This is a genomic window from Bradyrhizobium sp. WU425 (assembly GCF_021052305.1).
In the GTDB taxonomy this organism is placed as follows: Bacteria; Pseudomonadota; Alphaproteobacteria; order Rhizobiales; family Xanthobacteraceae; genus Bradyrhizobium; species Bradyrhizobium canariense_D.
The window spans coordinates 7546826-7658517 of record NZ_CP088089.1 but is presented as its reverse complement, the minus strand read 5'-3'; the positions used below and the strand labels follow the sequence as shown (position 1 = coordinate 7658517).

108 protein-coding genes, 1 tRNA gene and 1 riboswitch (2 of these 110 running past the window's edge) are annotated in these 111692 nt (G+C 64.8%); of the genes, 70 read left to right on the top strand and 39 right to left on the bottom strand.

Going from position 1 to position 111692, the window contains the following annotated elements; all coding sequences use genetic code 11:
- The 9 genes from BcanWU425_RS36450 to BcanWU425_RS36410 all read left to right on the top strand — a co-directional run.
- Positions 1–641 carry the 3' portion of an aminoglycoside phosphotransferase family protein gene (locus BcanWU425_RS36450; RefSeq protein WP_204513139.1) on the top strand. It extends 307 nt beyond the left edge of the window, so only the last 641 of its 948 coding nucleotides appear in the window; its start codon lies beyond the left edge, outside the window; the stop codon is at positions 639–641.
- Between the two features lie 248 nt (positions 642–889).
- Entirely contained in the window at positions 890–2512 is a 1623-nt protein-coding gene (locus BcanWU425_RS36445) for an ABC transporter substrate-binding protein (RefSeq protein ID WP_204513140.1), read from the top strand.
- A 297-nt stretch (positions 2513–2809) separates the two neighbouring features.
- The gene (locus BcanWU425_RS36440; RefSeq protein ID WP_018456013.1) at positions 2810–3823 is read left to right on the top strand and encodes an ABC transporter permease; all 1014 of its coding nucleotides are present in this window, start codon (positions 2810–2812) and stop codon (positions 3821–3823) included.
- Between the two features lie 2 nt (positions 3824–3825).
- Positions 3826–4725, top strand: coding sequence for an ABC transporter permease (locus BcanWU425_RS36435; protein WP_018456014.1), 900 nt, complete (start codon positions 3826–3828; stop codon positions 4723–4725).
- 103 nt (positions 4726–4828) lie between these two features.
- Entirely contained in the window at positions 4829–6574 is a 1746-nt protein-coding gene (locus tag BcanWU425_RS36430; protein ID WP_204513141.1) for a dipeptide ABC transporter ATP-binding protein, read from the top strand.
- 19 nt (positions 6575–6593) lie between these two features.
- Entirely contained in the window at positions 6594–6773 is a 180-nt protein-coding gene (locus BcanWU425_RS36425; RefSeq protein ID WP_018456016.1) for a DUF4089 domain-containing protein, read from the top strand.
- A 7-nt stretch (positions 6774–6780) separates the two neighbouring features.
- Positions 6781–8178 carry an AtzE family amidohydrolase gene (locus BcanWU425_RS36420; RefSeq protein WP_204513142.1) on the top strand — a complete coding sequence of 466 codons (1398 nt, stop codon included), beginning with the start codon at positions 6781–6783 and terminating at the stop codon, positions 8176–8178.
- A gap of 1 nt (position 8179) precedes the next feature.
- Entirely contained in the window at positions 8180–8572 is a 393-nt protein-coding gene (gene hpxZ / locus BcanWU425_RS36415) for an oxalurate catabolism protein HpxZ (RefSeq protein ID WP_018456018.1), read from the top strand.
- Between the two features lie 4 nt (positions 8573–8576).
- Positions 8577–9299 carry a GntR family transcriptional regulator gene (locus tag BcanWU425_RS36410; protein WP_085384934.1) on the top strand — a complete coding sequence of 241 codons (723 nt, stop codon included), beginning with the start codon at positions 8577–8579 and terminating at the stop codon, positions 9297–9299.
- 110 nt (positions 9300–9409) lie between these two features.
- Here the strand turns inward: BcanWU425_RS36410 and atzF are convergent, their stop codons facing one another.
- On the bottom strand, positions 9410–11215 hold the full coding sequence (atzF, locus tag BcanWU425_RS36405) for an allophanate hydrolase (RefSeq protein WP_018456020.1): 1806 nt from the start codon (positions 11213–11215) through the stop codon (positions 9410–9412).
- Positions 11216–11595: 380 nt separating this feature from the next.
- Here atzF and BcanWU425_RS36400 point away from each other — a divergent pair, with 380 nt between their 5' ends.
- Entirely contained in the window at positions 11596–13446 is a 1851-nt protein-coding gene (locus BcanWU425_RS36400) for a feruloyl-CoA synthase (protein WP_204513143.1), read from the top strand.
- A gap of 359 nt (positions 13447–13805) precedes the next feature.
- Here BcanWU425_RS36400 and BcanWU425_RS36395 read toward each other — a convergent pair whose 3' ends face one another.
- Positions 13806–14312: a MarR family winged helix-turn-helix transcriptional regulator gene (locus tag BcanWU425_RS36395; RefSeq protein WP_204513144.1), complete on the bottom strand. Its 507-nt coding sequence runs from the start codon at positions 14310–14312 to the stop codon at positions 13806–13808.
- An 83-nt stretch (positions 14313–14395) separates the two neighbouring features.
- On the opposite strand from BcanWU425_RS36395, the gene BcanWU425_RS36390 reads away from it, so the two are divergent.
- Both BcanWU425_RS36390 and BcanWU425_RS36385 read left to right on the top strand, forming a co-directional pair.
- Positions 14396–15616, top strand: a complete 1221-nt coding sequence (locus BcanWU425_RS36390; protein WP_204513145.1) for a cytochrome P450 — start codon at positions 14396–14398, stop codon at positions 15614–15616.
- A 44-nt stretch (positions 15617–15660) separates the two neighbouring features.
- A complete protein-coding gene (locus BcanWU425_RS36385) occupies positions 15661–16872 on the top strand; it encodes an ABC transporter substrate-binding protein (protein ID WP_204513146.1) in 1212 nt (403 codons plus the stop codon).
- A 164-nt stretch (positions 16873–17036) separates the two neighbouring features.
- Here BcanWU425_RS36385 and BcanWU425_RS36380 read toward each other — a convergent pair whose 3' ends face one another.
- Positions 17037–18299, bottom strand: coding sequence for an NAD(P)/FAD-dependent oxidoreductase (locus BcanWU425_RS36380; RefSeq protein ID WP_018456025.1), 1263 nt, complete (start codon positions 18297–18299; stop codon positions 17037–17039).
- 296 nt (positions 18300–18595) lie between these two features.
- Here BcanWU425_RS36380 and BcanWU425_RS36375 point away from each other — a divergent pair, with 296 nt between their 5' ends.
- Positions 18596–19768 (top strand): ABC transporter substrate-binding protein, encoded by a 1173-nt coding sequence (locus BcanWU425_RS36375; protein WP_018456026.1) that lies wholly within the window; start codon positions 18596–18598, stop codon positions 19766–19768.
- Between the two features lie 169 nt (positions 19769–19937).
- Here the strand turns inward: BcanWU425_RS36375 and BcanWU425_RS36370 are convergent, their stop codons facing one another.
- The 9 genes from BcanWU425_RS36370 to BcanWU425_RS36330 all read right to left on the bottom strand — a co-directional run bounded on the left by BcanWU425_RS36370 (position 19938) and on the right by BcanWU425_RS36330 (position 28917).
- Positions 19938–21809, bottom strand: coding sequence for a bifunctional sugar phosphate isomerase/epimerase/4-hydroxyphenylpyruvate dioxygenase family protein (locus BcanWU425_RS36370; protein WP_204513147.1), 1872 nt, complete (start codon positions 21807–21809; stop codon positions 19938–19940).
- Positions 21806–22543: an ABC transporter ATP-binding protein gene (locus BcanWU425_RS36365; protein WP_204513148.1), complete on the bottom strand. Its 738-nt coding sequence runs from the start codon at positions 22541–22543 to the stop codon at positions 21806–21808. Before BcanWU425_RS36365 ends, BcanWU425_RS36370 begins: the two co-directional genes overlap by 4 nt.
- Before the next feature lie 10 nt (positions 22544–22553).
- A complete protein-coding gene (locus BcanWU425_RS36360; protein WP_018456030.1) occupies positions 22554–23297 on the bottom strand; it encodes an ABC transporter ATP-binding protein in 744 nt (247 codons plus the stop codon).
- A complete protein-coding gene (locus BcanWU425_RS36355) occupies positions 23294–24292 on the bottom strand; it encodes a branched-chain amino acid ABC transporter permease (RefSeq protein ID WP_018456031.1) in 999 nt (332 codons plus the stop codon). The genes BcanWU425_RS36360 and BcanWU425_RS36355 overlap by 4 nt, the downstream gene beginning before the upstream one ends.
- On the bottom strand, positions 24289–25164 hold the full coding sequence (locus tag BcanWU425_RS36350) for a branched-chain amino acid ABC transporter permease (RefSeq protein WP_018456032.1): 876 nt from the start codon (positions 25162–25164) through the stop codon (positions 24289–24291). The genes BcanWU425_RS36355 and BcanWU425_RS36350 overlap by 4 nt, the downstream gene beginning before the upstream one ends.
- Positions 25165–25261: 97 nt before the next feature.
- Positions 25262–26392 carry an ABC transporter substrate-binding protein gene (locus BcanWU425_RS36345; protein ID WP_018456033.1) on the bottom strand — a complete coding sequence of 377 codons (1131 nt, stop codon included), beginning with the start codon at positions 26390–26392 and terminating at the stop codon, positions 25262–25264.
- 55 nt (positions 26393–26447) lie between these two features.
- The gene (locus BcanWU425_RS36340; protein WP_018456034.1) at positions 26448–27326 is read right to left on the bottom strand and encodes a shikimate dehydrogenase; all 879 of its coding nucleotides are present in this window, start codon (positions 27324–27326) and stop codon (positions 26448–26450) included.
- 143 nt (positions 27327–27469) lie between these two features.
- The gene (locus BcanWU425_RS36335) at positions 27470–28408 is read right to left on the bottom strand and encodes a LysR family transcriptional regulator (RefSeq protein WP_018456035.1); all 939 of its coding nucleotides are present in this window, start codon (positions 28406–28408) and stop codon (positions 27470–27472) included.
- A 332-nt stretch (positions 28409–28740) separates the two neighbouring features.
- On the bottom strand, positions 28741–28917 hold the full coding sequence (locus BcanWU425_RS36330) for a hypothetical protein (protein WP_018456036.1): 177 nt from the start codon (positions 28915–28917) through the stop codon (positions 28741–28743).
- Positions 28918–29084: 167 nt separating this feature from the next.
- On the opposite strand from BcanWU425_RS36330, the gene BcanWU425_RS36325 reads away from it, so the two are divergent.
- The 7 genes from BcanWU425_RS36325 (at position 29085) to BcanWU425_RS36295 (ending at position 34410) form a co-directional block, all read left to right on the top strand.
- On the top strand, positions 29085–29813 hold the full coding sequence (locus BcanWU425_RS36325; protein WP_018456037.1) for a helix-turn-helix transcriptional regulator: 729 nt from the start codon (positions 29085–29087) through the stop codon (positions 29811–29813).
- Positions 29814–29896: 83 nt separating this feature from the next.
- The gene (locus tag BcanWU425_RS36320) at positions 29897–30556 is read left to right on the top strand and encodes an acyl-homoserine-lactone synthase (RefSeq protein ID WP_018456038.1); all 660 of its coding nucleotides are present in this window, start codon (positions 29897–29899) and stop codon (positions 30554–30556) included.
- A gap of 1 nt (position 30557) precedes the next feature.
- Positions 30558–30776, top strand: a complete 219-nt coding sequence (locus BcanWU425_RS36315) for a hypothetical protein (protein WP_026233073.1) — start codon at positions 30558–30560, stop codon at positions 30774–30776.
- Positions 30777–31085: 309 nt separating this feature from the next.
- The gene (locus BcanWU425_RS36310; RefSeq protein WP_007615745.1) at positions 31086–32003 is read left to right on the top strand and encodes a branched-chain amino acid ABC transporter permease; all 918 of its coding nucleotides are present in this window, start codon (positions 31086–31088) and stop codon (positions 32001–32003) included.
- On the top strand, positions 32000–32944 hold the full coding sequence (locus BcanWU425_RS36305; RefSeq protein ID WP_018456041.1) for a branched-chain amino acid ABC transporter permease: 945 nt from the start codon (positions 32000–32002) through the stop codon (positions 32942–32944). Before BcanWU425_RS36310 ends, BcanWU425_RS36305 begins: the two co-directional genes overlap by 4 nt.
- Entirely contained in the window at positions 32937–33704 is a 768-nt protein-coding gene (locus BcanWU425_RS36300) for an ABC transporter ATP-binding protein (protein WP_018456042.1), read from the top strand. The genes BcanWU425_RS36305 and BcanWU425_RS36300 overlap by 8 nt, the downstream gene beginning before the upstream one ends.
- Positions 33697–34410 carry an ABC transporter ATP-binding protein gene (locus BcanWU425_RS36295; protein WP_204513149.1) on the top strand — a complete coding sequence of 238 codons (714 nt, stop codon included), beginning with the start codon at positions 33697–33699 and terminating at the stop codon, positions 34408–34410. The genes BcanWU425_RS36300 and BcanWU425_RS36295 overlap by 8 nt, the downstream gene beginning before the upstream one ends.
- A 166-nt stretch (positions 34411–34576) precedes the next feature.
- On the opposite strand, the gene BcanWU425_RS36290 is transcribed toward BcanWU425_RS36295, so the two are convergent.
- The 3 genes from BcanWU425_RS36290 to BcanWU425_RS36280 form a co-directional block, all read right to left on the bottom strand.
- Positions 34577–34915, bottom strand: coding sequence for a hypothetical protein (locus BcanWU425_RS36290; RefSeq protein WP_231189532.1), 339 nt, complete (start codon positions 34913–34915; stop codon positions 34577–34579).
- Between the two features lie 304 nt (positions 34916–35219).
- Complete coding sequence (locus BcanWU425_RS36285) at positions 35220–36656, bottom strand: glutamine synthetase family protein (RefSeq protein ID WP_204513151.1); 1437 nt, start codon at positions 36654–36656, stop codon at positions 35220–35222.
- A gap of 193 nt (positions 36657–36849) precedes the next feature.
- Positions 36850–38208: an aromatic ring-hydroxylating dioxygenase subunit alpha gene (locus BcanWU425_RS36280; RefSeq protein ID WP_204513152.1), complete on the bottom strand. Its 1359-nt coding sequence runs from the start codon at positions 38206–38208 to the stop codon at positions 36850–36852.
- A 110-nt stretch (positions 38209–38318) separates the two neighbouring features.
- On the opposite strand from BcanWU425_RS36280, the gene BcanWU425_RS36275 reads away from it, so the two are divergent.
- Positions 38319–39104, top strand: coding sequence for an IclR family transcriptional regulator domain-containing protein (locus tag BcanWU425_RS36275; RefSeq protein WP_085349669.1), 786 nt, complete (start codon positions 38319–38321; stop codon positions 39102–39104).
- A 90-nt stretch (positions 39105–39194) separates the two neighbouring features.
- Here BcanWU425_RS36275 and BcanWU425_RS36270 read toward each other — a convergent pair whose 3' ends face one another.
- Positions 39195–39587, bottom strand: coding sequence for a group II truncated hemoglobin (locus tag BcanWU425_RS36270; protein ID WP_204513153.1), 393 nt, complete (start codon positions 39585–39587; stop codon positions 39195–39197).
- Positions 39588–39599: 12 nt separating this feature from the next.
- On the bottom strand, positions 39600–40508 hold the full coding sequence (locus BcanWU425_RS36265) for a helix-turn-helix transcriptional regulator (RefSeq protein WP_085349670.1): 909 nt from the start codon (positions 40506–40508) through the stop codon (positions 39600–39602).
- 152 nt (positions 40509–40660) lie between these two features.
- Between BcanWU425_RS36265 and BcanWU425_RS36260 the strand changes: the two genes are divergently transcribed.
- The 4 genes from BcanWU425_RS36260 (at position 40661) to boxB (ending at position 46438) form a co-directional block, all read left to right on the top strand.
- Complete coding sequence (locus BcanWU425_RS36260) at positions 40661–42202, top strand: benzoate-CoA ligase family protein (protein WP_231189529.1); 1542 nt, start codon at positions 40661–40663, stop codon at positions 42200–42202.
- A gap of 52 nt (positions 42203–42254) precedes the next feature.
- Positions 42255–43076, top strand: coding sequence for an alpha/beta fold hydrolase (locus BcanWU425_RS36255; protein ID WP_204513155.1), 822 nt, complete (start codon positions 42255–42257; stop codon positions 43074–43076).
- Positions 43077–43148: 72 nt separating this feature from the next.
- Complete coding sequence (gene boxC / locus BcanWU425_RS36250) at positions 43149–44837, top strand: 2,3-epoxybenzoyl-CoA dihydrolase (RefSeq protein WP_204513156.1); 1689 nt, start codon at positions 43149–43151, stop codon at positions 44835–44837.
- Positions 44838–44986: 149 nt separating this feature from the next.
- Positions 44987–46438, top strand: coding sequence for a benzoyl-CoA 2,3-epoxidase subunit BoxB (gene boxB, locus BcanWU425_RS36245; protein ID WP_085349674.1), 1452 nt, complete (start codon positions 44987–44989; stop codon positions 46436–46438).
- 110 nt (positions 46439–46548) lie between these two features.
- Here the strand turns inward: boxB and BcanWU425_RS36240 are convergent, their stop codons facing one another.
- Positions 46549–47349, bottom strand: coding sequence for an SDR family oxidoreductase (locus tag BcanWU425_RS36240; protein ID WP_204513157.1), 801 nt, complete (start codon positions 47347–47349; stop codon positions 46549–46551).
- 126 nt (positions 47350–47475) lie between these two features.
- A complete protein-coding gene (locus tag BcanWU425_RS36235) occupies positions 47476–48534 on the bottom strand; it encodes a polysaccharide deacetylase family protein (protein WP_085349676.1) in 1059 nt (352 codons plus the stop codon).
- A gap of 164 nt (positions 48535–48698) precedes the next feature.
- Here BcanWU425_RS36235 and BcanWU425_RS36230 point away from each other — a divergent pair, with 164 nt between their 5' ends.
- The 4 genes from BcanWU425_RS36230 (at position 48699) to BcanWU425_RS36215 (ending at position 52029) form a co-directional block, all read left to right on the top strand.
- Positions 48699–50093 carry an OmpA family protein gene (locus BcanWU425_RS36230; RefSeq protein WP_204513159.1) on the top strand — a complete coding sequence of 465 codons (1395 nt, stop codon included), beginning with the start codon at positions 48699–48701 and terminating at the stop codon, positions 50091–50093.
- Positions 50094–50095: 2 nt separating this feature from the next.
- The gene (locus BcanWU425_RS36225) at positions 50096–50392 is read left to right on the top strand and encodes a hypothetical protein (protein ID WP_085384937.1); all 297 of its coding nucleotides are present in this window, start codon (positions 50096–50098) and stop codon (positions 50390–50392) included.
- Between the two features lie 117 nt (positions 50393–50509).
- Positions 50510–51100 (top strand): TetR/AcrR family transcriptional regulator, encoded by a 591-nt coding sequence (locus tag BcanWU425_RS36220; RefSeq protein WP_018456057.1) that lies wholly within the window; start codon positions 50510–50512, stop codon positions 51098–51100.
- Positions 51097–52029 (top strand): haloalkane dehalogenase, encoded by a 933-nt coding sequence (locus BcanWU425_RS36215; protein WP_018456058.1) that lies wholly within the window; start codon positions 51097–51099, stop codon positions 52027–52029. Before BcanWU425_RS36220 ends, BcanWU425_RS36215 begins: the two co-directional genes overlap by 4 nt.
- Positions 52030–52056: 27 nt before the next feature.
- Here the strand turns inward: BcanWU425_RS36215 and BcanWU425_RS36210 are convergent, their stop codons facing one another.
- Positions 52057–52206, bottom strand: a complete 150-nt coding sequence (locus BcanWU425_RS36210; protein WP_018456059.1) for a hypothetical protein — start codon at positions 52204–52206, stop codon at positions 52057–52059.
- Positions 52207–52538: 332 nt separating this feature from the next.
- Here BcanWU425_RS36210 and BcanWU425_RS36205 point away from each other — a divergent pair, with 332 nt between their 5' ends.
- The 8 genes from BcanWU425_RS36205 (at position 52539) to phoB (ending at position 60296) form a co-directional block, all read left to right on the top strand.
- Positions 52539–53594, top strand: coding sequence for a lysylphosphatidylglycerol synthase domain-containing protein (locus tag BcanWU425_RS36205; protein ID WP_018456061.1), 1056 nt, complete (start codon positions 52539–52541; stop codon positions 53592–53594).
- Positions 53595–53627: 33 nt separating this feature from the next.
- Entirely contained in the window at positions 53628–54926 is a 1299-nt protein-coding gene (locus BcanWU425_RS36200) for an ATP-binding protein (RefSeq protein WP_018456062.1), read from the top strand.
- 143 nt (positions 54927–55069) lie between these two features.
- Positions 55070–56083, top strand: coding sequence for a phosphate ABC transporter substrate-binding protein PstS (gene pstS / locus BcanWU425_RS36195; RefSeq protein WP_085358361.1), 1014 nt, complete (start codon positions 55070–55072; stop codon positions 56081–56083).
- A 98-nt stretch (positions 56084–56181) separates the two neighbouring features.
- The gene (pstC, locus tag BcanWU425_RS36190) at positions 56182–57171 is read left to right on the top strand and encodes a phosphate ABC transporter permease subunit PstC (protein WP_204514046.1); all 990 of its coding nucleotides are present in this window, start codon (positions 56182–56184) and stop codon (positions 57169–57171) included.
- Positions 57172–57175: 4 nt separating this feature from the next.
- Complete coding sequence (gene pstA, locus BcanWU425_RS36185; protein ID WP_018456065.1) at positions 57176–58021, top strand: phosphate ABC transporter permease PstA; 846 nt, start codon at positions 57176–57178, stop codon at positions 58019–58021.
- Positions 58018–58839 carry a phosphate ABC transporter ATP-binding protein PstB gene (gene pstB, locus BcanWU425_RS36180; protein WP_085349683.1) on the top strand — a complete coding sequence of 274 codons (822 nt, stop codon included), beginning with the start codon at positions 58018–58020 and terminating at the stop codon, positions 58837–58839. Before pstA ends, pstB begins: the two co-directional genes overlap by 4 nt.
- A gap of 10 nt (positions 58840–58849) precedes the next feature.
- The gene (gene phoU / locus BcanWU425_RS36175; protein WP_018456067.1) at positions 58850–59566 is read left to right on the top strand and encodes a phosphate signaling complex protein PhoU; all 717 of its coding nucleotides are present in this window, start codon (positions 58850–58852) and stop codon (positions 59564–59566) included.
- 22 nt (positions 59567–59588) lie between these two features.
- Positions 59589–60296 carry a phosphate regulon transcriptional regulator PhoB gene (phoB, locus tag BcanWU425_RS36170; protein WP_007597871.1) on the top strand — a complete coding sequence of 236 codons (708 nt, stop codon included), beginning with the start codon at positions 59589–59591 and terminating at the stop codon, positions 60294–60296.
- A gap of 247 nt (positions 60297–60543) precedes the next feature.
- Here the strand turns inward: phoB and BcanWU425_RS36165 are convergent, their stop codons facing one another.
- Positions 60544–61056, bottom strand: a complete 513-nt coding sequence (locus BcanWU425_RS36165; protein ID WP_007597869.1) for a GcrA family cell cycle regulator — start codon at positions 61054–61056, stop codon at positions 60544–60546.
- A gap of 455 nt (positions 61057–61511) precedes the next feature.
- Between BcanWU425_RS36165 and BcanWU425_RS36160 the strand changes: the two genes are divergently transcribed.
- The 3 genes from BcanWU425_RS36160 to BcanWU425_RS36150 all read left to right on the top strand — a co-directional run bounded on the left by BcanWU425_RS36160 (position 61512) and on the right by BcanWU425_RS36150 (position 64833).
- Positions 61512–62714, top strand: coding sequence for an aspartate aminotransferase family protein (locus BcanWU425_RS36160; protein WP_026233078.1), 1203 nt, complete (start codon positions 61512–61514; stop codon positions 62712–62714).
- A complete protein-coding gene (gene argF, locus BcanWU425_RS36155; protein ID WP_085349685.1) occupies positions 62714–63649 on the top strand; it encodes an ornithine carbamoyltransferase in 936 nt (311 codons plus the stop codon). Before BcanWU425_RS36160 ends, argF begins: the two co-directional genes overlap by 1 nt.
- A gap of 164 nt (positions 63650–63813) precedes the next feature.
- Positions 63814–64833, top strand: a complete 1020-nt coding sequence (locus BcanWU425_RS36150) for an Hsp33 family molecular chaperone (protein ID WP_026233079.1) — start codon at positions 63814–63816, stop codon at positions 64831–64833.
- A gap of 61 nt (positions 64834–64894) precedes the next feature.
- On the opposite strand, the gene apaG is transcribed toward BcanWU425_RS36150, so the two are convergent.
- Positions 64895–65287, bottom strand: a complete 393-nt coding sequence (gene apaG, locus BcanWU425_RS36145) for a Co2+/Mg2+ efflux protein ApaG (protein ID WP_026233080.1) — start codon at positions 65285–65287, stop codon at positions 64895–64897.
- Between the two features lie 204 nt (positions 65288–65491).
- On the opposite strand from apaG, the gene BcanWU425_RS36140 reads away from it, so the two are divergent.
- Genes BcanWU425_RS36140 through BcanWU425_RS36130 form a run of 3 tightly spaced genes read left to right on the top strand, consistent with a single transcriptional unit; the run spans position 65492 to position 68541 of the window.
- Positions 65492–66757: an OpgC domain-containing protein gene (locus BcanWU425_RS36140; protein WP_085349686.1), complete on the top strand. Its 1266-nt coding sequence runs from the start codon at positions 65492–65494 to the stop codon at positions 66755–66757.
- A complete protein-coding gene (locus BcanWU425_RS36135) occupies positions 66757–67536 on the top strand; it encodes an SGNH/GDSL hydrolase family protein (RefSeq protein WP_018456073.1) in 780 nt (259 codons plus the stop codon). The genes BcanWU425_RS36140 and BcanWU425_RS36135 overlap by 1 nt, the downstream gene beginning before the upstream one ends.
- A 12-nt stretch (positions 67537–67548) precedes the next feature.
- The gene (locus BcanWU425_RS36130; protein WP_026233081.1) at positions 67549–68541 is read left to right on the top strand and encodes an SGNH/GDSL hydrolase family protein; all 993 of its coding nucleotides are present in this window, start codon (positions 67549–67551) and stop codon (positions 68539–68541) included.
- A gap of 54 nt (positions 68542–68595) precedes the next feature.
- Here the strand turns inward: BcanWU425_RS36130 and BcanWU425_RS36125 are convergent, their stop codons facing one another.
- Positions 68596–69792: an O-succinylhomoserine sulfhydrylase gene (locus BcanWU425_RS36125; RefSeq protein ID WP_007615678.1), complete on the bottom strand. Its 1197-nt coding sequence runs from the start codon at positions 69790–69792 to the stop codon at positions 68596–68598.
- Positions 69793–69862: 70 nt separating this feature from the next.
- Positions 69863–69942: riboswitch (SAM riboswitch) on the bottom strand.
- Positions 69943–70022: 80 nt separating this feature from the next.
- On the opposite strand from BcanWU425_RS36125, the gene BcanWU425_RS36120 reads away from it, so the two are divergent.
- From BcanWU425_RS36120 to BcanWU425_RS36105, 4 genes are all read left to right on the top strand, one after another.
- Positions 70023–71159: a 2'-deoxycytidine 5'-triphosphate deaminase gene (locus BcanWU425_RS36120; protein WP_085349689.1), complete on the top strand. Its 1137-nt coding sequence runs from the start codon at positions 70023–70025 to the stop codon at positions 71157–71159.
- A 177-nt stretch (positions 71160–71336) separates the two neighbouring features.
- A complete protein-coding gene (locus tag BcanWU425_RS36115; RefSeq protein ID WP_018456077.1) occupies positions 71337–71765 on the top strand; it encodes a PAS domain-containing protein in 429 nt (142 codons plus the stop codon).
- 104 nt (positions 71766–71869) lie between these two features.
- Positions 71870–72919 (top strand): hypothetical protein, encoded by a 1050-nt coding sequence (locus BcanWU425_RS36110; protein ID WP_204513160.1) that lies wholly within the window; start codon positions 71870–71872, stop codon positions 72917–72919.
- 161 nt (positions 72920–73080) lie between these two features.
- Positions 73081–74526, top strand: a complete 1446-nt coding sequence (locus BcanWU425_RS36105) for an MATE family efflux transporter (protein WP_085349691.1) — start codon at positions 73081–73083, stop codon at positions 74524–74526.
- Here the strand turns inward: BcanWU425_RS36105 and BcanWU425_RS36100 are convergent.
- The 5 genes from BcanWU425_RS36100 to BcanWU425_RS36080 form a co-directional block, all read right to left on the bottom strand.
- Entirely contained in the window at positions 74523–75029 is a 507-nt protein-coding gene (locus tag BcanWU425_RS36100) for a hypothetical protein (protein WP_026233082.1), read from the bottom strand. The two genes, BcanWU425_RS36105 and BcanWU425_RS36100, sit on opposite strands and share 4 nt — an antisense overlap.
- A 100-nt stretch (positions 75030–75129) precedes the next feature.
- Positions 75130–75531 (bottom strand): SRPBCC family protein, encoded by a 402-nt coding sequence (locus BcanWU425_RS36095; RefSeq protein ID WP_018456081.1) that lies wholly within the window; start codon positions 75529–75531, stop codon positions 75130–75132.
- A 195-nt stretch (positions 75532–75726) separates the two neighbouring features.
- Entirely contained in the window at positions 75727–76086 is a 360-nt protein-coding gene (locus BcanWU425_RS36090; protein ID WP_026233083.1) for a VOC family protein, read from the bottom strand.
- A 56-nt stretch (positions 76087–76142) separates the two neighbouring features.
- Positions 76143–76982, bottom strand: a complete 840-nt coding sequence (locus BcanWU425_RS36085; RefSeq protein ID WP_018456083.1) for a helix-turn-helix transcriptional regulator — start codon at positions 76980–76982, stop codon at positions 76143–76145.
- A 9-nt stretch (positions 76983–76991) separates the two neighbouring features.
- Positions 76992–77570 carry a methylated-DNA--[protein]-cysteine S-methyltransferase gene (locus tag BcanWU425_RS36080; RefSeq protein WP_018456084.1) on the bottom strand — a complete coding sequence of 193 codons (579 nt, stop codon included), beginning with the start codon at positions 77568–77570 and terminating at the stop codon, positions 76992–76994.
- 172 nt (positions 77571–77742) lie between these two features.
- On the opposite strand from BcanWU425_RS36080, the gene BcanWU425_RS36075 reads away from it, so the two are divergent.
- A tRNA-Gly gene (locus BcanWU425_RS36075) sits at positions 77743–77816 on the top strand.
- 4 nt (positions 77817–77820) lie between these two features.
- On the opposite strand, the gene BcanWU425_RS36070 is transcribed toward BcanWU425_RS36075, so the two are convergent.
- A complete protein-coding gene (locus BcanWU425_RS36070; protein ID WP_018460107.1) occupies positions 77821–78813 on the bottom strand; it encodes an alpha/beta fold hydrolase in 993 nt (330 codons plus the stop codon).
- A 188-nt stretch (positions 78814–79001) separates the two neighbouring features.
- Here BcanWU425_RS36070 and BcanWU425_RS36065 point away from each other — a divergent pair, with 188 nt between their 5' ends.
- Together BcanWU425_RS36065 and BcanWU425_RS36060 are read left to right on the top strand one after the other, a co-directional pair.
- Entirely contained in the window at positions 79002–79583 is a 582-nt protein-coding gene (locus BcanWU425_RS36065; RefSeq protein WP_018460106.1) for a helix-turn-helix domain-containing protein, read from the top strand.
- Positions 79584–79593: 10 nt separating this feature from the next.
- Complete coding sequence (locus tag BcanWU425_RS36060) at positions 79594–80061, top strand: GNAT family N-acetyltransferase (RefSeq protein WP_085384941.1); 468 nt, start codon at positions 79594–79596, stop codon at positions 80059–80061.
- 1 nt (position 80062) lies between these two features.
- Here BcanWU425_RS36060 and BcanWU425_RS36055 read toward each other — a convergent pair whose 3' ends face one another.
- The gene (locus BcanWU425_RS36055; protein ID WP_018460104.1) at positions 80063–80590 is read right to left on the bottom strand and encodes a DUF1003 domain-containing protein; all 528 of its coding nucleotides are present in this window, start codon (positions 80588–80590) and stop codon (positions 80063–80065) included.
- Between the two features lie 111 nt (positions 80591–80701).
- Between BcanWU425_RS36055 and BcanWU425_RS36050 the strand changes: the two genes are divergently transcribed.
- The 8 genes from BcanWU425_RS36050 to BcanWU425_RS36015 all read left to right on the top strand — a co-directional run bounded on the left by BcanWU425_RS36050 (position 80702) and on the right by BcanWU425_RS36015 (position 89433).
- A complete protein-coding gene (locus BcanWU425_RS36050) occupies positions 80702–81760 on the top strand; it encodes a LacI family DNA-binding transcriptional regulator (RefSeq protein WP_204513161.1) in 1059 nt (352 codons plus the stop codon).
- Positions 81761–81842: 82 nt separating this feature from the next.
- A complete protein-coding gene (gene xylB, locus BcanWU425_RS36045; protein WP_018460102.1) occupies positions 81843–83297 on the top strand; it encodes a xylulokinase in 1455 nt (484 codons plus the stop codon).
- Entirely contained in the window at positions 83298–84620 is a 1323-nt protein-coding gene (gene xylA, locus BcanWU425_RS36040) for a xylose isomerase (protein ID WP_026233946.1), read from the top strand.
- 12 nt (positions 84621–84632) lie between these two features.
- Positions 84633–85391 (top strand): ATP-binding cassette domain-containing protein, encoded by a 759-nt coding sequence (locus tag BcanWU425_RS36035; protein ID WP_204513162.1) that lies wholly within the window; start codon positions 84633–84635, stop codon positions 85389–85391.
- On the top strand, positions 85391–86473 hold the full coding sequence (locus BcanWU425_RS36030; protein WP_204513163.1) for an ABC transporter permease: 1083 nt from the start codon (positions 85391–85393) through the stop codon (positions 86471–86473). The genes BcanWU425_RS36035 and BcanWU425_RS36030 overlap by 1 nt, the downstream gene beginning before the upstream one ends.
- A gap of 94 nt (positions 86474–86567) precedes the next feature.
- Entirely contained in the window at positions 86568–87500 is a 933-nt protein-coding gene (locus BcanWU425_RS36025) for a sugar-binding protein (RefSeq protein ID WP_204513164.1), read from the top strand.
- Between the two features lie 103 nt (positions 87501–87603).
- The gene (locus BcanWU425_RS36020) at positions 87604–88581 is read left to right on the top strand and encodes an aldo/keto reductase (RefSeq protein WP_204513165.1); all 978 of its coding nucleotides are present in this window, start codon (positions 87604–87606) and stop codon (positions 88579–88581) included.
- A gap of 3 nt (positions 88582–88584) precedes the next feature.
- Positions 88585–89433 (top strand): amidohydrolase family protein, encoded by an 849-nt coding sequence (locus tag BcanWU425_RS36015; protein WP_204513166.1) that lies wholly within the window; start codon positions 88585–88587, stop codon positions 89431–89433.
- A 21-nt stretch (positions 89434–89454) separates the two neighbouring features.
- On the opposite strand, the gene BcanWU425_RS36010 is transcribed toward BcanWU425_RS36015, so the two are convergent.
- Positions 89455–90258, bottom strand: a complete 804-nt coding sequence (locus BcanWU425_RS36010; RefSeq protein ID WP_085349707.1) for an ATP-grasp domain-containing protein — start codon at positions 90256–90258, stop codon at positions 89455–89457.
- A gap of 400 nt (positions 90259–90658) precedes the next feature.
- On the opposite strand from BcanWU425_RS36010, the gene BcanWU425_RS36005 reads away from it, so the two are divergent.
- The 3 genes from BcanWU425_RS36005 (at position 90659) to BcanWU425_RS35995 (ending at position 93699) form a co-directional block, all read left to right on the top strand.
- Positions 90659–91432 carry a ferredoxin--NADP reductase gene (locus BcanWU425_RS36005; protein WP_018460095.1) on the top strand — a complete coding sequence of 258 codons (774 nt, stop codon included), beginning with the start codon at positions 90659–90661 and terminating at the stop codon, positions 91430–91432.
- 218 nt (positions 91433–91650) lie between these two features.
- A complete protein-coding gene (locus BcanWU425_RS36000; RefSeq protein ID WP_231189527.1) occupies positions 91651–93360 on the top strand; it encodes an FMN-binding glutamate synthase family protein in 1710 nt (569 codons plus the stop codon).
- Between the two features lie 96 nt (positions 93361–93456).
- The gene (locus BcanWU425_RS35995; protein ID WP_085357437.1) at positions 93457–93699 is read left to right on the top strand and encodes a PilZ domain-containing protein; all 243 of its coding nucleotides are present in this window, start codon (positions 93457–93459) and stop codon (positions 93697–93699) included.
- 212 nt (positions 93700–93911) lie between these two features.
- Here BcanWU425_RS35995 and BcanWU425_RS35990 read toward each other — a convergent pair whose 3' ends face one another.
- Positions 93912–95207: a hemolysin family protein gene (locus BcanWU425_RS35990; RefSeq protein ID WP_204513168.1), complete on the bottom strand. Its 1296-nt coding sequence runs from the start codon at positions 95205–95207 to the stop codon at positions 93912–93914.
- 238 nt (positions 95208–95445) lie between these two features.
- On the opposite strand from BcanWU425_RS35990, the gene BcanWU425_RS35985 reads away from it, so the two are divergent.
- Positions 95446–97521 carry a methyl-accepting chemotaxis protein gene (locus tag BcanWU425_RS35985; protein ID WP_204513169.1) on the top strand — a complete coding sequence of 692 codons (2076 nt, stop codon included), beginning with the start codon at positions 95446–95448 and terminating at the stop codon, positions 97519–97521.
- 19 nt (positions 97522–97540) lie between these two features.
- Here BcanWU425_RS35985 and BcanWU425_RS35980 read toward each other — a convergent pair whose 3' ends face one another.
- The 3 genes from BcanWU425_RS35980 to BcanWU425_RS35970 all read right to left on the bottom strand — a co-directional run bounded on the left by BcanWU425_RS35980 (position 97541) and on the right by BcanWU425_RS35970 (position 101130).
- Entirely contained in the window at positions 97541–99523 is a 1983-nt protein-coding gene (locus tag BcanWU425_RS35980) for a carbohydrate porin (protein WP_231189524.1), read from the bottom strand.
- A gap of 397 nt (positions 99524–99920) precedes the next feature.
- The gene (locus tag BcanWU425_RS35975; RefSeq protein WP_204513171.1) at positions 99921–100184 is read right to left on the bottom strand and encodes a hypothetical protein; all 264 of its coding nucleotides are present in this window, start codon (positions 100182–100184) and stop codon (positions 99921–99923) included.
- 139 nt (positions 100185–100323) lie between these two features.
- Positions 100324–101130, bottom strand: a complete 807-nt coding sequence (locus tag BcanWU425_RS35970; protein WP_204513172.1) for a creatininase family protein — start codon at positions 101128–101130, stop codon at positions 100324–100326.
- A gap of 138 nt (positions 101131–101268) precedes the next feature.
- On the opposite strand from BcanWU425_RS35970, the gene BcanWU425_RS35965 reads away from it, so the two are divergent.
- From BcanWU425_RS35965 to BcanWU425_RS35945, 5 genes are read left to right on the top strand one after another with little or no spacing between them, the layout of a single operon-like run.
- Positions 101269–102291 carry an ABC transporter substrate-binding protein gene (locus tag BcanWU425_RS35965; RefSeq protein WP_026233942.1) on the top strand — a complete coding sequence of 341 codons (1023 nt, stop codon included), beginning with the start codon at positions 101269–101271 and terminating at the stop codon, positions 102289–102291.
- A gap of 10 nt (positions 102292–102301) precedes the next feature.
- Complete coding sequence (locus BcanWU425_RS35960) at positions 102302–103132, top strand: ABC transporter ATP-binding protein (RefSeq protein WP_085358545.1); 831 nt, start codon at positions 102302–102304, stop codon at positions 103130–103132.
- On the top strand, positions 103129–103947 hold the full coding sequence (locus tag BcanWU425_RS35955) for an ABC transporter permease (RefSeq protein ID WP_018460086.1): 819 nt from the start codon (positions 103129–103131) through the stop codon (positions 103945–103947). Before BcanWU425_RS35960 ends, BcanWU425_RS35955 begins: the two co-directional genes overlap by 4 nt.
- Complete coding sequence (locus BcanWU425_RS35950; RefSeq protein WP_018460085.1) at positions 103947–104936, top strand: 2-hydroxyacid dehydrogenase; 990 nt, start codon at positions 103947–103949, stop codon at positions 104934–104936. Before BcanWU425_RS35955 ends, BcanWU425_RS35950 begins: the two co-directional genes overlap by 1 nt.
- A complete protein-coding gene (locus tag BcanWU425_RS35945) occupies positions 104936–105628 on the top strand; it encodes an AprI/Inh family metalloprotease inhibitor (RefSeq protein ID WP_204513174.1) in 693 nt (230 codons plus the stop codon). The genes BcanWU425_RS35950 and BcanWU425_RS35945 overlap by 1 nt, the downstream gene beginning before the upstream one ends.
- Before the next feature lie 65 nt (positions 105629–105693).
- Here the strand turns inward: BcanWU425_RS35945 and BcanWU425_RS35940 are convergent, their stop codons facing one another.
- Entirely contained in the window at positions 105694–107088 is a 1395-nt protein-coding gene (locus BcanWU425_RS35940; protein WP_204513175.1) for a peptidoglycan-binding protein, read from the bottom strand.
- A gap of 253 nt (positions 107089–107341) precedes the next feature.
- On the opposite strand from BcanWU425_RS35940, the gene BcanWU425_RS35935 reads away from it, so the two are divergent.
- Both BcanWU425_RS35935 and BcanWU425_RS35930 read left to right on the top strand, forming a co-directional pair.
- Positions 107342–107716: a hypothetical protein gene (locus tag BcanWU425_RS35935; protein ID WP_204513176.1), complete on the top strand. Its 375-nt coding sequence runs from the start codon at positions 107342–107344 to the stop codon at positions 107714–107716.
- Between the two features lie 163 nt (positions 107717–107879).
- Complete coding sequence (locus tag BcanWU425_RS35930; RefSeq protein WP_026233940.1) at positions 107880–108200, top strand: glycine zipper domain-containing protein; 321 nt, start codon at positions 107880–107882, stop codon at positions 108198–108200.
- On the opposite strand, the gene radC is transcribed toward BcanWU425_RS35930, so the two are convergent.
- The 3 genes from radC to BcanWU425_RS35915 all read right to left on the bottom strand — a co-directional run bounded on the left by radC (position 108197) and on the right by BcanWU425_RS35915 (position 111268).
- A complete protein-coding gene (gene radC / locus BcanWU425_RS35925; RefSeq protein ID WP_085352015.1) occupies positions 108197–108910 on the bottom strand; it encodes a RadC family protein in 714 nt (237 codons plus the stop codon). The genes BcanWU425_RS35930 and radC overlap by 4 nt on opposite strands.
- Before the next feature lie 101 nt (positions 108911–109011).
- Positions 109012–109830: a type I methionyl aminopeptidase gene (gene map / locus BcanWU425_RS35920; RefSeq protein WP_018460078.1), complete on the bottom strand. Its 819-nt coding sequence runs from the start codon at positions 109828–109830 to the stop codon at positions 109012–109014.
- A gap of 121 nt (positions 109831–109951) precedes the next feature.
- On the bottom strand, positions 109952–111268 hold the full coding sequence (locus BcanWU425_RS35915; protein ID WP_026233939.1) for a mechanosensitive ion channel family protein: 1317 nt from the start codon (positions 111266–111268) through the stop codon (positions 109952–109954).
- A 211-nt stretch (positions 111269–111479) separates the two neighbouring features.
- On the opposite strand from BcanWU425_RS35915, the gene BcanWU425_RS35910 reads away from it, so the two are divergent.
- A protein-coding gene (locus tag BcanWU425_RS35910) for a potassium/proton antiporter (protein ID WP_018460076.1) crosses the window boundary here: on the top strand, positions 111480–111692 show its beginning. It continues 1581 nt past the right edge of the window; the window shows 213 of its 1794 coding nt (coding positions 1–213); its start codon is at positions 111480–111482; its stop codon lies off the right edge, out of view.

The window sequence follows — 111692 nt, the reverse complement described above, 5'->3', positions numbered from 1 at the left end:
CTTATCTGATCATCACACGCCTTGCCGGCACGCTCGGCTCGGAGGTCTGGCCGTCGTTGCCGGAAGCGCAGAAGGAGCGCGTGCTGCGACAGATCGGCGAGACCATCGCCGCCGTGCAGCGCGCGCCGCTCGGCTCACTCGCGCAGATCCAGCCGCGCTGGGACGACTTCATGCGGGCCCAGATGCAGGGCTGCAAGGCGCGGCACACGCGTCTCGGCCTGGCGCCGAAATTCCTCGCCGGCCTCGACGATCTCCTGCGTGATGCGGCCGCGCTCATTCCGATGGATGCGTCGCCGGTGATCCTGATCGGCGAATACATTCCGGAGAACTTCCTGCTCGCCCGCCACGACGATCAATGGTCGCTCGCCGGCCTGTTCGACTTCGGCGACGTGCTGGCGGGATGGCGGGACTACGATCTGCTCGGCCCTAGCGCCTTCATGGCAGCGGGCCGGCCGGGCAGGGTGCGCAACCTGCTCGAAGGCTTTGGCTATGCGAAGCTCGACTTCGCGCTCAAGCGACGGCTGATGGCCCTGATGCTGCTGCATCGCGCCAGCGACCTCAACAGCCACATCTGCATCGAGGGCTGGCAGGAGCAGGCGGATGATCTGGTCGAGCTCCAGGACTTGATCTGGCCGGGGTGACCGGCCGCGATCGATAGCCGCGCCACCTACGGGCGAGACGCGCTCACGCAACAGGCTAGCCTATTTTTTATGCAAACATACCTCTTTGTATGCAATGGCCCGCAGCTTGGCTTCTGATCGACGGCCCGGACAACAGCGTTTCCTGTAAACATTTCATAGGCTTATACTGGCTTAATCCTTCCTTAAGCCTTGGCACGAACCTTGCGAATCCAGTTCCAACCAGAAAACTTTTGTGTTGGAGCCATTTCATGAAGCGCCGCGATTTCCTCAAGTCCGTTTCCGGATTGGCCGCTGGCGCGGCGCTTCCGGCCATGCCGTCCGTGATATCGTCGGCCAGGGCCGATGCGCGCTCGGAGACGCTGCTGATCGTCTCGGAAGGCGGCCCCAACAATCTCGATATCCACGGCGTCGGCACCAACGTGCCCGGCTATGAGGTGTCCTGGAATTGCTACGACCGCCTGCTCAGCCACGAGATGAAGACCGGCCCCGGCGGCGTGCCCTATTACGACCGCGACAAGTTCAAGGGCGAACTCGCCGAGGACTTCAAGATCGACGACATGTCGGTCACCTTCAAGCTGAAGAAGAACGCCAAATTCCACGACGGCGCGCCTGTGACCGCCAAGGACGTGAAGTGGTCGCTCGACCGCGCCGTCAGCGTCGGCGGCTTCCCCACCTTCCAGATGAGCGCGGGCTCGCTCACGAAACCCGAGCAGTTCGTCGTGATCGACGACTACACGGTACGTGTCGACTTCCTGAAGAAGGACAAGCTGACGATCCCCGATCTCGCGGTGATCGTGCCCTGCATCATCAATTCCGAACTGGTGAAGAAGAACGCCAGCGAGAAGGATCCCTGGGGACTCGAATTCACCAAGCAGCAGACCGCGGGCTCCGGCGCCTACAAGGTGACGAAGTGGACCGCCGGCACCGAAGTGGTGATGGAGCGCAACGACGATTGGGTCGGCGGCCCGCTGCCGAAGATCAAGCGCGTGATCTGGCGCATGGTGCCGCAGGCCGGCAATCGCCGCGCGCTGCTGGAGCGCGGCGACGCCGACATCTCCTATGAGCTGCCGTTCAAGGATTTCCAGGAGATGAAGGCGAGCGGCAAGCTCAACGTGGTGTCGCTGCCGTTCTCCAACGGCATCCAGTATATCGGCATGAACGTGACCAAGCCGCCGTTCGACAATCCCAAGGTACGTCAGGCGGTCGCCTGCGCGATTCCCTATCAGAAGATCATGGACGCGGTGATGTTCGGGCTGGCTAACCCGATGTTCGGCGCGCCCAAGGACAAGCCAACCGAAGTCGCCTGGCCGCAGCCGCACAAATACAACACCGACATGGACAAGGCGAAGGCGCTGCTGGCCGAGGCCGGCTACCCGAACGGCTTCGAGACCACGATCTCGTTCGACCTCAACTTCGCCGGCGTCAACGAGCCGCTCTGCGTGCTGGTGCAGGAGAGCCTGGCCCAGATCGGCATCAAGACCACCATCAACAAGGTGCCCGGCGCCAACTGGCGCACCGAATTGAACAAGAAGGAAATGCCGCTCTTCACCAACGTATTCTCGGGCTGGCTCGATTACCCCGAATACTTCTTCTACTGGTGCTATCACGGCAATAATTCCGTCTTCAACACCATGAGCTACAAGTCGGCGGAGATGGACAAGCTGATCGACGGCGCACGCGCGGCCGCCGCGACCGGCGACACTGCGACCTACGACACCGACGTGAAGGGCTTCGTCGACCTCGCCTACAGCGACATCCCGCGCATCCCGCTGTACCAGCCGTTCGTCAACGTCGCGATGCAGAAGAACATCAGCGGCTACCAATACTGGTTCCACCGGAGGCTGGATTATCGCGCGATGGCGAAGGGGTAAGGGGATGGCGGGCGAGATGGTCGCGTCATCGACTCTCTTTCTGAGTGAGGCGGCCACCGCTCTCTCATTCCATCTCCCCTTGTGGGAGAGGGGCAGGGTGAGGGGTAGCCACGAACTCCGATCTCGCTTGGGGCTCCCCCTCACCCTGCCCCTCTCCCATCGCAAGTCGGGCCTGCCCGACTTGCGCCAATCACCAATGCGCAACCGGGGTAGACCCCGGTTGCGTGGGAGAGGGGGCGCAGCGGAGCAGGTGGCGCGAACCCGCCCACAAACGCAGAGCAGCAGGAGCGCAACCCCATGCTGACCATGATCGGCAAGCGCCTGATGTTCGCGATTCCTTCGCTGATCGGGGTCGTCATCGTCACCTTCCTGCTGACCCGCGCATTGCCCGGTGATCCCGCGGCGTATTTCGCCGGCCCCGCCGCAACGAAAGAAGCCGTCGAGCAGATCCGGAAAAAACTCGGCCTCGACAAGCCGCTGATCGAGCAGTTCTTTCGCTACACCAACGATCTCGCCCATGGCGATTTCGGCAACTCGCTCACGACCGGCCAGCCGGTCGCAGCCGAGATCCGCAACCGCCTGCCGGCCTCCGCCGAGCTGACGCTGCTCGGCCTCATCGTCTCGGTCGTGATCGCGATTCCGCTCGGCGTGCTGGCGGCGACGCGGCCGGGCTCATGGGTCGACCATCTCTGCCGTGTGACGACGACGGCCGGCGTCTCGCTGCCGGTGTTCTTCACAGGTCTGGTGCTGGTCTATGTGTTCTATTTCCGGCTCGGCTGGTCGCCCGCGCCGCTCGGCCGGCTCGATGTGTTCTACAGCGCGCCGCCGACAGTGACCGGCTTCTATCTGATCGACACCCTGATCGCGCGCGACTTCGAGGCGTTCCGTTCGGCATGCAGCCAGCTCATCCTGCCGGCGACGACGCTTGCGATCTTCTCGCTGGCGCCGATCGCGCGCATGACGCGCGCCTCGATGCTGGCGGTGCTGTCCTCCGAATTCGTGCGCACCGCGCGTGCCAGCGGCCTGTCGCCGGCGACCGTCATCGTCACCTACGCCTTCCGCAACGCGATGCTCCCCGTCATCACCACGCTGAGCATGGTGTTCTCGTTCCTGCTCGGCGCCAACGTGCTGGTGGAGAAAGTGTTCGCCTGGCCAGGCATCGGCTCTTACGCCGTCGAAGCGCTGATCTCGTCGGACTTCGCGCCGGTGCAGGGGTTCGTGCTGACCATGGCGGTGATGTACGTGCTGCTCAATCTCGTGATCGACATTCTCTATGGCGTGATCGACCCGCGCGTGCGGTTGGAGGGCTAATCATGAGCACCGTTGCGCCTGCTGTTGAACCCGTCGGCCCCGCGCGCACGTCGGGTCTCGTCGCGCTCCTCGACCAGACCCGCTACGTGCTCGGCGAGAACAAGGTCACCGGCTTTGCATTCGCGCTGCTGATCGTGATCCTCCTTGCCGCGATCTTCGGCCCCTATGTGGTGCCGTATGACCCGCTGGCGTCCGACACCGTGGCGTCGCTGAAGCCACCGTCGGCCGCGCACTGGTTCGGCACCGATCAATTGGGCCGTGACATCTTCAGCCGGGTCGTGGTGGCGACGCGGCTCGATACGTTCATCGCGGTCGCCTCCGTCGCCCTGGTGTTCCTGATGGGCGGGCTCGCCGGCATCGCGGCCGGCTATTTCGGCGGCTGGACCGATCGCATCGTCGGCCGCGTCGCCGACACCATCATGGCGTTCCCGCTGTTCGTGCTGGCCATGGGCATCGTCGCCGCGCTGGGGAACACCGTGCAGAACATCATCCTGGCCACCGCCATCGTGAACTTCCCGCTCTACGCCCGCGTTGCGCGCGCCGAAGCCAATGTCCGCCGTAACGCCGGCTTCGTGCAGGCCGCGCGTCTGTCCGGTAACGGCGAATTCCGCATTCTGCTCGTGCATATCCTGCCGAACATCATGCCGATCATGATCGTGCAGATGTCGCTGACCATGGGCTACGCCATCCTCAATGCCGCCGGTCTCTCGTTCATCGGCCTCGGCGTCCGTCCGCCGACGGCCGAATGGGGCATCATGGTCGCCGAAGGCGCCGGCTTCATGGTGTCAGGCGAATGGTGGATCGCGCTATTCCCGGGCCTCGCTTTGATGATCGCCGTGTTCTGCTTCAACCTCCTCGGCGACGGCCTGCGCGACATCGTCGACCCCCAGCGGAGGACGTGATGGCTGGGTTAGGCGTACTTTTTCGCTCGAAATTCCCCAATGAAATCAACCTCATTCTACTGTGCATGGGGTTGTTTTCGCCATTTTTAGTTGGGAGGTGCCCATGACCGCCCCGCCGCTGCTCGACGTCCAGGACCTTACCGTCGAATTCACCACCCGCCGCGGCATCGTCAAGGCGGTGCAGCACGTCAACATTTCCGTCGCCAAGGGCGAGACGCTTGCGATCGTCGGCGAGTCCGGCTCCGGCAAATCGGTGACGTCGTATGCGGTGATGCGCATTCTCGACCGTGCGGGGCGGATCGCCGAAGGCTCGGTGATGTTCTCGGGCATCGACGTCAAGGCCGCGACCGAAGACCAGATGCGCGATCTGCGCGGTCGCGAAGTCTCGATGATCTTCCAGAATCCGCGCGCCGCGCTCAACCCGATCCGGAAGGTCGGCGACCAGATCGAGGACGTGCTGCGCACCCATGTCCAGCAGGCCATGGTTTCGGACCGCGGCGAGAAGGCGATCGAGGCGCTGGAGCAGGTCAAGATCGCCCGCCCGCGCGAGCGCTATCACGCCTATCCGTTCGAATTGTCCGGCGGCATGTGCCAGCGCGTTGTCATCGCGCTCGCGCTCGCCTGCAATCCGCAGCTACTGATCGCGGACGAGCCGACGACCGGATTGGACGTCACCACGCAGAAGGCGGTGATGGATCTGATCGTGGAATTGACCAAGCGCAAGGCAATGTCCACCATCCTGATCACGCACGATCTCGGCCTCGCCGCTGCTTATTGCGACCGCGTCGTCGTGATGGAAAAGGGCAGGGTGGTCGAGACCGCCAAGGCCGCCGACATCTTCGCCAACCCGCAGCACCCCTACACCAAGAAGCTGATGCGCGCGACGCCGCGGCTCGGCGTGAGCCTGCGGGATCTGTTGCCGGAGGAGGAAGGCTCAGCCGTCGTGGCCGGGCCTGACCGGGCCATCCATCAGGCTTCGCAAGACGAGGCCAGGAAGAGCGGGCAGCCCCTTCTCCTCATCGACAAGCTGGTCAAGGAATATCCCCGCCAGGGCGCCACCGCCACGCTCGGCAAATTGTTCGGCCGCAAGCCGCCGGTCGAGCCGGACGTGTTCCGCGCCGTCGACGGCATCAGCTTCTCGATCGGTCACGGCGAGAGCGTCGGCCTGGTCGGCGAGTCCGGCTGCGGCAAATCGACCACGTCGATGATGGTGATGCGGCTGCTGGACCAGACCTCGGGCCTGATCCAGTTCGACGGCGAGGACATCGGCGCCATCGCGCCGGCCGGCTTTGCCCGGCTGCCGCAGCGCAGCCGCATCCAGATGGTGTTCCAGGACCCGACCGACAGCCTCAACCCGCGCTTCACCGCCGTGCGCGCCATCGCCGATCCCATCATGCAGCTCGGCGACATCAGGGGGCGCGGCGCGCTCCGCGCCCGCTGCGAGGAGCTCGCCACCATGGCGGGCCTGCCGCACAATCTGCTGGATCGCTTCCCGCACCAATTGTCGGGCGGCCAGAAAGCCCGCGTCGGCATCGCCCGCGCCATCGCCCTGCACCCGAAACTCGTCATCCTGGACGAGCCGACCGCCGCGCTCGACGTCTCGGTCCAGGCCGTGGTCCTCAATCTGCTCCAGGACCTGAAGGCGCGGTTAGGTATGAGTTATCTGTTCGTCTCGCATGATTTGAACGTAGTGCGCTTGTTGTGCGATCGTGTCATTGTCATGCGGTCGGGTCGAATCGTCGAGGAAGGATCTTCCGAGCGGGTCTTGAGCGATCCGCAGGACGACTACACCAAGGAGCTGCTGACGGCGATCCCGCATCCGCCGCTGCAGACACTGGGCGCACACTGAGAGCTTGTTTGGGAGCGTGATGGCCGAACCGTTGGACGATTATATCGACGCTGTCACCAAAGCGTTGGCGTTGCCCGTCGAGGAAGCATGGAGGGCGTCCATCCGCGCCAATCTCGAGGTCTCGCTGCGGCTCGGCCGCCTCGTCGACGAATTCGCGCTGCCGGACGAGACCGAGCCGGCGCCCGTGTTCACGGTCTGACGCCGCCATGACGACCAAGCCAGAGATGACGGCCTCCGAGATCGCGAGCGCGGTTGCGGGCCGCAAGATGTCCGCGCTCGATGCGACCGAAGCCGCGCTTGCGCGCATCAAGCAGCACGACACCATCCTCAATGCGTTTACCGACATCACCGCCGATCGCGCCCGCGCCAAAGCGCGCGCAATCGATGCCGATATCGCCGCCGGCAAGACCGTCGGCCCGCTCGCCGGCGTGCCCTTTGCGGTGAAGAATCTGTTCGACATCGCAGGCCTCGCCACCCGCGCAGGCTCGAAGATCAACCGAGACCGCGTGCCCGCCAGCCGCGACGCCACGCTGATCGAGCGCATGGAAGCGGCCGGCGCCGTGCTGGTCGGCGCGCTCAACATGGGTGAATACGCCTATGACTTCACCGGCGAGAACGTCCATGACGGTCCCTCGCGCAATCCGCACGATACGACGCGGATGAGCGGCGGCTCCTCCGGCGGCTCGGGCAGCGCCGTTGGTGGCGCGCTGGTGCCGATCGCGCTCGGTTCCGACACCAACGGTTCGATCCGCGTGCCGTCCTCGTTCTGCGGCATCTTCGGCCTGAAGCCGACCTATGGCCGGCTCTCGCGTGCGCGCTCTTTCCCGTTCGTCGCGAGCCTCGATCATCTCGGCCCGTTCGCGCGCTCCGCCACCGATCTCGCGCTGGCCTATGACGCCATGCAGGGACCGGATGCCGACGATGCCGCCTGCACCACCACACGTGGTCTGGAGCCGACGACACCGCTGCTTGCCAATCCGGTGTCCGACCTGCGCATCGCGATCGCCGGCGGGTACTTCCAGACCAATTTGTTTCCGGAAGCTGTCGAAGCCGTCAGCCGCGTCGCCAAGGCGCTGGGCGCAACGCGCGTGGTGGACGTGCCCGAAGCTGCGCGCGCCCGCGCGGCGGCCTATGTCATCACCACCACCGAGGGCGCCTCGCTGCATCTCGATCGGCTGCGCAAGCGGCCGAACGATTTCGATCCCGCCGTGCGCGACCGGCTGATTGCGGGCGCCATGGTGCCGGCGCCGCTGGTCGACCGCGCGCAAAAATTCCGCCGCTGGTATCGCGCGCAACTCGCCGAGATTTTCAAATCCGTCGACGTGCTGATCGCACCGGCGACGCCATGCACCGCGCCGAAGCTCGGCCAGGTCAATTTCAATCTTGGCGGCGTCGAGCTGCCGGTGCGCGCCAATATCGGCATCCACACCCAGCCGATCTCGTTCATCGGCCTGCCTGTGGTCGCCGTGCCGGTGCCGCTCGATCCGCTGCCGATCGGCGTGCAGATCATCGCCGCGCCATGGCGCGAGGACATCGCGCTGCGCGTCGCGTTCGCGTTGGAGAAGATGGGTGTTGCCGCCGCGCCCAGCCCAAGAGGATTTTGAGATGGAGATCGATCTCCCCGAGGTGATCGCAGACGTCAAAGCTGCGTTCGAGCGCTATGAGCAGGCCCTGATCACCAACGACGTCGCCGTGCTCGGCGAGCTCTTCCGCAACGATCCCCGCACGCTGCGCTATGGCATCGGCGAGAACCTCTACGGCTATGAAGCAATCTCCGGCTTTCGCGCCGGCCGCTCGGCGGTCGGCCTCAATCGCCGCACCGCGAAAACCGTGATCACCAGCTATGGCCGCGACACCGCGGTTGCCTCCACCCTGTTCTATCGCGACACGATGCCGGGCAAGGTCGGCCGGCAGATGCAGACCTGGGTAAAATTCCCGGAGGGCTGGCGCGTCGTCGCCGCCCATGTCAGCATCATCGACGAGTCGAAAGAGACCTGACCGTATGACGCTTGACGATCTTCCGCCCGGAGCGCTGCCGGCCGAACCGGCGGTGCCGCGTGTCGATCGGGCGTCGCCATCCGCGCAGAAGGTCACGCGCGCCGAGGAGCTGCGCCTGCAGCTCGCCGACGAGATCGTGCGCGGAGCTCTGCCGCCCGGCGCGCCGCTTGACGAGACCGACATTGCGCGCCGCTTCAGCGTTTCGCGCACGCCGGTGCGGGAAGCACTGCGCCAGCTCGTGGCAAGCGGCCTCGTCGAAGCGCGCGCTCATCGCGGCGCGGTGGTGGCGCAGCCCTCGTTCGAACGGCTGACGGGCATGTTCGAGGCCATGGCGGAGCTTGAGGCGCTGTGTGCGGGTCTTGCCGCCGAGCGCATGTCCGCCACTGAGCGTCACGGCCTGGAAGCCATCCACGAAGAACTGCGGGTGTTGAGCTACGCCGGCAATCCCGAGCGCTTCCACGAGGTCAACGAGCGCTTCCACAACGCGATCTATGCGGGATCGCAGAACGGCTACATCGCCGAGATCACGCTGGCGACGCGCGTGCGCGTACAGCCGTTTCGCCGCGCCCAGTTCCGCAATCTCGGCCGTCTCGCCAAGTCGCAAGCCGAGCACGACCGCGTTGTCGTCGCCATCATGCGCGGCGACAAGCAGGGCGCCGCCGCCGCGATGCGCGCGCATATCGAGCTGGTGCGCGGGGAGTACGAGATCTACGCGGTGTCGGTTTAGGGGCGCGCGCACGGTTGCGTAGGGTGGGCAAAGGCGCAAAGCGCCGTGCCCACCATCTCCCCAAGCTGACGGTGATGGTGGGCACGTTTCGCTTTGCCCACCTACGAGACCTACGCTGTCGTAGCTTCCGCCATATACTTCCGCCAGCCGCCATACGCGGTGATGTCGCGAGCCTCGCCCAGCACCTCGGGCTCGACGAGAAATCCCTTCACGCTGCGGCCATCGGCCAGCCGCACCGTGCCGATCGCCATCGGCGCGGGAATCGCGTTGACGAACTTGCCGAAGGCGGACGACGACAGCGACCAGATTTCCAGCTCGATCGACGCGCCCTTGCCGGCCTCGACGCGCAGCATGCCCGGCTTTGGCGGCGTGGTCTTCAATGCGTAGAGCTTGTAGTCCGCCGCGGTCCTGGTTGCCTCGATCAGCTGGCCGTTCAGCGCTTTCAGTTCGCCGTTCAGCGCCATGCCGGACAGATGCGCGCCGACCACGGCGATGGGAATCTCGTCGACGCCGCTTGCGGCAAGCGGCGCCAGCGCGGCTTGCACGACGCCCTTTGCGCCAAGCGTCAGTTTGGTATCGGCATGGAACACGCGGCCGATGCTGGCGAGCAGCGCATCGTGCCCGGTGGGTGCAAGAATTGTGATGCCGAACGGGATGCCGTCGGCGCGCATCGCCGCCGGCAGCGCGAGACCACAGAGATCGAGCAGATTGACAAAATTGGTATAGGTGCCGAGCCGGCTGTTGAGCTCGACCGGATTGGCCCGCACCTGCGCGGTCGTATAGGCCGTCGGCGCCGTCGGCAGCACCAGCGCGTCGATATTGGTGAAGGTGCGTTCGGCGATCTTGCGCAGGCCCTGCAGACGATAGAGCGCGGAGAAGGTGTCCGTCGCCGTCAACCGCGCACCGGCCGCGGTGATCTCGCGCGTCACGGGATGGATCGCCTCCGGTGCCGAGGCGAGCAGGTCGCGGATCACGAGATAGCGCTCGGCCACCCACGGTCCCTCGTAGAGCAGTCGGGCCGTCTCATAGAACGGCTCGAGGTCGAATTCGACGAGCGTTGCCCCAAGCGCGGTCCAGCGCTTCAGCGCCTCGGCGTAAGCCGCTTCCGCCTTCTTGTCGCCGAAGAAGATCAGCTGTCCGCTGCGTGGCACGCCCAGGCGCAGGTTTGCCGGGAGCGGGGTGATCGCGCCAAGCGGCCGGTCGCGCGAGAACGGATCTGCCTGATCGGGACCTGCCATCACGGAGAGCGCCAGCGCGGCGTCGTCGACCGTCAAAGCGAATACCGAGATGCAGTCGAGCGTCCGGCAGGCCGGCACCAGGCCAGCGGTCGAAATCATGCCGAGGCTCGGCTTGAGACCGACGATGTTGTTGAGCATCGCCGGCACGCGGCCTGAGCCGGCGGTGTCGGTGCCGAGCGACAGTGGCACCAGCCCGGCGCCGACGGCGGTGGCCGATCCCGAGCTCGAGCCGCCGGGAATGAGGTCCTCGCGGATCGCGTTTCTGGGGATGCCGTGGGGCGAGCGCACGCCGACAAGGCCGGTCGCGAACTGGTCGAGATTGGTCTTGCCGATGATGATCGCGCCGGCGGCGCGCAGCCGCTGCACCGCGGTCGAATCATGTGTCGGGGTATACGAGAAGGCCGGGCACGCCGCGGTGGTCGGAAATCCCAGCGCGTCGATATTGTCCTTCACCACGACCGGCACGCCATAGAGCGGCAGGCTGGCGGCGTCCTTGGTGGCGAGCTTCTCGGCCTCCGTGATCGCGTCCTTTTCGTCGCGCAGGCTGATGAAGACGGCGGGGTCGTTGTGGTCGCGGATGCGCTGATAGGTGCGCGCGACCGTCTGCGCCGGTGTGAGCGTGCCCGCGCGATGCGCGGCCACGATCGCGGCGACCGTTTCAGGCTGCTCAGCCCCCATTTCAGCCTTCATGGCGACAAATCTCCGGCTACGTCTCTTCACCCCGATCGAAGCAAGCGATGTGCCATTGTGTACAGAATCCGGGCAGGACAAGTGCTGCGGATATTACCGAGAGATCAGTGGCTTGTGGGATATTTCGAGCTCCGGCGGACCTTCGTGTCAGCGCCCTGTTACGAGCATTTGCGCAAATAATAGGCAGCTAGATCAGGTGCAGCCGGCAATCCATGCCGCGGATGCGCGGCGACCAGCCCTTTGAACGGCGGCGGGCCGTCCCACCTGGCCCCAGCTTGCGCCCCAACAATTGTCGTGGCCAACATGCTGGCCAACGCGGTCCGCGACGAGGCTGCGACCGGTCCCGGCTTCCGGGCGAGGAGGAAACCATGACAGCCGCCCCACGCGGTGATGCTTCGAGCCTGTTTGCGACACCCAGAACCGTTGCCGAGCATCGCGCCGACGGCAGCATCGTGCTGCGCTCGCCCGAGCCTCTGCGCGATGGCGCGCGCTGCGTCGGCGACTGGCTGGAGCAATGGGCGCGGCAGAGGCCCGACGCGATTTTCCTCGCCGAGCGCAGCAGTGCCGAAGCGCCATGGAGCACCGTTACCTATGCGCAGGCGCTGCGCCAGGTGCGCGCGGCGGCGTCCTGGATTCTGGCGCACGGTCTCGGCGCGGAGCGCCCGCTCGCGATCCTCTCCGACAACAGCATCGATCATGCGCTGCTGGCACTGGCGGCGCAGCATGTCGGCGTGCCCTCGGCGGCGATCTCGCCGGCCTATTCCCTGATGTCAAAGGACTTCGACAAGCTCAAGAGCATGATCGCGTTGCTTGAGCCCGCCGCGATCTATGTCTCAGCGACGAGGCCGTTTGCGGCGGCGCTGGCCGCGATCAAGCCGCTGCATAGCGCGCAGATTATCAGCGGCAATGCCGACGATGCCGATGCGCTGACCTTTCGCACTATCGCGGCAACGCCCGAGAGCCCCGACGTCGCAAAGGCCTTCGCCGCGGTGACGCCCGATACGATCGCAAAACTCCTGTTCACTTCGGGCTCGACCGGCACGCCGAAAGCCGTGATCAACACCCAGCGCATGCTGACGTCCAGCCAGCAGGCCAAGGCGCAGACCTGGACTTTTCTCGAACAGGCGCGCGACGATCTGGTCATTCTCGACTGGCTGCCCTGGAGCCACACGTTTGGCGCGAACCACAATTTCAATCTCGTGCTGCGCAATGGCGGCTCGCTCTATATCGACGGCGGCAAGCCGGCGCCCGGTCTGTTTGCGATGTCGCTCGCCAATCTCAGAAGCGTGATGCCGACCGTCTATTTCAACGTGCCGCGCGGCTTCGACATGTTGATCGCGGCGCTGCGCGGCGACGAGGAGCTGTGTCGCCGCTTCTTCAGCGAGGTGAAATTCGCGTTCTACGCCGGTGCGGCGCTGCCGCAGAATCTCTGGGATGCGCTGGAAGAACTCTCCGTCAAGACTGTTGGCCGCGCGATGCCGATGGTCTCGGCCTGGGGCTCGACCGAGACGTCGCCGCTGGCCACCGACTGCCATTTCCTCGCGGAGCGCTCGGGCAATATCGGCGTGCCCATTCCCGGCACCGAACTGAAGCTCGTTACCTCCGGCGACAAGCTGGAGGTGCGCGTGCGCGGCCCCAACGTCACGCCGGGCTATTGGAAGGCGCCGGAGCTGACCAGGCAGGCTTTTGACGACGAGGGCTTTTATCTCATCGGTGATGCCGTGAAGTTCGCCGACGCGAACCGGCCCGAACGCGGCCTATTCTTTGACGGCCGCGTCGCGGAGGATTTCAAGCTCAATTCCGGCACCTGGGTCAGTGTCGGCACACTGCGCCTCGCCGGCATCGCCGCGCTGGCGCCGCTCGCGCAGGACATCGTCGTCACCGGCCATGGCGGCGACGAGGTGCGCTTCCTGGTGTTTCCGAACATCGCTGCGTGCCGCGCGCATGCCGGCCTGCCCGAGACCGCAGGCGTGAACGACGTGCTCGCGCATGAGAAGATCAGAGCCGCGATCGCGCGGGGGCTGGCGAAACTGAAGCAACACGGCGCCAACTCCTCCGGCCATGCCACGCGTGCCCTGCTGCTCGCCGAGCCGCCGTCGGTCGACGGCGGCGAGATCACCGACAAGGGCTACATCAACCAGCGCGCGGTGCTGACGCGCCGCGCCGATGCGGTGGCGCGGTTGGATGACGATGCGCCGGGCGAGTGGATCGGGGTGTAGCGCTTGGGCCTGTGCCCCGGACGCAGCGCAGCACGCAGTGATGCGCTGCAGAGCCGGGGCCATTCTTCGTGATTGGCATCTATGGATCCCGGCTCTGCGCAGCAGCGTCTCACGCTGCAGCGCGTCCGGGACAAGAGAGCTCGGCAAACCCAACTACGCCAGCCGCCCTGCCGCATTATGCTGCACGATTCTTTTGTTGCCCAAGCAACTAATTTATGCGAACCGTTCCAGACACGGATGACGGCGGGAGGAACCGCCGCGTCGGATCGGAGGAAGCTATGCTCGGCAGAGAGGGTGCCGCCGGCGAATGTTGGCGCATGCCTGGAAATGACAGGGCTCAGCGCCCGCTGTGTGGCCCGTCAGGTCCCGGTGCTGCCGGTCACCGCGCCGAGATTTTCATGCAGGCGGCGCAACAGGTCGATCAGCACCTCGCGCTCGTCCTTGTCCAGGCAGGACAACAGGCGCCGTTCGCGCTCGAATGCAGCGACGATCACCTTGTCATGGATGGCGCGGCCCTTCGCCGTCAGCGAGATCGAATGGGTGCGCCCGTCATTGGGATCGGTACGGATCGAGATCAACCCCCGCTTTTCCAGGCCGGCCAGCGTCCGACTCACCGGGCCCTTGTCGAAACCGATGACGTGGCAGATGCGCGAGGCGGGAATGCCGGGCTCGATCGCGAGCAGCGACATGATCCGCCATTCCGTGACGTTGACGCCGAACTCTCGCTGATAGAACGCGGTGGCGCTGTTCGAGAGCTTGTTGGCGATGAAGGTGATGAACGCGGGGACGTAGCGGTCGAGATCGAGCGTCGGTCCCGTCTCGGCGGGCGCAGGTTTCTGGCGGGCTCTGGTCGAAGGCGGCGGCATGTCGGGATTCTGTCTCGCGGCGTGTCTGGAGACCTAAAGGTAAGCGCGGCCCTTTCACAAGTTCAAAATGAGGGAGGACTTCCATGAGCACTTCCATCTCCCAGGAAATTAACGGTTCGTCGGCCGTCCCGCATCTCGACGTCGATCCATTCGCGATGGATTTTTTCGCCGATCCCTATCCCACGCATGAGCTGCTGCGGGAGGCGGGACCTGTCGTCTATCTCGACAAGTGGAACGTCTATGGCGTGGCGCGCTATGCCGAAGTTCATGCCGTGCTGAACGATCCCGTAACGTTCTGCTCCAGCCGCGGCGTCGGCCTCGCCGATTTCGCGAAGGAGACGCCGTGGCGGCCGCCCAGCCTGATCCTTGAGGCCGATCCTCCCGAGCACACCCGCACCCGCGCCGTGCTCTCAAAGGTGCTGTCGCCGACGGTGATGAAGGGGCTGCGCGACCGTTTTGCCGCGGCAGCGGAAGAGCGTGTGGACGCGCTGCTGGAGAAGCGCAACTTCGATGCCATCACGGACCTTGCCGAGGCCTATCCGCTGTCGATCTTCCCAGATGCGCTCGGGCTGAAGCCTGATGGACGCGAGAATCTCATTCCCTATGCGAGCCTGGTGTTCAACGCCTTCGGCCCGCCGAACCAGTTGCGCAACGAGGCGCTCGCGCGCTCGGCGCCGCACCAGGCCTACGTCACCGAGCAGTGCCAGCGGGACAACCTCACGCCCGGCGGCATCGGCGCCTGCATCCACGCCCATGTCGACGAGGGTGCCATCACCGCCTCCGAAGCGCCGCTGCTGGTGCGTTCGCTCTTGTCGGCCGGCCTCGACACCACGGTCAACGGCATCGGTGCAGCGGTCTACTGTCTCGCGCGCTTCCCTGAGCAGTGGCAGCGGTTGCGCGGCGATTTCACGCTGGCGCGCAACGCTTTCGAGGAGGCCGTTCGTTTTGAAAGCCCGGTGCAGACCTTCTTCCGCACGACCACGCGCGAAGTCGAACTGTCAGGCGCGACCATCGGTGAGGGCGAGAAGGTGCTGATGTTTCTGGCGGCTGCCAATCGCGATCCGCGGCGCTGGGACAAGCCTGACAGCTACGACATCACCCGCCGCACGTCCGGCCATGTTGGCTATGGCTCAGGTATTCACATGTGCGTCGGCCAGCTGGTCGCGCGGCTCGAAGGCGAGACAATGCTCGCGGCGCTGGCCCGCCGGATCGCAAAGATCGAGATCATGGGCGAGCCGCAGCGCCGCTTCAACAACACGCTGCGCGGGCTCGACAGCCTGCCTGTGAGCATCACGCCAGCCTGACGCTGTCGGCATCGCAAACAACAAATACGACAGGGGAGGGAACAATGAAGAACTTGAAGTGGACGCTTGCGCTGGCCGCGAGTTTGATTGGCGGCGCGGCAAACGCCGAGATATCGGACAATGTCGTGCGTGTCGGCGTGCTCAACGACATCTCCGGCATCTTCCAGGACACCAACGGCATGGGCTCGGTCGAGGCCGCGCGCATGGCGGCTGAGGATTTCAACGGCGGCGGCAAAGGCATCAAGGTCGAGATCGTCTATGCCGATCACCAGAACAAGGCCGACGTCGGCAATGCAATCGCGCGCAAATGGCTCGATGTCGAGGGCGTCGACGCCATCGTCGACGTGCCGAACTCGGCCGTTGGCCTCTCCATCAACACGCTGCTGCGCGACAGCCGCATGACGTTCCTGGCGTCGTCCACCGCGAGCTCCGATCTCACCGGCAAGGCCTGCTCCCCCAACACTATCCAGTGGGTCAACGACGCCTGGGCGACCGGCAACACCACGGCGGCCGCGATGATGTCGCGCGGCGGCAAGGACTGGTATTTCCTCACGGTTGACTACGCACTCGGCAAGGGCATCGAGGCGGAAGCCCAGAAATACATCGAGGCGCATGGCGGCAAGGTGTTGGGCTCCTCCAAGCATCCGCTCGGCACGTCCGACTTCGCGTCCTTCCTGTTGCAGGCGCAGGGCTCGAAGGCCCAAGTGATCGGGCTCGCCAATGCCGGCGGCGACACCATCAACGCGGTGAAGCAGGCGGCCGAGTTCGGGATACAGCAGGGCGGACAAAAGCTCGTCGCCTTCCTGCTCTTCATCAACGACGTCCACGGCATGGGCATCAAGGTCGCGCAAGGGCTCCAGCTCATGGAGGCCTTCTACTGGGACATGAACGACGACACCCGCGCCTTCGCCAAGCGCTTCGCGGCGCGGCCCGGCATGAACGGCAAGATGCCGAGCGGCAACCAGGCCGGGGTCTATGCCTCCACGCTCACTTATCTCAACGCGGTTGCCGTCACGGGCAGCGACAATGCCAAGGACGCCGTGCCCGAGATGAAAAAGTTCAAGGGCAAGGACAAGCTGTTCGGCGACACCACGATCCGCCAGGACGGCCGCGTCGTGCATCCGATGTATCTGTTCGAGGTGAAGAAGCCGGAGGAGTCGAAATATCCCTACGACTATTACAAGCTGGTCTCGACGATCTCTGCGGAGCAGGCGTTTCGACCGCTCACGGAAGGTGGGTGCGAGCTGGTGAAGTAGGGGCGGCGATCGCGCCTCACTTAACCTCTCCCCGCTCGCGGGGAGAGGTCGGATCGCTCTTGCGATCCGGGTGAGGGGGTACAGGTCTCACCAATATCTCGTTCGCGGAGAGGCCCCTCACCCCAACCCTCTCCACGTAAGAACGGGGAGAGGGAGAAGAAGCCCTACACCACCTTGCTCGATCCCTGCGTGATCAGCCGCGCAGCGCGCTGGTCGCGGGCGTAGATCCAGAGCCAGCTCAGGGCGACGCTGAGGCGATGGCGCAAGCCGATCAGGAAGTAGATATGGGCGATGCCCCAGATCCACCACGCGATGGTGCCGCGCAGCTTGATGCGGCCGAAGTCGATCACCGCCAGCCGCTTGCCGATCTGCGCGAGGCTGCCGGAGTGCTTGTAGCGGAACGGGCCTGTCGGCTCCTGGCGCAGCCGCGCCTTGATGGTCTCGGCCACGTGACGGCCCTGCTGCTTGGCCGCCGGCGCGATGCCGGGCACAGGCTTGCCGTCCCAGGCGTTGATCAAAACGGTGTCGCCAATTGCAAAGATCTCGGGATGACCGGGGATCGTAAGATCGGCCTCCACCTGGACGCGCCCGGCGCGATCGGCCGGTGCGCCCAGCCATTCCGCCGCGGGCGAGGCGCGCACGCCGGCGGCCCAGATTCGTGTCTTGGCTTCGAGCAGCTTGCCGCCGAACACCACGCCCTCGCGGTTGATCTCAGTGACGGCTTGGCCGAGCACGACCTCGACGCCGATCTTCTCCAGCGAGGCCTGGGCATAGGCCGAGAGATCATCTGGAAAGCCTGCCAGCACCCGCGGACCCGCCTCGATCAGCACCACGCGCGCCTTGTTGGTGTCGATGTTGCGGAAGTCGGCTGGCAAGGTGTGGTGCGCCATCTCGGCGATGGTGCCGGCGAGTTCGACGCCGGTGGGGCCGGCGCCGACGATGACGAAAGTCAATCGTGCCGCGCGTTTGGCCGGATCGGTCTCACGCTCGGCGCGCTCGAACGCCACCAGGATATGACGGCGCAGCGTGGTCGCGTCCTCCAGTGTTTTAAGACCCGGCGCCCATTGCTCCCATTCGTCGTGGCCGAAATAGGCGTGACGCGCGCCGGTGGCGAGCACCAGCGTGTCGTAAGGCACCTCGCTGCCGTCGTCGATCAGCACGCAGCGCCTGTCGGCATCGACGCCGCTGACCGTCGCAAACAGCGTCGTCACATCGCGCCGGTCGCGCATCAGGTGCCGGACCGGCCAGGCGATCTCGCTGGTGGCGAGCGAGGCGGTGGCGACCTGATAGAGCAGCGGCTGGAACAAATGATGGTTGCGGCGGTCGATCAGCGTGATCTCGACCGGGCTGCCGGCGAGCCGGTGGGTCGCCTCCAGCCCGCCGAAACCGGCTCCGACGATGACGACGCGGTGCGGTGTCGTGGTCATGATGCGCCCTTCCGAATCTCGCGGCTCTATCCTCATCTAAACGCTGATCAGGCGCCGCGGTCCAATAGCCGTCGTCAATCGAGGCATAGGCCGGGTGTATCGCGCCCGCGAGAAAGCGCCGCAGCCTTAGCCGAAGTAAGTAGAATTATATTTCTTGCTATCGCCGTTCGGGGCGAAATATGGTGCAGGGCGGGCGCTGAACCATTGGCGGCGCGACAGATTTTGCGTTCAATAGAGATGACCCCGGGGCGGCAATCACCCTGCTTCCGGGCATAATAATATGGAGGGGAGTGGTTATGAGGACGGCATTCTGGCTGGCGGGCGCAGCGGCGCTGGTGCTGGCAGGCCCGGCATCCGCCGGCGACACCATCAAGATCGGCTTCGTTTCGACCTTCAGCGGCCCCACCGCCGTGATCGGCAACGACATGCGCAACTCGTTCGAGCTCGCGCTGGATCACATCGGCCGCAAAATGGACGGCAAGCCGGTCGAGGTGATTTACGAGGACGACGGGCAGAAGCCCGACGTCGGCAAGCAGAAGACCGAGAAGCTGGTGCAGTCCGACAAGGTCGACTTCATCGTCGGCTACATCTGGTCGAACGTGCTGCTGGCCTCGCTCAAGACCGCGGTGGACTCGCAGACCTTCCTGATCTCGGCCAATGCCGGTCCGTCGCAGCTCGCGGGCGAGCTCTGCTCGCCTTACGTGTTCTCGACCTCCTGGCAGAACGACCAGACGCCGGCCGCCATGGGCCTCTACATGAACCAGAAGGGCGTCAAGAGCGTGTTCCTGATCGGCCCGAACTACGCCGCCGGCAAGGACATGCTGGCGGGCGTGAAGAGCACGTTCAAGGGCGAGGTCAAGGGCGAGGAATACACGGTCTGGCCGAGCCAGCTCGACTTCTCCGCCGAGCTCTCCAAGGCGCGGGCCTCGGGTGCCGAGTCGATCTTCGTGTTCTATCCCGGTGCAGCCGGCGTGCAGTTCCTCAACCAATATGCGCAGGCCGGGCTGAAGAGCACGATGCCGCTCTACACGGCTTTCACCGTCGACGAGCTGTCGCTGCCGCTGCAAAAGGAGAACGCGCTCGGGGTGCCCGGTGCGCAGGAATGGGTGAATGATCTGCCCAACGAGCAGAACAAGCGCTTCGTCGCCGACTATCGCAAGAAGTACCCCGGGCTGCGTCCGACCTATTACGGCGCGCAAGCCTACGACGCGGCCCAGCTCATCAACAGCGCCGTGGTCGCGGTGAAGGGCGACACCAGCAAGAAGGACGCGATGAAGGCCGAGATGGAGAAGGCCAACTTCAAGTCGCTGCGCGGCCCGTTCAAGTACGGCAAGAACCACATCCCGGTGCAGAACTTCTACCTCCAGGACGTGGTCAAGGACGGCGAAGGCCAGCTCTCGCTGAAGACGGTCGCGACCATCGTCGAGAACGACCAGGATCGCTTCCACGACAAATGCGCGATGAAGTAGCCACAAGCACGATGCCCCTTCTCCCCTTGTGGGAGAAGGTGGCGCGAAGCGCCGGATGAGGGGTTTGTTTCTGCGTATTCAAAAGTAAGGTCTCGCGGAGAGAACCCCTCACCCGTCTCGCCGCTTTGCGGCAAGCCACCCTCTCCCACAAGGAGAGAGGGAAAGTAAGCTACACGCGCGGCATGCTCGCGGGCCGCACCTCGCGCGCTTGCGCGGCAAGCCTGATCCCGGCATTGGCCGCGCCGAAGCCCTGATAATCCCGCCGCTCCACGATCTCGAAGAAAAACCGCTCGTCGAAGATGTGGGTGTAGACCTGGAAAAACTCTCCGTCGCCCTCGCGGTCGTAGAGAATGTGGTTGGCGCGCAGCTGCCTCATCAGCTCGGGTGCGAGGTCGTATTTGGCTTCGACGTCGTCGTAGTAATTATCCGGGATATCCAGGAAATCCGCGCCGCGCTTGCGCATCTCCGCGACTGCCGCAAAGATATCCCGGCACGTAAATGCGACGTGCTGCACGCCCGAGCCGAAAAATTCCGAGATGAAGCGGGCCGGCAGCGTGCGGTTGGCGGATGAGCCGTTGAGCACGAAGCGCAGGCTCTGGTCGCCGTTGATGACGGCCTGGCTCTGCACGAGGCCTCTGGGATCGGCGATCTCCATCTGCGGCAGCCGCTTGAGGTCAAGGATGCCGGTGTAGAACAGCAGCCACGACAGCATCTCGTCATAGGGCATCGACTGCGCGATGTGATCGACGGCCAGCAGGGCGTCCGCGCGAGCGTCGCTCGGTACCTGTTCGAAATCCGTGTCCCAGTTCTTGCCGGCCTGGTCCAGGAAGTAAAGCAGGCTGCCGCCGACGCCGTGGATCGCAGGGATCTCCAGCTCGCCCGGCCCAACCGGCTGGTAGAAGGTGCGCGCTTTCAGTGTTTCGGCGCGCTGCATAACGAGGCCGGCATTGTCGACATCGAGCGCGATGGCGCAGACGCCGGGGCCATGCGTCACGTAGTGCGAATGCGCAAAGCCGTCGGTCTCGGAGTTGACGACGAGCTCGACCTTGCCTTGCGACCAGCGCTCCACCGCCTTGCTGCGATGCTTGCCGGTCTTGCGGAAACCGAGCTGCGCGAGCAGGCGGGCGAGTTCGCCGGCCTTGGTCTCGTTGACGGCAAACTCGATGAATCCCGTGCCGCGACTTTTGGGCTTGGGCGCCAAGGGTTCGCCGATGAGCTTTGGCCAATCCGGTGCAAGCTGGTCCTCCAGCAGGATCAGCGAACGCAGGCCGTCGACCGCGGTCTGCACGGCCGAGCCGGCACGGAATTGGTCGTTGAAGATCTCCAGCGACAGCGGCCCGGCATAGCCGGTCGCCGCGATCGCCGCCATGAACTCACCGACCGGCAGATCGCCCTGACCGGGGAAGGAGCGGAAGTGCCGGCTCCACGACAAGATGTCGAGCTCGAGCTTCGGCGCATCTGCAAGCTGGACCAGGAAGATCTTGTCGCCGGGGATCGAGGCCATCGCGCGGACCGGAAAGCCGGGGGCCAGTGCGTGAAAGCTGTCGAGGATGACACCGATCGCGGGGTGATCGGCGCGCCGCACGATCTCCCAGGCATCGCGGTAATCGTTGACGTGGCGTCCCCAGGCCAATGCCTCGTAGCCGACGCGCAAAGACCGTTTGGCCGCGCGCTCGCCAAGCTCGCGAAAATCATCCGCGGCGCGGTCGATGCCGCCGAGCGCGGCCGGCGACACGTTGGAGCAGATCAGCAGCAGATCGGTGCCGAGCTCCTGCATCAGGTCGAACTTGCGTTCGGCACGGGCAAAGTTTCGCGAACGCTGCGGCTCCGGCATGCCTTCGAAATCGCGGAACGGCTGAAACGCACAGATCTCGAGATTGAGGTCCCCGCAGAGCATTGCGATGTCGCGCGGACCTGCGCCGAACGACAGCAGATCGTTCTCGAAAATCTCGACCGCGTCGAATCCGGCGGATGCGATGGCGCGGAGCTTTTCGTCGAGAGCGCCGGAGAGTGAGACCGTTGCGATCGAGCGTTTGGTCATGCTGCATTGTCCTCCATCGCGCCGCCGAGGAACAATTGTCCGATGCGGGAATTATTCAAAATGCGCGCCGCCTTGTCGACCATGCGGGTCTGGCCGAGCTCGAGCACGATCCCGATGTCGGAAATCTCCAGCGCCGAGCGGGCGTTCTGCTCGATCATCAGAATGGTGACACCGCGATCGCGCAAGCTCTTCAGGATGTCGAAAGTCTGCTGCACCATCAGTGGCGACAGGCCGATCGAGGGCTCGTCGATCAGCACGAGCTTTGGCTCGAGCAGCAGCGAGCGAGCGATTTCGAGCTGCTTCTGCTCGCCGCCGGACAGCGTGGAGGCCTGCTGGGTTGATTTTCGCCGCAGCGCCGGGAACAGATCGAGCGCGGCCTCGATCCGGCTCTGCAGGTCAATGCCCTTGCCGGCGGAAACGCCGCCGAGCTCGATATTGTGGCGCACCGACAGCTCGGGAAAGATGTTGCGGCCCTGCGGAACGTAGCAGATGCCGGCATTGAGCAGCGCGCGCTGGCTCAAATTGGTGACGTCGCGGCCGGCGAAGTTGATCTTGCCCTCGCGCAGCTTGAGCAGGCCGAAGATCGCCTTGAACACGGTGGACTTCCCGGCGCCGTTCGGGCCGATGATGGTGGTGATGGTGGCCTGCGGCACGGCGAAAGTGGTGCCGTTCAGGATCGTCATCTTGCCGTAGCCGCCGACGAGATTGTGAACCGAGAGGATCGGATCGCTCATGGCTGGTTCCTCAATGTCCGAGATAGGCTTCGATCACGGCGGGGTTCTTTCGCACCTCGTCCGGTCGTCCCATCGCCAGCACCTTGCCCTCCGCCATCACCATCACGCGGGAACACAGCGACATCACGAATTCCATGTTGTGCTCGATCACGACGAAGGTGGCGTTCTTCTCGCGGTTGATCGCCACCAGCCGCTCCTTCAGATCCGTCAACATCGACGGGTTGACGCCGCCGGCTGGCTCGTCGAGCAGCACCAGGCGCGGTCCGCCCATGAAGGCCATGGCGGCGTCGAGCAGTTTTTGCTGGCCGTAGGAGAGCCCGCCGGCCGGCTCGTCGGCGAGATGATCGAGCTTGAAAAAGCCGATCATCTGGTTGGCGGCCTCCGTCAGTCCGGCATCGGAGCGGCCGACCAGGCGCGAGGCCATGCTGCCTTGGTGCTCCTGGCCTGCGAGGATCAGGTTCTCGCGCACCGAGAGTTTGGGGAACACCTGCAGGAGCTGGAAGGTGCGGCTGACCCCGAGCTTGTTGAGCTCGGCGGGTCGCAAGCCCGTGACGACCTTGCCGTCGAGCTTGACCTCGCCGCCGCTCGGCGTGAGCTGGCCGAGAATGCAGTTGAACAGGGTCGACTTGCCGCAGCCGTTCGGGCCGATCAGGCCGAGGATCTCGCCCTCGCGGACGTCGAAAGAGACGCCGCCGACGGCGCTGATGCCGCCAAAATTCTTCTTGATGTCGGTGACTTCGAGGACCGCGCTCATTGCACTGTCTCCAGCCGGGACTTTGCGACGGCGCGCTGGGCGGAGGCCGCCTTGGTGCGGCGTTCGGCGAGATAGCGGTCGAGGATTCCCAAAATGCCGGTCGGCGACCAGATCAGCAGCCCCATCACCGCGATCGCGTAGAGCATCAGATAATAGCCCTCGGTGAAGCGCAGCCACTCCGGCAACAGCACCGCGATCATCGCGCCGAGGAACGGACCCAGGAAGAATCCGGCGCCGCCGACGATCACCATCATCAGGAGGTCGAGCGAGAGCGACAGGTTGAACGGCACGGGATCGATATATTGCGTCAGCGGCGCATAGAGCGCCCCCGCGACGCCGCCGAGCGCCGAGCCGATCGCGAACGCCATCAGCGTATAGCGCCGCGTGTCGACGCCCAGCGACTGCGCCCGCAGCGGGTTTTCGCGCAGCGCCATGAAGGCGCGGCCCCACGGCGAGCGGATCAGCCACCACACCGCGAGCGACACGATAGCGAGCGAGCCGAGACAGACATAGTAGAACGGCAGCGGCTTGTTGGTCGCGATGCCGAAAATGTGCGGACGCGGAATATTGGAGATGCCGTAGATGCCGCCGGTGAGCCAGCTCTCGTTGCGAAATACCAGGAAGGCCAGCGTGGAGAAGGCGAGCGTGACGAAGGCGAGGTAGTGATGCTGCACCCGCAGCGCGGGATAGCCGAGCACCCAGCCGACCGCGAAGCTCAAGCCGATCGCGACGACGATCGCCGCCGGCAGCGGCCAGCCATGCGTGGTCATGATCGCCGCGGCGTAAGCGCCGATGCCGACGAAGGCGCCCTGCGCCAGCGAGACCTGGCCGGCATAACCGAGTGTGAGGTTGAGGCCCATTGCGGCGATGGCCATCACCGCCCACTGGCTCAGGATGAACAGGCCATAGCGGTTGAAGTTCATGGGGACAACGATCAGCGCAGCGACCACGATGAGGCCGAACGCGATCTTGAGAGGTTTGGCGAAGCCGCTCATACGGTGCGCTCCTCGGCACGGCCGAGCAAGCCCTGCGGTCGGAACAGGATGACGGCGATCAGGAAGATCATAGGCACGGCGGCGCGGTACTGCGTTGAAACATAGGCGGCCGCGAGATTGTCGAGCACGCCGATCAGGAGGCCGCCTGCGATCGCGCCGCGCACCTGGTTGAACCCGCCGACGATCGCGGCGATGAAGGCGGCCTGGCCCAGTACCTCGCCCGACGTGAATTTCGCGAGGTAGATCGGCGTGATCAACAGCGAGGCGAGAGCGACCAGGAACGCGTTGATCAGGAAAGTCAGGAGAATCATGCGCTCGACCGGGACGCCGATGATGCGCGCCACCGTCGGGTTCTGCGCCGCCGCCTGCATCTGGTGGCCGAGCGAGGTGCGGTTGAGAAGCGCAGTCAAGCCGAAGACGGCAAGGATGGCGAGGACGAGGACGCCGATGCTTTGCAGCGAGACGGCATGGCCAAGGATGGAGACGTCGCCGGTCGGCACGATCGAGGGGAAGGGTGAGGCTTCGGCGCTGAAGAACTGCTTTACGGCCTCCTTGAGACCGATCGCGAGCGCCATGGTCGCGATCGCGAGCGGCAGCACGCCATGGCGCAACATCGGATCCACCAGCAGCATCTTGAAGGCGAGGCCGAGCAGGAGCATCGAAAGCAGGATGCCGAGGATGATCGCGAGCCAGAACGGCGCGCCGGCATGCATCGCCGCCAGCATCAGGAACGCCGGCAGCATCACGAACTCGCCTTGTGCGAAATTGATGGTCTGCGAGGTCTGCCACAGCAGCGTGAAGCCGACCGCGACCAGCGCATAGATCGCGCCGGTGGCAAGTCCAGCGACCAGAAGATCGAACAGATTGGACATTTTCCCCTCTCGGCGCTCGCGCTCTGTCTCCCCGCTCTCCTCGCTCGTCCTTCTCCCTCTCCCCGCGAAGGGCGGGGCGAGGCAGAAGGGCAAGACCTCACTTCACCTTCGGCAGCACCTGCTTCACGACTTGCTTGCCTTCGACCACCTCGACCAGAAAGCTCTGGCGGTCGATGTCGCCGGTCTCGCTGAAGGTGACGTCCATCAAGATGCCCGGCTCGTCGGCGGCCTTGATGGTCAGGCCATGCAGGGTGTCGGCGAACGCCTTGGAATCGACCTTGCCCATCTTGTCGGTGGTGGCCTTCACCATGTAGACCGCGAGATAGCCTTTCAGCCCGTTATGGTCGGGCACGTAATTGTACTTCTTCGCGAACTTGTCGCGAAACGCCTTGATCAGGTCGACCGGCGCGTCGGTGGTGAGACCGACATGGCCGCGCGCGCCGTTGGCGGCATCGCCCGCAAGCTCGATCACCTTCTGGCCGATCAGCGTGGTCTCGCCCATCAGCGGTGCGGTGACGCCCTGGCGCTTCAGCTCCTTGAGGATGCGTGCGCTCTCTTCCTCGTTCAAATAGACGAATACGGCGTCGGGATTGGCGGCCTTGATCTTGCCGACGTCGGCGGCGAAATCGGCCTGGCCCGCCTCGGTGGAGAGATCGGCGACGACCTTGGAGCCGAGACGGTCGAGCTCCTTGACGACGACATCGCGGCCGCCGCGGCCAAAGTCATTGTTGACCCAGACCACGGCGACCGACTTCGCCTTCATGTCGTCGTGAATGTATTTGGCGACCTTCGGCATCGAGGATTGCTGGCCGAACGAGGTGCGGAACAGGAATTTGTTTCCGCCTTGCGTCAGCTCGGCGGCTTCGCCACCCATGATCTGCGCGATGCCGGCTTCGGCCGCCAGCGGCGCGGTCACCTTCACCGAGCCGGAATAGCCGGGTCCGAGCAGCACATAGGGCTCGGCGTCGAGCGCCTTCTGCACCTGCGCGCGCGCGACGCCCGGGTTGGATTGCGAATCCGCATGAGTGACTTCGAGCTTGCGGCCGAGCACGCCGCCCTTGGCGTTGATCTCCTCGATCGCGAGGTCGATGCCGTTCTTCCAGTTGGTGCCGACGGTGGCGCCGCCCCCGGAAAGCTCGGCGACGTCGGCGAGCTTGATCGCCTGGGCGTGCACGCTGGTTGCAGTCGCGAAGGCAAGCAGGGCGCCCGCCAGCAAAGTCGATTTCATGGTTTCTCCTCCTGTTTCGTGATGGTGTCCGCGGCCTTGTGTCCGGCCGTTTCGGTTACGCTGCGTGATAGGCCGAGCTTCGTGCCGCCATCACCTCGTCGAATGCCTCTCCCATGATCTCGGTGGATGGGGCAAGGCCAGTGAACAGTTCGAAAGCGTCGGCGGCCTGGTAGATCGCAAGCTCCCGTCCGGTCATGATCCGCGCGCCCTTGGCTTGGGCAGCCGCCAGCAGCGGCGTGATCAGCGGCGAATAGACGGCGTCGGCGACCCACAGGTTTTGACGTAGCAGCGTCGGCGCGACCGGCGTTTCCCGGTTCGGCAGCATGCCGACCGGCGTGCCGTTGACGAGGCCCGTTGCGCCGTCGAGCGCGGCCTCGACGCTTGCGGCGACCCTGGCGCCACCCTGTTTGTCGAGCAGCGCGGCGAGTTTTTCGGCGCGTGCCGGCTCGCTGTCGAAGATACGGATGTCGGTCACGTCAAGGCTCGCCAGGGCAAACGCGATCGCCTTGCCGACGCCGCCGGTGCCGATCACGGCGACTGCGTTTCCAGAGGCCGCCAGCAGCGGCGCGACGGCGCGCGCAAAGCCCGTCGTGTCGGTGTTGTGGCCGATCAGCCGGCCGTTCCTGACGACGACGGTGTTGACCGCCCCCATGGCGGCGGCACCCGGTGCCAGTTCATCGAGCAGCGGGACCACCGCCTCCTTGTAGGGAAAAGTGACGTTGACGCCGGCAAAGCCGAGCCGCCGCACGCCCTCGAGCATCATGCGGAGCCCGCCCGCGTCGGCGCCGGCGACCTCGATGAGCTGGTAATGGCCGCGCAGCCCAAGCCCCTCCGCGGCGCGCTCATGCATGGCAGGGGAGGCAGAATGCGCGATGGGTGCGCCGATCAGGCCGGTCAGGAGCTTTTTGGGTGCGGCGGGTCCGCGCTTTGACATGGTTCGCTATCGTCTCGTTGGGAGCGTTTGATCCCGGCCTTTAGCGGGGAGATCCGCCCAATTCCAAGGGGCTTCCCCCAGGAACGATAGCCTTTCCTCGGCCTAACACAATTACCCTTTTGTGCTGCAAACCTAACATAATGTTATCTCTTCCGCGCCCGTGGCGGCGCGGCCCTGCCTTTGCCCCGCGACGGCTCGACCGCGCGCATCTCCGCGCGCAGGGACTCGATGAAATACTCGACATGAAGCGACAGCGGCGCGCCGCGCTTCACCGCGATATAGGTGTCGAATCGCGTCGGCTCGGTGATCTTGATCAGCTCGATGCCGGGATAGCCCCCATGGGCCACCGTGAACTGGTCGATGATGGCGATGCCGAGCCCCGCCTTCACCAGCGCGCAGACCGTGGTGCCGAAGCGGGCGCGGATGGTGATGTTGTACTCGAGGCGGTGGCGCGCGAAGATCTCGGCCATGATCCGCCCGTAGGGATCATTGGGATCGATGCCGATCAGCGGATAGCGCGTGATCTCGGCGGCGGAGACCTGCTTGCGGCCGGCGAGCTCGTGGCCCGGCGGCACGATGCAATAGAGCTCGCCCGAGGCGAGCGGCATGAAGTCGAGCCCGGAATGCTCCAGGCGATAGCTCATCGCCACGCACTCGCCGCGGCCGAGCATGAGATAGTCGATGGCTTCCTCGAGCTTGAGGATGTTGATGTCGATGCCCAAATCCGGATAGCGCCGCCGGACCCGCTCGATCGCGCGCGGCACCATGACTTGCGAAATGCTCGGCACCGAGCCGATGCGCAATTCCGACAATCCGCCGCGCCCGATCTTGGAGATGATCTCGGAGAGGTCGTCGACCTTCTTGTAGACGCCGTTGATCTGCTCGAAGATGTTCTCGGCTTCCGGCGTCGGGAAATAGCGGCCGTTCTGGCGCTGGAAGAAGCGGATGCCGAGCGAGCGCTCGGTATATTTCACCAGGCGGCTGATGCCCGGCGCCGAAACGTTCAGCAGCTTCGCCGCGCCGCCGATCGTGCCCGTCACCATCACGGCACGGATCACTTCAACCTGGCGCAGCGTCATCATGTCCTGGGCATCCGAAGGTAATCGTGGTCGGCGCTGCCTTTCCCTCTTCCCTTGTGGGAGAGGGCGGATCGCCGCGATAGCGCGAGACGGGTGAGGGGTTCTCTCCCCGCACGAGCCTCGCGCATTTGAACGCGTGGAAACAACCCCTCATCCGGCGCCATAGCCGATGCGCAGCGTCGGCGTTTTGTTTTAAGAACGGCGGCCGAAGGCCGCCTATGCCACTTCTCCCACAAGGGGAGAAGGAAGGAAACATTCGCGTTCGGTTGTTCGGTTCACATCAGAGGAAGGCATGGCGCCGAACGGACCGTTCGTGCGCTCACAGCAATTGCGTGCTAGCTCGCCGGTCCGTCCGGCGTGGCGCTCTCTGCCGGCTTGCTGCGCTCGCTTTGCAGCACCCCGCGTGCGAACTCGATGATCTTCTGCTTGTTTGCCGTTTCGCGGACGGCGAAAAATACGCGGTTGAGTTCCAGGCCGAGCACGCTGTTGAGGGCGATGTCCTCGTCTTCCATCGTGGTTTCCCCGCTTCAGACATTGTAGGTGTATCTTGACGTCCCTTCTTCCACAAGTAGATTAAGCCTTCGGGGTCAATGGGATACCGGGAAACTACGGAATCCGTGAATTGAGGCAGTGCCCAAAGACGTGCTATATCGCACAGCGAGGGTCAGGAAACGCACCGATGTCCGCCGTGGATTATGGCCGGGAAGCGCTCGACTTCATCGAGGGGCTTGGGGCCTATCGCAAGGTGCCCGACGCCATGAATGCGCTCGAATCGGCCTTTGGTCGCTTCGGTTTTGAAACCATCATCGTGACGGGGTTGCCCAATCCCGACCAACAGTTTGCACAGATGGTGCTCGCCAAGCGCTGGCCGGCGGGCTGGTTTGGTCTCTACACCGAAAATAACTACGACCGTTTCGACCCGGTGGTGCGGTTGTGCCGCCAGTCAGTCAACCCGTTCGAATGGTCGGAAGCACCCTATGATGCGGAGCTCGAGCCGAACGCGGCCGAGGTGATGAACCGCGCCACCGATTTTCGCATGACGCGCGGCTTCATTGTGCCGATCCACGGACTCACCGGCTACGAGGCCGCGGTGTCGCTCGGGGGCGTCCATCTCGACCTCAATCCCCGCAGCAAGCCGGCACTGCACCTGATGGCGATGTATGGCTTCGACCACATTCGCCGTCTGCTCGATCCAGCGCCGTATCCCTCGGCACGCCTCACCCCGCGCGAGCGCGAGGTGATCGCCTGGGCTTCGCAGGGCAAATCGGCCTGGGAAATCGGCGAGATCCTGCACATCACGCAGCGCACCGCCGAAGAGCATCTTGCAACCGCCGGGCGCAAGCTCGGAGCCGTCAACCGTACGCATGCGGTAGCACTGGCGATTCGCAACAAGATCATCAATCCCTAAGCGACGTACTGGGAAATTTCCCAATACCGAACCATCCTCTTTTCGCAGAGGGTGCCCTCCATTGAGGATGAATGGGGGTTTTCATGATTCACGCCATTTCTGCAGTAAATCGCCACCTTTACGAAGATGTGCTCGATCAGCATTTCCGGCTGCGGCACGACATCTTCGTCGAAGAGCGGCGCTGGGAGACGCTGCGCAGGCCGGATTGCCGCGAAATCGATTCCTATGACGACGAGGACACGGTTTATCTGCTTGCGCTGGAGGGACGCCGCGTCATCGGCGGTCACCGGCTCTACCCGACCACCAAGCCTTCGATGATGAGCGAGGTCTTTCCCCATCTGGCAGCGGTGCGCGGCTACCCGGTGGATCCTCTGGTCTGGGAATGGTCGCGCTACTTCGTCGTGCGCGATCGCCGCGACGGCGCGCTCAACCTGCAACTGATGGCGGCCGTGCAGGAGTTCTGCCTCGGTCAGGGGATCGCGCAGGTCAGCGCGATCATGGAAACCTGGTGGTTGCCGCGCTTTCATGAGGCCGGCTTCGTCGTGACCCCGCTCGGTCTGCCGGCACTGGTGGAGAACGCATGGACCATGGCGGCGACCATCGACATTCTCCGCGAGACGCTCGATGCCCTGCATGATCGCATCGGCGTGCCTTCCATCGTCCAACAGGACGGTCCGCGTATCAATTGCATCGCCCTTGCCAACCTCTGCGGCCTCGCTGCCGCGCAACGAAAGAGCGCCTGAGATGTCGAACATGATGCGGGACAGCCAGATCATGGCGCAGATCAAGGACGAAAATCTGGGCTACATGTCCGACATGGCGCTCGAACTCGCGCAGATGGCGGAAGACACCGGATTGGCGACGCTCGCCTATCTGTTCCGGATGGCGGCGCTGGAGGCCTCGACGGCCAACAGCGTGCTTGCCGAGCCGGATGACCTTCGCCGGCAGATGACGTCGCACTAGGCGTCTCCATCCACACGTTGCGACGAATTCACACCCTCTCTCCCGCAACGGAGGGAGGGTGATCCGTTTGGGTGCGGCAGGTTGACCCATCCTGCGCGGCAGTCTTCTTGCAAGACCGATTGCAGGGCCAGGACCGATCGGATGCATCGGCATGCAACAAAGTGCATGTTGGGTGTCGAATCGCTCTTGCCTCGGAACGATACTGCCATTACCCATTTTTCCGCCTTGTCCAGGCAGGGGGAGCTCTTTCACTGATGGCGACCGTGTTCGAACATCGGCGCGAACCTGCGTGCGCCTGAAAGAGTTTTGATGCTGCTCGTCGTCGAACAGTTCTTGAACGGATTGCAGTTTGGCCTGCTGCTGTTCCTGCTCGCCGCCGGCCTGACGCTGGTGTTCGGGATCATGGATCTCGTCAACCTCGCGCACGGCTCGCTGTACATGATGGGCGCCTATTTCGCCGCGACCTTCGCAGCCTGGACCGGAAGCTTCCTGCTCGGTGCGCTATTGGCGCTCGGCGCGACGCTCGTGCTCGGCATCGTGCTCGAGATGACCGCGCTGCGGCATCTCTACGGACGAGACCATCTTGACCACGTGCTCGCGACCTTCGGCCTGATCCTGTTCTTCAACGAGGCCGTGCGGCTGATCTGGGGGCCGGCGGGCCTTGCGCTGCCGCTGCCGGCCTGGCTCACCGTGCCGGTGCCGATCCTGCCGGGCATTCACTATCCCGCTTATCGCCTCGCCATCATCGTCGTGGCGCTGCTGGTTGCGCTGCTGCTCTATCTCGGCGTGATGCGCACCCGCATCGGCATGCTGATCCGGGCCGGCGCCTCCAATCGCGAGATGATCGGTGCGCTCGGCATCAACATCAAGCTGCTCTACACCCTGGTGTTCGGTCTCGGTGCCGCGCTCGCGGGCCTTGCCGGCTTGATGCAGGCGCCGATCCTCACCGTGCAGATCGGCATGGGCGAGAACATTCTGATCCTCGCCTTCGTCATCATCGTGATCGGCGGTATCGGTTCGATCCGCGGCGCGTTCCTGGCCGCGATCTTCGTCGGCATGATCGACACCCTCGGCCGCGCCTTCCTGCCCAATCTGCTGCGGCAGGTGCTGAGCGGCGCCGCGGCCTCCACCGCCGCGCCCGCGCTGTCCTCCATGCTGATCTATCTGCTGATGGCGATCGTGCTGGTGGTGCGTCCGGAGGGGCTGTTTCCGGCCAACCGCCGATGAAGGCTTTCACTGTGAGCAAGGTCGTCACGGTCCTGCTGCTGACGGGTCTCGTGCTGCTGCCGCTCTATTCGCAAGCATCCGGCAACATCTTCATCCTGACGCTGCTCACCCGCATCGTCATCCTGGCCCTGGCGGCCGCGAGCCTCAACCTCATCATGGGTTTTGGCGGCATGATGAGTTTTGGCCACGCCGCCTATCTCGGCATCGGCGGCTATGCGGTCGGCATGCTGGCGCAGGAAGGCGTGGGCTCGGGCTTCATCCAGTTTCCGGTCGCGCTTGCGGCCTCCGCGCTTTATGCGTTGGTGATCGGCGCGCTGTCTTTGCGCACCCGCGGCGTCTATTTCATCATGATCACGCTGGCGTTCGCGCAGATGGCCTATTACGTCGCCTCGGGGCTGGCGCGTTATGGCGGCGATGACGGCCTCACCGTCTACAAGCGCAGCGACTTCTCCGGGCTGATTAATCTGTCGAACCGCACGCAATTCTATTATCTCTGCCTCGCCTGCCTGTTCGGCGTGGTCTTCCTGATCTGGCGCATCGTCAATTCGCGCTTTGGCCTCGTCCTGCAGGGCCTGCGCTCCAACGAGCAGCGCATGCAGGCGATCGGCTTTCCCTCGAAACGCTACCAGCTGGTCTGCTTCGTCATCTCGGGCATGATGTGCGGCCTCGCCGGCGCGCTGCTCGCCAACAACACCGATTTCGTCAGCCCGGCCGCGATGTACTGGACCCGTTCCGGCGACCTCATGGTGATGGTGATCCTCGGGGGCATGGGCACGCTGTTCGGTCCGGTCATCGGCGCGGTGGTGTATTTGTTGCTGGAAGAGTTCTTGTCGCAGCTCACCGAATACTGGGCGCTGATCATGGGTCCGCTGCTGCTGCTGATCGTGCTGTTCGGCCGCGGCGGCATCATGGGCCTGCTCGGGAGGCTCAATCGTGGCTGAGCCGCTGCTCCGCGTCGACAGGCTGGTGCGCCGCTTCGGCGGCATCATTGCGACGGACAACGTCTCGCTCGACGTTGCGGCAGGCGAGCTGCACGCCATCATCGGCCCGAACGGCGCCGGCAAGACCACGCTGATCAGCCAGCTCACAGGGCATCTGGAGCCGCATTCCGGCAGCGTCTCGCTGGCGGGGCGCGACATCACCTATCTGCCGGCCTATCGCCGCTGCGCGCTGGGCCTGGCACGTTCTTTCCAGATCACCTCGCTGCTGCTCGATTTCACCGCCGCCGACAATGTCGCGCTCGCGGCGCAAGCGCATGCCGGCACCTCGTTCCGCTTCTTCGCCGATGCACGCAAGGAGAAGGGCCTGCGCGATGCCGCGCATGCCGCGCTCGATCGCGTCGGTCTCGTCCATCGTGCCGATGTCCTGGTGTCCAGGCTCAGCCATGGCGAGCGTCGCCAGATCGAGCTAGCGGTTGCGCTGGCAAGCAAGCCGAAACTTTTGCTGCTCGACGAGCCGATGGCGGGACTCGGCGTCACCGAATCCCAGCGCATGGTGCAGCTGCTCCAGGAGCTGCGCAAGGAGGTCTCGATCGTCCTGGTCGAACACGACATGCCGGCGGTGTTTGCGCTCGCCGACCGCATCTCCGTGCTGGTCTATGGCCGCGTCATCGCCTCCGGCGATCCGGCCGCGATTCGGGCGAACGAGGACGTCAAGCGCGCCTATCTCGGCGAGGCCCATGTGGTGACGCACCATGGATGACACGCTGCTCGAGGTCGACGGCATCGAGACCTGCTACGGCCTGTCCCAGGTGCTGTTCGGCTTGTCCCTGTCGGTCAAATCAGGCGAGATGGTCTCGCTGATGGGTCGCAACGGCATGGGCAAAACCACGACCATCCGATCCATCATGGGCCTGACGCCGGCGCGCGCCGGCAGCATCCGCTTTGCGGGCTCGGAAGTGCGGACGCAGCCGTCCTACAGGATCGCGCAACTCGGTGTCGGCCTCGTCCCCGAGGGGCGGCAGATCTTCCCGAACCTCACCGTGCGCGAAAACCTTGTCGCGGCAGCGGCCGATCGTTTCGGCAGCAGCAATCCCTGGACGCTGGCGGCGATCTACGTGATGTTTCCTCGCCTGGCCGAGCGCGCTTCCAATACGGGCAACCAGCTCTCCGGCGGCGAGCAGCAGATGCTCGCCATCGGCCGCGCGCTGATGACCAACCCGAAGCTGCTCATCCTGGATGAAGCGACCGAAGGCCTGGCGCCTCTGATCCGCGAAGAGATCTGGAGCTGCCTGTCGCTGCTCAAGAGCCGGGGACAGTCGATCCTGGTCGTCGACAAGAACGTCGACCACCTCGCCCGCATCTGCGACCGCCACACCATCATCGAGCGCGGCAAGACGGTATGGAGCGGCACCTCGGACGAGCTGTTGGCCGAGCCGGATCTGCAGCACAAATATCTAGGGATTTGAGGGTGAGGGCGCGATGCTGGGCGCCGCTCATACGTTATCGTCCTGGCGAAAGCCAGGACCCATAGCCACCGCATTCAGTTTGGCGAAGATTGGCGGTTAGCAGCCGCGTGCGACAACTTTTCCCTGGGGTAATGGGTCCTGGCTTTCGCCAGGACGACATTGGCAATCACCAGTAAATCCCGTGCCGATGCAGTTCGCGAATCACGCGGGCCTCGGTGGATGGCTGGCGACGTTTCGGCTTGGTCGTTTCTCTTGTGCTGGCAATCGGCGCGGCACTGGACTGAGTTGCGGCCGGAGCGATCGCGGTTGTCGTCGCAGTCGCTGCCGGAGACGTTGAAGCTGGGGCCGTGGTCGCCGTCTGGACATTCGTGGGTGCTGCCGCCGGAGCTTGTGGCGGCGTGGCTGCTGTCGTTCCCGGCTCGGCGGTCTGCTGGCTCGCATTTGTCGCCGCAAGGCTAAGGCTCCGTGGTCCGCCGGCATAGGCTTGGCTTGCCAGCAGCGACATTGCCGCGACATGACACCCTCCGTTCGCTAGTCAATCGCTCTTACCTAAATCCGCTGGGCCTCTATCGCGACGAGCGACCCGCCCCGATCTCAATCAGAGTGGCGCGGCAGGACAGGCGATAGATCAAACTGAACAGATGACCCCACATGACCGAACTCCTTTGTTGATCACGGAGCAAATCTACTCCGCCCATTTTTCCGGCGGTTTTCGCGGGCCTTGGAAAATAGCTTCGTCGGGAGCGGTGAAATGTCGTCGGAACTGAGCGGACGAAGTCGCCTCACGGGGAGGTGAGGGCGTGTCTGGCTCAAAACACCTCGAAATATTCGCGGTGCTCCCAGTCGGTCACCTCGGACAGAAAGCGGTCGATCTCGGCATTCTTGATGTGGGTGTAATAATCGACGAACTCAGGCCCGAGCTTTTCGCGGAAGAACGGATCGTCCTTCAGCGCGCTGACCGCGTCGCGCAGCGATTTCGGCAACAGCGGCGCCTTGGTTTCGTAAGGCGTGTCGGCAGACGGGCCGGGATCGAGCTTGCGGTCGACCCCGTCGAGGCCGGAGAGGATCTGCGAGGCCATGTAGAGATAAGGATTGGCGGCGGGCTCGCCGATGCGGTTTTCCAGGCGCGTGGCGGCGTCGCCGGCGGCGCCGAGCACGCGGATCATCACGCCGCGATTGTCGCGGCCCCAGATCGCGCGGTCCGGCGCCAGCGAATAGGAGCGGTAGCGCTTGTAGCCATTGATGGTCGGGGTGGTGAACACGGTCGACGCGCGGGCGTGGTCGAGCAGGCCCGCAAGCCAGGCGCGGGCGAACGCGCTGAGCGGCTCGCCGCCGTCTTTGGCCATGAACTGGTTCTCGCCGGTCGCGCGCGAGACCACCGATTGGTGCAGATGCCAGCCGCTCGCGAACAGGTTCGGCAGCTTCGGCCGGCACATGAACGTGGCGTGATAGCCGTGGCGGTGTGCGATCTGCTTCACGGCAGAGCGAAACAGCACCATGTTGTCCGCGGGCTCAATGCCCTTCTTCGGGGCGAAGGTGAATTCGCACTGGCTCGGCCCGAACTCCACCTCGACCGAGCGCAAGGGCAGACCGAGCGCGACGATGTCACGCCGCAAGATCTCCAGCACCGGCTCCATCTGGTCGAAGCGCTGCTCGGTGAGGTATTGATAGCCGTGGCTGAGCAGGCTCACCGAAGGCGGTGTGCCGGGCTGGCCGGCATCCTCCGGGCGCATATGCGGATCGTCGAGCTTGAAGATGTGGAATTCGACCTCGAGGCCCGCCACGAAATCATGGCCGCGACTTGCGAGCTCGTCGAGCACTTTGCGATAGAGCCCGCGCGTCGCGAACGGCACGGGACGGCCGTCGTTGAAATAGAGGTCGCAGAGAACCCAACCCGTGGTTGGCGCCCATGGCAAAACGCGAAACGTCGTGGGATCGGCGACCATCAGCACGTCGGCCGCGCCCTCCATCTCCTTCATGCCGAAGCCGCCGCCTGACGTGAACACCGGAAACACCGTGCGGTGCGAGGTGTCCTTGGCGAGCATAGTGGTGGTGATGGAGCAGCCGCTCTCCAGCGAGGCGATCGCCTCGGAGGCGACGATGGTCTTGCCGCGCAAAATGCCGTGCTGGTCCGGGAAGGCGAGGCGGATGACCTCGAGATTCTTCTCGTCGACGATGCGCCGCACGCGCAATGCGGCGTCCTTCTGCTCATCCGACCACAGCGCATGACGCGCGACGAAAGTCACTTTGGCAGTTCCTTCTTGCTCGGCGAGAGTATAGCGCACACTGTCATCGTCCGCGAAGGCGGACGATCCAGTATTCCAGAGACGTCCGTGTGTCCACGAGAGGCCGCGGCGTACTGGATGCCCCGCTTTCGCGGAGCATGACAGCGGAGAATGTGGAGCCGCCGTCTCGCCTCGCTAGCGGCGAACTGCATTATCACTCCGCCGCCGTCAGGCGATGCACGTTGTCCGCGATCTCCTTCGGCACCGGCGCCGTCCACGGCGCGCTGCGGCGGCGCTTGACGTCGACCTCCATCCAGTAGATCTCCCAGCCTCGGGTCGGCCCGATGCCGTCCATGGTCGCCGGACCCTGGATCGAACGTGCGGTGGCCTCGTCGAGATGCAGCATCGGCTTCTCGCCGCCTGCGACCTTCTCGATCTCCTGCCGCAGCAGGCGCCGGTACTGCACGATCGCCTTGTCGCTCGTGCCGAGGTGCTCCCGGGTGCGGTCCTGGATCGCGCCCATCGATTCCACCGCCCACTGGTCGTGCACGTTGATGTCGGTGCCCATGCCGGTATAGGTCGCCGTCTGCTGCTCGTGCGGATCGAAGCCGTAATCGTTCGTCCCGTTCTTGCGCGATTTGTAATCCGGCAGCTCATAGAGCTCGAGCCGCTGGTCGCGCATCTTCTGCTTGTCCACGGGGTTCGAATAACTGGTGAAGATCGCGTACCAGTAGCAGTTCTCGTCGTCGACCGGCACGTGCCACTGTGTGATCGTCATCTCCGTGCTCATGGGGATGACGAAGCCGTGCGGAAAGAGCTGGTTGGTGACGCGCACATGGGTGCGCTCCTCGTCGATCTCGCGCAGTGCGATCAGCCGCAGGCCGTATTCGGTGTGCTCGACATTGATGATCGGGCGGTCGTATTCGCGCAAAATCTTCGTCATCGGCAAGTCGCTGCCTGCCGATGTGCCGCGGAACTGCTTGCCGTAGGCCGTCGAGGTGTCCTCGTCCTCGAAGAAGCGATGCAGATAGGAGGCGTGCGCGGGGTCGATGCCGACTTCGAGCGCCTGGAGCCAGTTGCAGGCCATATGGCCTTTGAACGCGAAGGTGTGCGTGCCGGGCGCGACGAAGCAGTCGAGCTCGGGAAATGCCGGCGGCTCGCCCTCGCCGAGATAAGCCCAGAGGATGCCGCTCTTCTCCACCACAGGGTAAGAGCGCTGACGGATGTTCTGGCAGAGCTTTGAGTCCTTCGGCTCCGCCGGCGTCTCGATGCATTGCCCGGTGGCGTCGAACAGCCAGCCATGGAAGGCGCAGCGCAGGCCGCCATGCTCGAGCCGTCCGAAGGCGAGATCGGCGCCGCGATGCGCACAGTGGCGATCGATCAGGCCGTAACGCCCCGTCTCGTCGCGGAACAGCACCAGGCTTTCGCCGAGCAATCTGACGGGACGGATCGGTCGATCGCCGTCGAGCTCGTCCACCAACGCCGCCGGCTGCCAGTAGCTTCGCATCAGCTTCCCGCAGGGGTCCTTCGCACCGGTGCGGGTGATCAGGTCGTTCTGCTCCTGGCTCATCATGGCGAGTGCATCCTTTATGGAGTCGATTGTTCGCCTATTGAACTAATGGGCGAATTATGACATGCCTTGACGCGGCAGCAAGCACTATTTTGCAGGAATGACCCGACACCATGCCCAAGCTGAAGCGAAGCGAGAGCGACGAACGCGCGACGGATTTCGTCGAGAGCCTCGATCGCGGGCTGCGCCTGCTGCAATGCTTCGGCATCACGGCCGGCCCGATGACGCTGAGCGATCTCGCCCGTGCCGCTGAGCTTCCCCGCGCCACCGCGCGGCGCATGCTGTTCACGCTCCAGCGCGGCGGCTTCGTCAGTGGCGACGGGAAGCTGTTCTCGCTGACGCCACATGTGCTGACACTCGCCGCGTCGTATCTGCGGTCGAGCCAACTCGTCACGGTCCTGCAACCGGTGCTCGACCGCGTCGCGACAGCGGCCAACGAAATCTCCTCGCTCGCGGTGCTCGACGGCGATGAGGTCGTGTTCATCGCGCGCAGCAGTCCGGCGCGGATGTTCTCGGGCGGATTGGAAATCGGCTACCGGCTTCCGGCCTTCTGCACTTCGGTCGGCCGCGCCATGCTCGGTCAACTCGACGATGCCGAGCTTGCTGCGCGCCTGACGGCGACGAAGCGCGAAGCGCTGACGCCGCAGACGGTAACCGATCCCAAGGTGCTGCTCGCGCGCACCGTCGCCGATCGCGCGCAGGGCTATTCGCTGGTGGACCGCGAGGCCGAGCCGCATTTCCGCTCGATCTCGGTCCCCGTCCGCCGCTACGACGGCGTGATCGTCGCCGCCATTAACATGGGCGCGCACGTCGATCGCGTGCCGGCGCAGGAATTGATCGAGCGATTTTTGCCGCTGTTGCGTGAGGGCGCGGAGGCGGTGCGGTCGCAACTCTTGTAGCCCGGGTGAGCGAAGCGATACCCGGGAAAGTCATCGTGAAGACCCGGATGTCGCTTCGCTCATCCGGGCTACGCGCCCGTGCAAAAATCACTAGCGGTTGCGCATCCAGTCGGCGAGGCCGGACAACGCCTTGTCGAGGTCCTGCCGCGCTGCGGCGTCCACAACCGTCTCCTCCAGCGCACCGCGCATGCAGAGCACCCACGCGTCGCGCTCGGCATCGCCGATGGCAAAGCCGATGTGGCGCTGGCGCAGCCGCGGGTGGCCCTTCTCGACCGAATAGAGTTTCGGGCCGCCGGTCCATTCGGTGAGATAGCGCTTCAGCACATCCCTGATCAGGCCGAGGTCGTCCGCATGCATCGCGCGGATGATCTTCGCCTCCGGCAGCGTATCCATCCGGTCGTAGAAGCGATCGACCAGTCGATCGATCGTGGCGCTGCCGCCGATCCGCTCGAACATGGCGATTGCGACGTCGCTCTCGGTCATGGGAGTTCGGACCTACAGCGCCACGCTGCGCAGCCCGAAGCTGCGCGCTTCGTTCTGCAGCACCGGCCGCACCGCATCAACCAGGCGCGCCGCGGCGGCATCGACGGACAGTCCCGCCGTGTCCACCACCGCCGTCGCGCGCGCATATAGCGGCTCGCGGCTCAAGAGGATGTTGCGCAGCTCCGCCATCGCGGAGCGGTCGTCGGCCATCGGGCGCAAATCGCCTTGGCGGCGGACGCGGGCCATGTGCTCCTCGGGCTCGGCCTTCAGCCAGATCGTGTAGAACGACGACAGGATCTGGTCGAAGGTCAGAGGTTCGGAGACGATGCCGCCGCCGGTCGCCAGCACCATCAGCTCGTGGCGCGCGAGCAGCTGCTGCAGCGCCGCCTGCTCCATGCGGCGAAAGCCTTCCTGGCCGTAGAGCGCGATGATCTCGGCGACCGACAGCCCGTTCTGCTGCTCGATCTCCTTGTTGAGCTCGACAAAGCTCCAGCCGACCTTCTTCGCCAGCATCCGCCCAAGCGTCGATTTGCCGGCGCCGCGCAGGCCGATTAGCGCGATGCCGCAGAACGGCGCGCGCCGCGGCGCGGAGGCGCTGCCGCCTGCGAGCAGATCTTTTGCTTGTGCGACCTGCGCCGGCGTCGCCTTGCGCAGGAGATCGCGAAACATCTGCCAGTCCGGGGTCGGATCGGCCGAGGGAAGCAGGTCTTCGAGATGCGCGCCCATCGCGTCGGAGACGCGGCGCAGCAGCACGATGGAGACGTTGCCCTTGCCGCTTTCGAGCTGCGCGATGTAGCGCTCCGATATTCCTGATACCTTAGCGAGCACCTTGCGCGACATGCCGCGCAGCGCGCGCATGGTGCGCACGCGCTGGCCGAGCTGTTCGAGAAATCGGGATTCGGCGTCGGGACTGTCGGTCATGGACTGCGGATCATGGGCCTGCTTGAGCGGATGTCTTCTTTTAAAGAGGTCCTGCGGCGCGTATTAATGAAACATAGTGCCTGCTGGCATTGACAGCAAGCCGAGGCGGTGTCTTTCTATGAATTATAATTCTAAATTCAGGGGAGAAGTCCGTGAGCGAGGGATCCTATAACGCGGTGACCTGGCTGCTCGACCGGAACGTCGAGGAGGGACGCGGCAACAAGCTCGCCTTCGATGACACCGTCTCACGGCTCACCTATGGCGAGCTCCAGCGCGAAACGCGGCGCGCCGCCAACATGCTGCGCCGGCTCGGGGTCCGCCGCGAAGAGCGCGTGGCCATGATCATGCTGGATACGGTCGACTTCCCGATCGTGTTTCTGGGCGCGATCCGCGCCGGCATCGTGCCGGTGCCGCTCAACACGCTGCTGACATCAGATCAATACGCCTACATCCTCGCCGATTGCCGCGCGCGCGTGCTGTTCGTCTCGGAAGCGCTCTATCCCGTCATCAAGGACGTCGTCGGCCGCATGCCGGATCTGGAGCATGTCGTGGTCTCCGGCGCCAAACAGAACGGCCACAAGCAGCTCGCCGAGGAGATTGCGGACGAGAGCGATCAGTTCACCACCGCCGCCACCCATTCCGACGAGCCGGCATTCTGGCTGTATTCCTCAGGTTCGACCGGCATGCCCAAGGGCGTGCGGCACATCCATTCGAACATGCAGGCGACCGCGGACACTTATGCGAAGCAGGTGCTCGGCATTCGCGAGAACGACGTTTGTCTTTCCGCGGCAAAGCTGTTCTTCGCATATGGCCTCGGCAATGCGTTGACCTTTCCGATGTCAGTCGGCGCCAGCGTGGTGCTCAACAGCGAACGGCCGACGCCCGCACGCATGTTCGACCTGATGAACCGCTACAATCCCTCGATCTTCTACGGCGTGCCGACCCTGTTCGCGGCGATGCTCAACGACGAAGCGATGAAGAGCGAGCGCGGCGGCAAGTCGCTTCGCATCTGCACCTCGGCCGGCGAGGCGCTCCCGGAGTCCGTCGGCAACAGCTGGAGGACGCGCTTCGGCGTCGATATTCTCGACGGCGTCGGCTCGACCGAGCTGTTGCACATCTTCCTGTCGAACGCGCCCGGCGACATCAAATACGGCTCCTCCGGCAAACCGGTGCCCGGCTATGCGGTGCGGCTTGTCAACGAGGCCGGACAGGATGTCGCCGACGGCGAGGTCGGCGAGCTCCTGGTCGATGCGCCCTCCGCCGGCGAGGGGTACTGGAACCAGCGCCACAAGAGCCGCCGCACGTTCGAGGGGCCGTGGACCCGCACCGGCGACAAATATGTCAGGGATTCCGAGGGCCGCTATACCTTCTGCGGCCGCGCCGACGACATGTTCAAGGTCTCTGGCATCTGGGTCTCGCCCTTCGAGGTCGAGAGCGCGCTGATCACGCATCCCGCCGTGCTGGAAGCTGCCGTCGTGCCCGAAGCCGATCCGGAAGGTCTGCTGAAGCCCAAGGCCTTCGTCGTGCTGCGCCCCGGCGCGACGACGGCGGGCCTGCAGGAGATGCTCAAGGATCACGTCAAGCAGAAGATCGGCCCGTGGAAATATCCGCGCTGGATCGACGTGGTTGATTCCTTGCCCAAGACGGCGACGGGGAAGATCCAGCGGTTCAAGCTGCGGGACGGGGCGAATTGACAACAGGTCGTCATGGCCGGGCTTGACGACGGAGAGAGAAGAGCGACAGAGCATGACCGACCTCGCCCCCACCGGCTTTCTCAGCATCGGCGACGCCAGCCTCGAATACAAATGGCTGGCGCCGCAATCCGCCGATGCACCGACCATCGTCATGCTGCATGAAGGCCTCGGCTCGGTCGGGCTCTGGGGTGACTTCCCCGAGAAGCTGCGAGAGGCGACCTCCGCCGGCATCTTCGTCTATTCGCGCGCGGGCTACGGCCAGTCGAGCAAGGTCGCGCTGCCGCGGCCGCTCGACTACATGCAGCGCGAGGCACTCGACGTGCTGCCGAAGATCCTCGACGCGATCGGCTTCAGGCGTGGCCTGCTGCTCGGCCATTCCGACGGCGCGTCGATCGCGACGATCTATGCCGGCGCGCATCAGGATCATCGTCTGAACGGCCTCGTACTGATCGCGCCGCATTTCATTGTCGAGGGCATCTCGGTGAAGTCGATTGCGGACATCAAGACGGCATTTGAGACCACCGACCTGAAGGCAAAGCTCGCGCGCTGGCACACGGACGTCGACAACGCCTTCTACGGCTGGAACGCCGCCTGGCTCGATCCCAAATTCCGCGACTGGGATATCTCGGAATATCTCGCTTATATCCGCGTTCCCGTCCTGATCCTTCAAGGCGTGGACGACCAATACGGGACGCTGCGTCAGGCCGAGATCGCGCAGCACGAATGCTATTGCCCGGTCGATTTGAAAGTCATGTCAGGCGCGGCGCATTCTCCGCATCGCGAAGCTCCGGGAGCGACGCTTCACGCGATTGAGCAATTTGCAGCAGCGGCCCTAGGAGAGGGCATGCAACAAAATGCATGTATGGGCCGTTAAAGTCTAGACGCGCGCAACAATATGCATTATTGTGCATCTAACGGTAAACCAAGACGAACTCAAGGGTGGCCCATGGCCGAGGAAAATCGGCGCCTCGCAGGCGGCGCGACATTCATCGATTTCCAGACCGACCCGTCCCGCTACCGGCACTGGAAGCTCGCGGTTGACGGTGACGTCGCCACCCTCACCATGGACGTCGACGAGAATGGCGGCCTGTTCGAGGGCTATCTGCTCAAGCTTAATTCCTACGATCTGGGCGTCGACATCGAGCTTGCCGATGCGGTCCAGCGCCTGCGCTTCGAGCACCCCGAGGTGAAGGTCGTGGTGATGCGCTCGGCCAAGAACCGCGTGTTCTGCGCCGGCGCCAACATCCGCATGCTCGCGGGCTCGACGCATGCCCACAAGGTCAATTTCTGCAAGTTCACCAATGAGACCCGCAACGGCATGGAAGACTCCTCGGAGAATTCCGGCCAGCGCTTCATCACCGTCGTGAACGGCTCGGCCGCCGGCGGCGGCTATGAACTCGCGCTCGCCACCGACTACATCATGCTTGCCGATGACGGCGCGTCCGCCGTCGCCTTGCCCGAAGTGCCGCTGCTCGCGGTGCTGCCGGGCACCGGCGGCCTCACGCGTGTGGTCGACAAGCGCAAGGTGCGCCGCGATCACGCCGATTTCTTCTGCACCATCGAAGAAGGCGTGAAGGGCAAGCGCGCCGTGCAATGGCGCCTGGTCGACGAGATCGCGCCGAACAGCAAGCTCGAAGGCAAGGTTGCCGAGCGCGCGAGGGAATTCGCCCAGGCCTCGAAGCGCAAGGGCAGCGGCAAGGGCATCGCGCTGACGCCGCTCAAGCGCATCATCGATGAGACCAGCCTGCGCTATGGCTTTGTCACCGTAGACATCGACCGCGCCGCGCGCATCGCCACGATCTCGATCAAGGCGCCTGAAGCCGCGCCACCCGCCGATATCGACGGGATGATGGCGCAGGGTGTCGCGTTCTGGCCGCTCCAGGTCGCGCGCGAACTCGAAGACGCCATCCTGCATCTGCGCATCAACGAACTCGAGATCGCCATGCTGGTGTTCAAGAGCCATGGCGACCGCGCCCATGTGCTTGCCTGCGATACCTTCCTCGAAGCCAACAAGGCGCACTGGCTGGTCAACGAAATCAGACACTACTGGAAGCGCGTCTTGAAGCGCATCGACGTCACCTCGCGCACGCTGGTGACGCTGGTCGAGCCCGGCTCCTGCTTCGCCGGCACGCTCGCCGAGCTCGTCTTCGCCGCCGACCGCTCCTACATGCTGATCGGCACGCGCCAGGGCGACAACCGCCCGCCGCCGTCGATCGAACTGTCAGCGATGAATTTTGGCCCGTATCCGATGAGCCATGGCCTGACGCGGCTTCAGTCGCGCTTCCAGGCCGATCCGTCCGATGTGGAACGCGCGGAAGCCACGATGGGCACCGCGCTGGACGCCGAGCAGGCCGAAGAGCTCGGTCTCGTCACCTTCGCACTCGACGACATCGACTGGGACGACGAGGTTCGCGTGTTCCTGGAGGAGCGCGCCAGCTTTTCGCCCGACAGCCTCACCGGCATGGAAGCCAACCTGCGCTTCGTCGGCCCCGAGACGATGGAATCGAAAATCTTTTCGCGCCTCACCGCGTGGCAGAACTGGATATTCCAGCGCCCCAACGCGATCGGCGAGGAAGGCGCGCTGCGCCGCTACGGCAGCGGCCAGAAGCCGAAATTCGATATGACGCGGGTGTGACGACATTTGCTGCGTCATGGCCGGGCAAAAGCGCGAAGCGCGTCTTCGTACAGAATGTCCCGGCCATCCACGTCCTTGGCTGAGCAAGCAAGAACGTGGGTGCCCGGCACAAGGCCGGGCATGACGAAAGAAATCCAAGGAGCACGGCCATGAACGTGAACATCATGAACGTCGACTACTCGACCAAGATTCCGAACAACGTCAATTTGGCCGAAGACCGCCAGGTGCTCAAGGCGCTGGAAGGCTGGCATCCCGGCTACATGGACTGGTGGAAAGACATGGGGCCGGAAGGCTTCCAGGAATCGCTGGTGTACTTGCGCACCGCCTATTCGGTCGATCCGCGCGGCTGGGCCAAGTTCGACTATGTGCGGATGCCCGAGTATCGCTGGGGCATTCTCCTTGCTCCCCAGGAAGAGAACCGCGTCGTGCCGTTCGGCGAGCATTTTGGCGAGCCGGCCTGGCAGGAAGTCCCGGGCGAGTATCGCGCCATGCTGCGCCGTCTGATCGTGATCCAGGGCGACACCGAGCCCGCCTCCGTCGAGCAGCAGCGCCATCTCGGCAAGACCGCGCCCTCGCTGTACGACATGCGCAATCTGTTCCAGGTCAATGTCGAGGAAGGCCGTCACCTCTGGGCGATGGTGTACCTGCTGCAAAAGTACTTTGGTCGCGACGGACGTGAAGAGGCCGACGATTTGTTGCGCCGCCGCTCGGGCGACGCCGACTCGCCGCGCATGCTGGGCGCCTTCAACGAGGCGACGCCGGACTGGCTGTCCTTCTTCATGTTCACCTACTTCACCGACCGCGACGGCAAGATGCAGCTGCACTCGCTTGCGCAGTCCGGCTTCGATCCCCTGTCGCGCACCTGCCGCTTCATGCTGACGGAAGAAGCGCACCACATGTTCGTCGGCGAGACCGGCATCACCCGCGTCGTGCAGCGCACCTGCGATGCGATGCGCGAAGCCGGCATCACCGATCCCACCGACATCGCGAAGGTCCGCGCGCTCGGCGTGATCGACCTGCCGACCATTCAGAAGAAGCTGAACCTGCACTATACGCTGTCGCTCGATCTGTTTGGCTCGGAAGTCTCGACCAACGCGGCGAACGCCTTCAACACCGGCATCAAGGGCCGCTATCACGAGACCCAGATCGACGACGATCATCAGCTCAAGAACGCCACCTATCCGGTGCTGAAGTTCATCGACGGCGAGATCAAGCTCGTCGACGAGCCGGCGCTGACCGCGCTCAACATGCGCCTGCGCGACGATTACAGCCAGGATTGCGTCAAGGGCATGCTGCGCTGGAACAAGGTGATCTCGACCGCGGGCTACCAGTTTCAGCTCAAGCTGCCCAACGTCGCCTTCCACCGCCATATCGGCGAGTTCAAGGGCATCCACGCGACGCCCGACGGCATTTTGATCGACGATGCCACCTGGGCGAAGCGCAAGGACGAATGGCTGCCCTCGACCGCGGACGGCGACTTCATCACCTCGCTGATGCAGCCCGTCACCGAGACCGGCCAGTTCGCCTCCTGGATCTCACCGCCGAAAGTCGGCATCGACAACAAGCCCGGCGATTTCGAATATGTGAGGATCGAGTCGTAAGGGCCGCCAGCGAGGCGCGACGGCCGCGCTACATACTCACCTGTCGTCCCGGCGAAGGCCGGGACGACACCGGAGTGTGAGGTGAGGGCGTCGTGCTGACGCGCCCCCGCCTACCCCGCGATCTCCAGCCCCGCGTTCGCGTACACCACGCCGCCATCCACCGCGATGGTGTTGCCGACCACGTAGTCACCCGCGCGCGAGGCGAGATAGATCGCCACGCCCGCCATGTCCTCGTCGGTTCCGATCCGCCGCGCCGGAATGCGCTTGGCGACCTCGTCCGAATGGTCGCGCGCAGCCCGGTTCATGTCGGACTTGAACGCGCCGGGCGCGATCGCGGTGACGTTGACGTTGTCCTTGATCAGTTTCGTCGCCATGCGCCGCGTCAAATGGATCACCGCGGCCTTGCTCGCCGCATAGGAGTAGGTCTCGCCGGGATTGACGAAAATGCCGTCAACCGAGGCGATGTTGATGACCTTGGCGGGCCGCTCATGCGAAGCCGCCGCGCGCAGCGGCTTGGCCAGCGCCTTGGTCAGGAAGAACAGCGACTTGACGTTGAGGTCCATCACCTTGTCCCAGCCGCTTTCGGGGAATTCGTCGAACTCCGCGCCCCAGGCAGCCCCTGCATTGTTGACGAGGATGTCGAGCTTCGGCTCCAGCTTGATGATTTCGCCAGCGAGCCTGTCGCAGCCGTCGACGGTCGAGATGTCGATCGGCAGCGCGATGCACTCACCGTCATATCGGCCTGACAGCTCTTTCGCGGTGGCCTCGCAAGGTCCTGCCTTGCGCGCAGTGATGTAGACCTTCGCGGCTCCCGCGCTGAGAAATCCCGCCGCGATCATCTTGCCGATGCCGCGCGAACCACCGGTCACCAGCGCGACGCGGCCTTTGAGCGAGAACAGATCGTTGAACATGGTGCCTCCCTTGGTGTTTGGCGACGTTTTGAGCGGGGTAGGGAGGGGAGTCAAGGAAAGCGCCGCATCGTCGTCCTGGCTTTCGCCATGACGACGCCTGAGTTCGGGCAGCCAAGACGGAGAGATTTAAGCCGCCGCGATCCTGCGGAAGCCGTTCCACATCGCGGTCGCGGCGCCCGAGGTCAGCACCGGCAGAATCCGCGTGTCCTGGTAATTGCCGTTGAGCGAGACCCGTGGCAGCGCCGTCATGCGGCCGGCGTTTTCGGCGAACAGCATGCCGGGCCGCGTCGTCACCGCGGTCTTGAAGCCGGCGGATGCAGCGAGCACGAATTCACGCTCGCCCGCCGCCTCGCGATCGCCATAGGGATAGGCCAGATGTTGAACGTTGCGGCCGAGCGCCTGCTCGATCCGCGCGCGGCTCACGGCCATCTCCTGCGTGGCGATCGCTTCGCTTTGCTTGGCGAGATTGCAATGGCTGACGGAATGCGCGCCGATCGTGACCAGGGGATCGGCGGCAAATGTCTTCACCTCGTCCCAGGACAGGCAGAGGCTGCGGCACAGCGCGGCCATGTCGACGCCGTACTTCGTGCAGAGCGCCTCGATCTCGCGCTTGAGATCGTGCTCGCCGGGCAGTGCGCGCAACCAGTCGTGCAGGCGATCGAACGCCACCTGCTTGGCGGCTGGCGTCGTCGCATCGAGCCGCAGCGCGGCATTGCCGATCGTCACCTCGATCTGCTCGGTCTTGGCGATCACGGCCTCCAGCGCCTCCCACCACAGCCGGCCCGTCCCCTCCGCGAAATCGCTGGCGACATAGACCGCCAAGGGCGCGTCAAATTCGCGCAGAACTGGCAGCGCAAAATCGAGATTGTCGCGATAGCCATCGTCGAGCGTGAAGGCGGCGAAGCGGCGGTCGAACCGGCGCCGCACCAGCCGCTCATGCAGCTCGTCCATGCTGACGATGTCGATCTCGCGCGCGCGCAGGTGGCGCAGTGTGGCACGCAGGAATTCGGGGGTGACTTCGAGATGCCGGTTCGGCTGGAACGCCGCGCCGCGGGCCGGCCGCACGTGATGCAGCATGAATATGGCGCCGACGCCCGACAAAAGCGGACGCAACAGGTGGTGGGCGCCGCTGAAATAGAGTGCTTCCAGCCCGGCGCGGATGACGTTGTTACGGAGTTGTTTCATGACCCGCTGGCGGACTTTGGCATTCCGCTTTCAACTTACGGAAGAACCCTTGAAGAAAAAGTTATTCCAATTGTCCAGGCCCGGCCTTCGGAAGGGCGTCATTTCCGGTTTGACAGCCTGCCAAGGGTTTGTTTTGTCTCCGGTTCCAGAGTTCGGGTCGTCGAATGCACAAGCTTTTCAGGTGGGCCAGCAAATGGTGGCCGGGGCTGATCCCCCTGGCCGTCATGTGGGGATTTGCGGCCTGGAATAACACTTTGCCGGTCGAGGCGGACCTTTCCGCCCGCAGCTCGGCGGCGCTAAAGGATACCGTTCTGGACAAGACCCGGATCGCGGTGGATGGCCGCGACGTCAGCCTGGCTGCGGACGCGTTTTCTGAGGAGGGGCGCCGCGACGCCGTTGTGGCGGTCGAGACCGTCCCCGGCGTGCGCCTGGTCGACGACCGGACCCGCCTCGTGCCCGAGGCAAAGCCCTTCGTCTGGAACGCCGAGCGCGACGTGGTGCGGGTGACGCTGTCAGGCTCTGCGCCCCTGCCGTCGATGAAGGGCCGCCTGACCGAGGCGGCCCGCAAGGAGGTCGGCGGCACCGAGGTGGCCGATCAGATGGGTTTGGCCCGCGGCGCACCGCCGCGGTTCGAGGCGGCTGCGATGCTGCTGCTCGACCAGATCGGCAAGCTCAAGGACGGCAAGATCACGATCACAGACACCAAAGTCACTCTGTCGGGGATGGCGCGCGATCTCGGCGGCCGCGAAGCGGTCGCAGCGGCACTTAAAAACCTGCCCGAGGGCTTTTCGATCGCCGCCAACGACGTCAAGGCGCCGCCTTACGTGTTCCAGGCTTACAAGGATCCGGTGGCTGCGACGGTGACGCTGACCGGCTATGTTCCCGCCAACAATGTCCACGCGGCCATCGCCACCAGTGCGTCGCGGAAATTCTTCAACGAAAAGGTCGTCGACAATCTCAAGGCCAGCGTCGGCGCGCCCGGCTCGTTCAGCCCCGCCGTGGTCGCAGCGCTCGGCGCGCTGTCGCGACTGTCGACCGGCACGCTCGTCGTGTCCGACCGCGAGGTGAAGCTGTCGGGCGATGCGCTCTATGAAGGTGCCGCCAACGACATCCGCGCAGGCCTCGGCAAGGATTTTCCGAAAAACTGGCAGTACAAGCCGGAGATCACGGTGAAGCCCGCGGCCGGGCCGGTCGACGGCACCGTGTGCCAGCAATTGTTCTCCGAGCTCTTGGCCAAGGCCAAGATTCGCTTCGGGGCGAAGCGCGCCGAGATCGATCCGGATTCCGCCGGCATTCTCGATCATCTGATCGAGACGGCATTGCGATGCCCCACCACCAATATCGAGGTCGCCGGGCATACCGATGCCGACGGCGAGGATTCCTTCAACCAGGCACTCTCGGAGAAGCGCGCGCAGGCGGTGATCGACTATCTGGTCAAGGCCGGCCTGCCTGCCAACCGGTTCACCGCGGTCGGCTACGGCAGCACGCAGCCAGTCGCCGGCAATGACAGCGAAGACGCCAAGGCGCAGAACCGCCGCATCGAATTTCTGGTGAGGTGACGATGCCCTATCTCGTCTCGTTCCATCTGGGCTGGCTGATCGGCTCGCTGCTGCTCGGCTTCTGCATGGGCTGGATCTCGGTGGTCCAGCGCGGCAACGGCACCTCGAAGGTGACCGCGCGCTGGCTCGCCGTGCTTGTTGCCGGCCTGGTCGCGGCCTCGTTCGCGCATGTGGTCCCCGGTCGCTTCGGCTACTGGCTCGACCTCGGCCTGACCATGTTCGGCTGCTACCTCGTCGGCGCCGCCATCGGCGCCTGGCTGCGCGATCGGGTGGTCGCACGCAGCATGCCGCCGGCCTGAGCGGCTGAGCTGAGAGGCAAACGCGCGCCCGCTATCGCGCTCATCACTTGCTCCGCCATCAGGCAAGGGCAAGGGCGGGGCGCTTGACATTAATACGTACGTGCGTATTATTTCGCCATGCCAAAGCCCTCGCTCAAAGACGCCATTCTCGACGCCGGCCTGAAGGTCATGTTTCGGACCGGCTATCACGGCACCAGCGTGCGCGACGTCACCACTGCTGCGGGCGCGCCGCAGGGGTCCTTCACCAATCATTTCCGCTCCAAGGAAGCGTTCGCCTCCGAGGTGCTCGACCGCTACTTCGAGATCACAAGGGGGCTGGTCGCCGAGGCGCTCGACGACACCTCGCTGACCCCGCGGGCTCGGCTGAAGCGCTACCTGGACATCATCATTGGCCGGCTCGAAGCGGACGGCTACGGCCGCGGCTGTCTGATCGGCGATCTCAGTCTGGAGGCGACCGGCAGCAGCGAGATGCTGCGCGCGCGCCTTGCGGCCATCTTTGCTGAATGGCGCATGCCGTTCGCCGCCTGCATCAGGGATGCCCAAACCAGCGGCGAGATCGCATCCGATTTCGAGCCCGAGGAGCTCGCAGACTTCCTGCTCGCGTCCTGGCAGGGCGCGATCCTGCGCATGAAGGTCGACCGCAATCCCAAAGCGCTCGAACGTTTCAAGAGCATCGCATTCCAAACCGTGTTCAAGGAGCTGACATGACCAAGCAGATCGACATCAAGCTTCGCAAAGCGTCCGTCCTCGGAAGCGGCATGGCCTATCGTGAGGCAGGCGCGCAGAACGCGCCGGTCGCGCTCTTCCTGCACGGCAATCCGACGTCCTCGCACATCTGGCGCAACATCATGCCCCTGGTGTCACCGGTCGCGCATTGCCTCGCGCCCGACAACATCGGCTTCGGTCAGTCCGGCAAGCCCAACATCGCCTATCGCTTCTTCGACCACGTCCGCTATCTCGATGCCTTCATCGAACAGCGCGGCATTACGTCGGCCTATCTGGTCGCGCAGGATTGGGGCACGGCGCTCGCATTTCATCTTGCGGCGCGCCGGCCGGATTTCGTGCGCGGCCTTGCCTTCATGGAATTCATTCGTCCGATGCCGACCTGGCAGGACTTCCACGACACCGAGGTTGCCGCAGAGCAGGAGCATGCCGAGGCGGCGCGGGCGGCCTTCCGTAAATTCAGGACGCCGGGCGAGGGCGAGGCGATGATCCTCGAGGCGAATGCCTTCGTCGAGCGCGTGCTACCCGGCGGCATGGTCCGCAAGCTCAGCGATGACGAGATGGCGCCCTATCGCGCGCCGTTTCCAACACCAGAGAGCCGCCGGCCCGTTCTTGCACTTCCGCGCGAACTGCCGATCGCAGGCGAGCCCGCTGACGTTTATCAGGCTCTGCAGTCCGCGCATGCAGCGCTGGCCGCGTCGTTCTATCCAAAGCTCCTGTTCACCGGCGAGCCCGGAGCTCTGGTCTCACCGGAATTTGCCGAACGGTTTGCAGCCTCCCTGAAGCACTGCGCGCTGGTTCGTCTCGGCGCCGGCCTGCATTTCCTCCAGGAGGATCACCCCGAGGCGATCGGGCGCTCCGTCGCCGGCTGGATCGCGGGCATCGAGGCAGTGCGCCCGCAGCTTGCGGCCTGAGCAGAACGCTACCTCCGAACGACGTGCTCATCGCGGCCGCTGGCGGGCGGCCGCAATGACGTCTGTGATGTCGCAGTGCAACCGGATGATCGAGCGCGAGCCGTCGGCCACGTAATCGTGCGCGCCGCAGCGGCCGCGCGCGGCGCGACCCTCTTTCAACAGCGAAATCCCGCCCATAGATTGATTTCGACTTAAGCCGTGACGGAACATTGTACGGCCGAAATCATCAAAACTTCATGGCGTCTGCGCCAGGATGGCCATGGAGATTCGCGTCAGGCTTGCCGCCGAAAGCGCCAAACCGTGCATCAGGAGCCCGCAACCTGCCTAAAACCTTGAAGCCACGACTTTTTGTTCGAATTGTCGAATTCCACTCCGCCCCAAAACGCGCTAGTGGAGGGGCAGGGGGCATGCGCGATGCCGGAGCCGCCGGCGAGGATTCGTCGGGTGCCTGCGTGTCGTCCGCCTGTTCGCCGGCCACCCTGGCCGCTGAAGCGTTGTTCGAGGTTTAGATGCTGGAAGCCATACGCAGGGCGATGTCGTTTCTGCGCCAGAAGCAAATCCTGCATAAGCTTGGAGTTGTGATCAGCGTCGCGGTCATCGGCATCGCTTGCTATGTGCTCTACCACATGCTGCGCGGCATCGATGTCAACGAAGTCCTCGAAGCGATCAAGAGCACCGAGCCGAGCCAGATCGCGATGGCGGCGCTGTTCGTCGCTGCGGGCTATTTCACGCTGACCTTCTACGACCTGTTCGCCGTGCGCGCGATCGGCCATCCCCACGTGCCCTATCGGATTAACGCGCTCGCTGCCTTCACCAGCTATTCGATCGGCCACAATGTCGGCGCCAGCGTCTTCACCGGCGGCGCGGTGCGCTACCGCATCTATTCCGCCTATGGCCTGAACGCGATCGACGTCGCAAAGATCTGCTTCCTCGCCGGCCTGACCTTCTGGCTCGGCAATGCCGCGGTGCTGGGCCTCGGCATCTCCTATCATCCGGAAGCCGCGGCCTCGATCGACATGCTTCCGCCCTGGCTGAACCGGATGCTGGCGATGATGATCATCGTCGGACTGGTCGCTTACGTGGTCTGGGTCTGGACCCAGCCGCGCATGGTCGGCCGCGGGCCCTGGACCGTGATGCTGCCGGGCGGCCCGCTGACGCTGCTCCAGATCGCGATCGGCATCATCGATCTCGGCTTCTGCGCGCTCGCGATGTACGTGCTGGTCCCTGACGAGCCCAATCTCGGTTTCGTGGTGGTCGCGGTGATCTTCGTCTCGGCCACGCTGCTCGGCTTTGCCAGCCATTCGCCCGGAGGCCTTGGCGTGTTCGACGCGGCGATGCTGGTCGGGCTCTGGCAGATGGACCGCGAGGAGCTGCTGGGCGGGATGCTGCTGTTCCGCGTCCTCTATTATCTGTCCCCTTTTGTCATATCTGTAATCTTGCTGACGTTTCGCGAAGTTATCATCGGCGCACGATCGAAGCGCCTGCAGCAGGCTGCGCTCAAGCTCGACCCCGGCCCCGCGCCTGAAGCCGCTTACGTGAGAAAGCGCAGCGACAGCGGCGCCTGACCGGCGCAAGGCCTTTTGGAGAAGCCCGCCCCGATGGCGATCGACGCCCCAACTTCTCCCTCCTCCCCGCCCTGGTCCGACCGGCTGCGGCACTCGACCGTCATCCTGATCGCCGCGGCGCTCGCGCTATCCGTGGTGGTCTCGCTGGGGGAATTATCGGCGCTGCATGCGATTGCGGTGTTCCTCTGCATCGCGGCCGCAGCGCTGATCCCGTGGCGCCTGCACGATACCGCCGCCTCGCGCGAAGAGACCCGCCGCGTCAACCCGGTCGAGAGCGCGGCGGTCGCCGCAGTGGTCGCCGGCATGCCCGATCCCGCGGTGCTGCTCGACCGCGCCGGCCGCGTCATCCATCTCAACGCCGCAGCCGCCCAGCTCGCGCCGGCACTGCGCCGGAATGAGCTCGCCCAGTTCGCGCTGCGCTCGCCCGAGATCATCACGGCGCTGCGCGAGTCGATCGCGACCACCGAGCCGCGGCGCGCGACCTATCTCGACCATGTCCCGGTCGATCGCTGGATGGAGCTGACCATCACGCCGGTGCCGGTGCCGACCACCTTTGGCGGCGCCGACAAATGCATGCTGATGACCTTTCACGACCAGACGCCGCTGCGCCGGGTCGAGGAAATGCGGGCCGATTTCGTCGCCAATGCCAGCCACGAGCTGCGCACGCCGCTGGCCGCGCTGTCCGGCTTCATCGACACGCTCCAGGGCCAGGCCAAGGACGATCCCAAGGCGCGCGAGCGCTTCCTCGGCATCATGCACAACCAAGCCACCCGGATGGCGCGCCTGATCGACGATCTCTTGTCGCTGTCGCGGGTGGAGCTGTCGGCCCATGTGCGGCCCGACACCCTGGTCGACCTGCTGCCGATCATCTTGCAGGTCGCCGATGGGCTCGAGCCGCTGGCGCGGGAACGCCAGGTCGAGGTCGAGACCCAGCTGCCCGAGACCCCGGTGCTGATCGCGGGGGACCGCGAGGAGTTGCTCCGCCTGTTCGAGAATTTGATCGAGAACGCGCTCAAATACGGCGCCTCCGGTGGACGCATTATCGTGTCGCTGATATCAGGCGCGGCCCCTGATGGAACTCAGGAAATCCGGGTGCTGGTCCGGGATTTCGGCCCCGGCATCGCGCCGGAGCACCTGCCGCGGCTGACCGAGCGCTTCTACCGGGTCGATGTCGGCGACAGCCGCTCGCAGGGCGGCACCGGCCTGGGATTGTCGCTGGTGAAACATATTCTTAACCGTCATCGCGGCCGGCTTTTGATCGAAAGCGTGCCCAAACAGGGCGCCACTTTCACCGCCTGTTTTCCCCAGGGCAAGCCTGCGGCTCTGAGCTAAATTCCAGCGATTTCAGCTGCTTAACACTGTCATCCGACTGTCACCAAACCTTCGTAAAAGCTCAGCTGTCCGCTCCTAAAGGGGCGGCACGGGGAGCGCGATCGGGCGCGGATGGCGCTTCGCTCCCCTGTATGGAGACCAGCATGAATTTCCTCAAAACACTCGTCGCTGCTGGCATGGTCGCCGCATCGACGACGGCGGCCTTTGCTGCCGACATCACCGGAGCCGGCGCGACGTTCCCGTTCCCGATCTATTCCAAATGGGCCGACGCCTACAAGAAGGAGACCGGCAACGGTCTGAACTACCAGTCGATCGGCTCCGGCGGCGGCATTAAGCAGATCCAGGCCAAGACCGTGACCTTCGGCGCCAGCGATGCGCCGCTCAAGGCCGAGCAGCTCGAGAAGGACGGCCTCGTCCAGTGGCCGATGGTGATGGGTGCCATCGTGCCCGTCGTCAACATCGAGGGCGTGAAGCCCGGTGAACTGGTGTTCGACGGCGAGACGCTGGCCAGCATCTATCTCGGCAAGATCACCAAATGGGACGACGCCGCGATCAAGAAGCTCAACCCGAACGTGAAGCTGCCCTCGGAGGCCATCACCGTGGTCCGCCGTTCGGACGGTTCGGGCACCACCTTCAACTTCACCAACTACCTCGCCAAGGCCAGCGCGGATTGGAAGAGCAAGGTCGGTGAGGGTACCGCGGTCGAGTGGCCGGTCGGCGTCGGCGCCAAGGGCAATGAAGGCGTGTCCGGCAACATCAGCCAGACCAAGAACTCGATTGGCTATGTCGAGTACGCCTATGCCAAGCAGAACAAGCTGACCTACACCGGTCTCATCAACAAGGCCGGCAAGCCTGTGCAGCCCACCGTCGAAGCCTTCCAGGCGGCCGCCTCCAACGCCGACTGGGCCAAGGCTCCCGGCTACTACGTCATCCTGACCGACCAGCCCGGCGAGAAATCCTGGCCGATCACGGCGGCGACCTTCATCCTCATGCACAAGGACGCCACCGACAAGGCGGCCTCGCAGGAAGCCATCAAGTTCTTCCGCTGGGCCTTCAAGAGCGGCGGCAAGGCGGCTGAAGAGCTCGACTACATCCCGATGCCGGATCCGGTCGTTCAGCTGATCGAGAAGACCTGGGCTGCCGACATCAAGAGCTAGGTTCGCGACGCTCGTGCCCCGGATGCGCTGCGCTACATCCGGGGCACGGACCAACAAAAAACGTATACTATTTGGTACAGGGGATCGGCGTGGCAGAGATGGCCGTTCAGAGCGATGTAATCGACGACGCCGGACCGTATGACCGCGCCAAGGCCTTGAGCGCGTTCAAGCTCGGCGACGTTACCTTCTACTGGATTACGCGGCTCTCCGCGATCTCGGTGCTTCTGATCCTCGGCGGCATCATCATTTCGCTGATCGTCGGCGCTTTCCCGGCGATGAAAGAATACGGCGTCTCCTTCCTGTGGACGCAGCGCTGGGCGCCCTCCGCAGATCCGCCGGTGCTCGGCGCGCTCGGGCCGATGTACGGCACGCTCGTCACCTCCTTCATCGCGATGCTGATCGCCATTCCCGTGGGTCTCGGCATTGCGATCTTCCTCACCGAGCTCTGCCCGCAATGGCTGCGCCGCCCGATCGGCATGGCAATCGAGCTGCTCGCCGGTATTCCCTCGATCATCTACGGCATGTGGGGCTTCTTCGTGTTGGGTCCGTTCCTGGCCAACACGTTCCAGCCCTTCATGATCAAGATCTTCGACGGCGTTCCCGTGCTGGGCGCGATCTTCGCAGGTCCCCCGTCCTATCTCAGCCTGTTCAATGCCGCGCTGATCCTTGCCATCATGGTGCTGCCCTTCATCACCTCGATCTCGGTCGACGTGTTCAAGACGGTGCCTCCGGTCCTGAAGGAAGCCGCCTACGGCGTCGGCTGCACCACATGGGAAGTCGTCCGCAGCGTGGTGATCCCCTACACCCGGGTCGGCGTCATCGGCGGCATCATGCTGGCGCTGGGCCGCTCGCTCGGCGAGACCATGGCGGTGACCTTCATCATCGGCAACTCGTTCCGGATCTCGTCATCGATCTTTGCGCCGGGCACCACGATCTCGGCGGCGATCGCATCCGAGTTCGCCGAGAGCGACGGCCTGCACCAATCCGGCCTGATCCTGCTCGGCCTCCTGCTGTTCGTTCTGACCTTCTTCGTGCTCGCAGCGGCGCGGCTGATGCTGATGCGGCTGGAAAAGAAGGCGGGGAATTAGCGCCATGAATCCGATCTATTCACGCCGACGCCGCAAGGACATCGTCGTCCGCGGGCTCTGCATCGCCGCAACCGCCTTCGGCGTCACCTGGCTCGCGCTGATCCTGATCACGCTGCTCTACAACGGGCTGGCGGGACTCAATGTCCAGCTGTTCACCGAGAACACGCCGCCACCGGGATCGAACGAGGGCGGTCTGCTCAACGCCATCGTCGGCTCGCTGATCATGACCGTGATCGGCGTCGGCATCGGCGCGCCGCTCGGCATGTTCGCCGGCACCTATCTCGCCGAATACGGCCGCAACGACCGGCTGACCTCGGTGATCCGCTTCATCAACGACATCCTGCTCTCGGCGCCCTCGATCATCATCGGCCTGTTCATCTACGGCGCCGTGGTGGTGCCGATGCGCGGCTTCTCGGCGATCGCAGGCTCGCTCGCCCTCGCGGTCATCGTGATCCCGGTGGTGCTGCGCACGACCGAGGACATGCTGCTGCTGGTGCCGAACGCGTTGCGCGAGGCGGCCTCGGCGCTCGGCCTGCCGCGTTCGCTGGTGATCAAGCGGATCGCTTATCGGGCTGCCCGATCGGGTCTCATCACCGGCGTGCTGCTCGCGACCGCTCGCGTCGCCGGTGAAACCGCGCCGCTGCTGTTCACCGCGCTATCGAACCAGTTCTTCAGCCTCGGCCTGAACAAGACGATGGCGAACCTGCCTGTGACCATCAACAACTTCGTGCAGAGCCCCTATGCCTATTGGAAGCAGTTGGCCTGGAGCGGGGCGCTGCTCATCACCCTGACCGTTCTTGCCCTTAATATTTTCGCGCGCATCCTTGGCGCCGAGAGGACCGCAAAATGAGTGATCTTTCCGTGTCGATGAGCGCGTCCGGTGGACTGCCGCACGCGGCGGTGCTGCCCGAGGCGCCCCCGAAGGTGACCGTGCGTAACCTGAACTTCTATTACGGCGAGCACCATGCGCTGAAGAACATCAACCTGACGCTCGGCGCCAACCGCGTTACGGCGTTCATCGGACCGTCGGGCTGCGGCAAGTCGACCCTGCTGCGCATCTTCAACCGGATGTACGACCTCTATCCCGGCCAGCGCGCCACCGGTCAGCTGATGCTCGATCAGACCAACATCCTCGACCCCAGGCTGGACCTCAATTTGCTGCGCGCCCGCGTCGGCATGGTGTTCCAGAAGCCGACGCCGTTCCCGATGACGATCTACGAGAACATCGCGTTCGGCATCCGTCTCTATGAGAAGATCTCGAAGTCCGAGATGGACGGCCGCGTCGAGAAGGCGCTGCGCGGCGGCGCGCTGTGGAACGAGGTCAAGGACAAGCTCAACGCCTCCGGCCTGTCGCTCTCCGGCGGCCAGCAGCAGCGCCTCTGCATCGCCCGCACCGTCGCGGTGCGGCCCGAGGTGATCCTGTTCGACGAACCCTGTTCGGCGCTCGACCCGATCTCGACCGCCAAGGTCGAGGAGCTGATCCAGGAGCTGTCCGAGGATTACACGATCGCTATCGTCACCCACAACATGCAACAGGCGGCGCGCGTCTCCGACAAGACCGCCTTCATGTATCTCGGCGAGCTGATAGAGTTCGACGACACCAGCAAGATCTTCACGTCGCCGTCAGATCGGCGCACGCAGGATTACATCACCGGCCGGTTCGGCTAGGAGACGCGACATGGGTTCTGAACATACCGCAAAGGCTTTCGACACCGACCTCCAGGAACTCACTCGCCTGGTCGCCGAGATGGGCGGCATCGCCGAGCGCATGATCGTCGAGTCCGTCGACGCGCTGATCCGCCGCGACGTCCCGCTCGGCCAGCGCGTCGTCGCCATCGACACCGAGCTCGACGCGCTGCAGAAGCGCATCGAGGAGCGTGCGGTGCTCACCATCGCCCGCCGCCAGCCGATGGCGGTCGATCTGCGCGAGATCGTCGGCGCCATGCGCGTCGCGACCGATCTCGAGCGCATCGGCGACCTCGCCAAGAACATGGGCAAGCGCGTCGCGGCGCTGGAGACGGACTTCCATCCGCTCAAGCTGTTCCGCGGCCTCGAGCACATGACCGACCTCGTGCAGCAGCAGGTCAAGTCGGTGCTGGACGCCTATGCCGCGCATGATCTGCCGGCGGCGATGGCGGTCTGGAAGGGCGACGAGGAGGTCGACGCCATCTGCACCTCGCTGTTCCGCGAGCTCCTCACCTACATGATGGAGGATCCGCGCAACATCTCGTTCTGCATCCATCTGATGTTCTGCGCCAAGAACATCGAGCGGATCGGCGACCACGCCACCAACATCGCCGAGACCGTGTTCTACATGATCGAGGGCCAGGCCATCACCGACAAGCGGCCGAAGGGCGACATGACGACCTTCGCCAACACGGTACCGAACACCTGAAGACTTAGGGAGCGACGACCCGATGGGCGCACGCATTATGGTGGTTGAGGACGAGGAAGCCCTGACCGAGCTTCTCCGCTACAACCTCGAAGGCGACGGCTATGACGTCGAGACGGTGATGCGCGGCGACGACGCCGACACCCGCCTCAAGGAGCACATCCCCGATCTGATCGTGCTCGACTGGATGCTGCCGGGCCTGTCAGGCATCGAATTGTGCCGGCGGCTTCGCACCCGTCCCGAGACCAAGCAGCTCCCGATCATCATGCTCACCGCGCGCGGCGAGGAGAGCGAGCGGGTGCGGGGTCTTGCGACCGGCGCCGACGATTACATCGTCAAGCCGTTCTCGGTGCCGGAGCTGCTGGCGCGCGTGAAAGGCCTGCTGCGGCGCGCAAGCCCGGAGCGGCTCGCGACGGTGCTTGCTTTTGGCGACATCGAGCTCGACCGCGACAAGCGCCGCGTGGCGCGCTCGGGCCGGCCGATCGATCTCGGTCCGACCGAATATCGCCTGCTGGAGTTCTTCCTGGAGCATCCGGGGCGCGTGTTCTCGCGCGAGCAACTGCTCGACAGCGTCTGGGGTCGCGACATCTATATCGACGAGCGCACCGTCGACGTGCATATCGGCCGCCTGCGCAAGCTGCTCAATCTCGGCCGCGAGCAGGACCCGATCCGCACCGTCCGCGGCGCCGGCTACGCGCTGGATGATCGGTTTGCCAAGGCGGAGCAGGTGTAGGGTTGCAGGCTTGTTTGTTGGCGAGTTGTCCCTGCATTCTCAGCCGTCGTCCCGGACAAGCGAGCGAAGCGAGCGCTGATCCGGGCCCATAACCACCGAACGTGGTTTGGCGAAGACTCGGAGTGACCCCTTCCGCACGATTATTGCGTGCTCGGAGTATGGGTCCCGGCCCCCCGTGCGCAATTGCGCACTAGGCCGGGACGACGCTGAAATTGTTGAATCGTCTTCGCGCGACGACTTGCCGTGATTACCGCGGACCCGGCTTCACCGGTGCGCGGCGCCGATCCGACGCCGGCTGGTACGCAACGCGCGAGTGCTGGGCGCAATAGGGCAGTCCGGACAGCGCCCTTCCACCGCAGAAGAAGAAGTCCGGGCTCGAGGGATCGCCGACCGGCCAGTGGCAGGTCGCCTCGTTCAATTCCAGCAGCGACAGCCGCTGGCTCATCGGCACCACGTTGTCATAGGTGACCGGATCCGGCTCAGCCTCCACCTCGAAGGCCTGCGCCAGCGCGGTGTTGCCGCGCGAGATCGGGCGGCTCACCCGCATCATGTGCTGCGCGGGGCGCGCCTTGCGCGGCCGCGGCGCTGCCGATGATGGGCTCTTGGCGCGGCCCGAAAGGCCGAGCCTGTGCACTTTGCCGATCACGGCATTGCGGGTCACATTGCCGAGCTCCGCCGCGATCTGGCTGGCCGAAAGTCCGGCCTCCCAGAGCTTTTTCAGCTGCTCGACGCGATCATCGGACCAGGTCAAAACCGTCATTGCACCCTTTCCCTCGCTGCGCGCCAGCCATCCTGGGGCCTCGCAGCGAATGCCTAAGCCTTCAAAAACCCGTGCCGCCAGAATCCCTTAAGGCTCGCCGGGCGCGTCTTGAACGCCCGAACGTTTACGCCGGTACATAAGGACTTAAAGATCAGAACCACTGCACGAGATGTCGTATCTGACAATCCAAACGCTACAATATGGCGTGACTCCCGCGCAAGAGTCCGCCGACTCGCTTCCACATGTTCCGTGGCCAAATCCCGCAAAATCGGCACCGCAAGACTACGGATTCAGCGTTTCGCGAGGCTTTCCGGGCGGCATTGACACCCGTTTCACCAGGCCTAAGATAGTCGCACGTGCCGCCCTCAAGAGGCGGCACGTTTCGTTTTCCGGGCCGGTCGATGGTGCGTTGCGCAATGCACGCTCACTCCGTCCGCAACATTCAAGTGACCATCATGACTAACAGCGCAGCGCCGCATTTGCTCCCCGTTTTCGCCAGGTCCGACCTTGGTTTCGAGCGTGGCGAAGGCTGCTGGCTGATCGCGACCAATGGCGAGCGCTATCTCGATTTCACCTCCGGGGTGGCGGTGAATGCGCTCGGCCATGCCCATCCGGCGCTGGTCGCGGCGTTGCAGGAGCAGGCCACCAAGCTCTGGCACATGTCGAATCTGTTCCAGAGCCCGGACGGCGAAAAGCTCGCCGCGCGCCTGTGCAATGAAAGTTTCGCGGATTTCGTGTTCTTCTGCAATTCCGGCGCCGAAGCGCTGGAATGCGTGATCAAGGTCGTGCGCCGTTATCACGCCGCAAAGGGTCATCCCGACCGCTATCGCATGATCACCTTCGAAGGCGCCTTCCATGGCCGCACGCTGGCGACGCTGGCCGCAACGGGATCGGCAAAATATCTCGAAGGTTTCGGCCCTCCGATGGAGGGCTTCGACCAGGTTGCGCATGGCGATCTCGATGCCGTGAAAAAGGCAATCGGTCCGCAGACCGCCGGCATCCTGATCGAGCCGATCCAGGGCGAGGGCGGTGTGCGTTCGGCAACGCCCGCCTTCCTGAGGGCGTTGCGCCAGCTCTGCGACGAGAAGGGTCTGTTGCTCGCCTTCGACGAGGTGCAGACCGGCATGGGCCGCACCGGCGATCTGTTCGCGTACCGCCGCCTTGGCGTCGAACCCGACGTGATGTCGCTGGCCAAGGCGCTCGGCGGCGGCTTCCCGATCGGCGCCTGCCTTGCGACCGCGGAAGCGGCGTCCGGCATGACGCCGGGCTCGCACGGCTCGACCTTCGGGGGCAATCCGCTCGCGATCGCGGCTGCGAACGCCGTGCTCGACGTCATGCTCAAGCCCGGCTTCTTCGACCACGTGCAGAGGATGTCGCTGCTGCTCAAGCAGAAGCTCGCCTCCGTGATCGACCGACACGGCGATGTCGTCAGCGAAGTGCGCGGCGAGGGCCTCCTGATCGGCATCAAGGCCGTGGTGCCCTCCGGCGATCTCGTTGCAGCCTTGCGCGACCAAAAGCTGCTCACCGTCGGTGCCGGCGACAATGTCGTGCGTTTCCTGCCGCCTTTGATCGTCACCGAAGCCGAGATCGAGGACAGCGTCGGGCGGCTCGAGCGCGCCTGCACCGCGTTGTCCGGCAACAAGCGGGCGGCAAGCTGATGAGCAAGTCGCCCGATAAAACACCGAAGCACTTCCTCGATATCAACGAGCTGCCGCTGTCGGAGCTCAAGCGCATGCTCGCTGCGTCCTCCGCGATGAAGGCGAAGCAGAAGGCGCATCAGCCGGTCAGGCCGCTCGAAGGCAAGACCCTGGCGATGATCTTCGAGCGCCCCTCGACGCGGACGCGGGTGTCTTTCGACGTCGCCATGCGCCAGCTCGGCGGCGAGCCCATCATGCTCACCGGCGCCGAAATGCAGCTCGGCCGCGGCGAGACCATCGCCGACACCGCGCGCGTGCTGTCGCGCTATGTCGACGCCATCATGATCCGCATTCTCAATCACGATGCGCTGCTGGAGCTTGCGGCAAACGCCACCGTGCCCGTCATCAACGGCCTGACGCGCCGCTCGCATCCCTGCCAGGTGATGGCGGACCTCATGACCTACGAGGAACATCGCGGCCCGATCGAGGGCAAGACCGTGGCCTGGACCGGCGACGACAACAACGTGCTCGCCTCCTGGGCGCACGCCGCCGAGCGCTTCAAGTTCCAGCTCAATGTCGCGACGCCTCCGGAGCTCGCGCCGAAAAAGGCGATGCGCGACTTCATCAAGGCGACGGGCGCGCCGATCATGCTCGGCACGGATGCCGAAGCCGCCGTGCGCGGCGCCGATTGTGTCGTGACCGACACCTGGGTGTCGATGGGCGACAAGGAAGGCGAGCACCGCCACAACGTGCTCAAGCCCTATCAGGTCAATGCGCAGCTGATGTCGCTTGCCAAGCCGGATGCGCTGTTCATGCACTGCCTGCCCGCCCATCGGGGCGAGGAGGTCACCGACGAGGTGATCGACGGTCCACAATCCGTCGTGTTCGACGAGGCCGAAAACCGCCTGCACGCGCAGAAGGGCATTCTGGCCTGGTGCTTCGACGCGGTGAAGTAATCCGGGCCGGTATCCGCCGTGCCGGCGAAGTAGGTCTTCATCGTCGTCCTGGCTTTCGCCAGGACGACGCTGAATTTGCCCTGCTTGCGTACGATCCGTTCTGCATTCCGGACCCCAGCCCTCACCCCCTTCCAATTCCGCCTTCCGACCCCAGATAAAGCGCCATGGTTTCCCAATCCCCTGATATGAAAACCGGGCCTGAAGGCCCGGTTCGCGCGCCATCCGCGGTTCCGATCGATGACGCCGTGCTGCCTTACGAGGTCGACGCGCTCGATGTGCGCGGTCGGCTGGTGCGGCTTGGTCCGGCGCTCGACGAAATCCTGACCAAGCACGATTATCCCGCGCCGGTCGGCAAGCTGCTCGGCGAGGCCATCGTGCTGACCACGCTGCTTGGCTCCTCGCTGAAGTTCGAGGGCCGCTTCATTCTCCAGGCCCAGACCGACGGTCCGGTGTCGTTCCTGGTCGTGGACTATCAGGCGCCGGATCGCCTGCGCGCCTATGCGCGCTACGACGCCGCGCGCCTCGGCGAGGCCAAAGATACTGGCACGCATTCCGGCGCGCTGCTGGGCCACGGTCATCTCGCCATGACCATCGACCAAGGCCCCGACATGAGCCGCTACCAGGGCCTGGTCGCGCTCGACGGCGGCAGCCTCGAAGACGCCGCTCACGAATATTTCCTGCGCTCCGAGCAGATCCCGACACGCGTGCGTCTCGCTGTCGGCGAGGAATGGCGTTCGAACGACGGCGGCAAGCATCGCTGGCGTGCTGGCGGCATGCTGATGCAGTTCCTGCCGAAGGCGCCCGAGCGTGCGCGGCAGGCCGATCTGCATCCCGGCGATGCGCCCGAAGGCGTCGAAGTGCACGCCGTCGCTGAAGACGATGCCTGGGTCGAGGCACGCTCGCTGATCGAGACCGTCGAAGACGTTGAGCTGATCGATCCGGAGCTGTCCGGGGAGCGGCTGCTCTACCGCCTGTTCCACGAGCGCGGCGTGCGCGTGTTCAATCCGCTGCCCTTGAAGGCGCAATGCTCCTGCTCGCGCGATGCGGTGGCATCGATGCTAAAGAGCTTTTCGTCTGACGACCGTGCCGCGATGGTCAAGGACGACAAGGTCGTCGTGACCTGCGAGTTCTGCAGCTCGGTGTACGAGTTCACGCCGGATGAAGCAGGCGTGGAAGACGCGTAAGGCGTTAGCCTGCAGGTGCGATAGGGTCGGCCAAAGCGGAGCGCGCCCACCATCTCCTGCCCTAATTCAACACCCGCTTGTTGTCCGGGCTGTCCAGCGAGAACGTGGGCACGTCGATCTCGAAGCGTTCGCCGGTCGCGCTGACCATCTGGTAGCGGCCGGTCATGAAGCCCGAGGCGGTCGTGAGCGGCACGCCCGAGGTGTATTCGAAGCGTTCGCCAGGCGCGAGCGTCGGCTGCTCGCCGACGACGCCCTCGCCCTTCACCTCCTGCTGCCGGCCGGTGGCATCGGTGATGATCCAGTGCCGGGTCTTGAGCTGCACGGTCTCGTCGCCGGAATTGGTGATGACGACGGTGTAGGCCCAGAAATAACGGGAGCGGTCGGCCGACGACTGCTCCGGAACAAAGTTCGGCTCGACGGTCACTTCGATCTGGCGGGTCACGGCGCGGTACATGATTGCCATCATACCGAAAACCGCTCCGGAACCAAACGCCGGAGACGCCTTGGCGACATCGTCCCGCCAGAATTCGCAGGGAAGTACACGTCCAAATGGGCTTGCAAATGTACTTGCTTGTGATCCGGTCGCTTTGCGAGATGACGGCCGGACCGGTACACTCCTTGCCACGTCGCGATTTGCGGAAGGGTTTTTAGGCCCCCGATGACCATTGCCGACCAAGTGACGGGATCGACGATCGCGGGAACCGCTAAACCTGTGGAGGTCAAATCCGCGGGAGCGAAGCGGCGCGCGGCCGCGCCGGCCATTTCGCTGCCCGCCATCGGCGAGCGCGAGCTCCGGCTCGACCTATTCCGCGGCCTTGCGCTGTGGCTGATCTTCATCGACCATTTGCCGCCGAGCCTTCTGACCTGGTTCACGATCCGCAATTACGGCTTCAGCGACGCCACCGAGATCTTCATCTTCATCTCCGGCTATACCGCCGCCTTCGTCTACGGTCGGGCGATGCTGGAGTCCGGCATCGTCGTCGCCACCGCGCGCATCCTGCGGCGCGTCTGGCAGATCTATGTCGCCCACGTCTTCCTGTTCACGATCTTCCTTGCCGAAATCTCCTACGTCGCGACCAGGTTCGAGAACCCGCTCTACACCGAAGAGATGGGCATCATGGATTTCCTCAAGCAGCCCGACGTCACGATCGTGCAGGCGCTGCTGCTGCGCTTCCGTCCGGTCAACATGGACGTGCTGCCGCTCTACATCGTGCTGATGCTGGCGCTGCCCTTGATCCTGTGGCTGATGAAGTGGCGCCCTGACGTGACGCTCGGCCTCTCGGTCGCGCTCTACGCGGTGACCTGGGAATACGACCTCTATCTGTCGGCCTATCCGAACGGCTTCTGGGCCTTCAATCCCTTCGCCTGGCAATTGCTGTTCGTGTTCGGGGCATGGTGCGCGCTCGGGGGTGCCCGACGCATGTCGCACATTCTGGCTTCGCGGGTGACGATGTGGATCGCGATCGCCTATCTGGTTGCGGCATTCTACGTGACGCTGACCTGGTATGTGCCGCAGCTCTCCCACTTCATGCCGAAGCGGCTCGAGCAGTGGATGTATCCGATCGACAAGGCCGACCTTGACGTGCTGCGCTTCACGCATTTCCTGGCGCTGGCCGCGCTCACCGTGCGCGTCCTGCCCCGGGACTGGCCGGGCCTGAAATCGCCCTGGCTGCGGCCGCTGATCCTGTGCGGCTCGCATTCCCTGGAGATATTCTGTCTCGGCGTCTTCCTCGCCTTTGCCGGCCATTTCATCCTGGCCGAAGTCTCGGGCGGCCCGGTCATGCATGCGCTAATAAGTCTCTCCGGAATCCTGATCATGTGGGCCATGGCCTGGCTGATTTCGTGGTACAAGCGGGTGGCTGACAAGAGCGGTTCGAAAACCAAAAGCGCCGTCGGCAGCGCCGATATGGCGGGAGGGGGCTGATGAAGGCGAAGGTTTTCCTGAGCCTGATCCTGCTGTGCGGTGGTCTCGCCGCGCCTCCGGCGCGCGCGGACGATGCTGCGCCGGCTGCTTCAGCCGCGCCCGCAGCCTGTGAAGTGCCGTCCTATCTGCTCACCAGCGAAAGCCAGCTTCCCAAGGTCGCCGATGCCGTGAAGGCCGGCAAGCCGCTCGAAATCCTGGTCATCGGCAGTCGCTCGACCACGATTCCGGCTTCCGAGGACGCCTCTTATCCGGCGCGGATGCAGGCCATCCTGAAGGACAAGCTGCCGCCGTCCGAGACTGTGCACGTCTCCGTAGAAATACAGAGCAAGAAAACGGCCGAGGAGGCGGCTGCCAGCTTCGTTAAGCTGATGGAAGCAAAAACGCCTACTTTGGTCATCTGGCAGACCGGGACTGTCGATGCTATCCGAGCCATCGATCCCGATGATTTTCGTGGCGCGGTGACCGAAGGGGTTGTTGCGTTGCAAAAGGCAGGGGCTGACGTCGTCTTGATGAATTTGCAGTACAGTCCGCGTACCGAAACCATGATCTCGGTGCCGCCATACCTCGACAATATGCGGGTGGTGGCGCAGGAGCACGATATTCCGCTGTTCGATCGGTTCGCGATCATGCGGCAGTGGAATGATCAGGGCCAGTTCGACCTATTCAGCCCGTCGCGCGGGCCCGAGTTGGCGAAGCAGGTCCATGATTGCCTTGGCCGGGCGTTGGCACAGTTCCTGATCGACGCTGCCCATCTGGAGCCGGCCCAGCAGCAAAATTGAGGTCTAGCGTTAATGAGTTCTCTCCGCCCTTTTTGCCTGACGGCATGGCTGGCTGTGCCCGCAGCAGCGGTGCTGCTGTTGCTGAGTCCGGCCTCGCAGTCCCACGCGCAGACGCAGGCCGCGCAGGCAACACCGGCCCCGCAGCAGTCGGCTGATCCGGCTCCCGCTTCACCGTCCCAGACCACCGTCGCAGCGACGTCCCCCGACCAGCGCGGCATCACGGCGCGCGCCATCGACAAGGTGAAGCAGGTCGCGAAATCCGCCGGCGACATCTTTAGCCGCGTGCCCTGCCTGTCGCCGAAGGGCGGCTCGAAGGCGATGGGCTCGCTGCCGCATGTCGCGGGCAAGCTCGTCGCCGGCCAGCCCGTCGTCATCGTCGCGTTCGGCTCGTCGTCGACCGCGGGATTCGGCGCGAGCTCGCCGGAGTTCAACTATCCCAATCGCCTTGCCGCGCAGCTGCACCGGCACTATCCGACCGCCGACATCACCGTCGTCAATGCCGGCGTCGGCGGCGAGGATGCGCCCGAGATGATGAAGCGTCTCCAGAAAGAGGTGATCGACGTGCATCCGGATCTGGTGATCTGGCAGGTCGGCACCAATGCCGTGCTGCGCAATCTCGATCCTGGCGAGACCGCCAAACTTGTCGAGGACGGCATCGCTCGCATCCAGGCCACCGGCGGCACCGACATCGTGCTGGTCGATCCGCAATATTCGCCCGCGGTCAACCAGCGCGCCGAGAGCGCCGGCAAGATGGTGAAGCTGCTCGGCAAGGTCGCCGAGCTCCGTCACGTCGGCATCTTCCCGCGCTTCGAGGTGATGCGCGACTGGCACGAGAAGCAATCGCTTCCGGTCGAGAGTTTCGTGATCGCCGACGGACTGCACATGAACGATTGGGGCTATGCCTGCTTCGCCCAGCTCCTCGGCGACGACATCATTCGCTCCGTCGGCCAGATCAAGCTCGGCGTGAACGTGCCCGCGGACGTGCGGACGTACCGGCCAATGTGACTTGTCGTCCAGGCCCCCATGCGCAATTGCGCACTAGGCCGGGACGACAATAACTCACGCCTTCTCCAGCGCCGCCGTCAGATCCTCGATCAGATCGTCTGCGTGCTCAAGCCCCGCCGAGAAGCGGATGAATCCCTCGCTGATGCCTAGCGCGGCGCGGTCCTCCGGCTTGAGGCGCTGATGCGTCGTCGTTGCCGGATGCGTGACGAGGCTCTTGGCGTCGCCGAGATTGTTCGAGATCTTGGCAAGCTTGAGCTCGTTGAGCACGCGGAACGCCGCCTGCTTGCCGCCCTTGACCTCGAGGCCGACCAGCGTCGAGCCGCCGCGCATCTGCTTCTTCACCAATGCAGCCTGCGGATGATCGGCGCGGCCGGGAAACACCAGCCGCGAAATCTTCGGATGGCTCGCCAGCACGTCCGCGATGCGCGCGGCCGTCTCGGTCTGCGCGCGCACGCGCACGGCGAGCGTCTCCAGCCCCTTGAGCAGGACCCAGGCGTTGAACGGCGAGATCGACGGGCCGGTCTGGCGCATGAAATTGTGGATGTGCTCGGCGATGAACGCTTCCGAGGACAGGATGATGCCGCCGAGACAGCGGCCCTGGCCGTCGATGTGCTTGGTCGCGGAATAGACCACGACGTCGGCGCCGAGCGCGAGCGGGCTCTGCCAGATCGGGGTGGCGAACACGTTGTCGACGACGAGCCGCGCGCCGCCACTATGCGCGATCTCGGCAATGCCGGGAATGTCGAGCACGTCGAGCGTCGGATTGGTCGGGCTCTCCAGGAAGAACGTCTTGGTGTTCGGCTTCATGGCGCGCTGCCACTGGTCGAGATCGAGGCCGTCGACCAGCGTGGTCTCGATGCCGTAGCGCGGCAGTAAATCCTGCACGACGTAGAGACACGAGCCGAACAGCGCGCGCGAGGCCACGACGTGATCGCCGGCCTTGAGCGGCGCCAGGATCGCGGTCGTCACCGCGGCCATGCCGGTCGCGGCCGAACGTGCCGCTTCGGCGCCTTCGAGCTCGATCATGCGGCGCTCGAACATCGAGATGGTCGGATTGGAGTAGCGTGAATAGATGAAGCCGGGGTCCTCGCCCTTGAATCGCGCCTCGCACTCCTCGGCGCTGTTGTAAACGTAGCCCTGGGTCAGGAACAGCGACTCCGACGTCTCGCCATATTGCGAGCGTAAGGTGCCGGAATGAACCAGGCGAGTTTCGGGACGGTAGTGGGCGGTTGGCGCCGGGGACTTCGACATAGGACCTCCTGAAGTGACCATCGAGAATGGTCACAAAAAAACCGGCCTGGAATATCTCCACGGGCCGGGATCACAGAGGTCCCCGGCCTGTTTAGCGACTTATTTAACGTGGCTGCAAGCCGGCCGGCTCAAATCACCACGGGATAAGTCATGCTCATATTCCGCAATGCCCTTTCCGTCAAGACGTCCATCGGATAGCCGTAAAACGCTCATATTTCCCGCATGTCGGGATGTGTTTGATCCCTGATGAGGACCCCGGGTTGACGTTCACGGTCGCCGCCGACGCCAATGGTATCCTGCCCGACCGCATGATCGCGGCGATGGCGGAGGGCGGTCTCATCCTGCCCGCTTACGACTTCGTCGAAAGCCAGATCCAGCCGGCGAGCCTCGATTTGCGTCTTGGCGATATCGCCTATCGCGTTCGCGCCAGCTTCCTGCCCGGTCCCGGCGCCACGGTCGCCGAGCGCATCGACGAGTTGAAGCTGCACGAGTTCAGCCTCGCCGACGGCGCGGTGCTGGAGACCAACTGCGTCTACATCGTGCCGCTGCTTGAAAGCCTCGCGCTGCCGCCGGAAATCGTCGCGGCCGCCAACCCGAAGAGCTCGACCGGCCGGCTCGACGTCTTCACCCGCGTGATCGCCGACGGCACCCGCCGCTTCGACATGATCGGTGCCGGCTATCACGGCCCGCTCTATGCCGAGATCAGCCCGAAGACGTTTCCGGTGCTGGTCAGCGAGGGCTCGCGCCTGAGCCAGGTGCGCTTCCGCACCGGCGATGCCATCCTCAACATCGAGGACCTCGAGGCGCTGCACGCGACCGAGCGTCTCGTCGATATCGACGATGCCGACCTCACCGGCGGCGTCGCCGTCTCTGTTGATCTCTCCGGCGAGAAGAGCGGCGGCTTCGTCGGCTACCGCGCCAAGCGCCACACCGGCGTCATCGACGTCGATCGCCGCGCCGGCTATTCCGTCGAGGACTTCTGGGAGCCGATCTCGGCCCGTCCCGACGGCAGCCTGATCCTCGATCCCGGCGAGTTCTATATCCTCGCGTCGAAAGAGGCGGTGCAGGTGCCGCCCGATTACGCCGCGGAGATGGTGCCGTTCGATCCGCTGGTCGGCGAGTTCCGCGTGCATTATGCCGGATTCTTCGATCCCGGCTTCGGCTATGCCGGCGCCGGCGGGCTAGGCTCGCGCGCCGTGCTCGAAGTGCGCTCGCGCGAGGTGCCGTTCATCCTCGAGCACGGCCAGATCGTCGGCCGCCTCGTCTACGAGAAGATGCTGGCCCGCCCCGACGCGATGTACGGCCAGCGCATCGGCTCGAACTACCAGGCGCAGGGCCTGAAGCTGAGCAAGCATTTCCGGGTGTAGGGATAGCCTCACCTTCCGCTGTCATGCCTCGGCTTGACCGGGGCATCCAGTACGCCGTAGCCTATTGGTTCGATCACATCCGCCTCTGGAATACTGGATCGCCCGATCAAGTCGGGCGATGACACCGAATCTGTGTCAAGATGGGAAGTGAATCCGGGCTACGTCCGAGGTGGCGAAATGACAGATCAATCCGAACTCGACGCAAGAATCCTCGACGACGTCGCCGACGCGCTGATCTATTCGGATCGCTCCGGCACGATCATGCGCTGGAACCGCGCATCGTCCGCACTGTTCGGCTTCTCGGCGGACGAAGCGCTGGGCCAGAATCTCGACCTGATCATTCCCGAACATCTGCGCGCCGCGCACTGGAAAGGTTTTGAGGCCGCGCTTGCCAGCGGCGCGATGAAGCTTGCGGGCAAGCCGACACTGACCCGCGCGCTGCACAAGGACGGACGCAAGCTCTACATCGAGATGACCTTTGCGCTGGTGCGGGACGCCGCTGGAGTGGTGCAAGGATCGGTGGCGATGGCACGCGACGTCACCGAGCGCGTCGAGCGCGAGCGTGCCGCCAAAGCCTCGCAAACTAAGCCTGCGCAAAATTCGTGATGCGGAATTGGCGCGCCGGCGTGCAGGGCTCCCTGCGTGCGGCTCAACTTGTCCGTCACCGGATGCAGTGACACACTCGATCAGAACAACGATCGGGAGCGAACATGACCGCACCAGACCCCGCGCAGGAAGCTCAATGGAAACGCTGGCGCGCGGTTGCCGATCTCTATCACGCCTACTTCACCGGTCTGATCCTCACCGTGGTCACGCGTCGCGGCACGGCAGATGCTGCGGAGTTCGTCTTTCGCGTGTTCCGCCGCCAGCAGCAGGAGCGCTTCCTGCCGGGGCTGGAGAAGCTCGGGCTGAGCCATCTGCCGCCCGCCGTGGCAGCCGCGCAATATCACTATCTCTCGAACTGGATCGGCGGCGTGCACGTCGAATACATGTATGAGAGCGACCGCAAAGCCTGGATCCGCTATCCGCCGCCGCGCTGGATCTGGAAAGGCACTGCCATCTGCGGCGTGCCGGGCGAAGTCTCGCGCGCGATGCTGCGCGGCTGGCACGCCAACAACGGCGTGGCGCTCGGCGATACCAGATTGGGGTTCGTCTGCACCAAGCAGAGCGTCGACGGCCAGGACGGGCTCGAAGGCTACTATTATCAATATGACCAGCCCCTCGAACTCGACCAGCGCCTCGTGTTCGCGCGGCACCTCGAAGCCCCGCTGTTCGATGCAGCCGCGGCTCCGGCGTTGCCGGTCGCAAGCTGGCCAAGGCCGAGACTGGAAAAAGCCTATCGCAACTATGCGATGGAATATGTGCGCACCGCCGCGCCCGTGATGGTGCAGCTGTTCGGTCCGGAGGATGCGGGCTATCTCCTGCACCTCACGGGCAAGCTGATCGGGATGCAATATTTCGATGAGGTCGCTGCGGCGCTGTCGATGGGCCGCGGCGGTGCGAGCGAATTCGCGACGTTCCTCAACGCGCTGTTTGTCGCGCAGGACGATGCGGCTGAGACGACGCAATCCGAGGGCACGTTCGAAATCCGTCAGCAGAGCTGGAGGTTGATGGAAGACGGCGCCGATAACCACTCCGCTTGCGCCAAGGTGCTGGCGGGGTTGTTCGAGGGGCTTGCGGCCGGGTGCGGCCGGCACATCGGCGTGCACCTGTCCCCGACACCGAGCGGTCGTCCGCCATTGCTCTGGACGATTGGGTAGACGACGGCGTCACCGCGCTGCCGCAGGGCACGCCTGCACCTAGCGCAGGAGGAATCGCTGCGCGTCGTGCTAACAAGCCTCTTGTTGCGCCCTGCGCGAACCAATTCATTGGCACACCCAAGCATTGCTGCGCCGGAAATGGCGCTTTGCCCGGAGAGGACATGTCAGACATCGCCGAAATCCCGGTCGATGAACAAGAGCGTCCGCTGCCGCCGCCTCCGCGCCCCGTGAGGAGCGCGCTGATGGACGGGCCGATCCTGCGCACGCTGCTCGGGCTGGCCTGGCCCAACGTGGTCGCGCTCTCAGCCGGCACCTGCACCGTGATTGCGGAGACCTCCTATATCGGACGGCTCGGCGTGGAAGCGCTGGCCGCGATGGCGCTGGTGTTTCCGACAGTGATCCTGACCATGACCATGTCAGGCGGTGCGATGGGCGGCGCGGTGGCCTCCGCCATCGCGCGCGCGCTCGGCGCGGGCGATCGCGAGCGTGCCGGGACGCTCGCCGCGCACGCGCTGCTGATCGGCATCAGCTTCGGCCTCGTCTTCATGCTGGGCATGCTGATCTTCGGGCCCAAGGTGCTTGAGATGCTCGGCGGCCGCGGCGACGTGCTGACGCATGCGATCGCCTACACCCAGGTGTTTTTCGGCGGCGCCGTGCTGCCCTGGCTGCTCAACACCATGGCCGGCGTCCTGCGCGGCACCGGCAACATGAAGCTGCCGTCGCTGTTGATCCTCAATTCCGCGGCCTGGCAGATCGTGCTCGGTGGCACGCTTGGCCTCGGCCTCGGTCCGGTGCCGCAATTCGGCATGCGCGGGGTCGCCGCCGGCGCGCTGATTGCCTATTGCATGAATATCGGCGTGATGGGCTGGTACCTGTTCTCCGGCCGCGCCCGCGTGACGCCGAAGCTGCGCGGACTTCGCATCCAATGGGCGATGTTTTTCGACATCCTCAAAGTGGGCGCCATCGCCTGCTTCTCGCCGCTGCAATCGGTGCTGACGATCTCGATCTTCACTCACATGCTTGCGAAATTCGGCACCGCGATCCTGGCCGGCTACGGCATCGGTGCGCGGCTGGAATTCCTGCTGACCTCGATCGCGTTCTCGTTCGGCATCGCCTCGGTGCCGATGATCGGCATGGCGGTCGGCGCCGGCCGCATCGCCCGCGCCCGGCGCATCGCCTGGATCGCAGCGGCGAGCGCCTTCGTCGCCGTCGGTGCACCGGCGTGCCTGGTCGCGGCCTTCCCCGATCTCTGGGTGAACATCTTCACGGACAGCGCGACCGTGCGCGCCACCAGCCACCAATATTTGTCGACAGTGGCGCCGTTCTACGCCTTCATCGGCCTCGCCTCGACGATGTATTTCTCGTCGCAGGGCGCTGCGAAGGTGATCGGCCCGGTGCTGGCGCAGACCGCGCGGCTGATCTACATCTCGGCTGTCGGCTGGTGGCTGTCGACGCATGATGCCACCGCGCAAAGCTTCTTCTGGCTGGCGGCGAGCTCGATGGTCGTGCTCGGCCTGCTCTCGTGCTCCAGCGTGGTGCTGACACGCTGGGGACCGCGCCAAACCAAACCTGCGATCAGGCCGGCTCTGTCGGCCGCCGCGGACTAGCGGTGCCTGTGGCGGCGATGGCCGCCACCACCGCCGACATTGGCGAGCCGCATCAGTTGCGGAATCATCGCCATCATGTCGCCGCCACCGGCGCCGCCGAGCATGCCCATGATATCGCCGCCGCCGATGCCGCCCATTCCGGCCGGCATGGTGCCGCCTCCACCCATCGGCGCGTAGCCGCCGTAATTGGGCGCGCCGAAACCGCCGCCGAGGTTGCCGGCGCCGAGGCCGCCAATGCCACCGCCGCCCATCATGCCAAGACCACCACCGCCATTCTCCATCATGCGGCTCATCATCGGGCCCATGGTCTGCATCATCATGCCGAAGCGGCGCTTGCCCATCTTGGCCTTCATCATCTCGAGCATCGGCGCCATCTGGGTCATTATGTCCTCGCCGCCGGCACCGCCGCCGCCGAAGAACTGCGCCTTTGCCGGCGCGCTCGAAATCGAAAACATCAGCAGCACGGCGGCCGCCTGGCAGATCACCTTGTCCGCACCTCTCATGGCCTGCTCCTCGCGTGCGTGGCGCCGCCGGGAGAGCGGAGCCAACCGGACGCACGGCGCCATCGTTATTGCGGACGAGGGCTGGGCTCTGTGAGAAAGATCACGCAGCTGCGGCCGGAAACGCGCGGTGTATGGCGGCGACGGCGTCCTTGGTCTGTCCCTGCACATAGGGCGCGAGCTCGTTCGGCAGCATGTCGATGATCCAGACCAGGCGGCATCTCGCCTCGCCCTCGGCGATCACCTGCACCGAGGCGCTGTAATGCTTCAGCCGCTCGTTGTTGATCGCGTAGACCAGCCGCTGCCGCGCATCGTCGCAATCGACCAGCACCTCGCGCGCCACCGATCCGTTGGCGAAGGTGACGATGCGCGTGTCGCCGTCGAGCGTGCAGGCCGTGACGAAGCCCGGCGCCAACCGCCGATGCAGCGCGCCGAAATCGCGCACGGCATCCCAGACGTCGCGCGCTGGGGCGTTGAGGGGAATGTCGTTGTGGATGGAGGCCATGATGCAATCCTGGTTGAGTTCCTTGATGTAGAGAAGCGAGCGATAGCGCCGTCATCCCAGCTGTCATCGCCCGACTCCATCGGGCGATCCAGTATTCCAGAGGCCGCTGTGATTGAATCGAGGAGCTGCGGCGTACTGGATACCCCGGTCAAGCCGGGGGATGACAGCGTGTGTGTGTGGTGAGGGCTGCCGCGTTCACACACAGACCGCCTCAACATTGTTGCCATCGGGATCGATCAAAAACGACGCGTAGTAAGTCGGGCTGTAATCCTTGCGCGGGCCGGCGCCGCCATTGTCGCGGCCACCGCTCTTCAAGCCCTCGCTGTGGAATGCCTTGACCGCGTCATGATCCCCCGCGCGAAACGCGATGTGCACGCCATCGGCTTTGCGCCCCTTGTTCAGGTGCAGCCACAGCGCCGGCTCGCCCTTCGGCCCGAAGCCGGCATAACCATCGCCACTCGAGCACACGACATAACCGAGCGGCGCCAGCACCGCGGTGTAGAAGCGCGTGGCGGCGTCGAGGTCGGCAACGCGCAATCCGATATGGTCGTACATGGTCGTCTCCATTGCCAAAGCGCGCCACAATCGGCGCGCGCCGGAGACGAACCTAGTCAGTTGAGGGCAAGCTGCTCTTGGAGAATCTTGCGCTCTCCCTTCGAAGCCTGGCGGAACTTGGTCGGCGATACACCAGCGGCGCGGTGGAAGGTGCGGACGAAGTTGGAGAGATCGCCGAAGCCGACGTCGTAGGCGATGTCGGTGACTGCGATGTCGTCGTCAGTCAGCAGCCGCGCCGCATGCCGCAGCCGCGAGCGCACCAGATATTGATGCGGAGTGACGCCGAGCACGGCGGAGAACAGCCGCAGGAAGTGGAAGGGGCTGAGGCCTGCCTGCCGTGCCGCCTGTTCGAGGTCGACCTCGGCATGCGAGTTGGCGTCGATCCAGAGCGCGGCTTCCACGGCGCGGCGGCGATCACGCGCCGTCGGTGTCGTCGGCTTGCGCGCCTTGCCCGACACGACATCGACGAAACGACCGGTGAGGATCTGCCCGACCTCGTCGAGACCGAGGTCGCTGTTGCCATCTGCCGCCGTCTGGGCGAGCTCGCCCAGCACCATCAGCTCGGGCAACGGTGGCGTCGCGCCGACCTGCCAGACGTCGCTCCGGCCGCCGAGCGCGTCGACCAGATCCTCGCTGAGGAAAAAGGACAGGCAGACGTCGCCGGCGACGTGCTCATGTGTGCAGGTGTATTCCTCGCCTGGCGCGCCGACCAGCATCGAGCCCGCCACCAGCTCGAAGAAGCCGGCGCGGCAATGACAGCCAAAGCTGCCGGCGCGGACATAGGCGATGGAATGGCCGGTGCGGCACTCCGCAAACGGGCTGTCGTCCGGTCCCGCGTCGCAGCGAAACTCGGAGACGGTCATCGAGGGGGTGGTCAGCAGCGTTGTTGCATCCATCCTCCCTATCTAGGTGGAGGGTCTCGGTGGGGCAACGGGCAGCAGGACGTCGAACAGCGTCTTGCTGGCGATCGGATGGGTGCCCTCCAGCGACAGCAGCCGCCGCTTGGAGATTACGCCGCCATAGGGCGAGAGCCGGTCGGTGTAATTGCCGGCCTCCAGCACCCGGTGGCAGGGCACGATCAGCATGTAGGGATTTTTCGCGATCGCCTGTGCCACCGAATGCGCGGCGCCGGAGGCGCCCAGCGCCTTGGCGATCTCGTGATAGGTGCGCGTCTCCCCGCGCGGGATGGCGCAGGCCGCCTCGTAGACCCGCCGGTTGAAGCCGGGCACCCCGCTCGCGTCCAGGCTGACCTCGGAAAAATCAGCATCGCTGCCCTGCAGCAAGCTCACGATGCCCTCGATCGCGAACTCGGCGTTCGCGGAAGGCCGCTGCTCGCGTGCCTCGGGATGGATCTGGAAAATCCGGCGGCGGGTGTCGATCTCCCGCGCCTCCGGCAACTGCACGGCGACGACCCCGGTGCTGCTCCAGATGATGCCGCAGCGCCCTATGGTCGTGTCGAATATCGCGTAGCCATGCCCCACCATACACACGCCCCCACGCAACGTACGCTCTCCCCAGACCGCGACCATAACACCGCCACAATCCGCCGCACCCAAAATCGTACCGGAAACTTAAGAAGGGGCGGGCGGGCTGCGCCAAAGCGCTTGGCGAGATGCGCCGTCTCGGCTAATCAGAGCGGGCGCAAGCTGCGCATCCGCGGGCGTAGTTCAATGGTAGAACGGCAGCTTCCCAAGCTGCATACGAGGGTTCGATTCCCTTCGCCCGCTCCATCCTTTAGTTCGGCAGGCTCCGCAGAAATTCCACGATCGCCGCGTTCACCTCCGCCGGCCGTTCCTGCTGCGTCCAGTGTCCGCACCCCGGTAGCATCTTGATCTCGCGTAATTGCGGCACCCATTGCTTCATGTTGGCAACGTGCTCGGCGGCGCCAGGGAAGGCCATGACCATGTCGTAGTCGCCGGCGATGAAGAGCGAGGGCACGACCACCTTGACGCCCTCGAAGGCGCCCATCAGCTCCCAGTTGCGATCGATGTTGCGATAGTAGTTGAGCGGTCCGCGAAACCCACTATGGGCAAATTCGGCGCCGTAATAGTCGAGGTCCGCGCTGCTCAGCCACGACGGCAGCGGCACCTGCACCTTCGGCAGCATGCCGTCCTTGCGAGAGACCATGCCGACACCGGCGGTCCGCCCTTGACGCTCGGCATTGGCGCGGATCACCGCCGCGCCTTCGCCGGAACCGCCATAGAGCATCGCGCCGAGCGTTGCGCGCGTATCCCTTTCGAATTCTGCTTCGGCGACACCCGGCTCCTGGAAATACAGTTGATAGAACTGCGCATCCGCCGTCTGTGGCATTACGCTCGTCGGCCGCACCGGACTGCGTGGTCGATAGGGCACGCTAAGAATGGCGGCGGCGCGGAAGCGGTCGGGCCGCAGGCGCGCCGTGTGCCAGGCGATCGTCGCGCCCCAGTCGTGCCCGACGATGACGGCGTCCTTCGCCTCGAAAGCGTCGAGCACGCCGACGAGGTCGCCGACCATGTGGAGGATCGTGTACTGGTCGATCGCTTCGGGCCGGTCGCTCTTGCCGTAGCCGCGCATGTCAGGGGCGACCGCGTGGAAACCGGCTGCCCCCAGCGCCTCGAGTTGGTGACGCCAGGAGTACCAACCTTCCGGAAAGCCGTGGCAGAGCAGCACCATCGGCCCCTTGCCCTGCTCGGCGACGTTGAGGCTGATGCCGTTGGCCTTGATCGTCCGCTGCGTCGGTTCGCCCATGTCGCCGCCTCCCGGTCATCGTCGTTGGGTCTATCCTAGTCGGCCCTATAGGCTCCGCAAAGTTTCTAATATATTGGCCCCTCGCTTCCGGCACGCACGCATCGCCCAGCTTAAGCTTCTCGCGGCCCTGATGGGTGCGGTCCTCGTGTCGGCAATGTTCGGATCAGAGACCAGGACCTGTAAAGAAAATGGACCAGCAGAAACTCGATCGCGCGATCGGTCGTCGCTTGAAGACGCTGCGGACGCAGGCCGGCATGACGCTGAATGAGCTCGCAGGCCGCTCCGGCGTCAGCCGGGCGATGATCGGGCGGGTGGAGCGGGCGCAGAGCAGCGCGACGGCTGCGCTGCTGGGAAAACTCTGCGCCGCGCTCGACGTGTCGCTCAGCGACGTCGTCGCGCTGGCCGAAAAGCCGCCGGAGCGGCTGGTGCGGCTCGCCGACCAGCCGCACTGGCGCGATCCCGACAGCGGCTATCGCCGCCGTCACGCGTCGCCCACGGACGCGGCGAGCGGCATCGAGATCATCGTCGTCGATTTGCCGGCCGGTGCGCGGGTGCCATACAGCCCTTGGGGCCGCAATGCCTTCACCCAGCAGCTCCTGATGCTGGAGGGCGCGATCGCCGTGCACATCGACGCCAAGGCGGTTCGCCTGCGCGAAGGCGACTGTCTCGACTTCGATGTGATGCGCGCGGTGATCTTCGAGAACGAGACCAGACAGGACGCGCGCTACGTCATCATCACGCGCCGCGGCGCGTCCTACGGCAAGATGTGAGACCGTGACGATGCAGATCCGCACCGGCGACACCTTTGATCCGCGCGTCATCGCGCTGCTCGATCATCACGTCACGGCGGCGCGGGCGCAGACCGCGCCGGGCAGCGCCCATGCGCTCGATCTCTCCGGACTGCGCGCGCCCGACATCGCGTTCTGGACCGGCTGGGACGGCGAGACGCTGGTCGCCGTCGGTGCGCTGAAGACGCTGTCAGCCGAGCACGGCGAGGTGAAGTCGATGCACACGCTCCAGACCACGCGGCGGCGCGGCTTTGGCGGTGAGATGCTCCGCCACATCGTCACAGAAGCCCGCGCGCGCGGCATGGCGCGGCTCAGCCTCGAGACCGGCTCGTGGGACTATTTCAAGCCGGCGCTCGCGCTCTACCGGGCGCATGGCTTTGTCCTCTGCGGCCCGTTCGAGGGCTATGTCGAGGATCCCAACAGCCTGTTCCTGACCCTCGACCTGTCGGCCAGCCGATAGCTCAGGAGCGCGTCTCCTCGATCCTGTCGAGCACGCGCTCGGGAGCGATGTCGCGGCTTGCCTCCTCCAGATCCCGTTTCGAGTCGGGCTGGACATCGAGCCGCTCGGCGATCTGCGTAAGGAGGCGGGCAACCTTGGTCAATTCGTGCTCGGCGAGAAGGCTGATCTGGAGATCGAGATCGGCGCGCTTGTCCGCTGCTGCACTCATGCGGTTCTGCGAGATCAGCACGAATGTCGACAGGAAGATCGCCTCGACCGAAGCAATCATCGCCAGCACTACGAAGCTCTCGTCCCAGGCCGGGATTCCCGGCAGCCAATGCAGATTGGCGATGATCCAGAAGCCGAACACAGCGACATGGAGATAGACGAACGCCATGCTGCCGGTGAACGCCGTGATCGCATCGGCAAGCTTTTCCTGACCCTTGGCAGCGCGCTGCTCCCGGCGGCGGCGCTCGACCAGAGCCTGGATGTTGCGCTCGAGCGTCGGGCTCAATCCCTCGCCCGGATCATGGGTGATATCGTTATGCACAGGGCGGCAACGGCGGACGGGAAAGGCTGTTCCTGGGCTGAGCTGCGGGAAAATGCTGCCGCCTCTCAAAATGAGTTGCGTACCTCAAAACACCTCTGCTAGCCTTCAGCCATGGCCGAGACGCTCACCACGACCGCGCTGACGCTGAAGGACATCGCCCGCCAGGCCGGCGTCAGCCTCGCGACGGTGGACCGCGTCCTGCACAATCGGCCGGGCGTGCGGCCGGATACGGTCCGGCGCGTCAAGGAGGCGATCGAGCGCAATTCGTTCCAGCCGCACGTGGCCGCCGCCGAGCTCGCCCGCGGCCGCGCCCGCCGTTTCGCCTTCGTGATGCCGTCGGGGCCGAACCCGTTCATGCAGCAGATCCAGGATTGTCTCGGCGAGATGTCGGGCTGGTTGTCGTCCCGCCGCCTTGGCGTCGAGACCGTCGCGACCGACGTGTTCGATCCGTCCATGCTCGCGGCATCCCTGGAAGGGCTCTCGGATGATTACGACGGTGTCGCTGTGGTGGCGCTGGATCATCCCAGGGTCCGCGCCGCGATCGACGATCTCGTCGATGCCGGCGCCAAGGTCGTGACGCTGGTCTCGGACGTGCCGTCGTCGCGCCGGCACCATTATGTCGGCATCGACAACATTGCTGCGGGGCGGACTGCCGGCGCGCTGGTCGGGCGGCTGGTCGGACAAAAGTCCGGCAAGGTCGCGATCGTCGCGGGCTCGCAGGGCCTGCGCGATCATGCCGAGCGCATTTTTGGCTTCAACCAGGTGATGGCGTCGGAATTCCCCGGCCTCACCGTGCTGCCGGTGCTCGAAGGGCGCGACGAGGACGCGCGTTCGGAGCAGGTGTTGACGCGGCTGTTGAGCCGGCATGCCGACATCGTGGGTCTTTATAATGTCGGCGCCGGTACGCAAGGCGTCGCCAACGCGTTGAATGAAAAGGCGTTGAGCGATGCCAGTCGCGACAAGCAGGCGGTGTTCGTCGGACACGACCTCACCGCGTTGACGCGTCGGCTGCTGCTGCAGGGCGTGATGCATGCCGCGATTTCGCAGAACCCCGGACATGAAGCGCGCGCCGCCGTACGTGTGCTGCTCGCGCTCGCCCGTGGCGAGCCGATCTTGCGCGAACAGGAGAAGATCAGGATCGACATCGTGATGCGGGACAATCTGCCTTAGCGGCAGGTGGAATTCAAAACGACCCGTTGCGGGTAAGGCGACTTTGAGTTCGCGCACCGCAACAGGCGAAAGGGAGGACGGCGTGTATCTCGGAATCGACATCGGCACATCGGGTGTGAAAGCGGTGCTCGTCAGCGAAGCCGGCGCTGTTGTCGCGACGGCGGCGCGCGAGCTTGCGCTGTCGCATCCGGCGCTGCTGTGGTCCGAGCAGGATCCCGATGCCTGGGTCGATGCGGCGGTCGGCGCGGTCGACGATCTTGCCGCCCGCCATCCCCGCGAGGTCGCGCGGGTGCGCGGCATCGGACTATCCGGCCAGATGCATGGCGCGACGCTGCTGGACGAGGACGGAGCGCCGCTGCGTCCCGCGATCCTCTGGAACGACGGTCGCTCGCATGCCGAATGCGTCGCGCTGGAGCGGCGCTGCCCGTCGTTGCATACGATCGCCGGCAATCTGGCCATGCCCGGCTTCACCGCGCCGAAGCTGCTCTGGGTCGCCAGGCACGAGCCGAAAATCTTCGCGCGCGTCGCAAAGGTGCTGCTGCCGAAGGCCTATGTCCGCTATCGCCTGACCGGCGAGATGGTCGAGGACATGTCGGACGCGGCCGGCACGCTATGGCTCGACGTCGGTCTGCGCCGCTGGTCGCCCCTGCTGCTGCATGCCACCGGGCTCGATCTCCATCACATGCCACGCCTGGTCGAGGGCAGCGACGTCAGCGCGACGCTCGCGCCGGACTACGCTCAACGCTGGGGCATGACTAGGGATGTCGTGGTCGCCGGCGGCGCCGGCGATAATGCCGCGAGCGCGATCGGGCTCGGCGCCATCGCGCCGGGCGATGCGTTTCTGTCGCTTGGCACATCCGGCGTGGTGTTCCGCGTCACCGATCGGTTTGCACCGGCGCCGGCCGCGGCGGTCCATGCGTTCTGTCACGCGCTGCCCGGCCGCTGGCATCAGATGGGCGTGATGCTGTCGGCGGCGGCTTCGCTGGCCTGGCTCGCGGGCGTGATGGAGACGCCGGCGCCAGCGCTGCTGGCGCCGCTCGGCGAGCGCGTCGATGGACCGAGTCCGGTCAAATTCCTGCCTTATCTCGACGGCGAGCGCACGCCGCACAACGATGCCGCCGCCAGCGGTGCCTTCGTCGGCCTGCGCGGTGCGACCGGGCGCTCCCAGATCGTTCAGGCCGTCCTCGAAGGCGTCGCCTTCGCTGCGCGCGACAATCTGGCGGCACTGAGCGCGGCGGGCGGGCCGCTTCCCGAGGTTGATCTCGTCGGCGGCGGCTCGCGCTCGCCGCTGTGGGCGCAGATCTGCGCCGATGTGCTCGGCATCCCCGTCCACCGCGTCGAGGAGGGCGAGGTCGGAGCGGCGCTCGGCGCCGCCAGGCTCGGACGGCTCGCCGCCACCGGCGAAGACGCGGCTGCGGTTTGCACCCGTCCGCGGCGGCTCGCGAGCTTTACGCCTCGCGCATCGGTCAGCGCGGCCTATGACGAGGCCTATCGCCGCTGGCGCGAACTTTATCCCGCGTTGAAGGAGTGTGCCTGAGTGACTGCGTCAGTGAAATTCTTCGATACAAGCGTACCTGTCGCCTTCGCCGGCGGAGATGCCGGCAACACGCCTGCCTTCCGCTGGTACGACAAGGACCGCCTCGTCCATGGCCGCAGGATGGAAGACCATCTGCGCTTTGCGGTCTGCTATTGGCACTCGTTGTGCTGGCCCGGCGGCGATCCCTTTGGCGGCGAGACGTTCCTGCGGCCCTGGCATCACGGCGCCGATGCGATGGCGCAGGCGCGCGCGAAGGCCGACGTCGCCTTCGAGCTGTTTCGCCTGCTCGACGTGCCCTTCTTCACCTTCCACGACGTCGATGCGGCGCCGGAAGGCAACTCGCTTGGCGAATCTGTTGCCAACCTCAATGCCATCGCCGATCTGTTCGAAGCGAAGATGGCCGCAAGCAAGGTGCGCCTGCTCTGGGGCACCGCCAATTTGTTCACGCATCGCCGCTACATGGCGGGCGCGGCCACCAATCCAGACCCGGAGATATTCACCTATGCCGCCGGCCAGGTCCGCGCCGCGCTGGAGGTGACGCACAGGCTCGGCGGCCAGAACTACGTGCTGTGGGGCGGGCGCGAGGGCTACGAGACGCTGCTCAACACCGATCTCAAGCGCGAGCTCGACCAGCTCGGCCGCTTCGTCTCGCTGGTGGTCGAGCACAAGCACAAGATCGGCTTCAAGGGACCGATCCTGATCGAGCCGAAGCCGAAGGAGCCGACCAAGCACCAATATGATTTCGACGTCGCCACCTGCTACGGCTTCCTCGCGCGTTACGACCTGCTGAAGGACGTCAAGCTCAACATCGAGCAGAACCACGCCATCCTCGCCGGCCACTCCTTCCATCACGAGGTCGCGCTGGCGGAGGCGCTGGGTGTGTTCGGCTCGCTCGACATCAACCGCGGCGACGATCTGCTCGGCTGGGACACTGACCAGTTCGCGATGAACGTGCCCGAGCTTGCCCTGGTGTTCCACGAGCTCCTGAGCCGCGGTGGCTTCAGCTCCGGCGGGCTCAATTTCGACGCCAAGATCCGCCGCCAGTCGATCGATCCCGACGATCTGATCCATGCCCATGTCGGCTCGATGGATGCCTGCGCGCGGGCGTTGCTCGCCGCTGCGGACATGCTCGACGCCGGCGTGCTCACTGGGCCGCTCGCGAAACGCTACGAGGGATGGGCCGGGCCTGAAGGCCGCGCCATTCTCGGCGGCCAGCGCTCGCTTGCCGAACTTGCCGACCGCGCGCACGGCCCGGGCTTTGACCCGCAGCCGCGCTCGGGCCGGCAGGAATATCTGGAATCCCTCGTCAACCGCTACGTCTGAGGAAGGCCGCTGATGACAAATGCACAAGCGACACCGGTCCTCGAGCTGGCCGGCATCGGCAAGGAGTTCGGCGCGATCCGCGCGCTGCATGATGTCGACATGCAGGTCCTTCCCGGCGAGGTCGTCGGCCTGATGGGCGACAACGGCGCGGGCAAGTCGACGCTGGTCAAGATCATCGCCGGCAATTTCCGCCCCAGCCACGGCGAAATCCGCTTCGCGGGCAGCGCGGTTCATTTCAACCGGCCCATCGATGCCCGCGGCGTCGGCATCGAGGTGGTCTATCAGGACCTTGCGCTCGCCGACAATCTCACCGCAGCGGCCAACGTCTTTCTCGGCCGCGAGCTGAAGCGCAGGATCGGGCCGTTCGCGTTGCTCGACCACAAGGCAATGGCGGCGCGTGCACTGGAGCTGTTCGGCGAGCTGCGCTCGGAAACGCGCCCCGACGATCTCGTCAAGCAGATGTCGGGCGGCCAGCGCCAGGCGGTTGCGATCGCGCGGACGCGGCTCTCCAACGCGAAGCTGGTGATGATGGACGAGCCGACGGCCGCGATCTCGGTCCGCCAGGTCGAGCAGGTGCTCGGCCTGATTCACCGGCTGAAGGAGCAGGGCGTTGCCGTGATGCTGATCTCGCATCGCATGCCCGACGTGTTCGCGGTGTGCGATCGCGTCATCGTCATGCGCCGCGGCGAAAAGCGGGCCGACAAGTCCATCCACCAGACCTCCCCCGAGGAAGTCACCGCCCTGATCACCGGCGCGAAGGAGGCGGCGTGATGGCCATGCCCATGGAATCCCCGATCACCTTCTCGAATGTCGGCAAGATCAGATGGTGGCAGCGCGGCATCTTCGCGTCCCAGACCGGCTATGTCCTGCTCGCGCTGGCAGTGCTGCTGGTGGTCATGCATTTCGCCAGCCCGTACTTCTTCACCGAAGGCAACATGCAGAACGTGGCGAAGAATTTCTCCTTCATCGCTATCGCCACCCTCGGCGTCACCTTCGTGATCATCACCGGCGGCATCGATCTGTCGGTCGGCTCGATGATGTGCTTCTCCGCCATGATCACCTCGATGGTGATGACCGAGCTGTCGGCGCCCGGCTCGCCCGCGGGCTCCCTGTTCGTGCACCTAGCGGCCGACGGCAAGACCGTGCTCGCCAATGTCCCTGGCCTGATCCTGGTGGTCTCGCTCCTCGCCGGCCTCGGCGTCGCGCTGCTCGCCGGCCTCGTCAACGGCTTCTGTATCGCGGTGCTCGGCCTGTCGCCGTTCGTCACCACCCTCGGCATGCTCTCGATCGTGCGCGGGCTCGGCTATGTCGTCTCCAACGGACGGGGCAGCTTTCCCGGTGGGCCGGATGCCGGTTATTTCTACGCGCTCACCTCCGGCGACGTGCTCGGCGTGCCCGTGCCATTCATTTATCTGATCGTCCTCGCGCTGGCGATGGCCGTGGTGCTGCACCACAGCTCGTTCGGCCGTCACGTGTTCGCGCTCGGCGGTAACGAGAAGGCGGCCGAACTCACCGGCATCCCGGTCGTGCGGGTGAAGATCGAGGTTTATGTGATCTGCGCGCTCGCCGCAGGCCTCCAGGGCATCATCATCTCGGGCTGGCTCGGATCGGCGCCGGCCAACATGGCGACGTCCTACGAGCTCAACGTGATCGCTGCGGCCGTCATCGGCGGTGCCAATCTCGCCGGCGGCATCGGTGGTCCACTCGGCGCCATCGTCGGCTGCGTGCTGCTCGAGGTGATCCGCAACGGCCTCGTGCTCGCCCAGGTCAGCTCCTACTGGCAGCAGACGCTGGTGGGCGTGATCATCATCCTGGCCGTATTGGTCGACCGCATCCGCTCGCGGATGATCTGAAACGACGTCGTTCCGGGACGGCAACGAAAATGCCGCCTGTCCACTTCCCGGACGATCTTGAGAGGACAGGCGCCAAAGAAGGGTGGAGGAGACGATGAGGAAATTTCTACTTGCCGGCATCGCGGTGGCGATGATGGCTACGCCGGCGTTTGCCGCAAACTACCGGTTCGTGATCGTGCCCAAGGCGATGAACAATCCGTTCTTCGACTTCGCGCGCGACGGCTGCCTGAAGCGTGCCAAGGAGCTCGGCAATATCGAGTGCATCTACAAGGGGCCGGTCGAGCACGAGCCGGCGACGCAGGCCCAGATCATCCAGGACTTCGTCACCCAGAAGGTCGACGGCCTCGCCATCTCGGTTGCCGACGTCGCGGCGATGACCAAGTCGATCGACGCGGCGACCGCGGCCGGCATCCCTGTCATCACCTTCGACGCCGATGCGCCCGGCGCCAAGCGCGTCGCTTATATCGGCACCAACAACAAGGAGTTCGGTGTCGCCCTCGGCAAGGAGCTCCTGAAGCTGCGGCCCGACGGCGGCAAATACGCCATGGTCTCGGGTGGTCCCGGCGCCAAGAACCTCGCCGAACGCGTCGACGGCGTCCGCGAGGCGTTGAAGGGCTCGAAATGGACCGAGGTCGCGGGCTCTCCCACGTTCTGCAACGACGATCCCGCGCTGGCGGTTCAGCAGATGACTGACATGCGCACCGCGACGCCCGACCTCGCCGCGATCGTTCCCATTGGCGGCTGGCCGATGTTCGCCCCCGAAGGCTTCAAGGCCTTCGCGTCCAGGTACAAGAAGGATATCGATTCCGGCAAGTTCACGCTTGTCGTGGCCGATACGCTGAAGATGCAGCTCGAGCTGTTGCGCGATGGCTACGCCAATGCGCTGGTCGGCCAGCGTCCGTTCGAGATGGGCGAGAAGGCGATGGACACGCTGCTCGCCATCAAGAAGGGCGAGAAGGTGCCGGAGATCGTTTATACCGGCCTCGATCTCGTGACCAAGGACAACGTTGCGCAGATGTTGAAGTAGGAGCGTCGCCAGCCCCGCGCTCCTGCCTGCCTCTCCCGCTTGCGCTTTTCGCAAGCGGGAGAGATGATTTTGGCTGTTGGGGAGGACTGTTGAGGCAATGGGAATGAAAAGGTCGCGGCTCGGCTCGCTCGATGTCACCTCATTCGGCCTCGGTTCTGCCCCGCTCGGCGGATTGTTCACCCCCGTCAGCGATGCCGATGCGGAAGCGACCATCGCCAGCGCCTGGTCGCTCGGAATCCGCTTCTTCGACACCGCGCCGCTCTACGGCTTTGGCCTCGCGGAGCGACGCCTTGGCGCATTCCTGCGGCAACAGTCCCGTGACTCCCACGCGATCTCGACCAAGGTCGGCCGTCTACTGCGTGCGCCCGATGGCGCTGCCGCCGAGGACGAGCATTACAAGGGTACGCCGCGCGAGCGGCCGGTGTTCGATTTCAGTTATGACGGCGTGATGCGGTCGGTGGAGGAAAGCCTGGCGCGGCTTGGGCTCGACCGCGTCGATGTCCTGCTCGTGCATGATCCCGACGATCATTACGACGACGCCGTCGCCGGCGCCTTTCGCGCGCTCCAGCGCCTGCGCGGGGACGGTACCGTCAAGGCGATCGGTGCCGGCATGAACCAGTCGGACATGCTGGTCCGGTTTGCAGAGGCCGTTCCGGTCGACTGCTTCCTGCTCGCCGGCCGCTACACGCTGCTCGACCAGGGCGCGCTGGATGCGCTGTTCCCGGTGTGCGCGGCGAAGAATATCGGCATCCTGCTCGGCGGCATCTACAACAGCGGCATCCTGGCCAATCCGCACACGGGCGCGAAGTTCAATTATCAGGATGCCGATGCGGCACTCGTCGCCCGCGCGCTCGCGCTCGACGAGCTCTGCCGCAAGCACGGCACCGAGCTGAAAGCCGCCGCGCTGCAGTTCTGCATGGCCCATCCGGCAGTCACGGTCGCCGTGACGGGCGGGCGCAATGCCGCGGAAATTGCCGACAACATCACGATGTTGGAGATGGCAGTGCCGGCGGCGTTCTGGCAGGAGCTGCGTGGGCGAAAATTCGTCGATGCCCGCGCGCCATTGCCGGGCGGAGCGTAAGGCATGATCGTCGACGCTCACCAGCATTTCTGGGATCCCGCGCGCGCCGACTATCCCTGGATGGACGCGCCCGAGCTCACGCCGATCCGGCGTGCCTTCGGTCCGGCCGATCTCGCGCCGCTCTTGAAAGCCAACGGCATCAACGCGAGCATCCTGGTGCAGTGCCGCTCCGCCCTGGCGGAGACCGAGGAATTCTTGCGGATCGCGGATGCGACGCCCTCGGTGATTGGCGTCGTCGGCTGGGCTGATCTGACCGACGCTGCACTTGGCGAGACGCTGGACCGGCTGCGCGCTTTGCCCGGCGGCGACAAGCTGGTCGGCATCCGCCACCAGGTCCATGACGAGGCCGATCCGGAGTGGTTGTTGCGCGAGGACGTCCAGCGCGGCCTCACGGCCGTGTTCGCGCACGATCTCGCCTACGATTTCCTGGTCCGCATCCGCGAGCTGCCGGCCGCGATCGCAACCGCGCAAGCGTTCCCGCAGGCGCGCTTCGTGCTCGACCACGCAGCCAAGCCGCCGATTGCCGATGGTGGAAGCGACGAATGGTCCAATGGCATCGCGGCACTCGCGGCGTGCGGCAATGTCTGGTGCAAGGTCTCGGGGCTGGCGACGGAAGCGGTTTGGGGCGACTGGAATGCGGAGCTGCTGTTCCCGTTCGTCGCGCACGCCGCGACATGCTTTGGCGAGGATCGCCTGATCTTCGGCTCGGACTGGCCGGTATGTCTGCTCGCGGGGAGCTATGGCGAGATCAAGGGCGCGCTGGAGGCCTGCCTGATGAAGCTCGGGCCTCAGGTGCGGGAGAAGGCGTTCGGCGTGAACGCGAAGGCTGCGTATCGGTTGCCGTTCGGTTGAAGCCGACAGCGCGCGTGTCGCTCAGTGTTCGTCCCCAAACACCCGATCCAGCGCGGCATCGTACGTCCTCTGCACCAGCTCCGGATGCAGCTTCGCCAGCGTCTCCATCATCACGCCGGAATTGATCTCGAGCACGCGCCAGACGCCGTCAACGTGCACGAGGTCGATCGAGGCGAAGGTGATGCCGATGGCCTTGGCGGCGTCGATGGCGAGCTTTGCGCAGGCTGCGCGAAGGTCGCCGTCCTGCATCAGCACGGGCTTTGCCCCTGCATCGAGATTGTGCCGCCAATCCGAGCCACGCTGCTTGCTGTAGACGACGAGTGGCACATCATCGAGCAGGACCACGCGAACTTCGTCCTCGATCACGGCATAGGGCGAGATCACGAGTCCGGCGCTCATCGAAAAGGCTTCGTCAGCGGCATGATCGAGCTCTGTTTCCGTCGTGACCCTGAAGACGGATCGTCCCGACGTCCCCTCGTTCGGCTTCACCACCACGCCTTGCGGATTGTCGCCAAGCAGCGCCAGCATTGCCTCTCGCCAGCCAACGCCGACAACCTTCTCGCCCAACTTGGGGTTGAGGAACAGGCGATGGGGAATGCAGGGCACGCCCTCGAGCGCGAGCACCTCGGCGGTGGCCGATTTGTCGTTGGCCAGGCGGTGCGCGATGGCGCTGTTGAGGCCGATGTCGTAGCCGAACGCGAAGTGGCGCTGCTCGCCCCGGCGCATCGCGAGCAGCCAGCCATCGGCGCGGACATCGAGCGCGATGCCATGGTTCGCGCAATAGCGCTTGATCGCCTGGACGATGATCCGCTCGCTGCTCGCCATGTGTCTCTGTCGCCAGTCGCAGTCGCCAGTTCCAGTCGCTCATGGCGCCAAAAGCCGGAAGAATCCGGGGAAACGGCGCCAACCCGAGGAAAATCAGAGCTATTCTTAATGAAATTCTCGCGAGCGGGGCGGAAATTAAGTGCTGTATTCGGGCCCCGGAGGGAAAAGAAATTGCCCTCCGCATACGCCGGACAGCATATCCATTAATGATGTCACCATTTCCGCCGCAAATGCCGGTTTGACCGGCATCAATTGCATCCGGAACGAGGTTGATTATTGGTCTCAATGGCGTAGATCACACTCGCGAAATCCTCCGCCATGGCAATGGTGTCCGCTCCGCTTTCAGGGGCCGGGCAACGCTTTTGCCCTAAAACCGCAATTATTCGGAATATCGAAAATCATGAGCGCGTTTTACCGAGAGAAGGTTCTTTCCGTCCAGCACTGGACCGACACCCTGTTCAGCTTTCGCGCAACCCGCGATTCCGGCTTCCGCTTCCAGAACGGCCAGTTCGCGATGATCGGCCTCGAGGTTGAGGGCCGCCCGCTGCTCCGCGCCTACAGCATGGCGAGCGCTAATCACGAGGAAGAGCTCGAGTTCTTCTCGATCAAGGTTCAGGACGGCCCGCTGACGTCGCGTCTCCAGAAGATCAAGGAAGGCGACACCATCCTGGTCGGCCGCAAGGCGACCGGCACGCTGATCACCGACAATCTCATTCCCGGCAAGCGGCTGCTGCTGCTCTCGACCGGCACCGGCCTCGCGCCCTTCGCCAGCCTGATCAAGGATCCCGAGGTTTACGACCAGTTCGACAGCATCGTGCTGGTGCACGGCTGCCGCCAGGTCTCCGAGCTCGCCTATGGCGAGAAGCTCGTCGCCGGTCTTCGCGAGGACGAACTGTTCGGGGAGTTGCTCGCGGACAAGCTCATCTACTACCCGACCGTAACCCGCGAGCCGTTCAAGAACCGCGGCCGCATCACCGACCTCATCAGCTCCGAGCAGATCTTCAACGACATCGGCCAGGGTCCGCTCGACATCGCGACCGACCGCATCATGATGTGCGGCAGCCCGGCGATGCTCGAAGAGCTGAAACTGATGTTCGAAGGCCGCGACTTCGTCGAGGGCTCAGGCAACAAGCCCGGCCATTTCGTGATCGAAAAGGCGTTCGTCGAGCGGTAGGCCCTCTCGGTCACGTCCTGGCAAAAGCCAGGACGTTTGCCTGGGTAAAGCGCCTTGACCGGTTAATGCCCGTCCCTTCCGAGCTCTGCTGCACCGCAAAAGCCCGCCCATCGGGCTGATTGATTTGTCCCCGCCGAATTCGCTAGCGTGAAACACGGGCCGCGTCATATCCGTATGACAGGCGCGGGCGTATCGTACCGCCTCATGCTGGCGAGAGGATGGGAATCGTGGCCGACGAGAACAAAACGCAGGAATCGCCCAACCCATCGGCCAAACGCCTGCCGCTGGCGGAAGAGGGGATCATGGAAACCCTGCTGCTGCCATTCTCTCCGCGCTTCATCGTCCTGACGATCTGCGCGGTGGTCACTGCGCTGCTGACCGGCATCGGATTTGCCGATGGCAAGATCTTCGACATTCTGCTGATCCCGATCCTGATCTTCGGCGCGCTGACGGCGCTTGGCGTCCGCGACCTCATGCAGAAGGGCCACGCCGTTCTGCGCAACTACCCGATCTCGGCCCATATCCGTTTTTTGCTCGAAGAGATACGCCCGGAGATGCGGCAGTATTTCTTCGAGAGCGAGAAGGACGGCATGCCGTTCTCGCGCGACATCCGTGCGGTGGTCTATCAGCGCGCCAAGATGCAGCTCGACAAGCGTCCGTTCGGTACCCAGGAGGACGTCTACCGCCAGGGTTATGAGTGGATGCATCACTCGGTCTCGCCGAAGACGCATGCCGAGGAGAAATTCCGCCTCACTATCGGCGGCCCGGATTGCGCCAAGCCGTATTCGGCTTCGGTATTCAACATTTCCGCCATGAGTTTTGGCGCGCTCAGCCCGAACGCCGTGCGCGCGCTGAATGCCGGCGCCAAGAAGGGCGGCTTCGCGCACGACACCGGCGAGGGCGGCTTCAGCCCCTATCACGCGGAGATGGGCGGCGACATCATCTGGGAGATCGGTTCGGGCTATTTCGGCTGTCGTCATCTCGACGGCGCCTTCGATCCCGAAGCCTTCGCGCGCGTCGCGACCCAGGACCAGATCAAGATGGTCGAGCTCAAGATCAGCCAGGGCGCCAAGCCCGGTCATGGCGGCGTGCTGCCGGCGGCGAAAGTCTCGGAGGAGATTTCCAAGATCCGCGGGGTCGCCATGGGCGAGGATTGCATCTCGCCGGCCTCGCATCGCGCCTTCTCGACGCCTGTCGGCATGATGAAGTTCATCGGCGAGATGCGAAAGCTCTCCGGCGGCAAGCCGACGGGCTTCAAGCTGTGCATCGGTCATCCGTGGGAATTCCTGGCGATCTGCAAGGCGATGATCGAGACCGGCATCTATCCCGACTTCATCGTTGTCGACGGCAACGAGGGTGGCACCGGCGCCGCGCCGCTGGAGTTCATGGACCATCTGGGCATGCCGATGCGCGAGGGCGTCAGTTTCGTCCACAACGCGCTGATCGGCATCAACGCGCGCGACCGCATCAAGATCGGCGCCTCCGGCAAGATAGCCACCGCGTTCGACATGGCGCGCGCCATGGCGATCGGCGCGGACTACTGCAATTCGGCGCGCGGCTTCATGTTCTCGCTCGGCTGCATCCAGTCGCTGAGCTGCCACACCGACCGCTGCCCGACCGGCGTCGCGACGCAGGACCCGACGCGGGCGCGCGCACTCTATGTGCCGCTCAAGATCGACCGCGTGCACAATTATCACCTGGCGACGCTGCACTCGCTGACCGAGCTGATCGCCGCGGCCGGTCTCGAACATCCGCAGCAGCTGCGCCCGATCCACTTCTCCCAGCGCACCTCGACGACGGACGTGAAATCCTTCGCGCAGCTTTATCCGTCGCTGCGTCCGGGCGAACTGCTCGAAGGCACCGAAGACCCACGCTTCCGCGACGCCTGGCGGATGGCACGGACGGAGACGTTCCAGCCGGCGCTGTAGGACGCCGGTCCACTTGCAGGGCCGCGGCCGCGCGCGCAAAAGCATCGCGGGGGGTGCGTTTAACGTTTGATTCAACTTTGGGTGTAGATTGTTCCCATGGACGAGCGGCGCGACAAGGCAAGGCATCGCGTGCTGAAGGCCGGAACGATCGAGTTCGGCGGCGGCGGCGCGATCGACTGCACTATCCGCAACCTGTCAGATACCGGCGCCGCGCTCGACGTCAGCAGTCCCGTCGGCATCCCCGACCATTTCAGCCTGCTTGTGCAGGCCGACGGAAAACATCTCGCCTGCACCGTGATCTGGCGCAAGGAAAAGCGGATCGGGGTGAGGTTCGGGTGAGGGTCTAGAGTTTGGCGCAAGCTCTAACCACAAACTCCGCCGTCGTCCGGACAAGCGCCAGCGCAGATCCGGGACCATACCGCGTGATCTGTCGATCATGCGCAGACAGCAGCACCGCGCAAGTACCAGTCTTCGCCAAGCTCAATCCTGTGGCTATGGGTCCCGGATCTGCGCTCCGCTTCGCTGCGCTTGTCCGGGACGACGAGAGTGGATCACCCCGTCTCTACTTCGCTCCGCCGGCTCGCGAGAATCTTGTCGATCCTCCGCCCGTCGAGATCGACCACCTCGATGTGCCAGTCGCCGAAGTCGAAGGCGTCGCCGACATCAGGCAGCACGTTGAACTGTTGCAGCACGAGGCCGGCGACGGTGTTGTAGCGGTGCGGCGGCAGTTCGATGCCGAGCAGCTCGCCGAATTCGTCGACCGGCATCCAGCCTGAGACCAGCAGCGAATCGTCCGCGCGCTTGACGTAGGCTGGTTCCGGCGGGCCTTCCTCGGAATGGAAGGCACCCACAATGGATTCCAGAATGTCAGCCGTCGTCACGATGCCTTCGAAGGCGCCGTATTCGTCGTAGACGAGGCCGACATGCACCGGTGCAGCCTTCAGGATCGCCAGCACGTCGCGGGCATCGGCCGAGGCGGGAATGCCGGGCGCCTCGCGGACCAGCACGCGCAAATCCGGCGTGCGCTCGTTCATGAAGGCCACCAGCAGGTCCTTGGCCTGAAGCACGCCAATCGGCTTGTCGCGGTCGCCGTCGGACACCGGAAAGCGTGAATGCGGACTCTTGGCGATGGTCGCTTGAATGCTTTCCGGCGTATCGTTCAGGTCGATCTCGTTGACCTCCGTGCGCGGCGTCATAATCGCGCCGACCGGCCGGTCGCCGAGCCGCATCACGCCCGCGATCATCTCCTTTTCACCTGACTCGAGCACGCCTGCGTTTTCGGCTTCGCTGACGAGATGATGGATCTCATCTTCTGACACTTTTTCTTCAGACTTGCCGCCATGGCCGAGCAGCGTGAGGATCAGCTTGCCGGAGAGATCGAGCAGGAAGACCAGCGGCAGCGAGACCGTCGCAAGCACGTGCATCGCGGGTGCAACCCTGACCGCGATGCTCTCGGGGTCGCGCAGCGCCACCTGCTTCGGCACCAGCTCGCCGACGATCAGGGTGGCGTAGGTGATGAGCGTGACGACCAGGCCCACTCCGACGATGTCGGCAATTCCTGCGGACAGGCCGAGCTCGAGCAGCCATTGCGTCAGCCGCTGTCCGAGCGTCGCGCCCGAGAACGCGCCGGAGAGCACGCCGACCAGCGTGATCCCGATCTGCACCGTCGAGAGGAATTTGCCGGGATCGGCCGCGAGCGTCAGCGCCCGCTCGGCGCCGCGGACGCCCTTGGCGGCGAGCATCGACAGCCGGGCCGGGCGCGACGAGACCACGGCCAGCTCGGACATGGACAGCAAGCCGTTGATGACGATCAGGACGACGACGATGGCGAGTTCGGCGGAGAGCATTGATGTTCCGAGGTAAGGGAGTGTGGCGCGGATGGCCGCACAGGTCTTGATATAGGTATTCGAGGAAGAAATGCCGATGATTCTGTCCCATCGGGCATCGCGAAGGAACTTCGGCGACCCCGTCCCCGAAGGCACTCCCCAATACCCCGCGGAACTACGGGCATGCCGTTGCTTAACGGGCTCTTAGCGGCCACCAGCTAGGTTCTCGGCATTTGCAGGAATGTATTCGGGGATCAGAATGCGGATCGGGAAGCTCTTTGCGCTGTCGATGCTGACGGTGACGGTGTTTGCAGTCATCCTTGGCGCCGAGGTGCTGATACCCCAGGCGCGCATCTTCACGAACCGCTCCGATGCGATCAAGACGGTCGAGGCCTTCGGTGCGACCCTGATGGTCAGTCAGCACGTTGCCGGCCTTCGTGCTCCCTACATTTCCCCGATCTTCCAGGAGAATTCTGCGACGCAGGTCCAGATCGAAGCCGCCGCAAAGGCGGCGAAAGCGGTCGATGGCGCGTTCGAGGGGGCAAGGCGCGCCATCATGGTGCTGGATGATTCCGGAGCGATGATCGAAAACCTGGACCGTACTGCGCGGCGGCTCAAGGATATCATCGCGGCGGCAGATCGCGCGATGAGCGTGCCCCTGGCGACGCGCGACGGCGCTGTAATCAAGGGCTTCCTTCCAGGCGTTGCCGAGGTCATCGGCAATATCGAGCCGATCATGAACCGGCTTGAAGCCAAGGTCATCAATGCCGATTCCTCGCTTGCGGCGCTGTTGAGCCTGGCGCGAACGGCGCAGGATCTGCGCGTCTCGGCCGGCAGCCGCGCCGCCACGCTGTCGCCGGCGCTGAGCGCTCGCCGACCGCTCACGGCGGCCGAATTGTCGCTGATGGATCGGATGCAGGGACGTGTCGAGGCCGACCGCGAGCGCATCGAGGCCGGCATCGACCAGCTCGGAAGCCCGCCCCGGATCGCCACCGCGCTGAAGGCGGCGACGGATTCCTATTTCGGGAAAGCAGCCGCTGCCGTGGACAAGGAGATGCTCGCGGCGCGTGGCGACGGCAAGTACGGCATCAATGCCGAAGAGCTGGCCAACATCATCGTCCCCGCCATCCAGATGTTCTACGGCGTCCGCGATGCCGCGCTGGCGGAAGCTGCCGAGCGCGCCTCGGCCGCGCGCGACGGCGCGCTGGCGATGCTCGCGCTCGCGGGCGTGGCGGTGCTGGCGCTGCTGGGGACACTCGGTGGCGTGACGATGATGTTGCGCAGGCGCGTGGTGACGCCGCTCAGCCGGCTCGCGGACGTGATCGCAACTCTTGCCGCCGGGCAGCACGAGGTCGAGATTCCCGTGACCGGCCGCAATGACGAGATCAGCCAGGTGGCGGGCTCGCTCCAGCACTTCAAAGATTCGCTCTCCGCCAAGAAGGCCGCCGATGAGGCCGCCGCGGTGGAAGCCGAGGCGAAGCTCCGGCGCAGCCAGCGCATGGACCAGATCGCACGCGATTTCGAAGCGTTGATCGGCGACGTCATCAACACCGTGTCGTCGGCATCGTCGGAGCTGGAAGTGTCGGCGGGAACGCTGACGAGCACCGCCGATCAATCGGAAAAGGTCACCGCGACCGTTGCGGCCGCCTCCGAGCAGGCCTCCAGCAACGTGCAGACCGTCGCCGCGGCCGCGGAGGAAATGGCGTCCTCGGTCGACGAGATCAGCCGGCAGGTCCAGGACTCCGCGCGGGTGGCCGGCGAAGCGGTGCAGCAGGCTGCGCGTACCAACGACTATGTCGGCGAACTCGCCAAGGCGGCCGGCCGGATCGGCGACGTGGTCGAGCTCATCAGCCAGATCGCGGGCCAGACCAATCTTCTGGCGCTCAATGCAACGATCGAGGCGGCGCGCGCCGGCGAGGCCGGGCGCGGCTTCGCCGTGGTCGCCTCCGAGGTCAAGGCGCTCGCCGAGCAGACCGCCAAGGCCACCGGCGAGATCAGCCAGCAGATCACGGGAATCCAGAGCGCGACGCAGGATTCCGTCGGCGCCATCAAGTCGATCGGCGACACCATCACCCGCATGTCCGAGATCGCATCGGCGATCGCCTCCGCGGTCGAGCAGCAAGGCGCGGCGACGCGGGAGATTTCCCGCAACGTGCAGCAGGCGGCACGCGGCACCCAACAGGTCTCCGCCAGCATCGTCGACGTGCAGCGCGGCGCGAGCCAGACCGGATCGGCCTCCTCCACCGTGCTCGCGTCAGCGAAGTCGCTGTCCGGCGAGAGCGGCCGCCTCAAGGTCGAGGTCGGGAAGTTCCTGGACGCGATCCGGGCTGCGTAAGTCACGTAGCCGGAAGCGCTCAGAACTCGCCGTGTAGCCGCCCGGAAAATACCGACACCGGGCCGCGATCGGCGTTGTAGGCGGGGTTGACGATCAGCTGGTAGTCGGCAGTGAGGGTGAGACTCTTGTTCAGCGCATAGGCGTAATAGGTTTCGAGGATGCGCTCGCGGCGGTAGTTGAGCGCGCCGTCGCCGATGAGAACACCGAGGCCGCCGGCGGCCAGGAAGTCGCGATAGTCCTGCGAGATGGCATTGATGGCGCCGCCGACGCCGATCACGTCATCGGGCCGGCCCCATTTCGTGCCCTTGATCGAAAGTCCGCCAGACAGGCTGCGGTGAATGTCGGTGAAGGCCAGCGTCTCGGTCTTGCCGTCGTTCCAGCTCCAACGGCCGAACAGACCGACATCCTCGGTGATCGCCTGCTCGAGGTTGAGCACGTAGCCATACTTCAGACGGCCGCGCCGGGTCTGCGCGATGTCGAGGTTGAGCGCGGGATTGTCCAGCGTCTCGCGGAAGCTGCCCATGTTGGCGCTGTCGAGCCAGCCTATGGTCCTGAGCTTGCCGGGTTGGCCAAGCAGGGAGAAGCGCGTTTCGAGCTCGAGCACGTACTGGCCGCGCTCGCCGACCCTGGTGTCGAAATGATTCGAATTGGACTCGGCGACCATCAGGAAGTAGCCGCCGCGCAACGCCCACTGCTTCTGATTCAGCTCGGCGGTGACGCCGTAGGTGAGGCCGACCTTGTCGGCGGAATAGTCGAAGGCGCCTGGCGCCCACAGCGACCAGTTCATGAAGTCCTTGCGGGTGTCCTTGGCGTAGGCGTTGCCGTCGAACACGTCGATCACCGGGAATTTGCCGGCCTGCACCGTGAGCCTGGATACGTCGACCTTCTGTCCGAGCTGCAACTGGCCGCTCGCGAGCTCTTCCTGCTCGCCGCCAAAGCCGAATGTCTGGCGCACGAACAGGCGCGATGTGTTGTAGTGCGGATAGGGGAAGTTCGACTTCTGCGCCTCGCCGTTGGGGAAACCGGCCGCGCCGACCGTGTCGTTCAATCCAAATCCCTGCAGCAGTTCGGGATTGTAGTAGACCTCGCCGCCGTCCCACAGCTTTGCGTTCAGGAACAGGCTGTTGCTCCAGGTCGCCTTGGCCTGCCTTGATGGCGAGAGCGAATTCGGCCCGGTGTAGAGGGCGGGGAACGACGGGTAGCCTTGCGGCAGATAAGTGCTCTGGCCGTGGATCTCCCAGCGATCCGATTCGGTGTCGATTAGCGAGCCGATCCCCGAGCTCTTGGGATTGTAGCCCGGCATGCCCGGCCAATCGACCTTGCGGTTGAGGCCGAGCCGGATCGTTTGGAAGTCGAGCGACGACGAATTGTATTGGGCACCTGTGGAGAAGGCGACATTGGCGCCGTCGAAGCGGCTATAGAGATATTCGAGCCGTGCGCTCCAATGCGGCGCAAAGCCGTATTCGATGCCGGCACCCGCGATCCAGCCGGGCCGCGTGTTCAGGATTTTCGGGACTGCTTCGCCTGCGGCCGGCGTGTCGAAATAGCGCTCGCCCATCCATGCAAAGCCGCCGGTGGCGTAGACCAGCCAGGGACCGCTGGTGTAGCCGACGCGGCCGCGCAGGCTCGCAGTGTAGTCCCATTGCTGCGTGACGGTGTTGGCTGGTGTCGCCAGGAAGGACACGATCGAGTTGGACGTGATGTAGTTCGGAAACGAGAAATCGCCTTCGACGCCGACCAGCCAGCCGGAATTGAGCCGGTAATTGTAGCCGGCCTGCACGCCGCCGATCATGCCGCTGAAGACGCCGCTGTCGCTAATGCCTGTGCCGTCGTTCAGCGCGAAGCGCGACGAGCCGAGGCTGTAGCCGGCATGCGCACCGATGTAGAGGCCGGTCCAGTCATAGACGGCCTTCAGCGCCGGTTCCTTCAGCGGCAGATCAGCCGCGCGGCTCGCGGCCGGAAAAGCCAATACACCCGAGGCAATCGCCGCGGCCGTTCGCAAATACCTGTAACGGTGACCCCTCAACGTCAAAACGCACGCCCCCAAACGCGAATGTGTCCACTCGCCGCAACCGACATCCCTGCAGATTCGCGGCGGCCCTGTCATCAGCTCTCGGTCGCCCGCCGTCGACCGAGATGATCTCGATTCGACGCGATTTCTTCCCAAGTCCCTCTGCCCATTACGGACCTTATTGCGATTAATTCGCAATAGCAACTAGTGCGGATTGTCGCAGGAGATGGTTCGCACCGCGATGTGACGGGACTGCAACAAATTCCAAGGTCCAAAACGGTTGACCCCGCCCGGGGGACATCCGGGCGGGGTCGGGGGACGACACGGGGTGGATGAGGCGCCCGTGTCGGACGCGGGATCCACGTGAGATCGGCCTCAGGGACTCAAATCAGAAGCAGGTACGCACGCGGCCAACGTACTGACCAAAGGCGTTGTACTGGGCGGCCCAGCCGCAGCGGTGATAGCCGTTGTAATAGGGGTCGTCGCTGGCGGCGATCGCGGAGCCGACGACGGCGGCGGTGGCGATGCCCAGGCCGACGCCGACGCCCCAGCCGAGCGGCTTGGCTTGCGCCTGCGAGGTGGTGGCCACGACGCTGCCGGTCAGGGTGAGCGCGGTGAGGGCAACTGCGAAAATCTTGGTCTTGATCGACATGTGAAACTCCATCCGGGTTGAGGCGGTCCGTTGTGGCCCGCGTACCGAGTTGGACGGAGGCTCCGCGCGTCCGGTTCGAACTCGGCAAAGGCGGAGCTCGAGTCTGGCTCTTTCCTGAATGATTCCAGAAGGATGAGCGCTAGCCGAGCGGGCCTTTTGCGAGCCTGTTCACGTCGAAGTTATCAACCTCGGCAAGCAGCTCGCAAAAGGCGCGGGCGCCCTGGTCGATCAGCTGCTCGCCCTTCGCGGCCACGGCTAGCGTCGCGTTGCCGGCGGCGCCGCTCGCGTGGAGATCCTGCGCCTGCCAGGCGAACGGCGCGGGTCGCTGCGTCGACAGCCAGCGATATTGCTGCTCCATCGCGATGCTGCTCGCGGGAAAATTCGCGATCGCATCCATGCGCACCCGATCGGGATAGCGCGCCAGCATGATCGAGGTTTCAATGGCGCCACCGTGGATGCCGTGGCGCACTTCGTCGGCCGGGAACAGCTTGTCCGCGCCCGACAGCCGCGACCACGACGTCGTCACCACGAACAGTTTCCGATGCGCGCGAAGATCCTGCGCGACCAGCATCATGGCCGCGCTGTTGCCGCCATGGCTGGTGACGATGACGAGCTTCTTCACTCCGCGGCGCGCGACGTCCTCGCCAATCGCGGTCCATTTTTTCAACGCGATGTCAGTCGGCAGCGTCTGCGTGCCCGGATAGTCAATATGCTCGGTGGAAATCCCGATCGATTCAACGGGCAGGAAAGTGGCCGGAGCGCGCTCGGGCAGGAGCTCGCGCACGCGCGCGAGATAGGCGTCCGCGATCAGCACGTCGGTCTCGAGCGGCAGATGCGGGCCGTGCTGCTCGGTCGCGGCCAGCGGCAGCACCGCGATCCAGCGCGAAACCTCCGCGAGGCTGGCATCGGCCCAGCGAATCTCGGTCCAATCGCGGGAAGGCGTCATCAAGGTTTCTTTGCCCGAATTTGTCGCGTAATTTAGGGTATCAGGGGACGCGGGCCAGGCCGGCTCGCGTCCCCGAATGTCTTGCGGTTTTATCGCGTTGCTTGGACATCGGCTAGAAGCGATCGACGGAGTCCCATCATGAGCCCCTCTCATCTGCGGCGAGCCTTAACGGCGGGCCTGATGGCCGCTTTCGTCTCGGTCGTCCCGGCCCGCGCCGAAACCCTGGACAAGGTCATGTTCGGCACCAATTGGGTCGCCGAGGCCGAGCATGGCGGCTTTTTCCAGGCCGTCGCCGATGGCACTTACAAGAAATACGGGCTGGACGTCACCATCGTGCCCGGCGGGCCCAACGAGAACAACCGGATGCTGCTGATCGCCGGCAAGATCGATTTCTTCATGGCCGCGAACACGCTGATGTCGTTCGACGCAGTCGCCAACAACGTCCCGGTCGTCACGATCGCCGCGGTCTTCCAGAAGGATCCGCAGGTGATGCTGACGCAGCCTGATGCCAAGGTCGCCAAGATCGAGGACCTCAAGCCGCTGACGCTGTTCGTCTCCAAGGAGGGCATGACCAGCTATTTCCAGTGGCTGAAGTCCGAATACGGCTTCAGCGAGAAGAACGTTCGCCCCTACAATTTCAATCCGCAGCCCTTCATCGCCAATCCCAAGAGCGCGATGCAGGGTTACGTCACCTCGGAGCCCTTCGCGGTCGAGAAGGCCGCGGGCTTCAAGCCCAACGTGTTGCTGCTCGCCGATTACGGCTTCAACACCTATTCGACCCTGATCGAGAGCCGCCGCGACGTCGTCGAGAAGAAGCCCGACCTGGTGCAGCGCTTCGTCGATGCCTCCATGGTCGGCTGGTACAATTACATCTACCGCGACAATTCAGCGGGCAACGCCATGATCAAGAAGCTCAATCCGGAGATGACGGATGAGCTGCTCGCCTATTCCGTCGCCAAGATGAAGGAATACGGCATCGTCGATTCCGGCGATTCGCTGAAGAACGGCATCGGCGCGATGAGCGACGAGCGCTACACCTCCTTCTTCAACAAGATGGTGAAGGCGGGCGTGGTGAAGGCGGACCTCGATTTCCGCAAATCCTATACGCTGCGCTTCGTCAACAAGGGCGTCGGCGCCGAGCTGCGCCCGAGCAAGCCGTAGCGCAGGGCCGATGTCATCAGTCCAAACGTCGGCGGGGGTCGAGACCGGCCTGACGGCTCTGGCTGTCAGCCTGCGCGGCGTGACGAAGGCCTATGACAACGGCCTGATGGCGCTCGGCCCGCTCGATCTTGCGGTGCGCAAGGGCGAGTTCATCTCGCTGCTGGGGCCGTCAGGTTGCGGCAAGTCGACGGCGCTGCGGCTGATCGCCGAACTCAGCGCGCCGTCGTCAGGAATCGTCCGGCTGGCGCGTCGTGAGGGCACACCGCAGCCAGGTCATGTTCACCCAGGTCATGGCATCGGCTTCGTGTTTCAGGAACCGACCCTGATGCCCTGGACCAGCGTGCGCGAGAATGTGCGGTTGCCGCTGAAGCTCTCAGGCGTTCCGAAGGCGGAATCGCGCGCGCGCGCCGATGAGGCGCTCGCAAGCGTCGGGCTTGCCGATTTTGCCGACGCCTTTCCGCGCGAGCTCTCCGGCGGCATGAAGATGCGGGTGTCGCTGGCGCGCGCGCTCGTCACAGACCCTGATATCCTCCTGATGGATGAGCCGTTCGCGGCGCTCGACGAAATCACGCGCTTCCGCCTCAACGACGATTTGCTCGCGCTGTGGCGCAGGCTCGGCAAGACCGTCATCTTCGTCACGCATTCGGTGTTCGAATCCGTCTATCTGTCGCAGCGCGTGGTGGTCATGACCGCGCGGCCGGGCCGCATCCAGGCCGACTTCCGCGTCGAGACGGTCGAGCCGCGTGGCGAGGAGTTTCGCACTTCAGTCGCCTATTCCGATTATTGCCGGAAAGTGTCGGCGGCGCTGGCGCCGTCCTATGCAGGGCAGTCGACGCTATGAACGCGCAAGCTTCCGTCACTGCGAAGCCGTCCGGCGCGCAACGCGCGGTGCGCTTCGCGCTACCGGTCATCGTGTTCGCGGCGGGACTGCTCGCCTGGGAGCTCGTGGTCCGGATCAAGGACATCCCGCCTTACGTGCTGCCGGCGCCCTCGGTCATATTCGCGACACTGATCAAGGATTGGGCGGTGCTGTCGCAATCGCTTGCCGCGACGCTGCTGACCACGCTTGAAGGTTTTGTCGCGGCCAGCGTCGGCGGCATCGCGCTGGCGCTGCTGTTCAACCAGTCCAAATGGGTGGAAGCATCGCTATTCCCCTATGCCGTGGTGCTTCAGGTCACGCCGGTCATCGCGATCGCGCCGCTGCTGCTGATCTATCTGGAGCAGCAGACCGCGGTCGTGGTCTGCGCCTTCATCGTCGCCTTCTTCCCGGTGCTGTCCAATACCACGCTCGGGCTCAATTCGGTCGATCGCAACCTCGCGGGCCTGTTCCAGCTCTATGGCGCCTCGCCACAGCAGACCCTGCGCTATCTCAAGCTGCCGGCGGCGCTGCCTTATATTCTCGGCGGCCTGCGCATTGCCGGCGGCCTGTCGCTGATCGGCGCGGTCGTGGCCGAGATCGCGGCGGGAACGGCCGGCGCCGGCTCCGGGCTCGCCTACAGGATCGCAGAATCCGGCTACCGCTTGAACATACCCCGCATGTTCGCAGCGCTGCTGCTGTTGTCGCTGGCCGGGATTGTCATCTATGGGGTGCTGGCGCTAGTTTCCCACCTCGTCTTACGGCGCTGGCACGAGAGCGCGCTTGGAAAGGACAACTGATGACCACCGGTTCGATTTCGTCCGAAAAGATCGACCTTCTGATTTATGGGCCGGTCCGGCCGATCCTCGAGAACGGGTTTTCCGATCATTTCGTCGTGCACAAGGCGGAGACGCGGGGCGATCTCGAGCGGCTGACGCCGGCGATCCGCGAAAAGATCCGCGGCGTGGCGGTGACCTATCACACCGTGCGCGCCGACCGGGATTCGCTGTCGCAATTGCCCAAGATCGAGATGGTGGCGAGCTTCGGCGTCGGCTACGACCACGTCGATGCCAAATACGCCGCCGAGCATAACATCATCGTCACCAATACGCCCGACGTGCTGACCGAGGAGGTCGCCGACGTCGCGATGGGGCTTCTGATCTCCACGGTGCGCGAGTTCATCAAGGCCGACCGTTATGTGCGCTCCGGTCTCTGGCAGACCCAGAACTATCCGCTCAGCGTCGGCTCGCTGCGCGACCGCAAGGTCGGCATCGTCGGCATGGGCCGGATCGGACAGGCGATCGCGCGCCGGCTCGATGCCTCGCTGGTGCCGGTGGTCTATCACACCCGCAACCCGTCCAAGGACGTCTCCTACAAGCACTACCCCGACCTGATCGAGATGGCGAAGGCGGTGGACACGCTGATGGTGATCGTGCCCGGTGGCGCCTCGACCAACAAGATGATCAACGCCGAGGTGCTGAAGGCGCTCGGCCCGCGCGGGGTGCTGGTCAACGTTGCGCGCGGCTCGGTGATCGACGAACCGGCGCTGGTCCAGGCGCTCAAGTCCGGCACCATCCTCGCGGCCGGCCTCGACGTGTTCGCGGCCGAACCGAACGTGCCGGACGAGCTCAAGGCCATGCAGAATGTGGTGCTGCTGCCGCATATCGGCTCGGCCTCGGTGGTGACGCGCAACGCGATGGATCAGCTCGTGGTCGACAATCTCAAGTCCTGGTTCTCAGGCAAGGCGCCGTTGACGCCGGTTGCCGAAACGCCGTTCAAGGGACGCTGATGGGAGTTCTTCGCGTCGTTACATTCGCCGTCGTGGCCTGCTTGGCCGCGATCGGCATCGCGCAGGCGCAGGATACGACGACCCTGAAGAAGGAGATGCCCGGGCAGTGGGAGCTCTCGACCACCGAGCGCAGCAAGACCTGCGTCGTCACGCTCAAGGCGGACGCCGCGGCGCAGGGCTTCAAGCTCGAGCTGGAGCCGGCCTGCAAGGCCGCGCTGCCTTTCACCAAGGACATCGTCGCCTGGAGCGTCAGGGGTCTCGACATCGTCCGCTTGCAGGATGCGAGCGGTGAGGCCGTGATCGACTTCACCGAGGTCGAGGCCGGCATCTTCGAGGGCCTGCGGCAGGGCGAGGGCGTCTACATCCTGCAAGACCTCGCCGCTGCCCGCTCGATGGCGAAGTCGATGGACCAGATGATCGGCGACTGGTCGATCGTGCGCGGCAACGGCCAGCCTGTCTGCGGGCTAACGCTGACCAACACGGAAGCCGGGCCGGACAATTTCCAGGTCTTCCTCAAGCCGAAATGCGATGCAGCCATCGCGCAGTTCAACCCGACGCAATGGCGGCTCGAGCGCGGCCAGATCATCCTGCTGTCGAAGGCCGGCGAGGCCTGGCAGTTCGAGGCCGACGACAACGCGCAATGGCGGCGCGTCCCCGATACCGCCGATCCCCTGATCATGCTGCGGCAGTAGCGCCGCGACACGCACCTCATCCCGAGGGCCCTCCATGGGCGGGCGTCTCGAAGGACGGCCGCAGGCTACGTCGTCGGCTTGGGCGGCGGCGCGGTGCCTTGGGCCCACTTCTCCATCTTGCCGAGCACGCCCCAGGCCGTGAGCGCCAGCGAGATCGGCATCGCGAACTGGCCGAGGCCCGGCACCGCCGACACGAGCGTCCCGAGCAACCCGGCGAGTCCTCCCGCGTTGGGGCTCGCCGTCACCGACGACAGCAGCGCCGTGATCAGCGAGCCGCCGATGCCGAGCGCAGTCTTCTTGCCGTCGAGCATCTTGCCGATGGTATCGCCGAGCGCGCCATTGACCTGGCCGAGGACGGGCTTGCCGTCCCGGTTGAGGAAGGTGCCGAGCAGGTCGACGACCTGCTTCAACTGGTCGACGGGAGCGGGGCTGGTCGGGGTGAGGGTGACTGGTCCTGACATGGGGGCTGTCTTGTTGACGAGGGAAAAGAGCCGTTCGAACAGGCTGATCGGATCATTGGTGGCGGGCAGCGTGTTGCCCGATGTCGTCGTTGCCGGGATCACGGCGCCGACCGGCGGCCGCAGCAATTGCGCGAGTTCCTCCAGCCGCTTCATGATCCGGGACATATCGCCGGCAGACCCGGTGGGGCTCGACTGCGCCGCGCGGGTGAGGGCGGCGACCGTGGCGCCGTCGAGAAGTCCAGTATCTCTCAGGCCGTTCTGCTGCTGAAACTGCGAGACCGCGGTTCTGGTCTTCGGTCCGCTGATGCCGTCCTGGGCGAGCGGCGGATTGGCGCCGAGCCTGTTGAGCGCCTGCTGCATGAGGACGATCGTCGACGCCGCGTCATCCTCCGGTTCGGCGCGGCTCGCGAATTGCGGGCTGCCGTCGAGGGTGATCGAGGAATCCAGCGACATCATTGCATGCAGGATCACCGCGGTGCCGAGCTGGGAATCGACGTGGTTCGAATCGAACACGTGATCGCGGACGAATTTGCCGGCCCTCGCCTCGGGCGGGCCATACAGCGTCGAACCGCCATAGAGATAGGGCGAATTGCAGCCCTTGGCGTGATAGCCGAAGCCGTTGAACGCTTCGAGTCGGAACAGAATCCGCGCGATCCCCCAGTCGTGAGCGCCGACAAAATTCTCGATTCTGAAGGCGTCCACGGCACCGTCCACGAACGTGGCAAACGGACCGCGTCCTTTCGGAACGAGCGTCGTCGCGCGATGGAGCGTTTCCCCGTTGCCGAGATAGGTGTCGAAATCGAAATTGGATTCGCGGTAGTGGCAGAGGGCAGCGAAATACCAGGGCACGCCGGTCAACCGCTCGATCTGCTGATAGGTCGCCTTGCCGTTGATGGCCTTGCGCGCGATCGCGTTCGCGTCGGAGAGGCGCGAAGGCCGGATCTCGAGATTGGCCCAATTACGCTCGTATTCGCTTTTCAGACTCTCGAATGAAATCATTTTCCGCTCCCGCAATGAATGAGTTTTCGCAACTGCGCGTCAGTCGAAATGAACCAGGTGCCGTGATCAGGGCGTGAGGCCAGCGTGATCTCCCGCAAGTCTGGCAGGCCGCCGGGGCGCCGCGTGTGAAGTGGGTTACAACCTCGCCGGGAAAATGAGCGGCAGGACCGGGATCAGGGCGGCCGCCGGCGAAGGAACCGGCAGGGCCGCTGCCCCGTTAGCGACGCGAGGCAGTCTGGCGAGGGAGTCCAGCATGACCACGCGCGTCCTCGCGATCGGCATCGAACCCGGCAACGCGGACTACAGCGCATTCCCGCAGCTCACGCCGGAGCTCGTGCGCAACTATATCGATGCGCAGCTGCTGCGCCTGCGCGATCTCGGTTACGAGGTCACGAGTTGCCTGATCGATCTCGATGCCGCGGCGGAAGCCGCCGTCACGGCAGCGTTGCGCGAGGAGAATTTCGACTGCATCGTGATCGGCGCGGGGCTGCGCGAGCCTCGGGAGCGCCTGCTGCTGTTCGAGAAGGTGCTCAACCTCGTCCACCGCCTAGCGCCCGACGCCGCGATCTGCTTCAACACCACGCCAGCCGACACCGCCGAGGCCGTGCAGCGCTGGGTCGATGCATGAGATGAAGCGGCCGGCCCGTGCTGCGCATGCGCCATGGTCTGAGCCGCCGTCGATCCGAGCCTCCGACGCCATAGCGTGACGCGCCGGGTCCCGAAATGGTGATTTTTCTGGTCCGAATCCGGCTGCGGCGCTATGACTCGTCTGACCACAGGGGAGGGCGAGCATGCTTCGAGGTCTTCGCATTGGAAGTTTCGCTATCGCGGCATGTCTGGCGGTCGTGATCGCGATGCCGGCTCATGAGGCGGCGGCGCAGGACGCCATTGGCGGTGCCATCCTCGGTGGCGTCGGTGGAGCGATCGTGGGTGGCGCCATCGGCGGAGGCCGCGGCGCCGCCATCGGCGCCGTCGTCGGTGCCGGCACGGGCGCTGCGATCGCCTCCGAGGGCGAACGCCGCCGCTCCGGCTATTACGCCTATCAGCGCGGCTGCTACGCGCAGCGCCGGGACGGCTCCTACGTCCCGGTCGATCCGCGATATTGCTACTAGATCAACCGCATCCCGCGCAAACTCGCATGCCCGCTCTTGCCGACGATGATGTGGTCGTGCACGGCGATGCCGAGCGGCTTTGCGATGTCGATGATCGCCTTGGTCATCTGGATGTCGGCCTGCGAGGGCGAGGGATCGCCTGAGGGGTGGTTGTGCACCAGGATCAGCGCGGTCGCGGACAATTCCAGCGCGCGCTTGATCACCTCGCGCGGATAGACCGGGGTGTGATCGACGGTGCCGGTCTGCTGCACCTCGTCGGCGATCAGCTGGTTGCGCTTGTCGAGGAACAGCAGGCGAAACTGCTCTTTGTCGGCGAATGCCATGCTGGTGCGGCAATAGTCGATCACCTCGTTCCAGGACGACAGCGCGTTGCGGCTGTTGACCCCGCCCTTGGCGACGCGATGCGCCGCCGCCGCGAGCAGCTTGAGCTGGTGGATCGCGGACTCGCCGACACCGTCCACCTCGCGCAGGCGCGCCACCGGCGCGTGCACGACCTCGGCGAACGAGCCAAAAATTTTGATCAGCGACTTCGCCAGCGGCTTGGTGTCACGCCGCGGCAGCGCCGGAAACAGCGCCATCTCCAGCAGCTCGTAGTCGCTGAGCGCGTCCGCACCCGCGCTGTAGAAGCGCTCGCGCAGCCGTTCGCGATGGCCGAGATAGTGCGGCGCTTCTTCGGGCTTGCTCTTGTCGTGGTCGGGCTTGGCGGGCATCGGCCGCCAGCATTGCCGCGGGCAATCGTTTTTGCAACCGTCAATTGCGGCGGCAAATCCGCTTCACGCCAGCCGGCGAATGCGAACGTCAGCCGCCGGGATCACCCGATCTGCTTCTCGCCGTGCCGCTCCGACAGCGTGAAGATCTCGACACCTGTCGCGGTGACGCCGACGGAGTGCTCGAACTGCGCCGATAACGAGCGGTCGCGGGTCACGGCGGTCCAGCCGTCGGAGAGGATCTTCACATGCGGCTTGCCGAGATTGATCATCGGCTCGATTGTGAAGAACATGCCGGGCTTGAGCTGCACGCCCTCGCCGGGCCGGCCGATATGGATGATGTTCGGCTCGTCGTGGAACATGCGCCCGAGGCCATGGCCGCAGAAATCGCGCACCACGCTCATGGCTTGCGGCTCGACGAAACTCTGGATGGCGTGGCCGATGTCGCCGGTGGTGGCGCCGGGCTTCACCGCGGCGATGCCGCGCATCATGGCCTCATAGGTCACCTCGATCAGCCGCTCCGCCTTGCGTGCGATCGGGCCGACTGCATACATCCGGCTGGAATCACCGTACCAGCCGTCGACGATGAAGGTGACGTCGATGTTGACGATGTCGCCCTCTTTCAGCGGACGGTCGCCGGGCATGCCGTGGCAGACCACGTGGTTGAGCGAGGTGCAGGTTGAATAGCGGTAGCCGCGATACATCAGCGTCGCCGGATAGGCATTGTTGCTGAACGCGAAGTCGCGGACGAACTGGTCGATGCGGTCGGTCGGAACGCCGGGCCCGACGATGTCGGTGAGCTCGTCGAGGCACTTCGCCACCAGCGCTCCCGCCTTGCGCATGCCGGCAAAGGCGCTTGGTCCATGCAGCTTGATCTGCCCGGTCTTGCGGAGCGAGGTATCGGTAGCTTCGACGTAGCTCATGCGGGCGCAATCTTCTGGGGTGGGCTCGATATCGGCGGAAAGGCTTGATTCCGCGCCCAATTTAATGATTGCGCGCCTTCATGCAAGTCAGGCCTGCCCTGCCTTGCGCCTGAAAGCGGGCCTAATTCGGGACTTCCATGATGGTTTCCACCGGCAGGGCGCCGCCGCGGACGCGGATTTCGCGGACCGGGTAGGGAACCCGGATGCCTTCGCGTTTGAAGGCGTCCCACAGCGCCAGCATCACGTCGCTCTTGACGTTGTCCATGCCGTCGGGGTCGGCAATCCAGAAGGTCAGCGAGAACTTCATCCCGGCTTCGGCGAATTCGGTCAGGATGGAATTCGGCGGCTTGCCCTTCTGCGCGCGCGGGTGAGCGGCCGCGGTCTCGGCGGCGAGCTTGCAGACCAGCCGCGGGTCGGCGTCGTAATTGGTGCCGAAGGCGATCTTCACCAGCGTGTTCTTGTCGGTGTAGGTCCAGTTGACGACCTTCTGCGTCACCAGATCCTCGTTCGGCACCAGGAATTCGCGGCCATCGCCGGCGGCGACGGAAATATAGCGCGTCTTCATCGCGCTGATCCGCCCGGTGTTGTCGCCGATGGTGACGAGATCGCCGGGCTTCACCGATTTGTCGGCGAGCAGGATGATCCCCGAGATGAAATTGGCGACGATCTTCTGCAGGCCGATACCGATGCCAACGCCGACCGCGCCGGAGAACACCGCGAGCGCCGAGAGATCGATGCCGACCGTGCCGAGCGCGATCACGATCGCGACCGCAAGCAGGCCGATGCGGATGATCTTGACCAGCAGCACCTGCACCGATGGCGTCAGATCTGTGGTCGAGTTGATCCGGCTCTCGGCGAAATTGCTGGCGATGTTGGTGAGCCAGAGCGCGATGAGCAGCAGCGCACCCGCCTTGATCACGAGCAACGGCGTCAGCCGCAGCCCGCCGAGCACGATGGCGAAAGAGTCGAGCAGGTCGACCGTCGCATCGAGCTGGCCGAGGATCGAGAGCGCCGCGACGAACCAGGCCGTGATCGACACCAGCTTGACGATGAAGGCGTTGCGCAGCACCGAGGTCAAGAGCCGGATCGCGAGCCAGGCCAGCCCCAGCTTGGCGGCGACCATCAGGAGATAGCTGCGGCTCGGCCAGGTCGCGTGGTACATGACCACGCGGGAGACGATCACGAGCAGGGTGAAAACCGCCGTCGAGGCGCTGGAGACCATCACCCGGACGAAGTGCCGGAGCGGCAGCGGCCAGCGCATCGCCAGCGAGGTCATGTCGACGCGGCTGCGAACGGCGGCTTCCGCGGCATAGGCGATGCCGGCCGCGGCCAGAATGAGCCCGAATTGCAGGTAGAACCAGGGCGAGGAGATTTCCGCCCCGACGCTGCGCGCGGTGGTCTGCACGAACTCCATGAAGTCTTTGAGGTCCATGTCTATCGGTCTCGTCGGGGAGCGGGCGGGAGGCGTTGATTCGAGCGCGCCGGAGAATCCCACAAAGGGCGCGGCCGGACCACCGATACACCGCCAAGTGAAGTGCGTTAAGGCCGCAAAATGCGGGCAGATTGCCGCGAGCGGGAGAAAATGGGTTGGCGTGGGAGTCCGCCGACGATAAGGATGCAATTCCAGCGATTTCGTACCCGGAAGGTGGATGGCTTCCCTCGACAGTGTCAGCCTCGCCATATTGCTCGGTGCCGTCCTGGTGTTGGCCGGGATCCTGTCAAGCCTGCTTGCGCTGCGCTTCGGCGCGCCCCTTCTGCTCGTCTTCCTCGCGATCGGCATGCTCGCGGGCGATTCCGGTCCCGGACAGCTGCAGTTCGACGACGTCCGAACCACCTATCTGGTCGGCTCGGTCGCGCTCGCC

Coding starts and splice junctions, on each gene's coding strand:
- BcanWU425_RS35970 (WP_204513172.1), bottom strand. CDS start 101,130: ATGACGCCTTCCCGCGATTGGACCGAGATTCGCTGGGCCGATGCCAGC.
- BcanWU425_RS36355 (WP_018456031.1), bottom strand. CDS start 24,292: ATGAGCGGCTTCGCCAAACCTCTCAAGATCGCGTTCGGCCTCATCGTG.
- BcanWU425_RS36350 (WP_018456032.1), bottom strand. CDS start 25,164: ATGTCCAATCTGTTCGATCTTCTGGTCGCTGGACTTGCCACCGGCGCG.
- BcanWU425_RS36085 (WP_018456083.1), bottom strand. CDS start 76,982: ATGGATGCAACAACGCTGCTGACCACCCCCTCGATGACCGTCTCCGAG.
- BcanWU425_RS36070 (WP_018460107.1), bottom strand. CDS start 78,813: ATGGGCGAACCGACGCAGCGGACGATCAAGGCCAACGGCATCAGCCTC.
- BcanWU425_RS36400 (WP_204513143.1), top strand. CDS start 11,596: ATGACAGCCGCCCCACGCGGTGATGCTTCGAGCCTGTTTGCGACACCC.
- BcanWU425_RS35950 (WP_018460085.1), top strand. CDS start 103,947: ATGACCACCGGTTCGATTTCGTCCGAAAAGATCGACCTTCTGATTTAT.
- BcanWU425_RS36315 (WP_026233073.1), top strand. CDS start 30,558: ATGTCGAACATGATGCGGGACAGCCAGATCATGGCGCAGATCAAGGAC.
- BcanWU425_RS36420 (WP_204513142.1), top strand. CDS start 6,781: ATGACGACCAAGCCAGAGATGACGGCCTCCGAGATCGCGAGCGCGGTT.
- BcanWU425_RS36325 (WP_018456037.1), top strand. CDS start 29,085: ATGTCCGCCGTGGATTATGGCCGGGAAGCGCTCGACTTCATCGAGGGG.
- radC (WP_085352015.1), bottom strand. CDS start 108,910: ATGCCCGCCAAGCCCGACCACGACAAGAGCAAGCCCGAAGAAGCGCCG.
- BcanWU425_RS36310 (WP_007615745.1), top strand. CDS start 31,086: ATGCTGCTCGTCGTCGAACAGTTCTTGAACGGATTGCAGTTTGGCCTG.
- map (WP_018460078.1), bottom strand. CDS start 109,830: ATGAGCTACGTCGAAGCTACCGATACCTCGCTCCGCAAGACCGGGCAG.
- BcanWU425_RS36035 (WP_204513162.1), top strand. CDS start 84,633: ATGACAAATGCACAAGCGACACCGGTCCTCGAGCTGGCCGGCATCGGC.
- BcanWU425_RS36125 (WP_007615678.1), bottom strand. CDS start 69,792: ATGTCGAAGTCCCCGGCGCCAACCGCCCACTACCGTCCCGAAACTCGC.
- BcanWU425_RS36365 (WP_204513148.1), bottom strand. CDS start 22,543: ATGAGCGATCCGATCCTCTCGGTTCACAATCTCGTCGGCGGCTACGGC.
- BcanWU425_RS36105 (WP_085349691.1), top strand. CDS start 73,081: ATGTCAGACATCGCCGAAATCCCGGTCGATGAACAAGAGCGTCCGCTG.
- BcanWU425_RS36440 (WP_018456013.1), top strand. CDS start 2,810: ATGCTGACCATGATCGGCAAGCGCCTGATGTTCGCGATTCCTTCGCTG.
- argF (WP_085349685.1), top strand. CDS start 62,714: ATGAGCAAGTCGCCCGATAAAACACCGAAGCACTTCCTCGATATCAAC.
- BcanWU425_RS36380 (WP_018456025.1), bottom strand. CDS start 18,299: ATGACCACGACACCGCACCGCGTCGTCATCGTCGGAGCCGGTTTCGGC.
- BcanWU425_RS36015 (WP_204513166.1), top strand. CDS start 88,585: ATGATCGTCGACGCTCACCAGCATTTCTGGGATCCCGCGCGCGCCGAC.
- BcanWU425_RS36225 (WP_085384937.1), top strand. CDS start 50,096: ATGCCCTATCTCGTCTCGTTCCATCTGGGCTGGCTGATCGGCTCGCTG.
- pstS (WP_085358361.1), top strand. CDS start 55,070: ATGAATTTCCTCAAAACACTCGTCGCTGCTGGCATGGTCGCCGCATCG.
- BcanWU425_RS36200 (WP_018456062.1), top strand. CDS start 53,628: ATGGCGATCGACGCCCCAACTTCTCCCTCCTCCCCGCCCTGGTCCGAC.
- phoU (WP_018456067.1), top strand. CDS start 58,850: ATGGGTTCTGAACATACCGCAAAGGCTTTCGACACCGACCTCCAGGAA.
- BcanWU425_RS36060 (WP_085384941.1), top strand. CDS start 79,594: ATGCAGATCCGCACCGGCGACACCTTTGATCCGCGCGTCATCGCGCTG.
- BcanWU425_RS36050 (WP_204513161.1), top strand. CDS start 80,702: ATGGCCGAGACGCTCACCACGACCGCGCTGACGCTGAAGGACATCGCC.
- BcanWU425_RS36305 (WP_018456041.1), top strand. CDS start 32,000: ATGAAGGCTTTCACTGTGAGCAAGGTCGTCACGGTCCTGCTGCTGACG.
- BcanWU425_RS36360 (WP_018456030.1), bottom strand. CDS start 23,297: ATGAGCGCGGTCCTCGAAGTCACCGACATCAAGAAGAATTTTGGCGGC.
- BcanWU425_RS36340 (WP_018456034.1), bottom strand. CDS start 27,326: ATGTCAAAGCGCGGACCCGCCGCACCCAAAAAGCTCCTGACCGGCCTG.
- BcanWU425_RS36320 (WP_018456038.1), top strand. CDS start 29,897: ATGATTCACGCCATTTCTGCAGTAAATCGCCACCTTTACGAAGATGTG.
- BcanWU425_RS36115 (WP_018456077.1), top strand. CDS start 71,337: ATGACAGATCAATCCGAACTCGACGCAAGAATCCTCGACGACGTCGCC.
- BcanWU425_RS36430 (WP_204513141.1), top strand. CDS start 4,829: ATGACCGCCCCGCCGCTGCTCGACGTCCAGGACCTTACCGTCGAATTC.
- phoB (WP_007597871.1), top strand. CDS start 59,589: ATGGGCGCACGCATTATGGTGGTTGAGGACGAGGAAGCCCTGACCGAG.
- BcanWU425_RS36030 (WP_204513163.1), top strand. CDS start 85,391: ATGGCCATGCCCATGGAATCCCCGATCACCTTCTCGAATGTCGGCAAG.
- BcanWU425_RS36210 (WP_018456059.1), bottom strand. CDS start 52,206: ATGGGCGGGATTTCGCTGTTGAAAGAGGGTCGCGCCGCGCGCGGCCGC.
- pstC (WP_204514046.1), top strand. CDS start 56,182: ATGGCCGTTCAGAGCGATGTAATCGACGACGCCGGACCGTATGACCGC.
- BcanWU425_RS35995 (WP_085357437.1), top strand. CDS start 93,457: ATGGACGAGCGGCGCGACAAGGCAAGGCATCGCGTGCTGAAGGCCGGA.
- BcanWU425_RS36230 (WP_204513159.1), top strand. CDS start 48,699: ATGCACAAGCTTTTCAGGTGGGCCAGCAAATGGTGGCCGGGGCTGATC.
- BcanWU425_RS35990 (WP_204513168.1), bottom strand. CDS start 95,207: ATGCTCTCCGCCGAACTCGCCATCGTCGTCGTCCTGATCGTCATCAAC.
- BcanWU425_RS36140 (WP_085349686.1), top strand. CDS start 65,492: ATGACCATTGCCGACCAAGTGACGGGATCGACGATCGCGGGAACCGCT.
- BcanWU425_RS36005 (WP_018460095.1), top strand. CDS start 90,659: ATGAGCGCGTTTTACCGAGAGAAGGTTCTTTCCGTCCAGCACTGGACC.
- BcanWU425_RS35930 (WP_026233940.1), top strand. CDS start 107,880: ATGCTTCGAGGTCTTCGCATTGGAAGTTTCGCTATCGCGGCATGTCTG.
- BcanWU425_RS36335 (WP_018456035.1), bottom strand. CDS start 28,408: ATGATGACGCTGCGCCAGGTTGAAGTGATCCGTGCCGTGATGGTGACG.
- BcanWU425_RS36095 (WP_018456081.1), bottom strand. CDS start 75,531: ATGGCCTCCATCCACAACGACATTCCCCTCAACGCCCCAGCGCGCGAC.
- BcanWU425_RS36375 (WP_018456026.1), top strand. CDS start 18,596: ATGAGGACGGCATTCTGGCTGGCGGGCGCAGCGGCGCTGGTGCTGGCA.
- BcanWU425_RS36385 (WP_204513146.1), top strand. CDS start 15,661: ATGAAGAACTTGAAGTGGACGCTTGCGCTGGCCGCGAGTTTGATTGGC.
- BcanWU425_RS36265 (WP_085349670.1), bottom strand. CDS start 40,508: ATGACCGACAGTCCCGACGCCGAATCCCGATTTCTCGAACAGCTCGGC.
- BcanWU425_RS36395 (WP_204513144.1), bottom strand. CDS start 14,312: ATGCCGCCGCCTTCGACCAGAGCCCGCCAGAAACCTGCGCCCGCCGAG.
- BcanWU425_RS35955 (WP_018460086.1), top strand. CDS start 103,129: ATGAACGCGCAAGCTTCCGTCACTGCGAAGCCGTCCGGCGCGCAACGC.
- BcanWU425_RS36010 (WP_085349707.1), bottom strand. CDS start 90,258: ATGGCGAGCAGCGAGCGGATCATCGTCCAGGCGATCAAGCGCTATTGC.
- BcanWU425_RS36000 (WP_231189527.1), top strand. CDS start 91,651: ATGGGAATCGTGGCCGACGAGAACAAAACGCAGGAATCGCCCAACCCA.
- BcanWU425_RS36275 (WP_085349669.1), top strand. CDS start 38,319: ATGCCCAAGCTGAAGCGAAGCGAGAGCGACGAACGCGCGACGGATTTC.
- BcanWU425_RS36425 (WP_018456016.1), top strand. CDS start 6,594: ATGGCCGAACCGTTGGACGATTATATCGACGCTGTCACCAAAGCGTTG.
- BcanWU425_RS36255 (WP_204513155.1), top strand. CDS start 42,255: ATGACCGACCTCGCCCCCACCGGCTTTCTCAGCATCGGCGACGCCAGC.
- BcanWU425_RS36240 (WP_204513157.1), bottom strand. CDS start 47,349: ATGTTCAACGATCTGTTCTCGCTCAAAGGCCGCGTCGCGCTGGTGACC.
- BcanWU425_RS36100 (WP_026233082.1), bottom strand. CDS start 75,029: ATGAGAGGTGCGGACAAGGTGATCTGCCAGGCGGCCGCCGTGCTGCTG.
- BcanWU425_RS36150 (WP_026233079.1), top strand. CDS start 63,814: ATGGTTTCCCAATCCCCTGATATGAAAACCGGGCCTGAAGGCCCGGTT.
- BcanWU425_RS36345 (WP_018456033.1), bottom strand. CDS start 26,392: ATGAAATCGACTTTGCTGGCGGGCGCCCTGCTTGCCTTCGCGACTGCA.
- BcanWU425_RS36160 (WP_026233078.1), top strand. CDS start 61,512: ATGACTAACAGCGCAGCGCCGCATTTGCTCCCCGTTTTCGCCAGGTCC.
- BcanWU425_RS36295 (WP_204513149.1), top strand. CDS start 33,697: ATGGATGACACGCTGCTCGAGGTCGACGGCATCGAGACCTGCTACGGC.
- BcanWU425_RS35935 (WP_204513176.1), top strand. CDS start 107,342: ATGACCACGCGCGTCCTCGCGATCGGCATCGAACCCGGCAACGCGGAC.
- BcanWU425_RS36020 (WP_204513165.1), top strand. CDS start 87,604: ATGAAAAGGTCGCGGCTCGGCTCGCTCGATGTCACCTCATTCGGCCTC.
- BcanWU425_RS36435 (WP_018456014.1), top strand. CDS start 3,826: ATGAGCACCGTTGCGCCTGCTGTTGAACCCGTCGGCCCCGCGCGCACG.
- BcanWU425_RS36215 (WP_018456058.1), top strand. CDS start 51,097: ATGACCAAGCAGATCGACATCAAGCTTCGCAAAGCGTCCGTCCTCGGA.
- BcanWU425_RS35975 (WP_204513171.1), bottom strand. CDS start 100,184: ATGTCGATCAAGACCAAGATTTTCGCAGTTGCCCTCACCGCGCTCACC.
- BcanWU425_RS36090 (WP_026233083.1), bottom strand. CDS start 76,086: ATGTACGACCATATCGGATTGCGCGTTGCCGACCTCGACGCCGCCACG.
- BcanWU425_RS36220 (WP_018456057.1), top strand. CDS start 50,510: ATGCCAAAGCCCTCGCTCAAAGACGCCATTCTCGACGCCGGCCTGAAG.
- BcanWU425_RS35940 (WP_204513175.1), bottom strand. CDS start 107,088: ATGATTTCATTCGAGAGTCTGAAAAGCGAATACGAGCGTAATTGGGCC.
- BcanWU425_RS36280 (WP_204513152.1), bottom strand. CDS start 38,208: ATGATGAGCCAGGAGCAGAACGACCTGATCACCCGCACCGGTGCGAAG.
- BcanWU425_RS36205 (WP_018456061.1), top strand. CDS start 52,539: ATGCTGGAAGCCATACGCAGGGCGATGTCGTTTCTGCGCCAGAAGCAA.
- pstA (WP_018456065.1), top strand. CDS start 57,176: ATGAATCCGATCTATTCACGCCGACGCCGCAAGGACATCGTCGTCCGC.
- BcanWU425_RS36130 (WP_026233081.1), top strand. CDS start 67,549: ATGAGTTCTCTCCGCCCTTTTTGCCTGACGGCATGGCTGGCTGTGCCC.
- BcanWU425_RS36235 (WP_085349676.1), bottom strand. CDS start 48,534: ATGAAACAACTCCGTAACAACGTCATCCGCGCCGGGCTGGAAGCACTC.
- BcanWU425_RS36445 (WP_204513140.1), top strand. CDS start 890: ATGAAGCGCCGCGATTTCCTCAAGTCCGTTTCCGGATTGGCCGCTGGC.
- BcanWU425_RS36290 (WP_231189532.1), bottom strand. CDS start 34,915: ATGTCGCTGCTGGCAAGCCAAGCCTATGCCGGCGGACCACGGAGCCTT.
- BcanWU425_RS36135 (WP_018456073.1), top strand. CDS start 66,757: ATGAAGGCGAAGGTTTTCCTGAGCCTGATCCTGCTGTGCGGTGGTCTC.
- BcanWU425_RS36165 (WP_007597869.1), bottom strand. CDS start 61,056: ATGACGGTTTTGACCTGGTCCGATGATCGCGTCGAGCAGCTGAAAAAG.
- BcanWU425_RS35960 (WP_085358545.1), top strand. CDS start 102,302: ATGTCATCAGTCCAAACGTCGGCGGGGGTCGAGACCGGCCTGACGGCT.
- BcanWU425_RS36370 (WP_204513147.1), bottom strand. CDS start 21,809: ATGACCAAACGCTCGATCGCAACGGTCTCACTCTCCGGCGCTCTCGAC.
- boxB (WP_085349674.1), top strand. CDS start 44,987: ATGAACGTGAACATCATGAACGTCGACTACTCGACCAAGATTCCGAAC.
- BcanWU425_RS36025 (WP_204513164.1), top strand. CDS start 86,568: ATGAGGAAATTTCTACTTGCCGGCATCGCGGTGGCGATGATGGCTACG.
- pstB (WP_085349683.1), top strand. CDS start 58,018: ATGAGTGATCTTTCCGTGTCGATGAGCGCGTCCGGTGGACTGCCGCAC.
- BcanWU425_RS36065 (WP_018460106.1), top strand. CDS start 79,002: ATGGACCAGCAGAAACTCGATCGCGCGATCGGTCGTCGCTTGAAGACG.
- boxC (WP_204513156.1), top strand. CDS start 43,149: ATGGCCGAGGAAAATCGGCGCCTCGCAGGCGGCGCGACATTCATCGAT.
- BcanWU425_RS35985 (WP_204513169.1), top strand. CDS start 95,446: ATGCGGATCGGGAAGCTCTTTGCGCTGTCGATGCTGACGGTGACGGTG.
- hpxZ (WP_018456018.1), top strand. CDS start 8,180: ATGGAGATCGATCTCCCCGAGGTGATCGCAGACGTCAAAGCTGCGTTC.
- apaG (WP_026233080.1), bottom strand. CDS start 65,287: ATGTACCGCGCCGTGACCCGCCAGATCGAAGTGACCGTCGAGCCGAAC.
- BcanWU425_RS36330 (WP_018456036.1), bottom strand. CDS start 28,917: ATGGAAGACGAGGACATCGCCCTCAACAGCGTGCTCGGCCTGGAACTC.
- BcanWU425_RS36270 (WP_204513153.1), bottom strand. CDS start 39,587: ATGACCGAGAGCGACGTCGCAATCGCCATGTTCGAGCGGATCGGCGGC.
- BcanWU425_RS36110 (WP_204513160.1), top strand. CDS start 71,870: ATGACCGCACCAGACCCCGCGCAGGAAGCTCAATGGAAACGCTGGCGC.
- BcanWU425_RS35965 (WP_026233942.1), top strand. CDS start 101,269: ATGAGCCCCTCTCATCTGCGGCGAGCCTTAACGGCGGGCCTGATGGCC.
- BcanWU425_RS36080 (WP_018456084.1), bottom strand. CDS start 77,570: ATGGTGGGGCATGGCTACGCGATATTCGACACGACCATAGGGCGCTGC.
- atzF (WP_018456020.1), bottom strand. CDS start 11,215: ATGGGGGCTGAGCAGCCTGAAACGGTCGCCGCGATCGTGGCCGCGCAT.
- BcanWU425_RS36120 (WP_085349689.1), top strand. CDS start 70,023: ATGTGTTTGATCCCTGATGAGGACCCCGGGTTGACGTTCACGGTCGCC.
- BcanWU425_RS35945 (WP_204513174.1), top strand. CDS start 104,936: ATGGGAGTTCTTCGCGTCGTTACATTCGCCGTCGTGGCCTGCTTGGCC.
- BcanWU425_RS36410 (WP_085384934.1), top strand. CDS start 8,577: ATGACGCTTGACGATCTTCCGCCCGGAGCGCTGCCGGCCGAACCGGCG.
- BcanWU425_RS36390 (WP_204513145.1), top strand. CDS start 14,396: ATGAGCACTTCCATCTCCCAGGAAATTAACGGTTCGTCGGCCGTCCCG.